The sequence below is a fragment of the Paraburkholderia dinghuensis genome (assembly GCF_003837865.1).
Classification (GTDB): Bacteria; Pseudomonadota; Gammaproteobacteria; order Burkholderiales; family Burkholderiaceae; genus Paraburkholderia; species Paraburkholderia dinghuensis.
In genome coordinates this window covers 237,451-333,288 of the sequence record NZ_RQIS01000006.1, presented here as the reverse complement: position 1 = coordinate 333,288, position 95,838 = coordinate 237,451, and the positions used below count along the sequence as shown (strand labels likewise).

General features: G+C 60.8%; 66 protein-coding genes and 9 pseudogenes. 47 read left to right on the top strand and 28 right to left on the bottom strand.

Features of this window, described 5'->3' with window-relative positions; genetic code table 11:
* Positions 1-407 precede the first annotated feature (407 nt).
* Both D1Y85_RS10865 and D1Y85_RS10860 read left to right on the top strand, forming a co-directional pair.
* Positions 408-665, top strand: coding sequence for a helix-turn-helix domain-containing protein (locus D1Y85_RS10865; RefSeq protein ID WP_124151038.1), 258 nt, complete (start codon positions 408-410; stop codon positions 663-665).
* A gap of 3 nt (positions 666-668) precedes the next feature.
* Positions 669-1,994, top strand: a complete 1,326-nt coding sequence (locus tag D1Y85_RS10860; RefSeq protein WP_124151037.1) for a type II toxin-antitoxin system HipA family toxin — start codon at positions 669-671, stop codon at positions 1,992-1,994.
* Positions 1,995-2,118: 124 nt separating this feature from the next.
* On the opposite strand, the gene D1Y85_RS10855 is transcribed toward D1Y85_RS10860, so the two are convergent.
* On the bottom strand, positions 2,119-3,210 hold the full coding sequence (locus tag D1Y85_RS10855; RefSeq protein ID WP_124151036.1) for a branched-chain amino acid aminotransferase: 1,092 nt from the start codon (positions 3,208-3,210) through the stop codon (positions 2,119-2,121).
* Positions 3,211-3,976: 766 nt separating this feature from the next.
* Here D1Y85_RS10855 and D1Y85_RS10850 point away from each other — a divergent pair.
* A complete protein-coding gene (locus D1Y85_RS10850) occupies positions 3,977-4,618 on the top strand; it encodes a trimeric intracellular cation channel family protein (protein WP_124151035.1) in 642 nt (213 codons plus the stop codon).
* Between the two features lie 200 nt (positions 4,619-4,818).
* Here D1Y85_RS10850 and fusA read toward each other — a convergent pair whose 3' ends face one another.
* Positions 4,819-6,870 (bottom strand): elongation factor G, encoded by a 2,052-nt coding sequence (gene fusA, locus D1Y85_RS10845; protein WP_124151034.1) that lies wholly within the window; start codon positions 6,868-6,870, stop codon positions 4,819-4,821.
* A gap of 192 nt (positions 6,871-7,062) precedes the next feature.
* Complete coding sequence (locus D1Y85_RS10840) at positions 7,063-8,133, bottom strand: MBL fold metallo-hydrolase (RefSeq protein WP_124151062.1); 1,071 nt, start codon at positions 8,131-8,133, stop codon at positions 7,063-7,065.
* 472 nt (positions 8,134-8,605) lie between these two features.
* Between D1Y85_RS10840 and D1Y85_RS10835 the strand changes: the two genes are divergently transcribed.
* Both D1Y85_RS10835 and D1Y85_RS10830 read left to right on the top strand, forming a co-directional pair.
* Positions 8,606-9,190 (top strand): hypothetical protein, encoded by a 585-nt coding sequence (locus tag D1Y85_RS10835; RefSeq protein ID WP_124151033.1) that lies wholly within the window; start codon positions 8,606-8,608, stop codon positions 9,188-9,190.
* Positions 9,191-9,244: 54 nt separating this feature from the next.
* On the top strand, positions 9,245-9,667 hold the full coding sequence (locus D1Y85_RS10830; protein WP_124151032.1) for a surface-adhesin E family protein: 423 nt from the start codon (positions 9,245-9,247) through the stop codon (positions 9,665-9,667).
* A gap of 72 nt (positions 9,668-9,739) precedes the next feature.
* Here D1Y85_RS10830 and D1Y85_RS10825 read toward each other — a convergent pair whose 3' ends face one another.
* Positions 9,740-13,006, bottom strand: coding sequence for an adenylate/guanylate cyclase domain-containing protein (locus D1Y85_RS10825; RefSeq protein ID WP_124151031.1), 3,267 nt, complete (start codon positions 13,004-13,006; stop codon positions 9,740-9,742).
* Between the two features lie 273 nt (positions 13,007-13,279).
* Here D1Y85_RS10825 and D1Y85_RS10820 point away from each other — a divergent pair, with 273 nt between their 5' ends.
* On the top strand, positions 13,280-15,511 hold the full coding sequence (locus D1Y85_RS10820) for a SulP family inorganic anion transporter (RefSeq protein WP_124151030.1): 2,232 nt from the start codon (positions 13,280-13,282) through the stop codon (positions 15,509-15,511).
* An 83-nt stretch (positions 15,512-15,594) separates the two neighbouring features.
* Here D1Y85_RS10820 and D1Y85_RS10815 read toward each other — a convergent pair whose 3' ends face one another.
* The 4 genes from D1Y85_RS10815 to D1Y85_RS10800 all read right to left on the bottom strand — a co-directional run bounded on the left by D1Y85_RS10815 (position 15,595) and on the right by D1Y85_RS10800 (position 22,658).
* Positions 15,595-16,608 (bottom strand): Gfo/Idh/MocA family protein, encoded by a 1,014-nt coding sequence (locus D1Y85_RS10815; protein ID WP_124151029.1) that lies wholly within the window; start codon positions 16,606-16,608, stop codon positions 15,595-15,597.
* Positions 16,609-16,853: 245 nt separating this feature from the next.
* Entirely contained in the window at positions 16,854-18,866 is a 2,013-nt protein-coding gene (locus tag D1Y85_RS10810) for an alkaline phosphatase family protein (RefSeq protein ID WP_246024864.1), read from the bottom strand.
* Positions 18,867-20,286: 1,420 nt separating this feature from the next.
* Positions 20,287-21,861, bottom strand: a complete 1,575-nt coding sequence (locus tag D1Y85_RS10805; RefSeq protein WP_124151028.1) for a methyl-accepting chemotaxis protein — start codon at positions 21,859-21,861, stop codon at positions 20,287-20,289.
* Positions 21,862-22,214: 353 nt separating this feature from the next.
* A complete protein-coding gene (locus D1Y85_RS10800) occupies positions 22,215-22,658 on the bottom strand; it encodes an Lrp/AsnC family transcriptional regulator (protein ID WP_124151027.1) in 444 nt (147 codons plus the stop codon).
* A 115-nt stretch (positions 22,659-22,773) separates the two neighbouring features.
* On the opposite strand from D1Y85_RS10800, the gene D1Y85_RS10795 reads away from it, so the two are divergent.
* Positions 22,774-23,415, top strand: a complete 642-nt coding sequence (locus tag D1Y85_RS10795; protein ID WP_124151026.1) for a LysE family translocator — start codon at positions 22,774-22,776, stop codon at positions 23,413-23,415.
* A gap of 556 nt (positions 23,416-23,971) precedes the next feature.
* Here the strand turns inward: D1Y85_RS10795 and D1Y85_RS10785 are convergent.
* The 7 genes and pseudogenes from D1Y85_RS10785 to D1Y85_RS10755 form a co-directional block, all read right to left on the bottom strand.
* Positions 23,972-24,466: an LEA/WHy family protein gene (locus D1Y85_RS10785; protein WP_124151024.1), complete on the bottom strand. Its 495-nt coding sequence runs from the start codon at positions 24,464-24,466 to the stop codon at positions 23,972-23,974.
* Between the two features lie 106 nt (positions 24,467-24,572).
* Positions 24,573-24,698, bottom strand: a pseudogene (locus D1Y85_RS27550) (IS3 family transposase); the annotation flags it as partial.
* Between the two features lie 133 nt (positions 24,699-24,831).
* The gene (modC, locus tag D1Y85_RS10775) at positions 24,832-25,992 is read right to left on the bottom strand and encodes a molybdenum ABC transporter ATP-binding protein (RefSeq protein WP_124151022.1); all 1,161 of its coding nucleotides are present in this window, start codon (positions 25,990-25,992) and stop codon (positions 24,832-24,834) included.
* The gene (gene modB / locus D1Y85_RS10770; RefSeq protein WP_124151021.1) at positions 25,985-26,665 is read right to left on the bottom strand and encodes a molybdate ABC transporter permease subunit; all 681 of its coding nucleotides are present in this window, start codon (positions 26,663-26,665) and stop codon (positions 25,985-25,987) included. Before modB ends, modC begins: the two co-directional genes overlap by 8 nt.
* An 18-nt stretch (positions 26,666-26,683) precedes the next feature.
* A complete protein-coding gene (gene modA, locus D1Y85_RS10765) occupies positions 26,684-27,439 on the bottom strand; it encodes a molybdate ABC transporter substrate-binding protein (protein WP_124151020.1) in 756 nt (251 codons plus the stop codon).
* A 168-nt stretch (positions 27,440-27,607) separates the two neighbouring features.
* Complete coding sequence (locus tag D1Y85_RS10760; RefSeq protein WP_124151019.1) at positions 27,608-28,222, bottom strand: nitrogen fixation protein NifQ; 615 nt, start codon at positions 28,220-28,222, stop codon at positions 27,608-27,610.
* 592 nt (positions 28,223-28,814) lie between these two features.
* Positions 28,815-32,243 carry an ATP-binding protein gene (locus D1Y85_RS10755; RefSeq protein ID WP_124151018.1) on the bottom strand — a complete coding sequence of 1,143 codons (3,429 nt, stop codon included), beginning with the start codon at positions 32,241-32,243 and terminating at the stop codon, positions 28,815-28,817.
* 61 nt (positions 32,244-32,304) lie between these two features.
* Here D1Y85_RS10755 and D1Y85_RS10750 point away from each other — a divergent pair.
* Positions 32,305-33,263: pseudogene (locus tag D1Y85_RS10750) on the top strand (integrase core domain-containing protein); the annotation flags it as partial.
* Between the two features lie 52 nt (positions 33,264-33,315).
* Here D1Y85_RS10750 and D1Y85_RS10745 read toward each other — a convergent pair.
* Positions 33,316-33,882 (bottom strand): annotated as a pseudogene (locus tag D1Y85_RS10745) (IS5 family transposase); the annotation flags it as partial.
* 111 nt (positions 33,883-33,993) lie between these two features.
* Here D1Y85_RS10745 and D1Y85_RS10740 point away from each other — a divergent pair.
* A complete protein-coding gene (locus D1Y85_RS10740) occupies positions 33,994-34,668 on the top strand; it encodes a response regulator (RefSeq protein ID WP_124151017.1) in 675 nt (224 codons plus the stop codon).
* 503 nt (positions 34,669-35,171) lie between these two features.
* Here the strand turns inward: D1Y85_RS10740 and D1Y85_RS10735 are convergent.
* Together D1Y85_RS10735 and D1Y85_RS10730 are read right to left on the bottom strand one after the other, a co-directional pair.
* Positions 35,172-35,627: a hypothetical protein gene (locus D1Y85_RS10735; protein WP_124151016.1), complete on the bottom strand. Its 456-nt coding sequence runs from the start codon at positions 35,625-35,627 to the stop codon at positions 35,172-35,174.
* A 15-nt stretch (positions 35,628-35,642) separates the two neighbouring features.
* Complete coding sequence (locus D1Y85_RS10730; RefSeq protein ID WP_124151015.1) at positions 35,643-36,122, bottom strand: hypothetical protein; 480 nt, start codon at positions 36,120-36,122, stop codon at positions 35,643-35,645.
* A gap of 400 nt (positions 36,123-36,522) precedes the next feature.
* Here D1Y85_RS10730 and D1Y85_RS28080 point away from each other — a divergent pair.
* The 7 genes and pseudogenes from D1Y85_RS28080 to D1Y85_RS10695 form a co-directional block, all read left to right on the top strand.
* Positions 36,523-36,877: pseudogene (locus D1Y85_RS28080) on the top strand (transposase); the annotation flags it as partial.
* Positions 36,878-37,818: 941 nt separating this feature from the next.
* The gene (locus D1Y85_RS10720; protein ID WP_124151014.1) at positions 37,819-38,481 is read left to right on the top strand and encodes a LuxR C-terminal-related transcriptional regulator; all 663 of its coding nucleotides are present in this window, start codon (positions 37,819-37,821) and stop codon (positions 38,479-38,481) included.
* A 605-nt stretch (positions 38,482-39,086) separates the two neighbouring features.
* A complete protein-coding gene (locus tag D1Y85_RS10715) occupies positions 39,087-40,400 on the top strand; it encodes a fimbrial protein (protein WP_124151013.1) in 1,314 nt (437 codons plus the stop codon).
* Positions 40,401-40,552: 152 nt separating this feature from the next.
* On the top strand, positions 40,553-41,089 hold the full coding sequence (locus tag D1Y85_RS10710; RefSeq protein WP_124151012.1) for a fimbrial protein: 537 nt from the start codon (positions 40,553-40,555) through the stop codon (positions 41,087-41,089).
* 122 nt (positions 41,090-41,211) lie between these two features.
* Positions 41,212-41,991, top strand: a complete 780-nt coding sequence (locus tag D1Y85_RS10705; RefSeq protein ID WP_124151011.1) for a fimbrial biogenesis chaperone — start codon at positions 41,212-41,214, stop codon at positions 41,989-41,991.
* Between the two features lie 93 nt (positions 41,992-42,084).
* Positions 42,085-44,724, top strand: coding sequence for a fimbria/pilus outer membrane usher protein (locus tag D1Y85_RS10700; protein WP_124151010.1), 2,640 nt, complete (start codon positions 42,085-42,087; stop codon positions 44,722-44,724).
* A 13-nt stretch (positions 44,725-44,737) separates the two neighbouring features.
* On the top strand, positions 44,738-45,514 hold the full coding sequence (locus D1Y85_RS10695) for a fimbrial biogenesis chaperone (protein WP_124151009.1): 777 nt from the start codon (positions 44,738-44,740) through the stop codon (positions 45,512-45,514).
* 19 nt (positions 45,515-45,533) lie between these two features.
* Here the strand turns inward: D1Y85_RS10695 and D1Y85_RS10690 are convergent, their stop codons facing one another.
* The 3 genes and pseudogenes from D1Y85_RS10690 to istA form a co-directional block, all read right to left on the bottom strand.
* A complete protein-coding gene (locus D1Y85_RS10690) occupies positions 45,534-45,839 on the bottom strand; it encodes a hypothetical protein (RefSeq protein WP_124151008.1) in 306 nt (101 codons plus the stop codon).
* A gap of 111 nt (positions 45,840-45,950) precedes the next feature.
* A pseudogene (istB, locus tag D1Y85_RS10685) lies at positions 45,951-46,748 on the bottom strand (IS21-like element helper ATPase IstB).
* A pseudogene (istA, locus tag D1Y85_RS10680) lies at positions 46,741-48,178 on the bottom strand (IS21 family transposase). Before istA ends, istB begins: the two co-directional pseudogenes overlap by 8 nt.
* A gap of 718 nt (positions 48,179-48,896) precedes the next feature.
* On the opposite strand from istA, the gene D1Y85_RS27540 reads away from it, so the two are divergent.
* On the top strand, positions 48,897-49,304 hold the full coding sequence (locus tag D1Y85_RS27540) for an NHL repeat-containing protein (protein ID WP_246024863.1): 408 nt from the start codon (positions 48,897-48,899) through the stop codon (positions 49,302-49,304).
* A 300-nt stretch (positions 49,305-49,604) separates the two neighbouring features.
* On the opposite strand, the gene D1Y85_RS10670 is transcribed toward D1Y85_RS27540, so the two are convergent.
* A complete protein-coding gene (locus D1Y85_RS10670) occupies positions 49,605-50,297 on the bottom strand; it encodes a DUF1223 domain-containing protein (RefSeq protein ID WP_124151007.1) in 693 nt (230 codons plus the stop codon).
* 369 nt (positions 50,298-50,666) lie between these two features.
* Here D1Y85_RS10670 and D1Y85_RS10665 point away from each other — a divergent pair, with 369 nt between their 5' ends.
* From D1Y85_RS10665 to D1Y85_RS28075, 14 genes and pseudogenes are all read left to right on the top strand, one after another.
* Positions 50,667-51,656, top strand: coding sequence for a LacI family DNA-binding transcriptional regulator (locus D1Y85_RS10665; RefSeq protein WP_124151006.1), 990 nt, complete (start codon positions 50,667-50,669; stop codon positions 51,654-51,656).
* A 26-nt stretch (positions 51,657-51,682) separates the two neighbouring features.
* Positions 51,683-53,170, top strand: a complete 1,488-nt coding sequence (locus tag D1Y85_RS10660; RefSeq protein WP_124151005.1) for a sugar ABC transporter ATP-binding protein — start codon at positions 51,683-51,685, stop codon at positions 53,168-53,170.
* A complete protein-coding gene (locus D1Y85_RS10655; protein WP_124151004.1) occupies positions 53,151-54,164 on the top strand; it encodes an ABC transporter permease in 1,014 nt (337 codons plus the stop codon). Before D1Y85_RS10660 ends, D1Y85_RS10655 begins: the two co-directional genes overlap by 20 nt.
* Before the next feature lie 111 nt (positions 54,165-54,275).
* On the top strand, positions 54,276-55,244 hold the full coding sequence (locus tag D1Y85_RS10650) for a substrate-binding domain-containing protein (RefSeq protein WP_124151003.1): 969 nt from the start codon (positions 54,276-54,278) through the stop codon (positions 55,242-55,244).
* Between the two features lie 103 nt (positions 55,245-55,347).
* The gene (locus D1Y85_RS10645) at positions 55,348-56,397 is read left to right on the top strand and encodes a sugar phosphate isomerase/epimerase family protein (protein WP_124151002.1); all 1,050 of its coding nucleotides are present in this window, start codon (positions 55,348-55,350) and stop codon (positions 56,395-56,397) included.
* Between the two features lie 45 nt (positions 56,398-56,442).
* Complete coding sequence (locus D1Y85_RS10640) at positions 56,443-57,597, top strand: Gfo/Idh/MocA family protein (protein WP_425466915.1); 1,155 nt, start codon at positions 56,443-56,445, stop codon at positions 57,595-57,597.
* Positions 57,598-57,666: 69 nt separating this feature from the next.
* Positions 57,667-57,894 carry a GDCCVxC domain-containing (seleno)protein gene (locus D1Y85_RS27535; protein ID WP_124151059.1) on the top strand — a complete coding sequence of 76 codons (228 nt, stop codon included), beginning with the start codon at positions 57,667-57,669 and terminating at the stop codon, positions 57,892-57,894.
* Positions 57,895-58,348: 454 nt separating this feature from the next.
* Positions 58,349-58,795 carry a universal stress protein gene (locus D1Y85_RS10630; RefSeq protein WP_124151001.1) on the top strand — a complete coding sequence of 149 codons (447 nt, stop codon included), beginning with the start codon at positions 58,349-58,351 and terminating at the stop codon, positions 58,793-58,795.
* A gap of 2 nt (positions 58,796-58,797) precedes the next feature.
* Positions 58,798-59,015 (top strand): annotated as a pseudogene (locus D1Y85_RS10625) (integrase core domain-containing protein); the annotation flags it as partial.
* Positions 59,016-59,859: 844 nt separating this feature from the next.
* The gene (locus tag D1Y85_RS10620; protein ID WP_246024862.1) at positions 59,860-62,616 is read left to right on the top strand and encodes a type VI secretion system Vgr family protein; all 2,757 of its coding nucleotides are present in this window, start codon (positions 59,860-59,862) and stop codon (positions 62,614-62,616) included.
* A 19-nt stretch (positions 62,617-62,635) separates the two neighbouring features.
* Positions 62,636-64,849, top strand: coding sequence for a T6SS effector phospholipase Tle3 domain-containing protein (locus D1Y85_RS10615; protein ID WP_124150999.1), 2,214 nt, complete (start codon positions 62,636-62,638; stop codon positions 64,847-64,849).
* Positions 64,846-66,330: a virulence factor gene (locus tag D1Y85_RS10610; protein WP_185218950.1), complete on the top strand. Its 1,485-nt coding sequence runs from the start codon at positions 64,846-64,848 to the stop codon at positions 66,328-66,330. Before D1Y85_RS10615 ends, D1Y85_RS10610 begins: the two co-directional genes overlap by 4 nt.
* Positions 66,331-66,340: 10 nt before the next feature.
* Positions 66,341-66,604 carry a PAAR domain-containing protein gene (locus D1Y85_RS10605; RefSeq protein WP_124150998.1) on the top strand — a complete coding sequence of 88 codons (264 nt, stop codon included), beginning with the start codon at positions 66,341-66,343 and terminating at the stop codon, positions 66,602-66,604.
* 22 nt (positions 66,605-66,626) lie between these two features.
* Positions 66,627-66,731: pseudogene (locus D1Y85_RS28075) on the top strand (T6SS effector phospholipase Tle3 domain-containing protein); the annotation flags it as partial.
* A 1,041-nt stretch (positions 66,732-67,772) separates the two neighbouring features.
* Here D1Y85_RS28075 and D1Y85_RS10600 read toward each other — a convergent pair.
* A pseudogene (locus tag D1Y85_RS10600) lies at positions 67,773-68,081 on the bottom strand (glutamine amidotransferase-related protein); the annotation flags it as partial.
* Positions 68,082-68,465: 384 nt separating this feature from the next.
* On the opposite strand from D1Y85_RS10600, the gene D1Y85_RS10595 reads away from it, so the two are divergent.
* The 8 genes from D1Y85_RS10595 (at position 68,466) to galE (ending at position 82,477) form a co-directional block, all read left to right on the top strand.
* Positions 68,466-71,279 carry a bifunctional glycoside hydrolase/polysaccharide deacetylase family protein gene (locus D1Y85_RS10595; protein ID WP_246024861.1) on the top strand — a complete coding sequence of 938 codons (2,814 nt, stop codon included), beginning with the start codon at positions 68,466-68,468 and terminating at the stop codon, positions 71,277-71,279.
* On the top strand, positions 71,254-75,099 hold the full coding sequence (locus tag D1Y85_RS10590) for a tetratricopeptide repeat protein (RefSeq protein ID WP_124150996.1): 3,846 nt from the start codon (positions 71,254-71,256) through the stop codon (positions 75,097-75,099). The genes D1Y85_RS10595 and D1Y85_RS10590 overlap by 26 nt, the downstream gene beginning before the upstream one ends.
* A gap of 51 nt (positions 75,100-75,150) precedes the next feature.
* Positions 75,151-75,705, top strand: coding sequence for a penicillin-binding protein activator LpoB (locus D1Y85_RS10585; RefSeq protein ID WP_124150995.1), 555 nt, complete (start codon positions 75,151-75,153; stop codon positions 75,703-75,705).
* Between the two features lie 66 nt (positions 75,706-75,771).
* Positions 75,772-77,244 carry a PelD GGDEF domain-containing protein gene (locus tag D1Y85_RS10580; protein WP_124150994.1) on the top strand — a complete coding sequence of 491 codons (1,473 nt, stop codon included), beginning with the start codon at positions 75,772-75,774 and terminating at the stop codon, positions 77,242-77,244.
* On the top strand, positions 77,231-78,382 hold the full coding sequence (locus D1Y85_RS10575) for a tetratricopeptide repeat protein (RefSeq protein WP_124150993.1): 1,152 nt from the start codon (positions 77,231-77,233) through the stop codon (positions 78,380-78,382). Before D1Y85_RS10580 ends, D1Y85_RS10575 begins: the two co-directional genes overlap by 14 nt.
* A gap of 11 nt (positions 78,383-78,393) precedes the next feature.
* Positions 78,394-79,962 (top strand): GT4 family glycosyltransferase PelF, encoded by a 1,569-nt coding sequence (pelF, locus tag D1Y85_RS10570; protein ID WP_124150992.1) that lies wholly within the window; start codon positions 78,394-78,396, stop codon positions 79,960-79,962.
* Between the two features lie 10 nt (positions 79,963-79,972).
* Positions 79,973-81,343: an exopolysaccharide Pel transporter PelG gene (gene pelG / locus D1Y85_RS10565; RefSeq protein ID WP_124150991.1), complete on the top strand. Its 1,371-nt coding sequence runs from the start codon at positions 79,973-79,975 to the stop codon at positions 81,341-81,343.
* An 84-nt stretch (positions 81,344-81,427) separates the two neighbouring features.
* Entirely contained in the window at positions 81,428-82,477 is a 1,050-nt protein-coding gene (galE, locus tag D1Y85_RS10560) for a UDP-glucose 4-epimerase GalE (protein ID WP_124150990.1), read from the top strand.
* A gap of 103 nt (positions 82,478-82,580) precedes the next feature.
* Here galE and D1Y85_RS10555 read toward each other — a convergent pair whose 3' ends face one another.
* Positions 82,581-83,495: a LysR family transcriptional regulator gene (locus tag D1Y85_RS10555; RefSeq protein ID WP_124150989.1), complete on the bottom strand. Its 915-nt coding sequence runs from the start codon at positions 83,493-83,495 to the stop codon at positions 82,581-82,583.
* 100 nt (positions 83,496-83,595) lie between these two features.
* Between D1Y85_RS10555 and D1Y85_RS10550 the strand changes: the two genes are divergently transcribed.
* The 4 genes from D1Y85_RS10550 to wrbA all read left to right on the top strand — a co-directional run bounded on the left by D1Y85_RS10550 (position 83,596) and on the right by wrbA (position 86,782).
* Positions 83,596-84,006: a (R)-mandelonitrile lyase gene (locus tag D1Y85_RS10550; RefSeq protein WP_124150988.1), complete on the top strand. Its 411-nt coding sequence runs from the start codon at positions 83,596-83,598 to the stop codon at positions 84,004-84,006.
* 11 nt (positions 84,007-84,017) lie between these two features.
* A complete protein-coding gene (locus D1Y85_RS10545) occupies positions 84,018-85,001 on the top strand; it encodes an aldo/keto reductase (RefSeq protein ID WP_124150987.1) in 984 nt (327 codons plus the stop codon).
* Positions 85,002-85,044: 43 nt separating this feature from the next.
* Complete coding sequence (locus D1Y85_RS10540) at positions 85,045-85,785, top strand: SDR family oxidoreductase (RefSeq protein WP_124150986.1); 741 nt, start codon at positions 85,045-85,047, stop codon at positions 85,783-85,785.
* Between the two features lie 394 nt (positions 85,786-86,179).
* Positions 86,180-86,782, top strand: a complete 603-nt coding sequence (gene wrbA, locus D1Y85_RS10535; RefSeq protein ID WP_124150985.1) for an NAD(P)H:quinone oxidoreductase — start codon at positions 86,180-86,182, stop codon at positions 86,780-86,782.
* A 223-nt stretch (positions 86,783-87,005) separates the two neighbouring features.
* Here the strand turns inward: wrbA and D1Y85_RS10530 are convergent, their stop codons facing one another.
* The 4 genes from D1Y85_RS10530 to D1Y85_RS10515 all read right to left on the bottom strand — a co-directional run bounded on the left by D1Y85_RS10530 (position 87,006) and on the right by D1Y85_RS10515 (position 90,099).
* Positions 87,006-87,752 carry an SDR family NAD(P)-dependent oxidoreductase gene (locus D1Y85_RS10530; protein WP_124150984.1) on the bottom strand — a complete coding sequence of 249 codons (747 nt, stop codon included), beginning with the start codon at positions 87,750-87,752 and terminating at the stop codon, positions 87,006-87,008.
* A gap of 45 nt (positions 87,753-87,797) precedes the next feature.
* Positions 87,798-88,661: an alpha/beta fold hydrolase gene (locus tag D1Y85_RS10525; protein WP_124150983.1), complete on the bottom strand. Its 864-nt coding sequence runs from the start codon at positions 88,659-88,661 to the stop codon at positions 87,798-87,800.
* Between the two features lie 226 nt (positions 88,662-88,887).
* The gene (locus D1Y85_RS10520) at positions 88,888-89,301 is read right to left on the bottom strand and encodes a DUF427 domain-containing protein (protein WP_124150982.1); all 414 of its coding nucleotides are present in this window, start codon (positions 89,299-89,301) and stop codon (positions 88,888-88,890) included.
* A 45-nt stretch (positions 89,302-89,346) separates the two neighbouring features.
* On the bottom strand, positions 89,347-90,099 hold the full coding sequence (locus D1Y85_RS10515; protein ID WP_124150981.1) for an SDR family NAD(P)-dependent oxidoreductase: 753 nt from the start codon (positions 90,097-90,099) through the stop codon (positions 89,347-89,349).
* A gap of 142 nt (positions 90,100-90,241) precedes the next feature.
* Here D1Y85_RS10515 and D1Y85_RS10510 point away from each other — a divergent pair, with 142 nt between their 5' ends.
* From D1Y85_RS10510 to D1Y85_RS10495, 4 genes are all read left to right on the top strand, one after another.
* Positions 90,242-91,123, top strand: coding sequence for a LysR family transcriptional regulator (locus D1Y85_RS10510; protein WP_124150980.1), 882 nt, complete (start codon positions 90,242-90,244; stop codon positions 91,121-91,123).
* 270 nt (positions 91,124-91,393) lie between these two features.
* Positions 91,394-92,509, top strand: coding sequence for an alkene reductase (locus D1Y85_RS10505; RefSeq protein ID WP_124150979.1), 1,116 nt, complete (start codon positions 91,394-91,396; stop codon positions 92,507-92,509).
* Positions 92,510-92,550: 41 nt separating this feature from the next.
* Positions 92,551-93,540, top strand: coding sequence for a zinc-dependent alcohol dehydrogenase family protein (locus D1Y85_RS10500; RefSeq protein ID WP_124150978.1), 990 nt, complete (start codon positions 92,551-92,553; stop codon positions 93,538-93,540).
* A gap of 1,362 nt (positions 93,541-94,902) precedes the next feature.
* Positions 94,903-95,838, top strand: a 936-nt coding sequence (locus D1Y85_RS10495) for an NAD(P)/FAD-dependent oxidoreductase (protein WP_148089145.1), incomplete at its 3' end; no start/stop codon positions are given.

Here is a 95,838-nt window from a genome sequence, read left to right as displayed (position 1 = left end):
CTGCCTGGTGTTAGTCAAAAACACAGTCTTATGCCTACCCGTTATTTTAAGTGGGTCACTGTGTCCGGTGTTTCAGGGGGCTGCTCCACCTGCATATCGTGGAGAGATATCCGGCGGGGTACAGAACATTCTTGATAGTCACTGCAGGCGCTGCTCACTTCCCGGCGCAAAGTCCCCGCAAGCGTGCATTCAGGCAGATTGTGCGCGTTCGGACCGGTAGTGCGACCGGCGCGGCCACTCGATGCCATTCGGTGGCATTCGTTGCGGATGACGAAGCCGTCCGTTTCCGGTGTAACGCATATCGGGGTTATTCTTGTCAGCGATATTTTTAGTTTATTGCTGTGAGAGATATTGGCGGATTATTGCTGACGAGCATATACTTGGTTTATGCCTCACAGGAATATTGAATGAAGATCATCGTCCATACGCCGGCGGGCCTTGCCGAGATTCTCCAGTCGGCCAGAAAGGCCAGCGGGATGACTCAGGCTCAGGCGGCGGCGCGCGTCGGCATCGGACAGCCGCGACTCTCCGCGCTCGAGACCATAGGCACCGCCAGCATCTCGCTCGACCAGATGCTGGCGTTGCTCGCGCTCTACGGACTCGAGTTGTGCGTACAGTCGCGCGGCACGACGGCCGCCGGCAGTGCCGAACAGCCGGAGTGGTAGCCGATGGGGCGCAAATCGCATTCGCGCGCGCTGTCGATCTGGGCCAACGGCGAGCACGTCGGCACCTGGGCCGTGACGCCCACGGGCGACATGGAACTGCGCTACGACGCCGCCTGGAAGCAATCCGCCGCCGGGCGGCCATTGTCGCTGTCGCTGCCGTTCGGCGTCGGCGACCGACCGTTGCGCGGCGAACGCGTTCACAACTACTTCGACAACCTGCTGCCAGACAGCCCGCAGATCCGTCGCCGCATCGCAACCCGCTTCAGCACCGAGACGGTGGAAGCGTTCGACCTGCTCAAGGCGATTGGTCGTGACTGTGTCGGCGCCGTGCAATTGCTGGGCGAGGACGAGTCGCCGGAAAACGTCGGCGCGATCGAGGGTACGCCGTTGACCGACGCGGCCATCGAGCGTCTGCTGCTCGAAACGTCCGGCGCCGTGTCAGGTGTGGGCGAAACGGGCGACGAGTTGCGCATCTCTCTGGCGGGCGCGCAGGAAAAGACCGCACTGCTTTTTCACGATGGCCGGTGGTGCCTGCCGCACGGCGCCACGCCAACTACGCACATCCTCAAGTTGCCGCTCGGCCTGATCGGGCACAGGAAGGTCGACTTCCAGACGTCCGTCGAAAACGAATGGCTTTGTCTCGCCGTGCTGAAGGCTTATGGGTTGCCGGTGTCGTCGGCGCAGATTCTCCGCTTCGGTGAGCAGAAGGTGCTATGCGTCGAGCGCTTCGACCGCGCGTGGTCGCGCACCGGTGCCTTGTTGCGTCTGCCGCAGGAGGATTTTTGCCAGGCGCTCGGCGTGCCGCCGCACCGCAAGTACGAGTCGCAGGGCGGGCCGGGCATGCGCGAGATCGCCGATATCCTGCGCCAATCGCAGCGTCCGCAAGAAGACATCGAAACCTTTCTCGGGGCGCAGATCGCGTTCTGGATGCTTGCGGCACCGGATGGCCACGCAAAGAACTTCAGCATCCGTCTGCTGCCAGGCGGACGTTTCCAGCTCGCGCCGCTCTATGACGTGATGTCGATCTGGCCCGTCGAGGGCGATGGCGGCAACCAGTGGTCGTGGCATAAGGCGACGCTCGCCATGGCAGTCTGGGGACGGGCGCGTCATTACCGGATGCGCGATGTGAAACGCGCCCATTTCGACGCGACGGCGCAACTCTGCCACTACGGGCGGGAAGCCGGGCCGCTCATCGAACGGTTCGCTGGACGTACGCCGGAAGTGATCGAACGGGTTGCTTCGTCGCTGCCCGCAGGTTTCCCCGAGCGTATCGCCGAACGTTTGTTCGATGGGCTGAGGCTATCCGCGCAGCGGTTGGCGGCTGGATAAGAGGGAAAAGTGAAAAGCGGCGCGCAGCACGCGCGCCGCTGTGCTTCGGGTCCGGCCTCGGCGGTTGAAATTCGCCGCGGCCGCCGAAGGGGATGCCAACCCGCACATTCGCAGGCCGCTTGCCTCAGGCCTGCTTCGTCGATTTCAGTTTCCAGACCCAGTTCGACGGATCGGCTTCCTTGCCGCGCTGGATGCCGGTCAGCAGCGTGCGGATACGGCGCGTGACCTGGCCTTCGCCACCGTCGCCAATCGTGAACTCGCCGCCCGCGTGGCGCACTTCGCCGATCGCCGTGACGACCGCTGCCGTGCCGCACGCGAAGGCCTCCTTCACTCGGCCGCTCGCGGCGTCTTCACGCCACGAGTCGAACGCGTAGGGCGTCTCCTTGACCTCGATGCCTTCCTTGCGTGCGAGATCGATAATCGACGCGCGCGTGATGCCCGGCAAAATCGTGCCGGAAAGCGGCGGCGTGACGAGCGAGCCGTCGTCCATCACGAAGAACACGTTCATGCCGCCCAGTTCTTCTATCCAGCGATGCTGGGCCGCGTCGAGGAAGACCACCTGGTCGCAGCCTTTAGCCGAGGCTTCGGTCTGGGCGATCAGGCTGGCGGCGTAATTGCCGCCGCACTTGGCTGCGCCCGTACCGCCGGGCGCCGCGCGCGTGTACTGATCCGACACCCACACCGTGACAGCCGACTTGCCCGATTTGAAGTACGGGCCGACCGGGCAGGCGATCACGCAGAACAGATACTCCGCCGAGGCGCGCACGCCTAGGAAGCTCTCGTTGGCGAACATGAAAGGGCGGATGTAGAGGCTGCCGTCGCCGCCGGGCACCCAGGCCTGGTCGATGTCGACGAGGGCCTCGATGGCCTGCATGAACAGCTCTTCCGGCAGTTCAGCCATCGACATGCGGGCCGCCGACGCGCGGAAGCGCTTCGCGTTCTGATCGGGGCGGAACAGGGCGATCGAGCCGTCTTCGCGGCGATACGCCTTCATGCCCTCGAAAATTTCTTGCGCGTAATGGAGCACCGCGCAGGCCGGGTCGATCTGGAAGGGACGGCGCGCCTCGACTTTGGCGTCATGCCAGCCGCTTGCTTCGCTCCAGCGGATCGTGACCATATGGTCGGTGAACACGCGGCCGAAGACCGGGCTCTCCAGACGAGCGGCGATCTGTTCTGCGGGCGTGGGATTAGGGTGCTGTTCAACGACAAACTGCATGCGACTGCTCCTATTTCACGGTCTCGAAGTTGTTGATGGCGGATAGCCTGCTATTTTCGGCCTTTTTCGACGTTTCGTGCAGATTTTCCGGCAGTACGCCGGGTCGGCGGTACTTTCGGGAAGGGGAAGTGGGCGCGCAGGAGGCGGCCTTGCCTGTCTGAGGGCGCGCGCCCGTCATCCCCAAAACCGTGGTTGGCCGCGCCTTGCTTCGCCGTCGCGCTGCGTTATCCGGGCGCTACGGGCGGCCGGCGATAGACGATGGTCATGCGCAATTGAGGATACAGTGCGCGCCGTCGCTCGTGCAAACCGCGTATGGGCGCCGCAAGCCTGGCGTGGAAAACGGGGCCCCGCTAGTTAGCCGGATCTGGTCCTGTTAATGAGCCAGTTTCGATTCTAGTATCGGCTCATTGACCGCTTCCAGACGGAGCCCTGTCATGTCGCCAGTTGATTGGCGCCGCGCTGCGCGTGCTCATGCAGACGCTGCCCGCATGAGCACGCGCCGACAGCTTGCTGGCGGAGCATCGTCGTTTCGCGGCGGCTGGCGGCCGGCGTCCGAGGCGAGGCGGGAGGTCTGGCGTTGCGGTGAGCCAGGCCGCGCCCGCCTCCGCGTGATATAACCGCGCGGCGAGCACACAGCCGTCGAGTCCGCCGCGCAGACCGTCGACGTCCCGCTGCCCGACCGAAAATCGAACAACCCGCGAACAACCCGCGAACAATCCCACCTGGCAGCGGCCACCCGCCGGCCAGGTCTGCACACCGAGGCACCGTGAACGTCCATACCGCCTATACCGTACTCGACCTCGTCGGCACCTTCGCGTTTGCAATCAGCGGCGCCGTCGCCGCTCGCCAGAAGCGGCTCGATCTGTTCGGAATCGTGTGCGTCACATTCCTGGTTGCGTGCGGCGGAGGCATCATTCGCGATATTTGCATCGGCGCCGTGCCGCCCGCCGGTCTCTCGAACTGGCGTTATCTTGCCGTGTCGCTCGCGGCGGCGGCGATCACCATCGTCGCTTATGCGCCGGTGCGCCGCCTGCGCCAACCCGTCCTTTTCTTCGATGCGATCGGCCTCGGGCTCTTTGCCGTCTCCGGCGCGGATAAAGCACTTGCCTATAACCATAGCGCCGAACTGGCGATCCTGATGGGCATGGTGAGTGCCGTTGGCGGCGGCGTGCTGCGCGACGTGCTGCTTTCGCGCGTACCTGCGATTCTCGAGCGCGAGATCTATGCTTCGGCCGCGCTGCTTGGCGCAGCGCTCGAAGTGGGTCTGACCGAGGCCGGCTGGTCGTCGATCTGGACCGCCTGGGTTGCTACCATCGGCTGCGTTCTGCTGCGCCTCTCGTCCCTCTATTTCGGCTGGCGACTGCCGGTGTTCCACGCGCGTGAAAGTGGTAATCGCTCAGAGCAATGACTGGAGCGTGTGCTTGTCCGAAGCGGCTCGCGCATCCTGTCGGGTCGAGTCATTTCTTTAAGCAGAATGGCGCAATCCGCACGACTCCGATGCCGCGCGCTTCACTTCGTTCGCGCCAGGTCCGACTGCAATTTGAAGCCGTTCGATGGCATCTGAATCGCAGGATCAAAGCGCGAAATGCGCGCCAGCCGGCTGTGACGTTACTCGTCCGGGACCTGCCGGGCCTTGTGCTGCGCCGCGAGCCGTTCCTGCTGCGCCGGAGGCACCGGGTCGTAGTGGCTCAGCTGGATGCTGTAATTGCCGTGTCCGCCTGCCAGCGCATTAAGGCGCGACTGATAGTCGTCGAGTTCGGCAAGCGGGACCTTGCCTGCGATGACCATCGCATCGCCACCCAGCGCGCGCGTGCCGTGGACCTGGCCGCGCCTCGAGGACAGATCGCCGATGATGTCGCCCATCACCGCTTCCGGTGTCATCACTTCGATGTCCACGATCGGTTCGAGCACGATGGGCTGCGCTTTCATCACCGCATCGATGAACGCTTTGCGGCCCGCCGTGACGAATGCCACTTCCTTTGAATCGACCGGATGGCTCTTGCCGTCGAACACGGTGACGCGCACGTCCTGCATCGGAAACCCGGCGAGCGGTCCGTTCTCGATGATCTGCTGAATGCCTTTTTCCACCGCGGGAATGAACTGCGAAGGAATGGCGCCGCCCTTGACCGCATCGACGAACTCGAACCCCGCGCCACGCGGCAGGGGCTCGACGCGCAGCATCACTTCGCCGAACTGTCCGGCACCGCCCGTCTGCTTCTTGTGGCGGCAATGGCCTTCCGCCTTGCCGCCGATGGTCTCACGCCACGCAATCGTCGGCGGCCGCGTCGTGACCTCCAGCTTGTACTGATCGGTCAGACGCTCCAGCATGTACCGCAGATGCAGTTCGCCGAGTCCGCGCACGACCGTCTCGTTGGTGCCCGCCGGGTGCTCGATCACGAGGCACGGGTCTTCGGCCGCAAGCTTCTGCAGGATTTCCCATAGACGCTGTTCGTTGCCCCGGCGCGCGGCCTCGATGGCCAGGCCATAGATCGGCTTGGGGAAGTCGAGTGGCTTGAGGTGGATGTTGCCGTCCTCGGGTGCGTCGTGCAGCACGGCGTCGAAGCCGATGTCCTCGGCCTTCGACACTGCGCAGAGGTTGCCGGGTCCCGCCCGCTGGATCTCCACGTGCTCCTTGCCCTGCAGCATCAGCAGATGGGTGACCTTGAACGGCTGGCGGGCGTCGCCGATATACAGCTGGCTGTCACGCACGACGGTGCCCTGATGAATGCGAAACACCGCCATCCTGCCGATATACGGATCCATCACGATCTTGAATACGTGCGCGATGACGTGCTTGTCGGCGTCCGGCTCCGCACGAACGGCTTCCACCTTTGAGTTGACGTCGCGGTAGAAAAGCGGCGGGTTGCCTTCGGTGACGTTCGGCAGGAGATTGACGAAGACGTCGAGCAATTGCGCGATGCCCGCACCTGTAGCCGCGGACGTGAAGCAGACCGGCACCAGATGGCCTTCGCGCAATGCGCGCTCGAAGGGTTCGTGCAACTGCTCCGGGCGAATCGCTTCGCCCTGCTCGAGGTACAACTCCATCAAGTCAGGGTCTAGTTCGATCACCTGATCGATGAGCGCGTTGTGCGCGGACTCCACGGAAAGAAAATCGGCGTCACCTGCAGGATTGAAGAAGCAGTCCACCACTTCGCGACCGCCCTGCGCAGGCAGATTGATGGGCAGGCAGGTCTTGCCGAACATCTCCTGAATTTCCGCGAGCAGACCTGGGAGATCGATCTTTTCCTCATCGATGCCGTTCACGATGATCATCCGGCACAGCTTGCGATCCTGCGCATACGCCATCATCCTGCGCGTGGTCATTTCGATGCCGGTGCGGGCGTTGATCACGATGGCGGCCGTTTCGACGGCGGGCAAGGCGCTGATCGACAGGCCTGCGAAGTCGGGATAGCCGGGTGTGTCGGTGAGGTAGATGCGGGTGTCGCGGTAATGCAGGTGGGCGATGCAGGAAGTGAGGGAGTGGTGATACTTGCGTTCGAGTGGATCGAAGTCGCACACGGCGGTGCCGCGGTCCACACTGCCTTGTGCTCGCAGTGCGCCGCCCTGATACAGCAGCGCTTCGGCAAGAGATGTCTTGCCGCATCCGGCGTGCCCGACCAGGGCGATGGTTCGGATGGCTTCGGGACTGTAGTAATCCATGTTCGCCACCGTTCAGTGAGTGTTCGGGAATTATTGGCGAAAATCCGCCGTTCTGCCACATTCCATCGAGGAAGCATGCTGAACCGGGGACGCCGTGGCGGCCTTTAATACCGTTGCTGCCCCGGCACTCCGGACGCATGCCGACGTGCATCCTTCGGGTCGGAACGCTACCCGCACTGCACAAATCGAAGATCAGGGACTGGCGTTATCGACGATGCGTCCTTCCGCCCGCCAGCGCAGCATCCCGCCCGCAAGATTGGCAATCGCAGGAAATCCGGCCTGCCGCAAGATCGTCGTTGCCTGTGCGGAGCGGCCCCCCGCCCGGCAAACCGTCACAGTTGGCCGGTCACGTTCGATCTCGCCGGCACGCTGCGCAAGCTCGCCTAGCGGGATGAGCACGGCGTTCGGAATCCGTCCGAGCGGGCCGTTGAATTCGTCCGGCTCGCGAACGTCGACGATCTGCACGCCGGCAAGTTGTTCTTCAAGCGATTGCGGGCTGATCTCCCATATCCCCGCGAAGGTGTAGGTCAGTCCGGGCCAGTCGGGCTCGGCGATCTGTGTCGGGTCCTTTGCCGCAGCGCCGCATTTCAGATTGGCGGGCACCGCAATATCGATCTGCCGTGGATGCGGCAAATTCAGGTGCCGCATGTAACCGGCGAAATCGTCTTCGCAAAGATCGCCGCCGAGGCGCGGATTGAAGCGCCGCTCTTCGCCGACGCTCGTGACCGTCAGTCCGCGGTAGTCGTGCGCCGGATAAAGCAGGGTGGAGGCGGGCAGCGTAAATAGCTGGTCGTGGATTGATCTGAACATTGCCCGCGAATCGCCTTGCTGGAAGTCCGTCCGGCCAGTGCCCCTGATCAGCAGGCAGTCGCCCGTGAACGCGATGCTTTCGTCGTCGAGCACGAGACTGATGCAGCCGCTCGTATGTCCTGGCGTCGCGCGCACCGTGAGATGACGTGTTCCGAAAGGGCAGCGATCGCCCGGCATCAGGTAGCGATCGGCGCCCTGGGCCTCGCTGGCGGCCGATATGGCGATCGAGCTTCCGGTTAGCCGCTTGAGCATCCATGCCCCAGTGACGTGGTCGGCGTGAACGTGGGTGTCGATCGTAAGGACGAGGCGCAACCCGAGTTCGGCGAGCAGAGCCGTGTCACGGCGCGACTGCTCGAATACCGGATCGATCAGGATCGCCTCGGCCGATTCGCTATCGGCGAGCAGGTAGGTGTAGGTGGACGATTGCGGGTCGATCAACTGGCGGAAAATCAGCATGATCCCACTCCCTCGTAGTGGCTCGCGGCCCGTGATGAGCGCACACGGGCGAACTCGCGGGCGCTCGACGCCAAGTCTTATGTACCCGATGCGCAGCCCTTCGCCGGCGGGGTGAAACGGACGAGCCCCAGATGGCGTTGTTCTTCGCGTTGTTTTTGACGTTATTTCCCGCGCTGTGTCTCGAATCGTGTGTCTCGAAACGTTACGCACGCGTTTCGTACGACCGTCGATTTCGTCCTTGTCCGATTGATGCCTGCTGGTATGCGCCGGTAGCTTAGCAAGTTTTGACGTCGGCTGGGTTCTCGCGGCTTCTTTGGCGCGTGAGTCTTGAGCACCACCGCGAGCGCACATACCACCGCCTTGCAGCAAGTTTGAACGGGCGTCGACATTTGAGCGCGCTCACGTCTTTGCAGGTCATCACACGGCAGACGAACCAGCCGCTGGTCGGGTACGCAACGGGAACGCAGACATGCAGGATCAATTCCGGAAAGCAGCCGTAGCTGCAGTGATACTCGCCGCTTCGAGCATTGTGTGGGCAAATGACGAATTACTGCCTGTTATCCGCGACATCGACACGCCGTCAGGCTGGCAGCTGACCGGGACGAGCAGCGAAGCGAAGCGTTCGTCCAGTTGTGTGCTGACGAGCATCCGGCTGCCGTTCGACGCAGCGACAGGCTACTACTTCCACCTCGGCGGATTGCGCGACGTCAGTTCCGTTTCGTTGTCGTTTTCCATCGACGAAGTGAATGGCGATGACATTCACGACGCAACGTATGAGACCTTGACGTTCACGGACGAGGCCGGTCATGCCGCCGTCTACGGACAACCCGTACCTGACGTACTCCGGAACGTGCGTAGCAACGATTTTCGTTTCAGCCTCAGTCTCGATCACGAAGCGCGGGACACGTTCCTCAAGCGTCTCGGTGAGGCGGTCAGCGTGACAGCGACCGTGGAGGCGTCGCCGCCTCGGACGTGGACACTGAACCTGGAAGACAGCACGCCGGCTGTCGCAGCATTCGATCGGTGCCTGAAGACCATCCGGGGTCGAGGTTAGTCAATCTGGGCGCCGATCGTCGGCCCGGCCAATTCACTAAAGAGGACAAGCAGAATGCATTTGTTGCGCCGCACTCGATTGAAAGGGTTTCGCCTTCCGGACTATGTTTTTTGTGCTGCTGCATGCGGTCTGCTGGTCGGCGCATTACCCGCATGGGCGGCAGAGTGGAAACCGCTCTCCAAGAATGCCGCGTCCGTGATGTCTGTCGACATGGAGTCCATCGTGAAGGAGGGGGCAATACGGAAAGTGTGGGCACGTTACGACTATTTCGCGCCGCTGCGGGAGCCGAGCGGTGCAGACACCGTGAACGTCACGACGCTTCATGTGCTGGACTGCAAACGGCAGATGGTCGGCACAGAGCGGGAGACGCACCGTAACCTGCAAGTGATCAACCTGGAAGCGGCGCCGCTTCCGATGACGAAGGTCACGCCAGGCACATTCGACGCCGTGCTGATGAGAACGGTCTGCCGGTCCTGACCGCGCTTTGTCTACGTTCGTCCCGCGCTTAGCCACCTCCAATGCACGAGGTGCCCCGTGCCGGACGTCCTCTCAAGCCGCAAGCGCTGCATCGACCGCGGGCAGGTAGTGCCGAAAGCCTGTTTCCCGCAGCGTGGTTCGCACTTGCTCCAGTTCGCGCTTCGTAGCTTCGTCGGCGGTGCCCTGCAGAGTCCTGGCGAGCGCGCGACCGCGCGCCGTGAACAGGTCGGCCCACGGCAACGGCTCCCGCCGCGTGTAGTTTTCGAGTGCCGCCGAGTAGCGCAGCACGCCCGCTGCGTCGCCTGCTGCGAGCATCGCTTCGATGGCGTCGCGGTAAAACCAGAGGTGGTTGTGACCGACCGCGCCGAGGCGCAGTAGTTCTTCGCCTTCGGCCAGGCGTCGCGTGAGTTCTACGGGGTCGTCGAGCGCCAGGCACAGCGCACCCATGGTCTTCGGCGCGCAGAACTGCATGCCCACTTCGCGCGACACCGCGAGCGACTCGCGAAACGCTTCGATCGCTTCGCGGCGACATCCGCTGTCCAGCAACAGGCGTCCCTGCATCTCCAGATTCTGTGCCTCGAAGCGGCGCGCGCCCAACTGCCTGATCAATCGCACTCCCTGCGCGAGATGGACTCGCGCGGCCTGTTCGTCGCCGATCTCATAGCAGACGAACACACCGAGCGTTTCGCCGAGCAATTGCGCGCGTGGCTGCCCGATCAGCGCGGCCGTGCGCGCCGCTGCGTCCGCGTCCTCGCGCGCCTGCCGGGCATCGTTCAGGTACATGCGGCTAAAGCCCTGCATCGATCGATTGGCGACTTCGATGCGACCGAGTCCGTGTTCGCGGCTCAACTCGACGCAATCGCTGAAATGGCGGAACGCCGTCCGCATGCGTCCTTGTGCGTACGCGGCATCCGCCAGCCCGCCGAGTGCGCGTGCCTGTGCCTCCGGCAGGCCGAGGCGCCGCGCGTAGGCCAGGCCTCGCTCGTGTTCGGCTCCGCAAGCGTCGATTTTTCCGAGCGGAAAAAGGATGTTGCCGCGCAGATGGTGAAGGTTCGCGAGGTCGGCCACCCGGTCGTCGCGCTCGGCGACCGGCTGGGCAGCCGCGAGCAGGTCGAGTGCTTCGTCGAGACCTTCGCTCACGCGCAGGCCTTCCGCGAGCCCGAGTTGACAGCGGCACCGGGCGGCATCGTCCGGGGCGGCCGCCAGCGCGGCGCGGTACGTGGCGATCGATCCTGCGATATCGCCCAGGTCGCGCTGCAGTTCGCCTTTGCAGCAGATCAGCTCGTGGTGGTCCATGTCCGTGCGCGCGAGTTCGAGGCCTCGCTCGGCGAGGCGCAGCGCCGCCTCGATGAGGTGGGCCGCGCGCAGCGCGAGCGCGGCGGCCAGATAGGCAGCGGGTGCGCGCTCGTCCTCGGCGCGGTCGAGATGTTGTGCGTGCAGCGTGGGATCGCTGTGCGCGAACCACTCGGCGGCGCGCTGGTGCAGTTCGCGACGGCGCGCGCGCAGCAGTGTCGAATACGCGCTCTCCTGAATCAGTGCGTGGGCGAACAGGAAATCGTCGCCTTCCGGGACCACGAGCGCGTTGACGATCAGGCCGTCGCAGACGTAGCTTCGATCGTCGACGAGTCGTCTCAGCAAGTCGATGCCGAAGCGCTGGCCGATCACAGCGGCTGCCTGGAACGCCACGCGATCGCCCGGCGCGAGCCGGTCCATGCGCGCGAGCACGAGGCTCCTGATCGAGGCGGGCACGGCGCTGCTGCCTTCCTCGGCGTTACGCAACAACTGCTCAAGGAACAGCGGATTGCCGCCGGCGCGGTCGATGCACGCGAGGGCGATGCGCTGGGTCGCATTGATGAAGTTGCCCGCGAGACTCAGGGCTTCATCGTTGCGCAACGGCCCGAGATCGATTGTCGCGAACGGGGTGTTCCGGCAACGCGCGCGCCACGCCGCGTCGAGCGGATCACCTTCCACGCGCGAGGTTGTCACGAGCAGGCCCGGACCGTCGGCGATGCCCGACGCGAAGGCCACGACGTAGTCGAGCACTTCGGGATCGGCCCAATGCACGTCTTCGACGACAATCAGCGTCGCCGTCTGCCCGCACGTGTGTGCGGTCAGCGTGGCGGCGAGCTTTTGCTTGCCGCGCTTGCGTGCGCCGTGATCCATTGCGTCGTAGAGGGATTGCCATTCGCCCTCTTGAGGCAGGTCGAGGAGGTCGTGAAGAAACACGATTTGCTCGGTATTCAGGATTCCTTCTGAAGTGAGGCGCGCGACGGCGGCTTGCCGCATATCGATCGATGCGCTGTCCTGCAGGCCGAGCAAGCTGCCGACTATCGCCCGCACCGGATCCTGGCCCTTGCCCACGCCGAAGTCGAGCACGAGGCCCCGATGGATCGTGAAGCCCTGCGTCTGGGCATGGCGGCGCATTTCGTCGACGAGACGCGTCTTGCCAATGCCCGCTTCGCCGCGAACGTGGATGACATGACCGGTTCGCCGTGCGACGCAGGCGTGGGCGATACCGTGAAACTGCTCGAGTTCGGCATCGCGTCCGACGAATCGACTACGGCTCGCCTTCGCCGGCTCGTTCGCGACGGAGCAGAGGCGCCACGCTCGCACCGGTGTGTCGATGCCCTTGAGGTGCTGCTCGCCGATGGGCTCGCAGACCGCCGCGTCGCCGAGCACGCGTGCTGCGTCGTCCGAGAGCCAGGTCTCGCCGGCACCTGCCGCCGCCACGAGTCGCGCGGCCAGGTTCACCGGATCGCCGTGCACGGTGTAGTCCTGTGCGTCGGCGCGGCCGAGTGCGCCTGCGACGACCTCGCCGCTCGCGATGCCGATATGCGCGCGCAAGGGCCGCGCGGCCTGCACGCTCAATTGGGCCAGCGCGTCATGAATGTCGAGCGCCGCGCGGGCCGCGCGCAGGGTGTCTGTTTCGTGCGCGCGGGGGGCGCCGAACAACGCCATCACGGCGTCGCCGATGTGCTTGTCGATCGTTCCGCCATAGGCCAGCACGATGCCGTCGACGAGCGCCGTGTAACGGCCGATCAACGCGCGCAGCTCTTCCGGATCGAGCGAGTGCGACAGCGCTGTGAATCCGCACAGATCGGCAAAGACGATCGTGACCAGTCTGCGTTCCTGCGTCTCGGCGCACGCCTGCGGTGCAAGGGCGGCCGGTGTGGCGACGGCAGCGAGAATGCGCTTGCGATGGCCGAGCGACAGCACGCCAAGCTCCTTCAGGTCCGCATCGGTCAATTGCGCGATCAGCGACACGTCGATGTCGTTCGCGACAAATGCACTGACGTACTGGTCGAGGCCCAACCCATGCAGCCATTGCTCGATGTTCATATACGTTGCCTGCATCCGGTGTTGTGCGGTGCATCGATTTGTGGTCCGTACTTTTTCAGGTCGCATCGCAGGGGCTGAAAAAGCAGACAAAAGGCGCCCAGATATTGCCGTTGCGAACGGCCCGGAGCGTGTGCGGGATCGTACCGCGCAAATCGCCACAATAGCGAGTGTAGGCCGACGTCCGATACGTCGTATGGCGTTTGACAGGGTTTCGGGCGTGGACGGATACTGGACCGCACCCCATCGCGCGAACGTATTCCTCTGGGAATTCAAGTGAAGCCGGGCAACCCTGTTTCCGTCTCCAGCGCAGTTCCGTTGCGCTCGCGCGTCGCGGACCTTTCCGGCGATCTCGCGGCGGGCCTGGTATCGACGCTCGTCATGCTCTGCTACGCGATGAGCCTCGGCACGATGATCTTCAGCGCCGATCTCGCCCGCTACACGATGCTCGGCGTGCCGACCGCGCTGGTCAGTTGCGTCGTCACGGCGCTCGTGATCGCGTTGACGAGTTCGATGCGCCTGAACATCGGCGGCCCGGACAGCAATGCCGCCGCGTTTCTCGCGGGCGTCGCGGCAGGCGTCGCGAGCAGCGTGCGCGCGGATGGCGGCTCCGCCCAGACCGTCCTTCTGACCGTGCTGTTGGCGATCGCGCTTTGTTCGGTCGTGACGGGGATCATCCTCTACGCGATTGGGTCGTCGAAACGCAGCCGCTCGCTGCAGTTCCTGCCTTATCCGGTGCTCGGCGGATTTCTCGCGGGAACGGGCTACCTGCTCCTCGCTGGCGCGTTTCGCGTGATGACGGGCGAGTCCCTGCACTGGGACTCGCTCGCGCTGCTCACGCGTCTTCATTGGCTCGCGTGGATGCCCGCTATTAGCGTCGGCGTGCTGTCCACGCTGTTGATGCGCACCTGGAAGCATGTCGCCGCGCTGCCGCTCACGCTCGCCTTCGGGATCGTCATGTTCTACGTGCTCTTGCGGGCCGCCGGGCTGTCGATCGACGACGCGCGCAACATGGGGCTCCTGCTGCCGCGTGTCACGATGCATCTTGTCGGGATTCCCGAGTTGCACCTGACGACACGGCTCGTTCAAGGCGGAATCGACTGGCCGGCCATCGCCGCGCACCTTCCGGAGAGCCTGGTAGTCACATCCGTTTCGGCGGTCACGATCCTGATGAATTCGACGGCGATCGGCGCGGCGACGGGAGAGGAGGTCGATCTCAATCGCGAGATGCGGGCCGCAGGTCTTGCCAATCTCGCAAGCGGGTTGCTCGGCGGGATGGTCGGCTATCAGTCGTTCAATCGCTCGATGCTCAACGCCCGCGCGGGAGCATCGAGCCGGATGGCGGCCGTGTTCGCGTCGCTCGCGTGCCTCGGCGTGCTGGCCGCGGCGCCGGGGCTCGTCGCGCTTTTTCCCGTGCCGGTGCTCGTCGGGCTCCAGCTGTTCATGGGGCTGCGCCTGCTCGTGCATTGGCTCATCGGCGCCTACGCGAAGCTCAACTGGTACGAGTATCTGCTCGTGCCCGTCATTCTCGGTGCGATCGCAGCTTATGGTGTGATCGTCGGGGTGGGCGTTGGCGTCATCGCTGCGTGCGTGATGTTCACGTTGCTTTACGGCAGGGTCAGTTGCATACGCATGGCGTTCGATCTCCGTAACCGGACCTCGAATGTCGAGCGCAGCATTGAGGAAACCGAGGCACTGCGTGCTCGCGGCGCGCAGGTATGCGGAATGTGCCTGCAAGGCTTTCTCTTCTTTGGAACGGCCAGTTCGATACTGCAACGACTGCGCGCCCGGTTCACCACGCATGAACCGTTGCCGGTCCGCTATGTCGTGCTCGACTTCGCGTCGACTCATGGCATGGACGCGTCGGTGTCGATCAGCTTTGTCAAGCTGCGTCAGCTTTGCGCGACGAACAACGCAGACCTCGTGCTGACCGCGCTGCCGCAACGCTCGCGCGAACTCCTGGTGAAAACCGGTACGCTCAACCTGCGTATTCGCGAATTCGACACGCTCGATGCCGGTCTGGAGTGGGTCGAAGACCAACTGCTTGCGTCGACGATGCTCGCTTCAACGCGTAGCGACACCCTGAACGCACTGCTTGCGCCGCACTTTACGGCCGCCGCGCTTAACGTGCTATCGGCTTGCCTGGAGGTGCGCGAGCTGCTCGCCTGGCAGCCGCTATTTCTGCGCGGTGAGCCAGGCGATGCGATGTATATCGTTGAGCGCGGGCGGGTTGCTATCTCGCTGCCGCTTGGCGACGGCAAGTCAGTCAGACTGCGCTCGTTCGGCCCGGGTACGGTTGTCGGCGAAATGGCCGTGTACACGCAGCAGTTGCGTAGTGCAGATGTATTCGCGGAAATGCCGACGCGTGTGCACCGCTTGTCGATCGCCGCGCTTGCGGCACTCGAGCGGGACGATCCCGTCACCGCGCAGCAGTTCCATCGCTTTATCGTCAAGGTGATTGCGTCGCGCCTCGCGGTTGCGAACGAGGCGTTGCGCGCTGCGTATTGATTGCAGGCAGACGCTCTCGACGCGGGACGCCTGTATGTCCGCGAATTTTCGCCTGGACGTTTTAAGGTTTCGCGCGATCAACCTTATGGTTGCGGGATGCTCACCCAGGCACCCGATTGAGCCGAGCGGAAAACGGCATCGATCACGCGCATATTTGCGCGCGCGTCTTCTAGCGGAATAGCCTGCGGACCACCGCTCAATATCGCTTCTGCGAACGCTGTGGCCGCTACGCCATATTGATCGCATACCGGAAGCTCCAGCCAGCGTTCCGTATCGACGCCCGCGCTCGTGCGCTCGCTCACTAACAAACGTGTCGGTCGATCATTGGGCGCGTTGAACGGAATTTCGACTTCGATCCGCCCTTTCGTACCGTGAAATTGCATGCGCTGGTAATTGTGGATTTGCGTCGAGTAAAAGAAGCTGGCCTGAACACCGTCAAAATCCATGATTACCGAGCCAAGCCGGTCCACCTCTGACGCTGGGTCGCACTCCAGCGTGGCGACCACCCGCCGCGGTTCATGTCCGATGACGAAGCGCGACGTCGTGATGGGATAACAGCCGATATCCAGCAGCCCGCCGCCGCCCATTTCGCGATGGTTTCGAATATCGTGCGGGTTGGTGTTGTGATAGGTAAAGCCTCCCGTCACCGCGCGCAATTCACCGATGACGCCTTCTTCGATCAAGGTGCGCACTTTCACCCATTGGGGATGGGTGCGAACCATGAACGCTTCCTGAATGTACCGGCCGTACGTGTCGCGTGCGGCGATAAGTTGCTCAGCCTGTCCGGCGTCCAGACCAATCGGTTTTTCACACAGAACGTGCTTGCCGGCCTCGACGGATTTGATGGCCCATTCCATATGAATGTGATTGGGCAGCGGGATATACACCGCGTCGATTTCGGGGTCTGCAAGCAGTGCCTCGTAGCTGTCGTACGCAACAGCCAGGCCATATTTCGCCGCGGCTTGCCGGGCCTTCTCCGGATTTCGTGACGCGATGCCCTTTACCCGGCATTTTGGCGCGTTGTGCATGGGTACAACGACCTTGTCGTTGATCTTCGCCGCGCCGAGTATTCCCCAGACAATCGCATCCTTTGCCATGACTTACCCTCGATTTCCGTATGTGAGTAGTGGACTGGACGAGCGCAGCAGAACGCTCTAGTGGCGCCAGTCTACACGCAGTCATTGGAGGCTGCTGAAATTGGGCGAGGTACCAATCGGACACGGATTCGTCCCGAGGCCGCGGAGAGCCGGCGGAGGTAAAACGAGCCACCATGTTGATGCGGCGGGGACTTATCCCCGCCGCAATATTTCCAGCTAGATCGCGTCAGTCATATCCAGAGCAATCAGAACGGAGGCATGCCAATCGCCCCTCGAATATCGTCATCCGGATCGGAGTGCTTCACTGGGTGGAAGCGGAAGGCATCGAAGAGATCGCCAAGCGCTGGCGCATTGGTTGGCACATAGGGGTTGGACGGATGCTGGACCGGATCGGGAAGATTGTCACGACTGCGCGACGTAATCGGCGGGAGCGACCAGTTGCGTTCAATGAACTTGACGAGTGACACATGATCCGAATACTGATGATCGACATGGCCGCCACGAGAGTAAGGCGACACGATAATCAGCGGAATACGCGGCCCGTCCCCAAAGAAATCCACGGGCTGAATGTAGCCGGAGTCGTAGTAACCGCCACCCTCGTCGGTCGTGATGAAGATCGCGGTCGATGCCCACAAGGCAGGGTTCGCCTGAACCGAATCGACGATCTTGCGCACGAATCCCTCGTAGAGCCCGAACTTCGAAGACTCAGGGTGTCCATCGAGTAATCCGCCGGGCTTCACAAAAGAGACCGCCGGCAGGGAGCCGTTTTCGATATCGGAATACAGGTTCGTCGTATCCTGGAGATGGTTCGCTCGCAACGTCGAATTGGTCATGATTGCCGTTTCATAAAGAAACGGATTGCAGATGTTGCAGTAGACAGACGTTGGAGAATTGGCCACGAATGTCGTCCACCCCTCACCGTAGTATTTCCATGAAATATTGCGCTGGAGGAGGGTGTCGGCGATCGTTCGCACCGGTGAAGGCGGAATGGTGAATGTGCTCGTGTTGACGGTGCCGTCCCCGTTGTAACCAGGGTTGTAGTTGTTCAGGAGGTAGTACGTGTTCGGCGCGCAATTGGCATTCGGGTGATACGGCAGGCTGTTGAGGTATTGGCGGATTGCGCCCACCCCAGGTTGCGTCGGATCGGAACAGTTACTGTACGTGCCGCCGGAGTAGCCATCCTGTGCATACCAGTTGTTGGTCCCTTTCTGCGGCCGGGGGTCCTCGATCTGGTTTGTCGGCGGCGTGGCCGTGTGGCCGTTTCCGTCCGTGTAATAGAGCGCGTCGGCTGTCCCGATCATGATGCTGTTTGCGCCGGTGCCACCCATCACCGGCTGGTGGTAGTTGTCGCTGATCGTGTACTGGTGTGCGAGCTGCGTGAAATACGGCATGTCACCGGTATTCACGTTATAGAACCCGAGGGCCGTTGCGCCCTCGTTGGTTGACTGGTCGGTGAAGCCGGCCGGCTGCGCCTTGCCGTTCGATCCGGCGCCTATCGAGACTTCTACCCACGCAAACAGGTCCATCTTGCAGCCGCTCGGGTTGTCGTGCGTTGCATGCGCCGCGTTGCAGTCGGATTGCTGCCAGTTCTGGTAGAAGCGATGCACTGGACTATTCATGTACTGGTCGTAGTTCGGACCAACACGTGAGATTTGATAGGGGCCGTTCGGCAAGTTGAACAGGTTCGATCCGAATCGCGTATCGGGTATTTCCTGGGCGATTCCTGATGCGCCGGTAGTTAAATGAATGAGGTCGTTCGGTTCGAGTGCGTTACCTTCTGCCGCCTTTGCAGCGGCGAGTGTGGCGAACGGCGGCGGATTCGTATCGCTCGCAACGCTCGGCGTGAAGCCTGTGTTGGGTGCCGGCAGTACAGAATAGGGTTGTTTCGAAACAGGACTTGCGGCGAACTGTGCTGGATCGGTTGCAGTCGCCATGAATTGCGCAGCGAGCGCAAAGTTGGGCCCGGGAGCGCCGTTTGCTCTGATGATGCCCTTGGACAGGAGGTTCGATACGGTTTCACCCGGCTCCGGCTGATAAGTACCGAACACGTGATCGAATGTCCGGTTCTCGCCGACGATGATGATCACATGCTTGATCGGCGTGGTTGTTGACGAAGAAGGATTTGCTGCGGGTTGGACCTGGCTATCGGCAGCAGAGCAGTAGAGTGCTGCAGCCGCCAGGGAAACCGTCGCAAGCAAGGCCGGAACTGGAGGAAATTTGCGTCGCGATGTCGATATCTGACTCATGAGAATCTCCATTGACGTTCTTACTTCTTTGAATGAATGCGGCATGAAATCGAATTCGTTTGCAAAAAAACACGACGTACAACAAGCTGGAAACCTAAACCTTCTTGATGACGAAGAGGCGGCGGCAATGAGTCGGTTTTTCGCACTTCACATGACAATGCCTACTATTTCCTTGTGTCGACCTTTCGATCGTTCAAGGTATTCAGGTGATGGCTCAAGCGCGTGCAGACATTCGCAGTCGTCGCGTATTGGGTGACAGGTTGAACGCGAGTCGTGGGGTATTGCGGCATTCGTGTGCCTTGCACACCGACAGGAATACCCGCTGATTCTCCGGCCCATGGAATTGAGATATTACGAGGCAAAGAATGGTGATGAGCGACCGAATCTTATGAGTCTACCCACGTGATGAATCGCAAAAAGTTTTGCGAAACTCGTGATCGGTCAAATACGTGGGATAACTAATCAAGTTGAATGTTTTGCCGTCAAGGTCGGATACCTCGACACGACCGGCGGAATGAAAGGCAAGGTCCGCTACGAGCGCTTCACGCGCATCGAGGAAATCAGCAGGGACAGCGCTGCGAATCGGTATGGTCAACCGTTACGGCGCCCATGGCTCAGTGGGAGCATGCGGCCGCGTTTAACCGCATGGTGCTGGACTTTCCGCAATACTGACGTAGCATGTTACTTCGATTTTCTGACTTGCGCATTTCGCGGCGGCAGGTCCGCAGTCGGAGCGACAGTTGCTACAACGCAGTAGCTGAAACTATCGATGACCTGTTCAAATCCGTCGATCGCGGTATGAAGCCAAAATTGCAGCAACTTCGCAGCACCTCATTCCCACTCACGTGGGTATGGCTCGTGGCGCTCGCGTTCGACTTCGATCGCCAGGGCCACGTCTTCCTCAAGCGAGCGAGCGCCTTGACTACTATTCAGGGAGTCTGCGCTTCCCTGACCATGCCTTGCTTGCCGCCGTGCAATCGCTTTGTGTAGACGAGCCTTCAGTGTCGGATTTTCCGAACCTACAAAAATTGCCACAACGATAGCGCCGAACGACACCACCCCGAATATCGCCATTGTCGAATTTTTTATTGTCTGATCCGGAAATGGTGAACGCTAAAGACGGCTCAGTAAACAACTATTTTTTACGGTTAACCAGCAAACGTTTGCGGAATGCAATGTGTCAAGTCGGGCGCGCGCTGGGTGGCAAGGGGATGAGTCCAGCCGTGATCGTCCCGGATAGCTGTTCACCTGTCGTCAGCGAGAATAAACCGGCGTAACTTCGCCGCTCAGCATGCGGTGCGAGCACGAATTTTTTGTCCCGCTCTATCAACCGAGCGGGACAAAGTCGAAGCAACGCACGACCGCAAGCTATTGATTTGCATGAGGGCGAAAGTCGCGCCGCTCACGATCAACCCTGATGTGGCCGCGGCACTCAGGACACACGGTGCGCCATGTCCGCTTTGCTCTGGAACACGGCGACCGCATCAGTCAATTTGCGCGTCCTGACTTCAAGGCTGCCTGCGGCGAAGGCGGATTCCTGAGCCAGTCCGGCGTTCTGCTGTGTCATCTGGTCGAGCTGCGTCACCGCAATATTGACCTGTGCAATTCCCTCCGACTGTTCCTTCGTCGCCGAACTGATTTCATTGATAAGGTCGGTGACCCGCGCGACCCGGCTCAGGATGTTTCGCATTGAATCGCCGGCCTTGGTCACCAGTTCGCCGCCAGTGGCCGTTCTCGCAACACTGTCATTGATCAGCGCCGTGATTTCCCGGGCCGCCGTCGAGCTGCGCTGCGCGAGCGCCCGCACTTCGCCCGCCACGACCGCGAAGCCACGTCCCTGTTCCCCCGCCCGGGCTGCTTCGACCGCCGCGTTCAGTGCGAGGATGTTCGTCTGAAAAGCGATGCCTTCGATCACGGTGATGATTTCGCTGATCTTTCTGCTGGCATCGGTAATCTCCTTCATTGTTTCCACAACCTTGCCGACTGCCGTATCGCCCTCGGATGCCGCATCGCTTGTCTGCCCGGCGAGGTCGCTCGCTTGCAGCGCGGTGTCTGCGTTGTTCCTGACCGTCGCCGTCATCTGTTCCATCGAGGCTGCGGTCTGCTCCAGGCTCGCCGCCGAATGTACGCTGCGGTCATTGAGGTCGTTGTTGCCCGCTGCGATGTCGCTGCTGGACTGCCGAAGTCCGTCAAGCTGGTCGCTCACGTCATCGACGAGTGAGCGCAAATTGAGGCCCGACTGATTCACCGCACGCAGGATCATTCCGATCTCGTCGACGCGGTTCAAGTGGATGTTTTGGCCGGGTTGGCCTGCCGCAACGGCGAGCGCCTGTTTCAATACCGCTTGAAGCGGACCGGAAATCTGTTTTTCGAGCCAGAAAGAAGTGAGCAGCGAGAGTGCTGCACCCACGGCGGCGAAGCCGCCGAGCATCGTGCCGGGCAGGCCCAACAAAAAGGCAAACAGAATGGTTAGCGCAAACGACACCATTAGCCCGGAGCGGATTCGCCACCGAACCGGCATGGTCTGCAATAACGATGTCCACGCCAACAATCCAGTGCGAACGATCAGGCCCTGGTGAAATTTCCGCGAGCCGGCGTTGCCTTCGCGGAATTCGCGGTAGAGACGCTCGGCGGCTTCGATCTCGTGACGCTCGGGCTTGGTTCGCACCGAAAGGTATCCCGTCAATCGCTCGTTGCGAATAATCGGGGCGGCATTTGCCCGTACCCAGTAGTGGTCTCCGTTCTTGCGCCGGTTTTTGACGAAGGCGGTCCACGAACGGCCCGCTTTGAGGGTTGACCACATATCCGCAAATGCTTCCGGAGGCATATCCGGGTGCCGAACGAGATTGTGGGGTTGACCGAGTATTTCATCGGCGTCGAACCCGCTGACCTGAATAAATGCTGCGTTGGCGTAGGTGACGTTGCTTTGCGTGTCGGTGGTCGACATGAGCGTGGCGTCACGCGGAAAGTCGTACTCGCGCTGCGTTACAGGTAGATTGGTTCGCATTTATCAATGAGGGTCGGACTATATTTCGTTGAACCACGCCTGCATGCAATGTCCATGTTTTCGAGGCGGGTAATTTATTAACGGCAGGCGGAGGTGAATATTGAGGTTGATCAAATTTGTAGCCGGACTCTATTGGCTGTAAATAGGGTCGACGACTTTTAAAGCGAGCCTCGAACGTCATCCGCGCAGGAAGGGCAATTGGCATCGAAGGGTGGTTTGCCTTCGAACTATGAACCGACACCGCAAACCGACCACGACCTCACGAGTGGAAGTCGAACGCGCCAGGTATTAAGCATGCACTGCGGAAAAGACTCGTTCCGCGATAAAGCCGTGCACTATCCGGATCGCGTTTTTTATCTGGCAGGTGGCCGCTTCAAGGCGCGAGCAGGCAGCGGTGTCGACATGATGATTGACGTGCGGGTTTCGCCATACAGGTTGATCTGCTCGATCAACCGTTCCAGGTTTGCCATACTCGCCGACACCAATCGTATGATGTAAGAGTCCGCCCCGGTCACGTGATGGCATTCGAGTATCTGGGGAATCGAATCCAGCAATTTCAGAAACTTCGCTTTCGCCGGTTGAGGCACCGTGATCGCGATCAGCGCGCTCACCGCGTACCCCGCCGCCGCTGCATTCACTTTTGCCGTGTACCCCTCGATGATTCCGGCATCTTCGAGACGCTTCACACGTTCAGTCGCGGCAGGCACCGACAACTGGATTTGACGGGCAAGCTCTGTATAGGTCATGCGGGCGTTGTGCTGCAAGAGCGAGAGCACCTTCCAGTCTAATTCGTCCATGGCGGAAGTGAATTTTAAAGTCGATTCGCCAATTTACCTTAAATATCATCTTCTACGGCAACCGCGTATCGCCTACTATGCCACTCCAGAAAGTGCATAACGTAGGGAAAGGAAAATGCTGTTTATCAAGTCTGTGATGATCGGGCTTTCCATTGCTGCGCCAGTCGGCCCCATCGGTTTGCTTTGCATCCAGCGCAGCCTGAGTCGTGGTTTCCGCTCGGGATTTTCGACAGGAATCGGTGCGGCCTGCGCCGACGCGGTTTATGGATTACTCGGCGCGATCGGCATCGTAGGGATCGCGACGGCACTGCCGTTGCTGAGCGTCGTCCTGAAGATCGGTGGTGGAGCGTTTCTCATCTGGCTGGCCTCGCGCATCGCGCGTGAAGCGCCAACTGCTCAGACGGCTCTACCCGCAACGGCGCGCACAACATTGCTGCGCGACTTCCTGACGACGTTCGGCCTGACGCTGTCCAACCCGATGACAATCCTTTCGTTCATCGCAGTTTTTGCCGCGCTTGGACCCGTGTCCGCCGGGCAAACCGCGCAGGAGGGAGCAGGGTGGCTTACTTTGTTGCCTATGGTTGGCGGCGTGTTTGCCGGTTCCGCGGCCTGGTGGCTGTGCTTGAGCGGCGCCACGGCCTCGCTGCGTAGAAAGATGCCTGACTCGCTGATGCATGGAATCGCGCGCCTTTCGGCCTTCGCTATCGCGGTGTTCGGCGGCTTTCAAGTAGTCGTTGGACTGCGAAACTTTATTTAGGCTTTGGGTTCTTGTTTCGTGAGCTATCGGTCGATGTCGTCGATCTGCGGGTCGATCTGCACGTTACGTGTTTGCCTTGCCAGCACGAGTCGGGAACGTCGCGCGCCGCAGTCAGTCGCAGTGTGACTAGCGATAGTTGACGAAGTTGATGATGTCGTTCAGGAACCACGGCAGTATCAATTGCGTATCTGGATAACTGGTACCGACGCTAAGTCTTGGTGGCTTTGACGCGGAGTCACCGGGTGTTATTCCGCCGGTACTGTGCAGAATGTAGGTATCGGTGCCGGCCGGGCCTGGCCGGGAGGTCTGATTGTCCACGGGCAGCGATGCCGATTCGCATCCGGCAGCGAGCACGACGAGGGCCGCTGCGAAACATGTTGACTTCATGACGTTCTGAATTTCAGCACCGTTATTTTGGCGGTATGCCGATGGCGATTTAGTCCCGGTACGCAACTGGGCCCCACCGAACGCAGGCGACGCAGACCGCCTCGTTTCGGTAGTTCGTTACGCACGAAGTGGGCCGCCAGTGCCGACGATTCCCGCTGATCAGGTTCGGTCACTGACCCATCAAGCCGTTTGTTGGCAGCGACAGCTTGCCCTCGTCGACGAAGCGCGTACCGCCGCCGATGCCACCTGCCAATCGCCCATGGATCACGTATGGGACGTTGCCTGTCTGTGTGCTGCCCACAATAGCGAAAGCCTGACGCACTGCGGAAAATGCAGGAACGGTCAACGGTACATTGATCACTGTTTCGCCGAATCGGGGCACGACGCCGTGTTCATCGCTGACGCCGCTCGCGAAGGATTGACCGTTCAGATCAAGTTGCAGTGACACGCCGCTATATTCGACCGGAGCGTCGTTCGGATTCTGGATGCGTAATTTGACGTTGAAGCGCATCTCCAGCCCTTCGCCCTTTAGCGGCTCGATGCCCGCCACGCTGACCCGCAGAGGTTCCTGGCCGCCCAGCCCTGCACAGCCGCTGAGCCATACGCAGATGTAAAGGAAGATGCAGAAGAGGCGGATTGAGCGCCGGGCATCAGGAGCACGCATACGGGGCACCTTGTCCGAAGAGTTTGCGGGTCGGAATCAGTGTAGCGTGTTTTCACTCCGTGTTCGGTGATCGGGAGCGTCTCGGCGTGGCGACCGGGCGAACGCGTTGCCACCAGTCGCAGCGTGTCTGATCGGTAATCCCGTACTTCCCGGCCACCTCCGCGATCGACGTCTTGTCCGCCTCGCGCAGCATCGTAACCATCTGCACTTCCGTGAACCGGCTCTTCTTCATGACTTCCTTCTCGCTGTTGGAAGCCATTCTCTCAAGTTTCAACTGGTCCGAAAATCGCGGGGCAGGTCAGCTCGACTGGCAGCGCTCTTCTTTCGCAAGGGTTCTTGAGCCCCGTCGCTTGCATCGCTTCGCGTCATACCAATAGCGATACCGCTTTTACCTGGGCCCAGAGCCGTTTGCCGACACCAAGCTGCAGATGATCATGGGAATAGCGTGTAATGCGCGACAAGAGCGGCGTGCCCGCGACATCGAGCCGTACCATCACCTGTGACGGATTCACGGCCGTGACAATTTCAACGACTGTCGCTGGGAGCACATTGAGAACGCTGCTCTGCTCCGGGGCGCTCAGAGCGAGGCTGACGTCGCGCGCTCTGATAACGAGGCGCATCGGTTTACCCTCAACGAGAGGCGAGTGTACGACCCTGAGCGACAAATGATTGCCAGGCAGCTGCAACGTCAATAGCTCATAGTTCGGCTCGTAGCCCGCAACGACACCCTGAATGATGACCGACGCATCGTCTGCCATCGCTAAAGGCAGGTCGAGTCTTGCCAGCGTGTCCGCGATTGGCCCGCTCGCGATCGCCCGGCCGTTGTCGAGCAGGACGAGATGGTCCGCCAGTCGCGCGACCTCCTCCGGAGCATGACTTACATAGAGGACTGGTATGTCGAGTTCGTCATGAAGCCGCTCCAGATAGGGCAGGATTTCCAGCTTGCGCTTTTGATCGAGGGACGCCAGTGGCTCGTCGAGAAGCAGAATGCGTGGACTGGTAAGCAACGCACGGGCAATGGCGACGCGTTGTCGTTCACCACCGGAGAGTCCAGCGGGCATACGCTGCAAAAGGTGGCTGATGCCGAGCAGTTCGGCCGCTTTGGAAAGGTCGACCCTGCGCGATGCAGGCGCGACGCGATCCAGCCCATAGCGGAGATTCCCTGTGACCGTGAGATGGGGAAACAGGCTCGCTTCCTGAAAGACGTACCCCAACGGCCTTTTGTGCGTGGGCATGAATACGCCGTTGGCGGTATCGAGCCAGATATCTCCGTTGACGCACAAGCGTCCGTGCTTCGGCCTGGCCAGCCCGGCAAGACAGCGCAGTAGCGTGGTTTTCCCCGAGCCGGAGTGACCGAATATCGCAGTGACCCCGCGGCCCGGAAGGTCGAGTTTCAGATCAAGCGTGAAGCTTCCCTGTTCAACGAGGAAGCTGGCGTGGATGCCCTCCGACGCAGCGGGACCGGCCACCGTCGTGTTCTCGAGGCTCTTCACTGGAAAGCCGATTGGGGCGTGGTTCTCAGCCATGAGCGATCGGTGTGCGCCGTCCTGAATAAAGCAGCAGTAGCACGAGGAACGAAAAAATCACCATTCCACCCGCCAGCCAGTGCGCCTGCGCGGATTCCATCGCTTCGACGTGATCGAAAATCTGCACGGAGACCACGCGCGTCTTGCCCGGTATATTGCCGCCGATCATCAGCACGACGCCGAACTCGCCGACCGTGTGAGCGAATCCGAGGATGGCCGCAGTCACCACGCCAGGTCGGGCTAACGGCAAGACTACCGACACGAAGCAGTCCCATGGCCCTGCGCGCAGTGTGGCTGCCGCTTCGAGCGGCCGGTTTCCGATTGCCTCGAATGCATTCTGCAACGGCTGTACGACAAACGGCATCGAGTACAGCACGGAGCCGACGACGAGTCCCGCGAACGTGAACGGCAACAAACCCCAGCCGATGCCCTGCGTGAAGTGACCGATAAAGCCATTGGGACCGGTCGCGACCAGAAGATAGAATCCGATGACCGTTGGCGGCAACACCAGCGGCAGCGCCACGATCGCGCCCACCGGCCCCTTCAGCCTCGAACGGGTTCTGGCCAGCCACCAGGCGATGGGTGTGCCGATGATCAGCAATAACACGGTCGTCAGCGACGCCAATTGGATGGTGAGCCAAATGGCTTCAAAATCAGCATTCGTCAGTGGCATCGTGGCGCCTGAAAAAAATCACAGCTTGTAGCCAAACGACTTGATGACCTCGGCGGCCTTCGGCCCCTTCAAGTAGTCGACGAATGCCTTCGCGGCCGGATTGTCCTTGCCCTTGTTCAGGATGACGGCGTCCTGCTTGATCGGCTCATGAAGCGACTCCGGCACGATCCAGGCCGAACCGCCCGTGATCTTGCCATTCTTGTAGATCTGCGACAGCGCGACGAAGCCGAGTTCAGCGTTGCCCGTTGCCACAAACTGCTGCGTCTGGGAAATGTTCTGTCCTTCGACGATTTTCGAAGCAACGGCCTGGGTAAGACCGAGTTTGTCGAGAGCCTGCGTTGCGGCCAGTCCATACGGTGCTGTTTTTGGATTGGCGATAGCGAGGTGTTTGAACGCGTTCTGTTTCAGGACATCGCCATTCGCGTCTACATATCCGTCTTTTGCGGACCAGAGCGCAAGTGCGCCGATCGCATACGTAAAGCGGCTCCCAGGCACGGTTAGCCCTTCAGTATCGAGTTTGGCCGGCGTGGTATCGTCCGCCGACAAAAAGACCTCGAAGGGGGCGCCATTCTTGATTTGGGCGTAGAACTGCCCGGTGGAACCGAACGATGCGACGACCTTGTTGCCGGTGTCCTTCTCGAAGTTCGCCGCAATGACCTGTACGGGCGCTGTGAAGTTTGCTGCCACGGCGACCTGCACCTCCCCGGCGAAGGCCGAACATGCGGCAACACCGGCCGAGATCGCAAGCAAAAAGCGGAAAAATCGAACCTTCACGAAAACCTCCTCAGACTTCGCTTTTGTAAAATCATTTTTGGCAATGCGTCAGTGCGCAGCGCCCCGATAGTCAAACGCACTCATGGCCTCAGCCAGGCCTTGAATTGTCACAATCCGATCTCATCACCGCCCCCGATGTCCTCTCGGGTTCCACACGGCTTCGCGCGCCTATGCAGTCGCACACGGTCCGATCGCGTCCTGGGGATAACAGTGCTGAAAGTCCTCACAGCCCGGGCACCCAGGTGCGAACGTGATCGCTCGCCCGTTGGCGAGGGCCACTTCCTGCGGCAGGAACTTCTTCCAGCGCAACCCGTTCACATTTCGTTCGATCAGGTCCGGGTAATGACGCTCGAATATATTCGTTACGTCGTCGCGTCCGCTGAGCCCCAGGTCCCGCCACAGGTGGTCGGGACGCAGACATGCGGTGGCGATGATCGTCGCCAGGCATCGCGAGTCGGCCGGGTTCGTCGCGGCAGTCCGGTCGTGCTGCAGCAGCAACGCGCACAGTTCGCTCACGAACAACCGGTGGGGCGACCACACCATGGTGGTCGGCAAAACCGTGTCGCTCAGTCCGCGAGGGAAGTGCCGCGCGATGAGCGCGCTTAGTTCGTCGCGGCCCAAACCAAGCAAAAGCATCTCGTTGGATTGGGCCTTGGCGCCGATCAGTCGCGCGAACGTTATCGTGTCGGGCGCGGTGGGATCGACCGCGTGCGCCAGCATCGCGCTCCCGGCGCGCCCATCCCGAATCGGGCCGGGTGGAGGAATCGATTGTGGGTCGTCCATATGCGAATCTGGGTGGGAGCGCTCGGGTCGCGCTGCCTTGAGTATCGTAATATAGCTGACTATATTGCGACAGCGTGCGTGACAGCATGCTTTTCGCGTGGGTCGAAATTCGATGAAAACTACGGACTCAGGTGGGTCAATTCGGCGTGGACATCAACAGTCTACGCCTCAGCCTACCGCGGCCTGTCGATGGTGGCGTCACACGTAATCATAGCCAGCACCGGCAGCGTGCTGGAGGAGCAGACAGACGGCAGCATCAAAACCGTGTTCGGGCCGTCGATGCGTAACGTCGAGTTCGCGCTCGGCGAGGAGTGCATTACACCGCCGCTCAGCAGGAAAGCGGCAGCCGCTACGCGGTAGGGCCGGCCCCGTGTCCTGGCAGCCCGACGCGATGGATTTGGGCACCCGCGCGATGGTGCCCGCCTAGCTCTTCAAGAACACGCCCGGCAACGCGATCAGGTCGCCGGCGCCGTTGTTGAACCGCTCGCACACCGCGCACAAGAACACCGCCGCGCCGCGTATCACCCTCGCATCGTGTTCGTGCTTCACCAAACACTACTACACGCAGCAATTTATTTAGTGAACTTATAAATTACGACACTAGTACGGAACGCAATATACGACGAACGCGCTCTGTCGCACGGTCCGTCTCTGATCGCTTCATGATCGAGAAAATCAGGGAAAGTGCTTCGGTCGGATCGCGTACCTCGCGCAGTATGGTGGCATGCAACTCAATGTCCAGGTCTTCGATCAAGTCGGCTGCGAGTTCGATGCCATGATTCCGCACGAAGCGCTCCAGTTCCCCGCATTGCTCTGCAAGCGTGGTTTTCCGGAACACGTTCAGTGCACCGCGCAACGAATGCAACTCGGCCAGCATGCGCAGCTCATCGTTGGTTCGGCCGGCAATGTTGATCGCAACGAGCGACTTCTCAGCGGAGCGAAGAAACGTCTGGCATACGTCATCGGGCAACGCTCGTCCGCCCAGCACATCAAGCGCTGCGTCGGTCGCGTCGGCAACTGTCTTCCCAAAATGTTCTGCCTGTGTTTCGACCTCGGGCAGCGCTGTCACTGCCGACAGTGCTTCGCGTAACGACGCCAGCGACATCGGCTTGCTCACTACCCGCGCGACGCCCGCTGCTTCGCAACCTTCGTACTCTTTCAGCGTCACCGTTGCGGTGGCTGCAATGACTGGCATCTGCGGCCAGCGCCGCCGTGCCTCGCGCGCCAGCGCATAGCCATCCATTACCGGCATCAGCAAGTCCGTCACCAGCACGTCGAAGTTTTGCTGCGTCAATTGGGCGAGCGCCAGCTCGCCGTTTTCTACGGTTACTGTCTCGCAGCCCAGTAGCGTTAGCTGCTCCTCGAACAGGCGACGGTTCGTTACGTTGTCTTCTGCCACCAGGACTTTCAGCCGTCGAGAAAGTGCCTTATGTGTTTCGTTTGTTCCTATCATTGGCGTACCCAGCAATGCGTACGCAAGCGCTTGCGCCAGTCCTGACAGACCATAGCTGGACACACGCACAAGACGTCCATCTGCTACAGGATTGCTGGGTCCGTCGACGCTGCAGTCCACTACCCAAGATGCGCCGTCGAGCAATCTTGCTTCGTCGTCTGCGTCCCACGTTTCGCGCTCGCCACACAGGACCGCCACATCAACTTCGTCCAGCATGATTTCGTCGATCTGTGCCGGGTGCCTGCATGCTCTGACGGTCAATCCCCACGCTTGCAGAGCGGGCACGGCAAACGCATGCCAGGCATCGGATGCTGCGACGAACGCTATGAGTTCTCCATCGAACCGGGAAGGCGCCGGGGCGCATGGCGCGTCGCCAAGCGGCACGAGTACCGTGAAGCAACTTCCGTTGCCTCGCTCGCTTCGCACTGACAGGTTTCCGCCCATTGCCTGAGTCAGCCGCGCGCACAGCGTCAATCCCAGACCCGTGCCGCCGAAGCGGCGGTTGATCGTTGCGTCTGCTTGACTGAAGGGGTGAAACACTGATTCTTGCTGTTCAGGTGTCATGCCGATACCGGTGTCTTCCACCTCAACCCTCAGCATCGCTCCATCAGCGACCGATAACCTCAGCAATACCTCGCCGCGCTCGGTGAACTTGATGGCATTCGATAGCAGGTTATTGAATATCTGCTCGAGTCGGGTAGGGTCGCCCCGTATCGGCAATTCGATAAGTATGCCGAACAAACCTGCGAGCCGAAGGCCTTTTGCGTACGCGATGGGGGCGAACACCGTCAGCGCATGCGAGGCCACCTCCACCGCATTGAATGTGATGCGCTCCAGTGTCATTTCACCGGCTTCGATCTTCGAAAAGTCCAGCACGTCGCTAATGATTCTGGTCAGGTTATTGGATGACGCGAGAATCGTCTTCAACCGGTCTCGCTGCAGCGTATCTAGTTGCGAGTGCGAAAGCAGTTCGAGATTGCCAAGTATCGCATTCAGCGGCGTGCGGATTTCGTGGCTCATTGTCGCGAGAAAGGTCGATTTCGCTGCATTGGCCGAGTCCGCAGCTTTCTGTGCCTCTCGCAACGTCTGTTCGAGTTGTTTCTGCGCGGTCACATCGGCGAATGCAGTCACCAGCACGTCCTCGCCGTGGTAACGCGCGGGCGCAACGCTCACTGCCAGGTGAACCAGGTCGCCATCACGCGTGCGCAGCATCAGTTCTTCGTGTGTGACTCCGTTGCTGCCGCTTGCGCTGTTTGGATTGCGTACGCGGTGACGAGCGACGAGTTCGGCTGGCAGCGTCGGCGCCATTTTGGCCATCATCCGGCTGCGCAGTAACGGAATTCCATTCTTTAGCGCGATCAACCCGAGGCCGGCCGGCGCAGTGTCGATGAGCGTGCGGCTCAACTGCTCGCTTTCGAACACGCGTGCAGCGCGCATCAGCACCGGCTTGTAGATGCGTCCGTTGAAAAGCAGCACTAGTGCCCATATCAGCACAATGATAGCTATCGTCGTTGTCAGCAACGTGAGAAGTACAACCCTCAGGTCTTTGGCGACCTGTAGCCACGACTGGACATAGACGAGCATCAGTCCGGTGTCGCCAACCCGCCACGCAGCGACCCAATGACCTGCCATATTCACGCGGCGACTTACGCTCCCGGCTCCGCTCTTGGCTGCTTGGCGCGCCACTGTGATTTCGTCGTCGCCGACAGCCTGTCGCGACGCGCGATCGATTACCGTGCCATCGGCTGCGAGCAATATGAGAGTGCCGTTCGGAAGCGGAGGCAGCGATTCCGTTAGCATCTTTTCAGGCAATTCGACAACGAACACGCACACTGGGTGGCCCTGCGCATCGAGTACGCCAGTCATGACACGAATAGCGCGTTGCCCCATGAGTGGACTTTCATACGGGGCAAGCCAGTGAGCGGTAGGCCTCCCGGTGTCCGGTCGGCGAAAGGGTGCATTTGCCGGCCATATCGGTCGCTCCTCAGTGCCGACAAGCGTATCGAATAGCGACGACCTGTCTGACAGGAGTGTGGGCCACCGCTTTTCGGACGGTCCCGGTGACACCGCCAGGATCAGCAGAGAGCGGTCAAGGGTATACACGTACGTGGTCAGACGATTGCTATTAAGGGTCATTGCAACGGTCCACCGGGCGGCCAGCAGTCTGGTTAAATTAACGAATTTGTAGAAATCGCTGGACGATAGGGATGACGTGGGTGCACCGACTATCATCATCGGCAGTATGTCGCTTGCAGGCTGCACGCGTAACGTGTACCCATTTTCACGGAATTCTTCTTTCAGGTCTGCGGAGTCTTTGCGGCCGGTTGTCCACGTAAGCTCCACATCGTGAGCAGTGGTGGCCAACAGTGTCTCGACTTGCGCAGTTAAATGGGCCACCGACCGCTCGCTAAAAGACAGTCTGTCCGTTTCGCGTGCCGTGTGGGCAATTATTGCCGAAACCGAATTGACCACTAGTACAACCAACATCGCCGCTGTGAGCGCTGCTGCACCGCCGAACATCAAGATGTGTTGATAACGGTGGAAGTGATCAAGTGCGCGGCGCAGCATGAGTCGTGTCTCGCCTTGCGGTGGAGTCAACGAAGGGACGTTCGTGCTAATTATGCACCCCGAGGCCTGTCGGATAGGTTATTCGCGCGACAGCTTCTACCGGTTCAAGGAACTGTACGAGCGCGGCGGCGAGGCCGCGCTGCAGGAGATTTCCCACCACCGGCCGTTGTTCAAGAACCGTGTGGATTTCAGACTAAGACTGCCGCAGTCGAACTGGCCCTCGAATTGCCGGCCTACGGTCAGATTCGGATCGCCAACGAAGTCCTCAAGCGGCATGCCCTTTCGGTGTCGCCTCAGGGTGTTCGTAGAATCTGACTGCGCGATGATCTTGAGACGATGCCCAAGCGCCTGAAAGCGCTGGAAGCCGAGTCTGCCCAGGAAGGTCTGGTGCTGACCGAAGCGCAACTCGTCGCGCGCGAACGCGCCAGGCGTGAGAAGGATGGACACGGCGAATTCGAGTCCGAATGTCCGGGCTACTGTGGTGCGCAGGACACCTTCTACGTTGGCTCGCTCAAGCGAGTGGGTCGCATCTACCAGCAGACCTTTGTCGACACCTATTCGAAGGTGGGATTTGCGAAGCTCTACGATCGCAAGACGCCCCTGCCGGTGGCTGATCTGATTAACGATCGCGTCGTTCCGTTCTTCGACAGCTTCGGCATCCCGCTGCTGCGCGTGCGGACGGATCGTGGCACCGAATGCTGCGGCAACCCAGAGCATCACGAATACGAGCTGTATCTGGCTCTGGAAGACATCGATCACACTCGAACGAGGGCCAGGTCGCCGCAGACCAATGGAATCGTCGGCCGGCTGCACAAGACCATGCTCAACGAGTGCTAACGCGCCGCTTTCCGCGAGAAGATTTACGAATCGATCGACGCCTTGCAGACCGATCTTGATGCGTGGCTCGACCAGTACAACAATGAGCGTGAGCATCAGGGACGATGGTGTTACCGCAGGACGCCGATGCGCACATTCCTCGATTCATTGGAACTCGCCAGGAAGAAACTCATTCCTCATTGATAGCTTTTCTATATCGCCCCCGACTACCTATCAGATCGAATTCAGACTACTACTCATGATCATAATCACGGTCGGCGTAGACACGGCCGGGGCGGCTCAGAGGCCGCTCGCGCAGGCCCCCAACCGGCACGATGGCACCAATCAGTGGGACAATTTGGGTGACGTCGTGACGATTGGCGCCGGTAAGGATCGTCGCAATCGGCGTGCTGTTGACGTCGGTGGCGACGTGGTGTTTGGAAACGGGTCGCGCTCGATGGGTGGGGTTCGTTTTGCCCGCCCAAACCGCACGAATCGACGATGAGTCGACGACGATGCGGGAAAAGTCGATCTTCCCGGCCACTCGCAGTTTCGCCAGCAGCAGTGCGTGCAGTCGATCCCACTCGCCGGCTTGCTGCCAGTCGCGTAGCCTGCGCCAGCAACGGACGCCAGAGCCGTATCTCATCTCAGCTGGCAGATCTCGCCACCGCATGCCGGTCTTCAGCACGAACAAGATGCCGGTCAGCGCAGCCCGATCCGGTACCGGCTTGCGGCTCGGATACTTGAAGCGGCGTGGCTTCGCTGGTGCTAGCAGTGGCTCGATCAGTGCCCACAGTTCGTCGTCGATGATTGGTTTGCCCATCTCCTCGATCCTGTTGTTACGTCGATCGCGGTTAGCAGGTTGCGTTACGGGTTAACAGCCCCTACGAACTCTTTTGTAACCGTTTCTTATTCCGGTTTCGTGGAGACCCACATGAGCAACGTCAAGATTCGCATAGCGCTTGCCGACGACCACCCGGCAGTCCTCTCAGGGCTCAAACACGATCTGAGCGCCATCCCCACCCTCGAAGTGATCGGTACCGCCGCTGATTCAGGGGAACTTGTGAAATTGCTGAATTCAACGCCCTGCGACGTGTTGATCACTGATTACGCTATGCCCGGCGGACAGTACGGCGATGGGCTGACACTGCTTGCCTATTTGCGTAGGACCTATCCAACGCTCCGGGTGGTGGTCTTTACGATGATAGAAAACGTAGGTCTCGTACAGGAGATCGTCAAACTAGGCGTGCAGTCCGTGTTGAGCAAGTCTTTTGATACAGGCCATCTGATATCCGCTGTCCACGCGGTGTTTGCAGGCGCCACCTATTTCCGTACTTCATTGCGGGAAACGGACGAACTGCGAGCTGAATTTTCATCTGCAACAGGTTCCCAAACCCGGACGCTGACCAACCGTGAAATGGAGGTGGTACGGCTTTTTGTTTCCGGCTTGTCCGTGAGTGAAATTGCCGAACGCCTTAATCGAACGAAACAGACGATCAGTGCGCAGAAGGGTCGGGCCATGCGAAAACTCGGAATTGAGCGGGACGCCGATTTATTCCAGCTCGCGTATGAAACTGGATTGGTAACGGCGGCGCATACGCCGAAGTGACGCGCCTGATCCGACTCCATCGCACATTGCATCATGCATACGGAACTGATCCGGGGTTATCTTTGATAACAGAGGTAGCCTCGCATGTTCGCACAGTCTGTCGATATTTTTTAAAGTGGAGCGTCCGGCACAATTATGCTGCCGATTTGACCGAAGGCAGCGTCGCGAAGCATGCCTCCGCGTGTCTGATCCGCCAGTCGAATGGGGCCGCTTGCGGATGCACGGCTCGATTTATGCTCCGATGGAGCGCCGGGCGTGGCCGACCGATTCGTATGCTTTCCGGTAAGCCTCTTCGGACTTGATACTGCGCCATGCCCCTTCGACGAGCACGTTTTACCGTCCATCGACAGCCGGATGCATTGGCCCGGTACGGCCTTGGTGAACGCGGTCGCCATGAACTGGCCGCCCTGATCGGTGTTCAGGATGTCCGGCAGCCCTTAACGGGCAAACACTTTTTCCAGTGCCTCGACGGCGTGCACTGCTTCTTGCCAGTCCGACTCCTTCTAGATTTTTTCTGGTTGCTGAATTGCCATGGCAGATCGACGGAGCCGTTCAAAACGTTCGTTCGCGTCCAGGATCGCAAGAAGGCGGGTTTCGCGCAACAGCCTGTCATATTCGTTGACGATCAATGTCAGCGCTTCGATCGTGTTCGGGCCAAGCTCGTGACTGGTTTGGAATTCGCCGGCGTCGAGCACAGGAAGCTGCCCCCGCCCCGCACCATCGAGCACGTACTGCTCAAGTTTGCCGTGACCCGCTTGCGTCAGGAAGCCCGTTAACAGAACAATCTCTGACAGACATACAACTGCGTCACGTTCGACGTGCCCTCGCCGCACCGACTCAAGCGCGACCCTGACCGGCAGAACGAGACTGTCCGTCGTTGAGCGCTCCATTGAGAGATAGAGTGCCTTGTTGTGCCTGCTTTGCAGCGTAAGGGACTTGCGTTTTCCAATGCGATTCATTGTCTGCTGTGTTTGTCAATGTTGGACCGTTTCGATGGTGTGCTCAAGGCCGTGTACACGATAGGTCAGTCCGGCGGACATGTAGTGCACGCAGAATGTACAGCGCCGCCAACAGCAACCGCGCGAAAGCAGGAGCGGCACGACTGGAACTGGGGAATAATTGCGCTCTAGCGGCGTGCCGTAGCGATCGTAAGATTCGCCATCCAGATAAAAGTCATCCGGACCCTTACCGAGAAAAAAGTCGGCGATCCTTAGTAGATCTTCAACATCGGAAGCGCCGCGCGGGAACGTGTTGGGTGCGAACTTGAGCGAGCCATCGCGAATGCGCTCAAATAGCACGCCGTAGCTCCAAATGTTGAGACCAATCACTTTGACTTCCCATTCTGGCAGCTCGCACTCGATATAACCCTTGAGCAGCGGCGCACCGATCGGAGGGGCGGTCGGCATAGTGAGTGGCGGATAGATCAACAACAGCTTCTTCTTGTTGGTTGCCACGGCGTCACAGTTCGGTGTGCTCTCGCTGCCCGGAAAAATGCAGTCGATTGAGGGTTCATCTGTGGGCGATCGACTGGTCCATCTTGGATAGCATTTGGCGACGGATCTGATTGTTGTCGCCATCCGTTCCGCCTCAAAGGCCCGGTGAATAGATGCGAGCTTTTGCCAAATAATGCATGAACGTCACGAACTTCTCGTAGACAACCGGTGCCTGTCTATGTCAATGAACGAGATGGCTGCTCAAATTATTCAAATTACTGCAGGCTCAGGCAATCTGATTATTGCGAATTGCCAGTAAATAGAACCAGGACCTTTCCGGCTTTCGCCAACAGCGGCTTGGACCGGCCAGAGTTTCATAGACACCTTTGAGCCATAATTTCTGGCAACCGAAGGGGTCTATATGAGCAGCAAGCGGTACACGGATGAGTTCAAGATTGAAGCACTCAAACAGGTGAGCGAGCGCGGTCATTCGGTGGCGGATGTGGCGCAGCGATTGGGCGTCACGACCCACAGCCTGTATGCCTGGAAGATGAAGTTCGAGAAGCCGAATGTCGTGTACGGAATGAACTGAACCAGAACGCTGAGATACGGCGGCTGAATGCCGAACTCACGCGCAAGACCGGGGAGCGCGGCACTCCAAAGAAAGCGGCGTACTTTGCGAACGGCTAACGGCAAGGCGCGCGTTCACGCGAAGCCATATCGGCGAGTTTCGTCTGTGCACGATGTGTGGGGTGCCCGGTGTTCATCGCAGCGGCACGCGTCTGGTAACGCCAGTCGACCAAATTGCACTAACTTCGCCTAACTGGTCTCCACGCCATCACAGTTTCCTGGGCCGGTAAAGACGTCCCGACCCTCCCGGACGCTGTTTAGCATGCGTTCGGCAACATCGGTTCACGTCACGTCGTGACCGCGGTTCCCGGCAGGGGCCAGCTACTGAAAATAGAATAGTTAACGTATATGATCAACGCGCAATTCTGAATAATCTTACGCACTTTAAAAGACATTTCATACTAGTCCACATGTTTTCTTCAGCTCTGAATAATCCTACGCGTCTGGAGAAAACTTTCATACTAATCAAAATTGCTGGGTGGCTCTGAATAGTCCTACGCATTTCGGAGGGTATTTCATACTGGTCCAAATGGAAATAATGCGGCGGTTATGTAAATTACAGTCATGGCACTCGATGAACATGCCCGCGAGAATCTAGTATGGGCTGAAAGCAATCCAGCGGAAATTGCATTGTCTTGGCGAGAGATAGCCATGGCTTCATGACCTGAATTGCCGGGCTTAATCTTCATTTTCATAAATTAATATGAAATGAAAGAGGCTGCAAGTAATTCCACTGCAGTCGTTGATCTTTCGAAATCGTTCGAGTGGCAATTTACTAGTCCCAGATTGCGTTATCCATGGAGTCAATGATGACGGTGACGCGAAGCACTATCGAGGAATCAGAATTCGGCCATTTGTCATCGAATGCGATGCGCTAGAACTGTCGGTGACGGACGTGTTGGCGCCATCGTCTGGCCGTCGGGTCTCGCAGTTCAGAATCTGCTTCGATTCGGCTAAAGCCGCCGCTCAGGACACTTGTTTGCCGACGTACTCGAAGCATCGGACCGACGTCTGACGATCTTCGGCGTGCGGGTGGGCCGAACAGACTGTGGCGCCTTGCTGCAGCGCTACCTGGAGTAATTGCATCATGAAAATCAAAGTCGTACTTGCCGATCAACATCCGGTGGTTATTGTGGGGTTGTCATATTTTCTTAGCAATATAAACACCATAGATGTTATTGGTGAAGCTGGAAGTCCTGACGAAATCCCGCGTCTTGTGAGCGGGGGGGGGTGCGATGTGCTCGTCACGGGTCTTTTGTCGTCCGGTGGTATAAAAGGTGGTGGCCTTAGGTTAATTGAAGATATTCGTCGACAATTTCCGGATCTTAAGATCGTCGTATTCACGATGATCCGCAATCACGCGATAACCAAGCAGCTCCTGAAGCTTGGTGTTCGCTCGGTGATAAACAAGAGCGATCAAATTGATCATCTGATCATAGCCATTCATACAGTCTACGCGGGCGCAGTATATTTTCCGGCAGCAGGCGATGCCATGTCGAACGCGGCCGGTCGTATATCTGTTGCCGGATCAAAGTCTCAGGAGTTGAGCCAGCGTGAAATGGAGGTAATCCGGTTGATCGCGTCTGGCATGTCGATCACTGAGATCGCGGAATACAAGCATCGAGCGGTACAGACAGTCAGCGCGCAAAAAATAAAGGCGATGAAAAAACTTGGAGTTTCCAGCGAGGCCGAATTGTATCAGTACGCGTTCGAATCAGGGATGCTCCACCCCACAATTTCGGAAATGTGAGGGCTGTGCAGCCGAAAGTGGCGTGGAGTTCCCATCAGTAATGCAGGGACAGATACCCGGGTTCACGATACGGAACCGAAAATGCGCGTGGCGACATCAGGTCCGAGTCCGCCTGACGGCCCTGCGCTCCCCCAACGTCCGCCGGATCTCATCGTCGTCGCCGCTTCTTGGTTGGAGCGGGTGTTACATCGCTGTTGGACTGCACGTCTGTAACTGATCAGATGATATGCACTACGGAATAAAAACATGACGGACATCAATTTTGTCCAGGTGCGAGATAAATCCTATTCAATTGCGCAGAGATTCAAGAAGTGACTTATAGCGATCTGAGTGAAAGTGGCTTGTAATGGAGGTAGGGATTCTTAAGTGAAATCCGAGGCAGTTCAAGTGGTGTGCTGGAGATAAAGGGAAGGGCGGAAGTCCGTGATTGCGACGTTCTATGGCGAGATCATTGTCGTTCACGGATTCTTCAGTAACGCGGCGAATGTTCATAGTGATCTGGCGCTGCACGACGATGGGGCGATGGTCTGCGCAGATGTGTTGCCCGTGCAGCCTTGATCAACAAGTGCAAGTTTCACAATTTGCTCTGCAGGTAATGGTTAGCGATGGAAAAGATATCCGACAACCTGAAGATAATTATTTCAATTATCACAGTCCTATTTTCAGGACTACTTTTTTCCCATGCGGCTATCGGCGCATGTATATATCAGGCGTCCAGCTCGACCAACTACTGGAGCCGAGCGGAAAACAATCCGATTGGTCCAAGTTCCGTACAGGTTCTGGCTCAACGATTCCAGCCTTTGGGGACTGTTCTTTTCGATCAGACATTTCCCATGAGCACCTTGCTCGCAAGCAGTCCGAACGCTGTGCTCATGAAGTGTACGGCTGAAAGTGACGCTGCTGCCGCAGGAGCAGCCTTACGCCTCGACGATACGTATCAACTGGGAGGCGGTTTTTCATACAACGGGCTCCAGTATTACTATACGGCGTTTCAGGCAACTTCCACTCAATACTCTCCCGTTGGCTGGAAGCTGTATGCCGAGATGCCTAACGGCACTGAAAGGGAGCTCATCCGTAACGACAGCCTTGGTGCAAGCAATACCGCCGTGATTTTTACACCTCTGACTTATAAGAGTTGCACGGCGAATGGCACACTTACCGCCGCGGATTGTGCGAGTTATCCATTTGTCATCACGGCAAGTGACTTCCCTAGCATTCGTCTGGTACTAATTCGCTCGGCTTATGACTCCAATACTGCCGGAACCAGCGATCGCATGATTGGGCGCATTGGATATGTGTTATCAGCAACATCTGGATCCACCGATTCTGACTATGGCTATATAAGATTGGTCTCAGAATATTCACAGGATGCGTCTCCGGCCTGCGGTATTACGCAGGTTCCGCAAAGTGTGAGCCTGGGAACGCAGTCTGTGTCAACCATCGCCGCAAGCGGTGCATCCTGGTCACCGTTTGTTGTGACTTATGAATGCAGTACAACAAACTCACCAGTCAGCAGTCTGCGCATTGGCTTTGAACCGCAGAATAGATCAAATCTACTGAGTACTGATTATCGTTATCTGGAGTCAGATAATTCAACTGGTAGTGCCAATGGTGTCGGAATTGTCTATCGACGTAACGGTGAGACAACCAGTCGTTACTGGGTGCAGAATTCAGGATGTTCCGGCATTAGTACGGATACGCAAAACAATTCGAACTGCAGTGTGGCCAGTTCACAGACTCAGGATCAGGGATGGTACACCGTAAATCCTGACTCATCTGGCGCGTCCGCAACCGCAGGATATACCGAGTATACGGAGAGCTTTGAAGCAAGGATGGAACAGTTGCCAAGCGTATCCGCTAGCGAAATTACTGCCGGTAACGTGTCTGCGACCGTAAATGTGCTTGTCAATCAGCCATAAACGGGGCTGCAAGATAAGTGTCGGTGACGCTTACACGATAACAGATTAATACATCGCAATCTGCGCGATGTAATTACAGATCCAGTAGCGTTATGTCGCTGGAGTGCCCTGTCGTGCTCGACGCATGACTATTGAAATGTAAGGAGTATCAAATGGAAATCAAAAAACTGGCTATTGCAGTCGGCGTGTCGGTTTGCGCGATGGCATCCGGTCTGGCACATGCCAACAACGTCATCACCTTCAACGGTGAAGTTGTGGAGACGACGTGTGAACCGGTCGCGAACAATGGCGACTATACCGTAGTGTTGGACCAAGTCGCTGCGAGTGCACTCACCGCCGTTGGTCAATATGACGCCATCAGCGCCCCCTTCTCGATCCAGGTCCAGAATTGTCCCGTCACTGCTACGGCAGTGGGCGCAGTGTTGGCGTCCAGTACCTACGATGCCGCTTCGGGCAACCTGACGGACGTGGCGGGTTACGGTTCGGATGCCGTGCAGATCCAGGTGATGGATGGTACGGCACCTACGACGCAGGTCGTTGTGGGTGATACCACTCCGGTAACTTATGTGCCCACAGTCAACAATGCCGCAACCATTCCGATGATGGCGTACTACTACGTCAAGGATACCGCTGGCGTCGTCCCGGGGCTCATCAGTACAACCGCGACCTACGCGCTCCGTACGCAATAAAGCCTGACAGGGCTAGGGAAGATAGGGGTCTGGAATACAGATCCTTATCTTCCTCTCCCGCCTTTTCAGCATGATGGCCCGCAAGGGATGGCATCTGAGTATCCGGCACCAGAGAAACACAAATGTTTGCGATTAAAGTCCGTAATTTCATTAGATATTCAGCGTATCTGCTGATACTGGGTTTGCATGCGCTCATCCCGTTATCGGCATCCGCTGGAGTGGTCATGTATGGAACGCGCATCATTTATCCTGCTGGAACGGAATTTGTGACTGCGCGATTTGCCAACCATGATCGTGCGCCGAATTTGATGCAGGTATGGGTAGATGACGGCAAGGGAGTCCCTCCGACGAATGCCGAAGAAACCCCGTTCTTTGTTGCGCCGCCATTATTCAGAATCAATGCGGGCAGCGAGCAGACGGTCCGCATCATTTTCAACAGCGCAGCCGCCGCCCTGCCCGCGGATAGGGAAACATTGTTCTGGCTGAATTTCTTGCAGATTCCGCCCAACAGTGCGTTATCACAACAATCCGGCACCGCCAGGATAACCATTTCATTCCTGAATCAAGTCAAACTGATATACCGTCCGTCAGGCATAAAGGGTGACGTGGGCGATTTAGCGAAAAACATCAGGTTTGGCATAAGGAAAGAGAAGGGTGATTATTGGTTGGAGGCATCCAATCAAACCGGTTATTACGCCACGTTCATGGAGGATGCCGCCGTTAAGTCTGGCAACGACACCCATCCTGTCAAGTTCGACAAGAACGTGACACTGGCGCCGTTTTCGTCCATCAGCTGGAAGCTGTCAGGGCATGAACCAATCTCATCGCCTTCTACTGTGGAATTTTCTCTGATAGACGATCGGGGCAACGCAAGAATGTCAAAGGCTGATATTTCCCTATAACTCTATCCTGTGAATCAGGATGATAGGTAAATTTATATTTAGGATACCGATGTATTAGAGATCGGTGAACGGGGTATGTGACTGGATAGCGCCATGAAAAGATGTTCATATCTAGATGTGCAGGGTAAAGCCTTTCGGCCGCGTTTGTCCAAGCTATGTGTTGCACTTGCATCAGTTTTCCTTGCCGGTTATTGTTATGCCGAGGAAGCAACCGGAGCTGATCTGGTCGTTGCAACCCGCGAAAATGAACCTGTTTCCGTCCCTGTGGTATTTAATTCCGCCTTTTTGCGCGGTCGCAGCGGCGTCCAGACAGACCTGTCGACGTTTGAAAACGACAACGGACTGTTGCCGGGTGAGTATGCCGTCGACATTTTTCTGAATGGCAACTTCATCCAGAACAAAAAGATCAGTTTCAAAGGCACTTCTGTTCCGGGGAAAACGCGCCCCTGTATTTCGCGTGAGTTCCTGGTTGAAGCGGGTGTTCACGACGAGGTTATTACGATGGAGCCGCAGCAAGACTGCGGGTTCGTAGAGGACACAGTCAAGGGCGGCCAGGTGGCACTCGATGCTTCCCGGATGCGGCTCGACTTGACGATTCCGCAGGCATACCTGAACCGTACGGTAAAGGGGTATGTGCCAAGGTCGGCTTGGGACAGCGGAGATCCTGTTGCCTATGTTAACTATTCTGGCAGCTACTACCACAATTCCAGCAGCTATAGCAGCAACTCGCTGAATTCAACCTATTTTTATCTGCAAGGCGGACTGAACATCGGCCCGTGGCAGTTGCGCAATGTTTCGAGCGTCAGAAATACGCCCAGGAGCGGCACCAAGTTTACCGGCGGGAATACCTATTTGCAGCGCGCCTTGCCGGATATACGCTCCACCCTCATGATTGGGGAGACGTCAACGAGCGGCACACTTTTTGATTCCATCGCATTTCGGGGTATCAGGCTTACCAGTGACGAAAGAATGCTCTCTCCGAACCAGCAGGGGTATGCTCCGGTCATCAGGGGAACTGCAGGAAGCAATGCGAGGGTTGTCGTCCGCCAGGGAGCCAGCGTTGTTTACGAAACTACCGTTCCACCCGGTGAGTTCGTAATCGATGATCTGTATCCGACACAAAATTCTGGAGACCTTAACGTTCAGGTAACGGAAGCCAGTGGGCAGATCCATTCCTTTACCGTGCCATTTTCCGCCGTCAGCACGTCGTTGCGTCCCGGTCTGTCCCGCTATTCTCTTACTGCCGGACGAACCAATGTGTCGTTCCAGAACGCCGCCGACGTCAATTTTATCGAGGCGACGTATGAGCGCGGCATCAACAACCTTCTGACCGTAAACGGGGGGCTGCTTGGAGCCAGTAACAGATATTACTCACTTTCGGCAGGCGGCGTATTGGCAACGAGGGTCGGTGCATTTGGTGCTAATGTTAACTTCGCCAAATCTGATCTTAAAACACTGCCATCGTCAACAGGGTGGCAATTCAAGGGAACGTACAATGCAACCTACAGCCCGACAGGAACATCGGTAACGCTCGGCGCCTATCGCTATTCAACGTCGGGATATATATCGTTACTGGACTCGCTGGCCGGTGGGCAGACTCCATATTACTATATTGACGATACGGGTAAATATGTTCGATCAGATACATTTCGGCAAAAGAGCCGATTTGAACTGAGCCTCAACCAGCCGCTAGGAAAAGTGGGTTCCGTATATATGAATGCGATACGGCAAAACTACTACGGAAATTTCAGCGCAAATACGCAATTTCAGGCCGGTTTTCAGAGTTCAATTGGAAGGGTGGCCTACAACATCGGCTTTTCACGACAACTCCAGCCGTCGTCAACTCTAAATGGCGCTGATAAGTCCCAGAACATTGTTACGGTGGGGCTCGTGATTCCGTTGGATCGTATTTTGAACAGAAACAGCACCTTGACTACCGGGGTGTCCCACTATAGCGACGAGGGTTCCCTATTCCAGACCAACCTGACGGGGTCATTCGGATCTGGTCAGGAATACTCCTACAACATTAACCAGTCGACAGATCAAAGAAGTCATGTCAATAGTGGGGGGGCGAGCCTTTCCCGGAATACCTCGTTCGGAACATTTGGCGCCGGATATACGAAATCCACTGGTTCCTCAGCGGTTACGGCTACCGCGCGGGGAGTCGTCGTCGCTGACCGTCAGGGTGTCTTGGCTGGCCCCTATGTCGGAGATACTTTCGGTATTATCGACGCGCCGGGTGCAGCAGGAGCGAAGCTGACATCCGCCTCCGGCGTTGTACTCAACGGGGCAGGACGGGCCATTGTCCCCTCGCTTTCGCCTTATCGCTATAACGTGGTTACGCTGGACCCGACAGGCATGGCAGGGAATGCAGAACTGGAAGAGACGCAGAAGCGTGTCGCACCTTATGCAGGTGCGGTTCCGCGGATACAGTTCAAGACCCGGCGCGGCTATCCGTTACTTATCAGCGCACAGCTGGAGGATGGCCGGACGTTGCCTATCGGTGGAAAAGTGATGGACGCCGGTGGTAACGAAGTTGGCGTGGTCGGCCAGGGAAGCCAGCTCTACGCGCGGGTGGGCGACACGGACGGAAAACTGCTCGTTACTTGGGGTCAGGCTGACAGCAGCAAATGCACACTCGGTTATCGAGTACCACCGCAGGACGCGGAGAAGACGCTGGTACGCCTGCAAGGCGTCTGCCAGTCCCAGGCTGGTGGTCTTACAACAGAGTAGCGGAGTACCTCCAGTGAGAAATATTGCCAAGTGGATGAAGAGTTGTTGCGCGGGGCTCTTGCTAGCGCTTTTACTGACTGGAGGTATCGAATGTCTTGCCGGCGAGTCCCTGGGGGCGGGGATATTTACCAGTTCAACAAGACTGATCTTTCCATCAACATCCCGCGATGCATCTCTGCAGATTTTCAATGAGAATGATTATCCCGTGATTATCCAGACATGGATCGACGACGGAGACGAGAATGCGCTGCCCGATGAACTGGAGACACCCTTTGTCGTGATTCCTCCACTGATAAGGCTGCAACCACATGAGAGCCGGGCTGTTCGAATCATTTATACCCAGCATCCCTTGCCGGAGGATAAGGAGTCGGTATTCTGGTTTAACGCACAGATGATCCCCCCCATGGCTCATATGCAGACAGATCAAAAAAATGAAATTAGCTTGTCCGTGCGATTAAGGCAGAAGATTTTTTTTCGCCCCCGTCATATCGATAAAGGGTCGGAAGAATGGGCTGACAAATTGGATTGCAGAGCACAGTTTCATCAGGAAGGTGAAGCCATTATCAACTGCCGCAACCCGACGCCATATTATGCGACCCTGGACAAGATCTCCCTGCATACGGGAAATGAAACTCTTACTGAGACAGGGAGCATGCTGGCGCCATTTTCCGATAAGAGTTTTCACTTGAAAGATAGCGTATCTGTCGGAACGAATGAGGGGAATTTTATTGAACTTTCGATAATTGACGACGAAGGATTCGTTAGAAAAATAGTAAGGAATTTGAACTGATTTCATAAATATCGACGCGTCATGATGATCGAGAAGGAAAAGCGGCAAATTCAGTGCAGCGTTCATCGCATCGATCGCAGCGTGTAAGAGCGCGCTTGAACTTGTTAAGCCATGCGAACAGGCGCTCGATTTTCCATCGTCGCCGGTAAGGGGTGCCCTCAAGAACCAACTCGTGCTCATCGTCGCGGTAGACCAGTTTCGGTGTGCCATCGACAAAGTCCCGCTTCAGGTGAAGCCGTTCATGGTAGACCGATGCGTTGTGGCGTGGAGGACCGCCGGCAGGCAACTCGACGCACGCCTTCTTTTTGCCGAAGTCGCACGCCATGCGTTGCCCGTCTGTGATCACTGTGTCTATGGGCAGACCTGTTGATTTCCACCGAGTCGTAACCCACCGTTTTCATCTAGATCTGACCCACCCCGAGACAGCGTAGGACATCTATTCCGGTGTGGATACCTCTTCAATGCCAGCCGGTTTTTCTGCTTTCTTTCTCGTAGCTTTCGCCTTGGCAGAACTGGTCCTGAAGCGCCACGATTCATTGCCGGTCTCGACGATGCGGCAGTGATGCGTAACCCGGTCCAGCAGCGCTGTCGTCATCTTTGCATCCCCGAACACGGTCGCCCACTAGCCGAAGCTGAGATTGGTGGTGATCGCGACGCTCGTGTGCTCGTACAGCTTTGAGAGCAGATGGAACGGCAATGCGCCACCGGTCTGGCTGAACGGCAGGTAGCCCAGTTCATCGAGAATCACCAGATCGACGTACATCAGCTTGTGCGCGATCTGGCCGTGTTTGCCGGTGGACTTATCGAGTTCCAGTGCATTGGTCAGCTCAACGGTCGAGAAGTAACGCACACGCTTGTCGTGGCGCTGTACGGCCTCGATTCCGATTGCCGAGGCGAGGTGCGTCTTGCCAGTGCCGGGCCCACCGATGAACACAATGTTGTGTGCGCTCGTGAGGAACGACAGTTCGCTGAGTTAGCGCACCAGTGCTTCGTCGACATGCGCCTGGGCGAAGTCGAAGCCTTTCTGGTCGCTGTGAGCTGGGAAGCGTGCTGCGGTCATCTGGTAGGCGATCGAGCGCACCTGCCCTTCGGCGGTCTCCGCCATCAACAGCTGCTTCATGAAGCGTTCCGGCTCGAAGTCACTGTGACGCGACTGCGCCAGCAACTCCGGCCACGTGTTCGCCATGCCGTGCAGTTTGAGGCCTTTGCGCTGGGCAGCGATGTCGTTAGACATGACGATCCTCCGGTGGGTTGGCGCGCAGCGTCTCGTAGCGGCTCACGTCAGCCGCGGGCTCTTCCTTGAGCTGGAGTTTCGTGGTAGCGAGTCTGGCACTCGTGACGGGTGCCTTCAGCCGGCTTAGCACGTTCAGGACGTGCTCCGCGCTGGGACGTCCCGAGTCCAGCGCAGCCTGCACAGCAAGCAGCACGGCATCGAGTCCATGTTCGCGTACCGCGGCGAGCACCTGCGTCATGACGCGATCGCCGCACGGGTGCTTGAGCAGGTGCTGCTGCAACAGCTGCAGCGGCATCGTGGCGAACGGAGCCTCGTTGCGTAGCGCGCCAGGTTTGCGCTCGACCAGCGTGATGTAGTGTCGCCAGTCGTAGAAGGTCATGTGCCGCTCGAAGCTTCGTTCGTGGCGCGCGATCTCCAGACCGTCGGCGACGACGCTGAGATACGCCGGATAGCAGCGCACGCTCACCAGCTGGTTCGTGTACTCGGTGGGCACGCTGTAGCGATTGCGCTGGAAGTGGATCAGGCTGGTCGATGAGACCCGCAAGGTCTGCTCGACATAGCCGTCGAACGGGCGTGGGTTGGGCATCAGCCGGGTGCGCTCGTCCTGCAGCAAGTCCTCGACTGTCGGCTCGGGCCATTGCGGGTGCCGCATGTGCCAGGCTTCGCGACACTGGCCGGCAACCCATTCGTTCAGGATCTCCAGCGTTTCCCAGCGTCGCAGGACCGCCTCGTGCCAGATCTGGCGTCGCCGGTCCTGCACGTTCTTCTCGACGATGCCTTTCTCCCAGCCAGCGGCCCGGTTGCAGAACTCGGGCTCGAACGGGTAATGCTCGCACATCGCTTCGAAGCGCGCGTTGACCGCGCGCTCCTTGCCTCGGCCAACCTTGTCCACGGCGGTTTTCATGTTGTCGTAGATACCGCTCCGCGGCACGCCGCCGAACGCGGCGAATGCGCGGGCGTGCGCGTCGAACAGCATCTCGTGACTCTGCGTGGGATAGGCGACGAGCCAGAACGCGCGGGAGGGTGAGTTTGACGTGGGCGAGCTCCAGGCGTCGCCACAGCCCGCCAATGAAGGCGTATTCGCAGCTCCAGTCGAACTGGAAGGCTTCGCCGGGCTCGAAGGCGAGGGGCACATAGGCCTTCCTGCGCGGCGCTTCGGCCTGCTCCTCGCACCAGCGCCTCACGAACGCGCTGACGCGGCCGTAGCTGCTGGCGTAACCCTCGCTGCGGATCGCCTCGAACATGAACCGAGCCGTGCGCCGGTCACGCTTCGGGCGACGACTGTCCGCCTGCAGCCAGCCTGTCAGCTGTGTGGCCCACTCGTCGACGACGCTCGGACTGACGCGCTTTGGATACTTCGGCTCGACAGCATCGGTCTGCCGCAGCCAGTTGCGCACCGTGTTTCGGGACAGGCCCGTACGCCTCGCGATCTCGCGTAGCGGGACCTTCTCGCGGAATTACATCTGCCTGATCTTGGCCAATATGCCCACCGCGATCACCTCTGTATCCCCTGCTCAAAGATTGAGCAGGGGATACAATCACGCGGGTCGAAATTCGATGAAAACTACGGACTCAGGTGGGTCAACGCGGCGCGGACATCAACACACACGCCTCAATATATAGATCCAGCGCGCTCGGTGAAATACCGGCAGGAGATGTCCATGAAGTGGCTGCTGCAAGCGTCTCTGATGGCCCTCTGCGTGGCCGCGTGTGGCTCAGTCGGGCTCGCCCGTTCCGCAGAAAATTGCGCTAACAGGCTCACCGAATAGCGTCGCTGTACGGACGTCCGATGGCGCCGTCTATCTCACCGACGATACGACCAACGCCATTCTCGCGTCGTCCGACCTTAACTATTTCGCTTCATACGCAAGCATTCCTGCCGTCGACGGGCAACGCAATAGCCTGAGCCAGATTGCTGTTACTGCTGACGGTCAACTACTGGTCGCGCGGTTCGGGTTTGGGACGGCAAGCGCAATCTTCAACGTCGATACCACCGGACGCGCCACGCTTGCGAGTAACACCAACCCCGGCCGCAGGCGCCTTGGCCTGCTTGTCCTGAACCAGACCGAGATTCTGTCCAGTTGGTTCGTGAAGTCAGGAAGCGATCCTGCGCAGGGCGGCGTAAGTCTCGTCACGCGTGGCGCCGCGATGGATCAAGGAACGGAACGCGATCTCGTCGTCGGGCTCGGTAAGCCGGTCGGCCTCGCAATGGTCGGCGATACGCTATTCATCAGCGATCAGACAAACAATCGGATCGTGAAACTTGATCTACCGGTGGCGCTGTCCGCCCACGCACCAGTGATGGCAAATGACATCTTCGCGAACGTCGCGGCCCCGGATCTTATGGCGGCGGCACCCGACGGCACGCTGTACACCAAGTGCGGAGACCACGCGCTATGTCGCTTTTCGCCCACGGGGGAGGCCACGGCAGTCGCCAGCGATTTCGACGAGCCGCGCGGAGTGGCGGTCGACCCCGTCCGCAAACGCCTGCTCGCCGTCGATCGCGCCGGCTCCGCCGGTGGACCGAGCTATCTGCGCGTCTTGCCAATCAACTGACTGCGACCTGGTGGATTCGATTTCGCTTTAGGTACTGCGACTTCGCGGGGCGCCAGTTCTCCTGTCGGTGCGTCAATTGAGAGTATAGGAAACACACCTGCCGAGCGACGAAGTGCATGGGAAAGTATCTCAATCGCTGACCTATTTATAACATCGGGATTACTTATAAAATATTAAAAGCGGATTCAACGTTATTCCATTCCTGCCATGAAAGAAGGCGAAGCCAGAGCTAGCGACGACGACAGGTAATGCTCATCCGATGGCGCGACAATGCGAAGATCAGCTAACGTGCCAACCTGCTCAATGCCCTTCGTTGGCAACTCGCGCCGCGCCGATAATCGCACCGTCCAGTGACTGAATCACTATTGCCGCCTGTTCACCGGCAGGCGATGTGGGTTCAAGCTTCAACGGAGCGCCAGTCCATTCGCCGACGGTTTGTATCGAGCGAACGATATTTGACTCGCTGAGCGCGCGACCCGCGTTTTCGCCTCGCCCAACGTTCGTCACATGCCCGGTGTCATATCCAATCAGCAAGATTTGCGCATGACCGGTGCCGCGCCCAACTGTGACTGAAATCGTTCCGTCGTGACGCACACCACTAACAAACACCCCAGCGTCGTCAGCTTTTTGAGCGTTTCTGATCGCTGCTTCGGCGGCACGCCGATTCGAACCAACAACTCCTTTCAGGCCGTCGATCACCATTTCCGGCGTATAGGAACCGTCACCAAAGCGGGCGCCGTACTCCGCCTGGCGCTGCGTCGCCACCTCCAGCGAGTAAGGGTCCTGCCAGCCCAGGCTGTTCCAGTAAGTCACATGAAACGCGAGTGGAAGCAACTCCGGACGGTCATGAGATAGCTCGGACAGATAGGCATCAGCCGGAGGGCACGAGGAGCACCCTTCGGACGTGAAGAGCTCAACAACTACAGGGCGGGCTGACGCCACAACGGACGCGACAAGCAGTGAGGACGCGACAGCAACGAGCCGTACAAACATGATCGGTCTCCAGGGCGACGGGACTGCCGCTTAATTTGTCGCACGCGCTCAGTGGGTCCGCCGTGGCAGGCCGATCCGCATACCGACTTAACGCAGCCAGAATTCAGGGCCACCATCAAGCCGCATTCAGATGCGGACAGTAGTCGCCCCAGTCCGTTAGTTCGTTCGGTTACGCATTCTGGTTACAGCGTCCGCATAAGCGACTCTTAAATCCCCCATGCACCGATCTGCTAGTCCGTCTGGCACCGTGCGCAGTGCTGGAATAAACCCAAACCCCAAGTGATTTGTTCTTGCCCTTTTGTTTGTTTGCACTATAAAAATGTAATCCATTACATTTTCATCCTTGAGCGAGATATCCGGGGATTGTGCATGTCGATTCTGAACGTCGCGGACCTCGCTGGCGTGTCGGTGGCGACCGTCTCGCGGGTGCTCAATGGCCATACGAATGTCAAGCCGGAAACGCGCTTGCGCGTGATGGCAGCGGTCGAGCGTAGTGGCTATCGAATCAACGAACTCGCCCGTAACTTGCGTACGGCCGAAAGCCGGCTGCTGCTTACGATGGTGCCCAACATCGGCAATCCGTTCTACGCGGAAATTGTGCGCGGTATCGACAGCGTCGCGAGTCAGCAGGGTTACTTCATGCTGCTATGCAACACCGACGGAGAACTCGGGCGCGAGCGCAGCTATTTCGACATGTTGCGTCGGCATCGCGCGGACGGCGCAATTTGCCTCGATCCGACTGCGATCCAGCAGGCGCTTGCCGAGGAGTCCGGTGCGTTGCCGTGGGTCGCCTGCTGCGAATTCGACCCGGCAGGTGGCGTGCCATATGTCGGGATCGATAACTACCGCGCCGCGGGCGAAGCCATGCGTTATTTGCTGTCGCGTGGTCGACGCCGGATTGCGCTGATGAATTCCGGCGATGGCTACCTGTACGCGCAGCAGCGTCAACAGGCTTATCTCGACACACTTGCCGAAGCGGGTCTGACGCCCGATCTCCGCTGGATTCTGAATCTCGACAGCCTGGATTACGAGGCGGGTGCCGCTGCCGCAGTCGCATTGGCCACCGCGGGTAGCGACGGACCGGACGCGATCTTTGCCGTGTCGGATACGCTGGCCATCGGGGTGATCAATGGCTTGCGCAGCGTTGGCCGCAAGGTGCCTGACGATGTTGCAGTCATCGGTTTCGATGACATCGCTATCGCCGCGCAGATTGATCCGCCATTGACCACGGTGGCGCAACCCATGCAGGAACTCGGGCAGACCGCAGCGCGGCTCTTGCTTCGGCGGCTGGTTGAGCCGGCCGCCACATTGCCCGGTGTGCTGCTGCCGCATCGGCTGATGATGCGCGCGAGCGCATGACGAATGGCCCAGAGGAGAACGAAACGATGAGCCTGGCTGTGCGTTTCGATGACATCCACAAGGACTTCGGGCCGGTGCGTGTGTTGCATGGCGTGAGCTTTGCCCTGGCACCCAGCCGTATCTACGGACTGGTGGGGGAGAACGGCGCCGGCAAGTCGACGCTGATGAAGATTCTCGCCGGATACGAGAAGCCCAGCGCGGGGGCGATCGAGATCGACGGGACGCCGGTTCATTTTGGCGGATCGCGCGAAGCGGAAGCCGCCGGTATCGTGTTGATCCACCAGGAGTTCAATCTGGCCGAGCATCTGACGATCTCACAGAACATGTATCTGGGCCACGAGAAGCGCAGGGGCTGGTTCGTCGACGACACGGCAATGCACGACGAGGCGAGGCACTATCTCGCTCAGGTCGGGCTGGACAAAACGCCTGGCACGCCGGTTCGCGAGCTGATCGTCGCGGAGAAACAACTGGTCGAGATAGCCAAGGCGCTGTCGCGCCACGCGCGTCTGCTCATCATGGATGAACCCACTGCGACGTTGACGCCAGAGGAAACCCACCGCCTGTTTGCCTTGATGGAGCGGCTAAAAGCGGATGGCGTGACGATCGTCTATATCTCGCACAAGCTCGACGAAGTCGAGCGCATTACCGACGAGGTGATCGTGATGCGCGACGGGCGTTTCGTCTCTCGTGGCGAAACGGCCGGATTCACTCGCCAGCAGATGGCGAACCTGATGGTCGGGCGCGAAGTGTCGGACATGTTTCCTGATAAGGCGCCGGTGCCCGAGGGTGCAGGCGTCGCACTGAAAGTCGAGGGGCTTGCCGTACCCGGCTGGATCGAGGGTCTGAGTTTTCAGGTGCATGCTGGCGAGGTGTTCGGCTTTGCCGGTCTGGTGGGTTCGGGGCGTACCGAGGCGTTCGAAGCGATGCTCGGGCTGCGCCGTCGCAGCGCGGGCCGCGTCGAGATCGCGGGGCGTTGCATCGAGTTGAACAGCCCGCGCGACGCGATGCGCCAGGGCCTCACATATCTAAGCGAGGATCGCAAGGGCAAGGGGCTCCATGTCGATTTGAGCTTGCAGGACAATCTCACGCTGATGACGCACGAACGTTACGCGCATCCGCTAATCGACACCAGGGCGGAGCGCGACGCGCTACAGCAGGCGGTGGGGGAATTCGGCATTCGCGTGGGCGATCTGGCTGGTCGCGCGCGCACGTTGTCGGGCGGCAACCAGCAAAAGCTTGCACTGGCGAAGTTTCTGCAACCCGATCCGCGCGTGATCGTACTTGATGAACCCACGCGCGGCGTCGATGTCGGCGCGAAACGCGACATCTATTTCATGATTCACCGACTCGCTCGGGAAGGGCGTGCGGTGATCGTGATTTCGTCCGAGTTGATCGAGCTGATTGGCCTGTGCCATCGCGTCGCTGTCATGCGCGCCGGGCGTCTGCAGGCGATACTCGGCCGCGAGCACTTAACCGAAGAGGAGTTGATTGCTCATGCAACCGGCACACACTGAAACCGCGCAGTCTTCGCAGATGGTCCGTTTCGCGCGACGTTTGCATGGCGTCGGACCGTTCGCTGGCCTGATCGCGCTCTGCATTGCCGGCATGTTGTTGAACCGCGATTTCGCGACGCTCGCGAACCTGATGAACGTGCTGACCCGCACGTCGTTCATCGGCATCATCGCGGTGGGCATGACCTTCGTGATCATTTCGGGCGGCATTGATCTCTCCGTCGGTTCGATGGCCGCGCTGATCTCGGGCGTCATGATCTGGCTGATGAATGGGCTCGCGAACGGTATCGGCGGGCATACCTTTGCGCCGCTCGCGATTCTCGCCATCGGTATCGTCAGCGCGTTGCTGCTGGGTGCACTGTTCGGTTGCTCGCATGGTTTGCTGATCACAAAAGGCCGTATCGAACCGTTTATCGTCACGCTCGGCACGCTCGGTATTTTCCGCGCGGTGCTGACATGGCTGGCAGACGGCGGTGCGCTGACGCTGAACGATACCTTGGCCAACTTTTACGGCCCCGTCTATTACGCCAGCCTGTTCGGCGTACCGGTGCCGATCTGGGTATTTCTCGCCATCGCGGCAGCGGGTGCGCTGATCCTGAACCGCACGCCGTTCGGTCGTCACGTGCAGGCGATAGGATCGAACGAACAGGTCGCGCGTTACGCGGCCATCCAGGTCGATCGCGTGAAGATCGCAACTTATGCGCTGACGGGTGTCTGCGTTGGTATCGCGACCGTGTTGTACGTCCCGCGTCTCGGCTCCGCCACGCCGACCACCGGGCTGTTGTGGGAGCTCGAGGCGATTGCAGCCGTGGTCGTCGGCGGCACGGCGCTCAAGGGCGGCGAGGGGCGCGTGATCGGCACCGTCGTCGGCGCGATTCTACTGTCCACGATCGCCAATATCCTGAATCTCACCAGCATTATCAGCGTATATCTGAATGCGGCGGTACAAGGCGTTGTGATCATCGTCGTCGCGTTCTTGCAGCGCGGGCGGCGTTGAACGATACGCGCAAGAACCGGATGGAGCCGTCCGGAGGCGGACGGCTCAAGAAGGAGCAGGCGTTTCACCGAGAAGGACGCGCGGTGCGTCCCGACAACCAGAGGAGACGTGATGAAGCCGATTCAGAGAATGGTTGGCGCTGGTGTGCTGGCGCTGGGCGTGATGATGACGGTCGGCGCGAGCGCCGCGCACGCCGATGACAAGGTGATACTTGGCGTAGCGATTCCGACCGCCGATCACGGGTTTACCGGCGGGATTGTCTGGTGGGCGAACAAGGCGAAGAGCGATCTCGAGAAAGCCCATCCGGATCTGAAGGTGATCGTGAAGACCGCCGCGAACGCGCCTGACCAGGCGAATCAGCTGCAGGATCTGGTGACCGTCAACAAGATCAACGCGCTGGTGATCTTCCCGTATGAATCGGCGTCGTTGACCCAGCCTGTCGCGCAGGTGAAGAAGAAAGGGATTTATGTGACGGTCGTCGACCGTGGGTTGACGGATACCAGTGCGCAGGACGCCTACGTTGCGGGCGACAATACCGCTTTCGGCCGGATTCCAGCCGAATTTCTGGCCAAGGCGCTGGGCGGCAAGGGCAACATCGTTGCGCTACGCGGAATTCCGACCACGCTCGACAATGAGCGCTGGGCCGCGTTTACCGGTGTGTTGAAGGCCTATCCGGACATCAAGCTGCTGGATGGCAAGTATGCGAACTGGAATCGCGACGACGCGTTCAAGGTCACGCAGGATTATCTGACGCGCTTCCCGCACATCGACGCTATATGGGCCGCGGACGACGATATGGCAGTCGGCGTGCTGAAGGCTATCGATCAGGCCAAACGCAGCGATATCAAGATCGTATTCGGCGGTGCAGGCTCGAAGGGCATGGTCAAGAACGTGATGGACGGTGCGCCGATGCTGCCTGCGGACGTGTCGTATTCGCCGAAGTTCATCTACGACGCGATAAAGCTGACGGCCGAGGCGCGTCTGAAGGGCGAAAAGCTCGCAGAAAAAACGATCATCCCGTCGGTGTTGATCACGAAAGAGAACGCGAAGGACTTTTACTTTCCCGACTCGCCATTCTGACGCTGGCCATCTCCGGCCAGGTGAGGGGACGGCGTGACGCACCGCCCGACGTACCGGGCGGTGCACATTCCGTCGAAACGACGTTCGCGCAGGAACGCAAATCATGAAAACCATCCAGGGTCCGGCGATTTTCCTCGCGCAGTTCATGAGCGACGAGGCGCCGTTCGACAATCTTGCCGATCTGGCCGCGTGGGCCGCGCAACTCGGCTACCGAGGCGTCCAGTTGCCGACGGATCCGCGGCTGATCGATCTCGAACAGGCGGCCGGCAGTCAGGCATATTGCGACGACATCCGCGCACTGCTCGACAAGCAGGGCGTGGTCATCACCGAGCTGTCGACGCATCTGCAAGGGCAGTTGCTGGCCGTGCATCCGGCCTACGATCAGTTGTTCGACGGGTTCGCGCCGCTGGCGGTGCGCGGCGATCCGGCCGCGCGTGCCGCATGGGCCGGGCAGCAACTGCGCTGGGCCGCGCAGGCCTCGCGCCGCCTCGGCCTGAATGCGCACGCCACGTTTTCCGGCGCGCTGGCGTGGCCGTATCTGTACCCGTGGCCGCAGCGCCCCGCAGGCCTCGTTGAGGCAGCTTTCGAGGAACTCGCCCGACGCTGGCGCCCGATTCTGGACGCGTTCGGCGAAGCGGGGGTCGACGTCTGTTACGAACTGCATCCGGGCGAGGACCTGCACGACGGCGTCACATTCGAGCGCTTCCTCGCGGCCGTCGACGACCATCCACGCGCGAACATACTGTATGACCCGAGCCATTTCGTACTGCAGCAGCTCGATTACCTGGCATTCGTCGACATCTATCACGAGCGCATCAAGGCTTTCCATGTGAAGGATGCCGAGTTCCGTCCGAATGGACGGCAGGGTGTGTATGGCGGCTACAGCGGCTGGCTTGAACGCGCGGGCCGCTTCCGTTCACCCGGCGATGGCCAGATCGATTTTGGTGCGATTTTCTCGAAGCTCGCGCAATACGATTATCCCGGCTGGGCCGTGCTCGAATGGGAGTGCGCGCTGAAGCATCCGCAGGATGGTGCGCGCGAGGGTGCCGAATTCATCAGACGGCACATCATCCGCGTCGCGGAGCGGGCCTTCGACGACTTCGCCGGCAGTGGTGTCGATAGCCAGCAGATCAAGGCGCTACTCGGTTTGTGACGCGACGGATTTTCGGTGCGCAAGCGAAATGATATGGAATGCGAAATGATGAAAGGACAGCGGAAAAAATTGCGGTTGGGGATGGTGGGTGGCGGGCAGGGTTCATTCATCGGCGCGGTGCATCGCATCGCGGCCCGCATCGACGATCGTTTCGAGTGGGTGGCGGGCGCCTTGTCGTCCGACCCGGCGCGCGCCCATGCTAGCGCGGCGGAGGCCGGTATTGCGCGTAGCTACAGTGACTGGCGCGAGATGGCGCGTGCCGAGGCTGCGCGGGACGATGGCATCGATGCGGTGTCGATCGTGACACCCAATCATCTGCATGCACCGGTCGCGACAGCCTTTCTCGAGGCCGGTATCCACGTGATCTGCGATAAGCCGTTGGCGATGTCGCTGGCGGAAGGGGAGGCGCTTGCCAGGCTCGCACGCGAGCGTGGCAAGCTGTTCGCGCTGACGCATACCTATTCAGGGTATCCGATGGTGCGGCACGCGCGCGAACTGGTGGCGAACGGCACGCTTGGCGAGTTGCGGATCGTGCAGGTCGAGTACGCGCAGGACTGGCTCGCCGAGCCAGTCGAAGCCGACGGCGCCAACAAGCAGGCCGGCTGGCGCACCGATCCCGCGCAGGCCGGGCCGGCCGGCTGTCTCGGCGACATCGGCACACATGCGTATCACCTCGCGACCTTCGTCACCGGCGTGGCGCCCGCCGCGCTGTCGGCGGAACTTCACACGTTCGTGCCCGGGCGCCGCCTCGACGATCACGTGCAGGTCATGCTGCGCTACGCGAACGGTGCGCGCGGGATGCTGTGGGCGAGCCAGGTCGCGAGCGGCGCGGAGAACGCGCTGCGGTTGCGCGTGTACGGTACGAGGGGCAGCCTGGCGTTCGACCAGGAATCGCCGGATGTGCTCTGGGTCACGCCGCTGGGCGGTGTGGCGCAGCGGCTGACGCGCGGCCGTGTGAACTCGGCCGTGGCGCAGCATGCCACACGCGTGCCGGCCGGGCACCCTGAAGGGTATCTGGAGGCGTTTGCCCAGTTGTATCTCGACGCGGCGCTGCAGATCGAGGCGCTCGATGCGGGCCTGCCACTGCCGCCCGAGAGCCGCCTGCTGACCACGGTCGACGACGGTGTGGCCGGGCATCGCTTCATGGAGACGGTGCTGAAGAGCAGCGCGTCCGATGGCAAGTGGTGGCCTGTCGAGTGAGCGCGTATGACCTACGATGGTTCTGTTATCTGTGATTCCTTTCGTCGAATAGAAATGTACGGGCCATCAATGCGAACCTCACTTACCCTCGAATCCGCGTTGTCCTGTCCGCACTGCGGGTACGTGTCAGTCGTGGTGATGCCGACCGACGCCTGCGTCTACTTCTATGAATGCCCGGGGTGCAAAACCCTGCTTTCTCCGAAGTCTGGCGATTGTTGTGTCTTCTGTTCGTATGGCTCGGTCAAGTGTCCGCCCGTGCAAGAAGCACGTTCCTGCTGCGCGCATCGGGTTACTTAACCCGCGCCTTTTCTCTCGTCGGCCGCCAGGCCGTCAAAGCCGCAACCCATGCCGGTGATGCCTGCCGCGATCGAGATGCGCGTATGCTTGTTCACAACCGCCAGTTTTTGTTAAAGCAGACTTCATTGAGACCGGATCACATCATCAAAAGCATCTTCGCGTTTGCGACGGGTGATTCACGCTGATTGGCCGGGCTGGAGCGCGTGTTCGTGACCACACGTCATTGCTGCGCTGCAGAAAATGCTGCGGCGCCACGGATTCGGGAGCAGTGCCGAGCGCGGCGCGGACAGATTGCGCGGAAGTTCCGCGCCGAGCGCGATGACCGACCGCATCTACCGTAGTGTTTCATGAAGTTGGTCGCACCTGTAGTTCGCTCACACTCGGCCTTGGCTGCAACGTTTCAGGGTGTTCCGGAGTCGTTGCAGGAGATCCGGATGCGTGTCTGGAGGCAATCATGCACAACATTCTCGCGGGTTACGATGGTTCGGCTTCCGCGCAGGTGGCAGTCCGCTTCGCAAAAAATCTCGCTGAAAAGGAAGGGGCGCGGCTGCACGTTCTTGCGGTTGTCAGTCCGCCGGACTGGGGTAAGTTGGCCTATGAGCTGCCTGAGCTGCTTGAGACCGAAAAACGCCACTGTCAGGACCTCATCACCGAGCTCAAGGGAATGCTCGGGGTATCCGCAGTCACGGTGCAATATGAAATGGTTGTCGGGCATCCGGCCAAGGAACTGGTGCTGTATGCCGAGCGGCACAATATCGACCACGTAGTGGTAGGGCATCGCGGGCGGACTGCTTTTGATCGTTGGCTGCTGGGCTCCATCGCGAGGCAAGTGATCGCCTATGCGCCGTGCTCCGTCACAATCGTGCGCGACCGGCCAGGTGTTGCGAAGGAGCATCGATGATGCGGAAGGGTGCGGACGAGAGTTTCAACTGAACATTCCGCGACGAGTATCTGAGCCTCGAGTGGTTTCGCACTCGTGCCGAAGCAAAGGTCGTGATCGAAAAGTGGCGGCGCCACTACGATGCGATCGATCGCATTCAAGTCTCGCGTACCTGACGCCCGACGAATTCGAGCAGCAGCATTGTTTAACTGGAGCAACCGAGGCCGCTCCCCAAGATTGAAGTGGCCCGAAGAAATCAGGCAGGTCGCCCTGTCCGGTTTCCATCTGAGCCGTGTGCATCCCGGGCAGCATGAACGACGTCGACCCAGCAGCTCCCCGGAAAGGCATTCCGCGCATCGGTGAAGTGTATTTCAACAGCCTGCCAGGGCGATGCGAGCCGCCTGCCGGAAGTTTCTTGCGACCGCTGAGGCACACGACCGTGCGCCTGTCCTCTACGGCGCGGAATACGGGCACTACGCCAGTTGGATATTTAACGGCGCGGTTGGCGAGTTACGCGGAGTCTTTGGTGTTCACATTGCGTTGCTTGCGGCGAAACACGGCCTGGATATTGAAAGTGACCTGGCGCCGATCATTACCGCTGTCGCCGATGACCGACCGTCCAGTATGTCAAAAGCCGAGTATCGGCGAATATGCTGAGCAAGGGCAGTCACCATATGGCTTGCTTTCGCGATAGCGGCTCGCAGGCGTGGTGCCATCTGCTGTTTAGTTCCTGACGTCACTTGCCGTCGACTGCTGCAATCTGAAACGGTACTGGACGGACCCAAAAGGTTTGCCCGTTCCCAGAAACGCTCACCCCATGCACCGACGGAAACCCGCAACGCAAGCCTGATATTCAATTCGAGTGATTCGATGTGTCGGCCTTTAAATCCGTCGCGTAATAATTGCTGTTGAATTTTGTTAAATAAATTCCATTTATTCAAGAATTTGACGGAGTTTGGATCGTGCTGGTATTTTCATTTGGTATTTCGTTTAAGTAAATCAACATGCATGACCGGGCGGTTTGCGGAATCGCTACGGGTAATTCGTTTTGTATCTATGCGGATTCCGCATCTGGAAAACAAGCTGTGAACTATTCCATTCCTCGCGTCTTTATCGGGGCACTGCCGTCGCAGGACACCCGCCCGTTCCGCCTGTACTGGAACCGCTCTCAGACGGAGCTGGCGGGCCTGCTTCTGATTCAGCGCCTGGATATTCGCGAAGCGCTGTGCGGGGGTATCGAAGGCCGGCTTTCCTGTATCTCGACCAGCATCGGCGTCCCGCTCGAAACGTTCCTCGGCCAGCCGGTGATGGTCCAACTGGTCACGGATCAAGGTGGACTGCATTCGATCTGCGCGATCGTCACCGATGCGCACGAAGGTGAATCGGACGGCTCGCTCTCCACCTACCAGCTAGTGGTTCGCGATGCGCTCTCCATCATGGAGCAGCGCATCAACACGCGGATCTTCCGCCAAAAGAGCGTTGTCGACATTCTCCAGACGCTCGTGCAGGAATGGCACCGCAAAAGCGTGACGCTCGCGGGCACGTTCGATCTGGATATCTCGAAGCTCGACGCATCGAGATACCCTGCGCGTGAGCAGACGCTCCAGTTCAACGAATCGGACGCGGATTTCGTGCGGCGCTTGTGTCGGCGCGACGGCATCGCGTGGTTTGTGCGAACAGGCGACCGCCAGGACACTGCCGGTAACAGCACGCAGCCGTTTCACACACTGGTGTTATTCGACGATGCGATCAAGCTCACACAGGCGAGCGTCGGCACAGTTCCTTACCATGCCGACGCGGCGATCGGCGCAGCCGATTCGATTACGCTGCTGAGCATGGGGCGCCAGGTCGTGGCCGGCTCGATCCGGCGCACGAGTTGGGACCTCAAGCCAAGCCGTGTCGACCAGGTCGAGGTGCCCACGCGCGTCGATCAGGGCGCGGCGGGCAATGACCTCGCGCACCTGCTCTCGGATTCGCGCATCGATTCGCCGCACATGGCCAACTCCTGGGCGGACTACGACAGGCTGGGCCGCGCACGCGTGGATGCCCACGATGCCCGCGCGGCGCGTTTCGACGCGGCAAGCGGCGTGCGCGATCTCGCCGTGGGCTACTGGATCGGCGTGTCGGGACACCCTGAACTCGACAAGCTCGCAGAGCAAAAGCGCCATATCGTCGTGACCGCGCTGCATCACCGCGGCGAAAATAATCTACCGAAGGATTTGAACGAGCGCGCTCAGGCGTTGTTCACCGCGAGTCGCTGGTCGTTCGAAACGCCGCCCGAGTCGGTCGATACGCGTGCGCGTCCGACCACCATTGATGGCTCCAGCGCGAGCCGCTATGAGAACACCTTCAGCGGTGTCGCTCGCGATACGCCGCTCACACCGTCCTATGACCCGCGTGTCGACCTCCCGCCGGTGTATCCCATCATCGGCACAGTGACGGCGACTGAAGGCGAGGAGGTGTACTGCGACGAGTACGGTCGGCACAACGTGCGGATCCAGGGGCTTGACGAGGCCGACCACGTGCACGCGAACGGGGCGGGCACGAGCGGAACGCCGGCGGACAGCGCCTCGGTGCGCGTGTTGAGCAGTTCGGCGGGCGATACGTACGGCGCGCAGGTGCCACTGCGCGCGGGCATGGAAGTCTTGCTCGATTTCGTGGGCGGGGATCCGGACCGGATGTACATCGCAGGGGTCTTTACGAACGGCGTGAATATGCCGGCGGCGATGTTCAGCGGTACGGGCTCGCTGCCAGGCAACCGCTACCTGTCGGGGCTGCGCTCGAAGGAGATCAAGGGCCGGCGGTATAACCAGTTGCGCCTCGATGACACGCCGTCGCAAATCAGCGCGCAAATTGCCAGTCAGCATGCCTTCTCCGAAGTCAATTTAGGGTACCTAACGCATCCGCGTGACAACGGACAGGGCGCGGCACGCGGCGAAGGTGCGGAGCTGCGTACCGACGCGGCCGCGGCGCTGCGGGCCGCGCAGGGCATCTTGTTGACGACCTATGCGCGCTCGCAGGCGAGCGGAAACCATCTGGACCGCGACGAGCTGATCCAACTGCTCGGTGAATGCACGGAGCTGTTCAAGTCGCTCGGCGACTACGCCGGCCAGCACGGCGGGCAAGCCATGGACGCCACGGGCCAGAGCGCCTTGGCGAACGCGCTCAAGGGCTGGCAGGCATCGGGCGGTGAGGCGCTGATGGCGTTCGGCGCACAGGCCGGCTCGGTGAACGTGACGCCGAAAACGCACGTGACGTATGCGGGCGAGAACATCGATCAGGTTGCCCAGCAACACGTCCAGGTGACGAGCGGCCAGCGCATCAACCTGCAAGGCGGGCATGGGGTCGCGCTGTTCGCCCAGGCCGAAGGCATCTCGGCGGTCGCCAATCACGGCAAGGTGAAATTGCAGAGCCAGGCCGACGACACGCAGATCGACTCGGCGAAGAGCATTCAGATGACGGCCGCCGGCGGCAAGCTCGCGGGCATGGCGAGCGATCAGGTGGTGTTCGTCACCTCGGGCGGGGCTTACCTGAAGCTGCACGGTGGCGACATCGAGCTTGGTTGTCCTGGCAACTTTACCGTCAAGTCCGCCGGGCACACGTGGGGCGGGGCTGCGAGCATGAGCACCGGCATGCCGAAGTTCGACGATGCACCGCTGGGTCGGGTGCCGCAGCTCGTGCGGGCGACGGACGGGCAGGCGGCGAGCGGCTACCAGGGCGAAATCCAGAAGTCCGCGGGCGACATTGTGAAGGGGCAGACGGACGGCTCGGGCAAGTTGTCACCGATCAGCAGCAATCAGGTCGAGTCGCTGGTGGTGAAGTTTTTCAAACAGAAGACGTGAACAACACGGACCCTAACGCATGACCGCTTCCTCAGATCCGTCCCGCGTGCTGGTGGGCAGCGCGCAAGGCTCAACCTTGTTCGATCCCGACAAGGAGCTCATTTGCATCAAGCAGATGCCATTGCCGGGCATCGTGATTTTCGTGCATGGCGTCAACTCCGAAGGGGAGTGGTTCGAAGCCGCTGAAAAGGGCCTGTGCCGCGGCTTGAACGCGCGACTTGGTCGCAACGACGATCAGTTGACCTATACCGGCCCCGCGGCTGGCCAGCTTACGCCGGTCAGCTATATCGACAGCCTCACGCCCGACGGCTATATCAATCCGGATATGTGGTCCAAAACCTATATCAAGCCGGATCCGTCGTTCTCGCCTGTGATTCACTTCCGCTGGGGCTACAAGGCCAACAAGGACGAACTGAAGGAGTACGGCACCAACATCTTCCTCAACGAGCAGAACTACTGGGGTGGCGGTCCGTTTGCCAACGGCACCTCGAGCCTGCCCGATCTGTGGCATGAGGGGGTGAACGATCGCCTGTTCCTGTGGCTCACTATTCAGCACCTGAATGCGGTGGACTCGCGCACGGTGTATTCGTGTCCACCGCGCGCCTATATGGTGCTGGGCGCTCTGCGGCTCGCAAAGCTGATCGAGACGATCCGGACGAAGCAGGCCGATACCGCGATTACCGTGGTTTGTCACAGTCAGGGCAATATGGTCGGGATCGCAGCCGCGTTCCTGGGCGACCGCCTCGAACCCGTGACCGATTCAACGGGGAAAAGCGGCCGCTGCGTGGCGGACACGTATGTGCTCTGCAACCCGCCGTATAGCCTCGTCCCCAGCAACTTCATGGATACATGGGCGCAGCGTGGCGTCAAGGACAAGCAGGGCAACCGGGGGCGTCAAAGCTATGTCGCGCGCGCCGGCACGCTCAAGGCGTATTTCGACATCCTGCGGGAGCGGGCCTCGCTGGAGCCCGAGGCGTCCTTGCTGGACCCTGAGATGGCCAATACGCGCAGCTCGGCCAGCGGCGGGAAGTCGTACAACGCTGCCGACGATCGCGCGGCGCATGGCCTGAACAACAAGACGTACGGTCGCGTGACGCTGTACTGCTGCCCGCACGATCAGGTCGTCTCGGTGACGACTGTGCAGGGCATCGGCTGGCGCGGTATGAGCGACCAGGAGCGCAGCGACACGAACGCCGATGGCGTATTCACGCAGCGGGTGTTTGCTTCGGGCTATGACGTCGGTCAGACGGGCAAGTACCACTACTGGGGCAAGGACTGGCGGAACGATCTGAACAAGAAAGAGGGCTTCTGGTTTCCGCCCTCGCCGCTTGCCCGTTTCTCGCTCCGACGCGCGATGGAGTCGGACCGCGGGCATCCGGTCGCGCAGGTCATGACGGTTGCCACTGCTGTGCCGTTGTTCTTGCTGTTCAATCTGGTCTTAAGCATGCCTGTTAATGCCAGCCCGGACAAGGACTGGGAAATCCTGATCAACGCGCCGGCGCTTCCCGTGGCGTTCGCGCCGAAAGCGATGCGCTATGGCAAGGTGTCGTCCGTCTCGGATGGAGACGACCACAGCGACTTCAATGAGGGCTACGATCCGCCGGCGGACGCGCGCAATGCCAGCAAGGGCAAGGACGGCACCCCATCGGATCCGGACGATCCCTACGACAGCTATCCAGGCAAGGGGCTGGGTACGGAGCAAAGCGAGGCGTCGCAACGCTACGAGGACCACGCCACGCTGCGGATGCTGGCGCGGCGCGAGAACCAACCCGGCTGGATCGACGAGCAAGGCAAGGTCGTCGGCGAGGACGATCCGGCGCAGGCGAGCGAGGATTACAAGCAGTGGCACAACCAGCAGGTGACGAATCTTTTGTCACAAGGGGTGGATACCAGCGCGACGAACCATTCGACGATCATGACCAATGATGAGCATGCCGAAATGGCGCTGGCGTATGACGTGGCGATCGGGCTGTGCGATATCGCGGCTGAGGATCTTGTCCAACTGCGCTGGGCAGCCGACTGGCGGTTTGGCAAGGGCCTGGCGGATGACGATCCAAACAAGCAGTTCGCTGACTACTTTGTATTCGGGAAACGCAACGAAGCTTTCTTGCAGGACTGGATTAAATCGGATCCTGACGCCAGCATGCCGGAAAAGATCCAGGACGAACGGGATGGCAATTTCCTGCTGGCCCCGGGGAGTGCCCTGCTGACGCCGGGGAGGGTCCTGCTGTGAAGAGGCTGCTCTCGACCTGGCCGCGCCGGCTTGGACTGGCGATCGGTGTGATGGTGCTGGCCGCAGCGTTGATGCTGGTGACAATGGCGAATGGAACCGGGGCGACGCCCCCGATGATGACGACGGGAGATGTGATGAAACGACTGGTGCTACTACCGGCCCTGCTTGCCTTCGCGGTGTTCGTGCTGGGAAGCGCGTTCGCCATGTCCAGCGCCTCGGCCGCCACGCCAGGGGAAAGCGCCAGGCCAGCAGCCCCTGCGGATGACGGCGGCAAGCCGTTCGTCGCCCAGGTCGTCGGACTCGAATGGCTCAATCCGCTGCAACGGCGCGACTATCCGACGGAATGGCAGACGCTGTGGACGCTGGGGCTCGTGAAGCCGAACCTCCACGACGACATGGTGCGGACCAATCCGAAGAAATATACGTCGTTACAGCCGGTAGCGGGGATTGCGAATGGAGTCTTTGGAAAGGAAACGTTCGAGGGGTTCCACAAGAAATACGTTGACGAGTTGCTGCCGCTGTTTGCCGACCGTTACGTAATGAACCCGAGCTACTTCTACACGGTCGCGCCGTCGGACAGGCGCAAATGGCGCGAGCTTGCCGGCATTCATGTCGAGTACGCGATCCCCGCTGGCCGGCTCGATCCGGTGAAGGCCCGTGATTTTTTGCGTGACCGGATGATCCTGGCGTTCGAAATCGGCAACAAGTCAGCACCGGATCTATGGAGTCACAACACCCCGCCGGACGTACACGTGACACCGGGCGGCCCGAATGCCGGCTTCACGTCGCTCAACGCGGCGCTCGACTATCTGCAGTCGCACCCGAAGGAAAGCGTGTGGGTGATGAACTGGGACGCGCCGGGCTTCCCGCCGAACGATGAGCAGATGAACGAAAACATGGTGCTGCTGATCCTTGCGGGACCCCAGATGGACACCGGGCGCGACCCGCTGGCCTGGATCGGCCGGGCCGCTACCGCGAACGTCGAAGACTTCGAGGCGAAGGCCGGCACGACACGCGCCACGCAGGCGTGGAAAAGCGCAATCGAGGCTGCTGCACACAACGCGAACGTACCGGCCACCGACATCAGCTACGTGATCCACGATGCCGGACGCGGCAGCGACGCAGCCTCCGACCGGATTGCCGCGCTCGGCCGCACGCTGACGGAAACGCTGCCGGAGTTCGAATTCCAGAAGCAGACCTTCAACACGCCAGCGCTGCTCGGCGAGATGGGTGCGGGCACGGCACTGACCGATGTGGTGCTGGCGATTGGCCGCGCCAATCACCTGGGTGGCAATACCCTCGTTGCGGGCACCACAGATCCGAAGCACCTGAGTGCGGTGGTCGTCGTGCCGCCCGCGACGCTCGTTCCGATCGACCCCGACCGGGACTGGTTCCGCGCGCGCGGCGAGAACAATGCCTACCTGCCGTGGTGGGGACGGCTGCGCGGTGTTGCGTACCGGACCCAGGGCTATACCCAGTGAGGGACGGCGTATGCGCGGAATCATCCGGGTGGGCGATGCGACGAGCCACGGCGGCCGGGTCGAGACGGGAAGCGGGACCAGCAAGGTCATGGATCGCGCCGTCGCCCGGAAGGGCGACCGGTGCATCTGTCCCATGCGGGGGCACCAGAACTGCGTGATCGCTGAGGGCGACCCGGAGGTCATCATCGACGGCGCGCCCGCGGCGTTCGACGGCCACAAGACTTCGTGTGGCGCGACGCTGATTTCGAGCGTATCCACTTCCGGCCGACCGTGACGGTTCGGCGTGCTGACCTTTACTGCGGGCGCATGGCCTGAACAACAAGACGTACGGCCACGTGACGCTGTACTGCTGCCCGCACGATCAGGTCGTCTCGGTGACGACTGTGCAGGGGATGGGCTGGCGCGGCATGAACGACCAGGAGCGCAGCGACACGAACGCCGATGGCGTATTCACGCAGCGGGTGTTTGCTTCGGGCAATAAGGTAGGTGAGACGGGCAAGTACTACGACTACTGGGGCAACGACTGGCGGCACGATCGGAACAGGAAGGAGGGCTTCTGGTTTCCACCCTCATCGCTTGCCCGTTTCTCGCTCCGACGCGCGATGGAGTCGGGCCGGGGGAATCCGCTCGCGCAGGTCATGACGGTTGCCACTGCTGTGCCGTCGTTCCTGCTGTTCAATCTGGTCTTAAGCATGCCTGTTAATGCCAGCCCGGACAAGGACTGGAAAATCCTGATCAACGCGCCGGCGCTTCCCATGGCGTTCGCGCCGCAAGCGATCCGCTATGGCAAGGTGTCGTCCGTCCCGGATGGAGACGACCAGAGCGACTTCAATGAGGGCTACGATCCGCCGGCGGACGCGCGCGACGCCGGCAAGGGCACGGATGGCACCCCATCGAATCCGGACGATCCCTACGACAGCTATGGCGGCAAGGGCCTGGGTACGGAGCAAAGCGAAGCGTCGCAACGCTACGAGGACCATGCCACGCTGCGGATGCAGGCGCGGCGCGAGAACCAACCCGGCTGGATCGACGAACAAGGCCGGGTCGTCGGCGAGGATGATCCGACGCAGGCGAGCGCGGATTACACGCAGTGGCACGATCAGCAAGTGACGAAGATCCTGTCGCAAGGCGTGGATACTGCCGCGACGAACCATTCGACGATCATGACCAATGCGGAGCACGCCGAAAAGGCGCTTGCGTACGACGTGGCGATCGGGCTGTGCGATATCGCGGTTGAGGATCTCGCGAGGCTGCGCCAAGCGGCCGACTGGCGGTTTGGAAAGGGCCTGCCGAAGGACGATCCGAGCAAACGGTTCGCTGAATACTTCCAGAAGGGCTTGATGAGCGATCAATCGCTGGTTCAATGGCTCCAGACTGATCCTGACGCACACATGCCGACAAAGATCCACGACGAACGGGATGGCAACTTCCTGCTGACCCCGGTCCGCGAACACGCCTTTGCAGTCGGTTTCGATTTGGCTCACCTTGCCATGCATGATGGCCTTGGCGCGCACGACGCGTCCGCCAAACGCCTCACCGATCGCCTGGCGGCCGAGGCACACGCCGAGAATCGGAATGTGGCCGGACAATTTGCGCAGCACGTCGAGTGTGATGCCCGCGTGCTGCGGATTGCTCGGGCCGGCTGAGAGGCAGATGCGCTCGGGGTTCAGTTTTGCGATCTCGTCGATCGTGATTTCGTCATTGCGGTACGAATGGACGTCTTCGCCGAGTTCGCCGAAGTACTGGACGATGTGACGTTACACCGGATGCACAGCATGTCAGGGCCGAATTTTCAGACGTGATACGATCAAAACCAATCTCAAAATTTGCATCAGATCGGACACCTGGAGCACGCAGCGCAATGCTGCCTACACCTCCAGCCTGATGCAGCAGCCGTAACGCAGATTTCCCGAGTTCGACGCGGGCGGCCCTTTGCCGGGGCGTTGCCGGCAACACGGCACGCGTGAGCCGGCGCGCATGCGGCCGGACCTGCCAGTGGCGGAACAGCGAGGAAGCCGACGATGCAGCTGGCCACGCAGTCGGAAGGAAACCGCTTGTGCAACGCGAGTGCACCGCGAGGAGACTCGACGATGGCCGGGTGTTATGCGCAACGGGTTTTCGGGTCGGCACTCCGGATGACGCCGCGTGTCGTCCTCGTCGTGTTGCTTGTGCTGCTCGTGTCCCTGGCGTCCGCGACTGGCGCCGAACCGGTGCCGCAGTCTCAGCCGCAGCCGCAGCCGTCGTTCGCGTTTTATTACGGCAACGATCCGCCCGTCGAACTGCTTTCCGCCTACGACGCCGCAGTCATCGAACCGGAGAGCGGCTTCAATCCGCTCGCGCACGCGTTGCCGCACACCACGTGGTTTGCCTACGCGAGCGTTGGCGAAGTGCTGCCGTCGCGTTCGTACTATGCGGCGTTGCCGAAATCCTGGCTCGTCGGCCACAACGAGGCATGGGCGTCGCGCGTGGTCGATCAGAGCCAGCCGGGCTGGCCGGCGTTCTTCGTCGAGCACGTCATCGACCCGCTCTGGGACAGAGGCTATCGCGGCTTCTTTCTCGACACCCTCGACTCGTACCAGCTCGCAGCCAAAACCGACGCCCAGCGCGCGCAGCAGCAGGCCGGGCTCGTCGCCGTCATCCGCGCGATCAAGGCGCGCCATCCGGACGCGAAGCTGATCTTCAACCGCGGCTTCGAGATCCTGCCGCAGGTGCACGATCTCGCGTATGCGGTCGCGTTCGAGTCGCTGTTTCGCGGCTGGGACGCCAGCGCCTATCGCTACGTCGAGGTGAAAGACGCCGATCGCGACTGGCTGCTCGGTCAGGTGCGCACGATCCGCGAGCAATATGGTCTGCCGGTCGTGTCGATCGATTACTGCGCACCGGCGGATCGCGCTTGCGCGCTCGAGACGGCCGCGAAGATCCGCGCGCTCGGCATCGTTCCGTTCGTGACCGACGGCCAACTGCAGACCATGGGCATCGGCGCCATTGAGCCGCAATTGCGCCGCATTCTCGTGGTTCAGGACCCGCAGCCCCGCACCGACCTGAACACGACGGACGGCGTGCGCTATGTGGCGACACCGCTCAATTACCTCGGCTACACGATCGATTACCACGACGTGCGCCAGCCGCTGCCGCAGGGCGAGTTGCGCGATCGCTACGCGGGCATCGTCATCTGGCTGAACGACCAGGTGCCGCGCGTGGGCGAGTATCGGGCGTGGCTCGCGCGGCAGATCGAGTCGGGCATGCACGTCGCGATCTTCACGTCGTTCGGCACCGAGATGGACGGGCAGTTCGCGCAGAAACTGGGGCTGCAGACGGTGGCGGGCAAGCCGGCGAATGGCACGCTCGCGGTCGAGTCGTCCGATCCGCAACTGATGGGCTTCGAAATGGTGCCGCGCCCGGACCCGGGTAACTACGTCGGCGTGCGCGTAGGGCCAGGCAGCCGCTCGCTGTTGCGTCTTCATTCTGGCAGCTTCACGATCGACGCGGCGGCGCTCACGCCATGGGGCGGCTATGTGATGCGCCCGTTTGCGGTGTTTGAGCTTTCCAATGTGGATCAGGCGCGCTGGGTCGTGCAGCCGATGGCGTTTCTGCGCGCCGCGCTGCGGCTGCCGACCGATGCGCCCGTGCCAGACACCACCACCGAAAACGGCCGGCGCCTCCTGATGTCGCACATCGACGGCGACGGTTTCGCGTCGCGCGTGGAGTTCCGCGACAGTGGGGGCAATGCTACGCCGCAGTCGCCGGAGTATTCGGGCGATCCGCTGTACCGCATGTTGCGCGATATCGGCGTCCCGACGACGGTGTCGCTGATCGAAGGCGAAGTCAGCGACGAAGGACCTTACCGTGCGTTTGCGCCGCATCTGCGCGCGATAGGAAAAAATATATTCGGACTGCAGAACGTCGAAGTTGCCACTCACACGTTCACCCACCCGCTGCAATGGATGTGGGTGACCGGGCTCGGAGATGCGCCCAGCAAGGAAGCCACCACCGAAGGCGGAGGGGTGGCCAACTATCATGGCCTGTCGATCCCGATTCCCGGCTACCAGTTCAGCATCGACCGAGAAATTGCCGGCTCGATCAAGTTTATCGACACGCAGGTCGCGCCGCCGGGCAAATCAGTGCGCGTCGTGTTGTGGAGCGGCGATTGTCAGGTGCCCGAACCGGTGCTGAAAGCGGCGTATGAAGCCGGCGTGATGAACCTGAACGGCGGCGACACGCTGATCACGAAGTCGAATCCGAGCTGGACTGCGATCGCACCGATCGGCGTGCGCAAGGGCCGCTACTATCAGGTGTTTGCGCCGAACCAGAACGAAGAGCTGTATACGGACTTGTGGCGCGGGCCGTTCTACGGTTTCAGGCGCGTGCTCGAAACGTTCGAGATGACCGACAAGCCGATCCGCTTCAAGCCGATCGACGTGTACTACCACATGTTCAGCGGCACCAAATACGCGTCGATGAAGGCGCTCAGAGAAGTACTGCACGCGGTGCTCGCGCAGCCGGTGACGCCGGTGTTCGTCTCCGACTATTCGCGCAACGTGCTCGACTGGCTCGACACCAGCGTGACGCGCGACGGTCGCTTCTGGGTGGTCCGCAACGGCGGGCAACTGCGCACGGTGCGCCTGCCGGCGGGCAAGGTGCCCGACATGACGACCGCCAGCGGCGTCGTCGGCTATCTGCCGGGGCCTGGCGGCACGTATGTGCATCTGGCGGGCAGCGAAGCACGCTTCGCGGTGCTGGATGCGAGCGCTGCGCCCCACGTCCCGTATGTTGCGCAAGCGAACGGCCGCATCGAGCATTTCTCCCGTACCGGCAACGGATTTGCGTTCGACCTGCGTGCGCGTGTCGCGCCGCAGTTCTGGCTGGCCAACGTGGGGGCATGCCGCGTGACGCAGCATGCCCTTTCCGCCAAGGATAGTCTGCATGTCGACGTCACCTGCGGATCCTGAACGTCAACGGCTCTTTTCGCCGACCGTGGTCGCCGTATTCGGTGCGCTGGTCACGCTGATGCTCGTGCTCGCGTTTCCGCGCGAAAAGCTCGAAGCGCGGCTGCTCGGCGGGAACGATGCCGGCAGCCTCACGATCGCGTATCTCGAAGCATGGCTGCGCGCCGATCCCGACAACGAAGAGGTCCTCGCCGAACTGACCAATCAGTATCTGAAAGGCTCGCGCATCGCGGACGCACAGCGCACGCTCGAGAGGCTTTCACGCTCGAAGGCACCGGGCGCGCCGCAGATGGCGCTGGCGATCCGGCTGTCGGTGGCGGAGCGCCAGCTCTACGAACTGGTACCGGACGATCCGAAGCGCCCGGCGCGCATCGCCGCGTTCGATTCGCTATTGCGCCGCGCCGCAGACTTCAAGTGGAGTAACGAGCAACTGGCGACGCTGGCTGGTCAGGCGCGCGCTTTGAACGACGGGGCGCTCGCCGCGCAGTTCTATAAGCAGCTCGTCGCGGCCGATCCGGCGAATGCGAAAGCGTGGCGCGTGGCCGACGCCGAAGTGCAGCTCGGGAACGGCCGCTATCAGGAGGCGGCCGACGCGTGGTTTGCAGCGCAAGCCGATGCGCCGACGCTCGGCGAGCGCAGGGCGCTGTTTCTTGCCGGTCTGCGTGCGCTGCAGTCGGGAAACCTGCTGCCGCAGGCGCTCGACGCTGCGAATCGCCATGTCGGCGATCTCGCCGACGACCCCGACACGTTGCGCTATCTCACGCGCCTCGCGATGGCGGCGGGTCGTCCCGATGTGGCCGAGATCTACGTCAAGCGCCTTCTGAAAATGTCGTTGCGCCGCCGTCGTCGCGAGGACAACGACATCGAAGCGCCGCGCGTCATGCTTGCGTCGTTCTGGACGGGGCAAGCCGGGAGTCTGTTGCGGGTCGCGGCGTCGGCGGCGCCGGGCGTTGCCGCAACGGCTCCGCCCAACACCGCCGACGAAGACCTGGCCTACAGCGTGTTCCTCGCGAATGGCGACGTGGCCAACGCCGAGCGCGTCGCGAAGCGCGCGCTCGACAAGGACCCGCAGTCCAACCTCTGGCGCAAGCGCCTCGCGCAAGTCGCGGAGTGGAATCAGGACCCGGAGGTTGCGCTGAACAACTGGCTCGCGCTCGCGCAGTCTACGGGCGACGAGGACGCATGGAAGCAGGTCGCACGCCTCGCGCCCGGCCTCGACGACGACGCCGCGACGCTCGCGGCGATGCTGCATCAATCGGAGCGTTCGCCGACCGATCTCAAGCTCGTGGATCAGGTCGTTGCCGCGTATGAGCGTCTCGCCGACCCGGACGGCGGCCTGCGCTTCCTGATGAGCCGTGCGCGAGGGGCGATGCGCGAGCCGCTGCTCAATCGCTATGCGGTGCTCGCCGAGCGCAAGGGCGACGACGATCTCGCTTTGCGCACGTGGCGCACGCTCGAACAGGACTACGGCCCGAATGCAGCCTATGGCCGGAAAATCGCACTGATCCTGTACACACGCACCCAGTTCGAAGCTGCGCTGGCGGCGATGCAGGAAGCGCAGCGCGGCGCGGCGAAAGACGACGGCGACTTCTGGCGCTTCAATGCGCAGCTCGCGATGATCGTCCAGCAACGCGACGCCGCGAGGGCGGCTTACCGGGCGCTGATGGATTCGGGCAATCTCGCCGCCGGGGACTACGACGCGATGATCAGCTTCTTCGACAACTCGCCGATCGACGCCGGACGCATTGCGGAGCTGGCTTACCGGCAAGGCGGCGACGCGCGGATGCTGCAGCAGGCGATGTACTACTACCAGCGCGCTTACGCATGGGGGCGGATTGCGGCGATGCTCGATGCGCTGACGCCGGAGCAGCGCGCGGCGGCTGAAAAATCGGCGGCGTTCCTGCTCGCGCGTGCCGAGTACCGCCGCCAGATGGGCGACATGCCGGGGGCGGCCAGCGACGTGCGTCGCGCGGTGACGCTCGAACCGGACAATATCGAAGCGGCGGCCGCGTACATCTGGGATCTCAACGATCGCGGCACCTCGGCCGAACTGCGCCGCGCGCTGCGCAAGTATGCGTCGGAGGCGGACGGCAATCCGTCGCTGTGGGGTGCGTATGCTGCGGCGTACCAGCGTCTGGGCGACGGCCGGCATGTGCTTTACTACCTGCACAAGCAGGCGCCGACGTCGATCAAGGACCCGCTGTGGCGGCTCACGTGGGCCGATGCGCTCGAACTGAACGGCCGCACCGACGACGCGTGGCGCGTGCGCCGTAACGTGTGGATCGAGATGGCCAGGCATCGCGAGGCACTGCAGCCGACGGCGTCAGACGAAGACTCGTCCGGGACCGACCGGGAAGAGCGCGCCAGCCATCGGGTGTCGCTCGCGCAGCAGTTTTCGACGGGCGACCGCTCGCGCGCGCTGCTGATCGAGCTGCTGCGCGCGGACCGCAAGCACATCACCGATACGGCTTCCCCGACCGAGGCCGCGTCCGAACTCGGCGATCTGAGCGAATTCAGCAAGCTGCCGCCTGCGAAGCAACAGGCGTTGCGTCACGAGCGCATGCTGTATTCGTCGATTGCGCGCGAAGCGGCCATTTCGTGGGCGCAGGATCTGGGCGAAAGCGACATGGAGCGCGCGTGGCTCACGCGGCAGTATCTCGTGCAGAGCGCGCGACCGGTGTATGCCGAGGCGCAACTGGCGATCGAGGAGGGCGATGTGAATACGCTCGAACGTCTGCTCGACTCGGTGCCCGACCAGGTGCCGCGGCAAAACAAGGTCGATGCCGAAGCGCTGACCGGCCGCTACACCTACGCGCAAAGCGACGCGTTCGATTCGCTGACACGTCTTCCCGACGATGAGGTGATGCAAAGCCAGCTGGGCGAGCAGTTGATGCGAAGTGCGCAGGCGGTCGGTGCGGCGTTGCGCTACGTGGATCAGGGGCCGCTGCGTTTCACCGAGGAATCGGTGACGGGCAGCCTGCGTCTCACGTCCTCGCAGTCGCTGCAACTGCGTTACATGCAGCGCGACCAGTGGGCCGATGCTTTCGAAATGCCGAACGTGCCGAAGCAAGACCGGCTGTTCGAGGGAATCTATCGCCATCAGGGCCAGTACGACGAAGAGCGGATCACGCTCGGCGGCCGCCAGTCGTTCGAGGATTTCGTGACTGCACGTGTCGAAGGCGAGTACACGTGGTCGTCGGCGCTCACGCTCAACTGGGCGCTCGGCTACAACCAGGCCGCGACCGAAACCACGCAGCTGCAGGTAGGCGGCACGAAGGACATTGCGTCGCTCGGCTTTAACTACCACTACAACTCGTACTGGTTTGCCGGCGGGCGCTACGAGTACGCGCGCTTTCATGGACAGGATCGGTCGTCGCTCGGTGATGGTCATCTCGTCGAGCTGGAGGGCGGCTACAAGATCAAGTTCGATTATCCCGACTACACGGTTCGCGTCGTGTTTGCGCACGGCCAGTACAACGCGAACGGCACGCCGGGCGACGCGTTGCGTCCACTTGTGCCGCCCAGCGTGCCCTTCAATGCGGCGGCGTTCATGCCGCAGACTTTCACGCAGGCCGGACTGTTGTTTTCGTTCGGCGAAGACCTGCAGGACCCGCACCACTACTCGAAGGGCTGGCGGCCATTTTTTTCAGCGGGGCCGCTGCGCGACTCGCGCACGGGATGGTCGGGGCAGGTTTTGGTCGGCGCGGCCGGCAGCGTGTTCGGCGGCGACCAGGCGGTCGTTTACGGATCGTACGAGGGTGTGTCGGCGACCAGTGCCACATCGGTCAAGGAAGTGGGTATCCGGTATCAATGGTTCTACTAGCGAATGCGAATTGCCAGCAATCACCAGGACTTGCCAGCACGGAGAGAAAAAATGACTGATCTAACCTGTTGCCGTACGAGGATGCGCGCCGCATCCGTGGCCGGGGCGCTGTTGATCGCCGCCGGTGTGCTCGGCGGCTGTTCGGTGGCGGACCGCGGCGGCAAGGCGGCCTTCACGAAAGAAGACAACTGGGTCGTGCTGCCGCTCGCGAACAACACCGAAACGCCGCAGGCCGGCCAGCGCGCCGCGTCGATCGCGCACAGCCTGATGGTGTCATACGGCTACACGAACGTGACGCGCTATCCGTCGTCGGCCGACGACGAAACGCTGTTCGATCCGGCGAAGCCGGATCAGCAGCAGTCAGGGCTCGACTGGGCGCGCCAGCAGCACGCGCACTACGTGCTGACCGGCGCGGTCAACGAATGGCGCTACAAGGTGGGCGTGGACGGCGAGCCGGCCGTCGGGCTTACGTTCAATGTCGTCGACGTGGAGAGTGGCAAGGTGGTCTGGAGCACTAGCGGCAGCCGGACGGGATGGAGCCGCGAATCGGTGTCAGGCGTCGGACAGAAGCTCGAACGCGACCTGCTCGGGCCGCTCGCGCGGTGAGGTGGCGACCATGAGCGCAGAGCGCCGCGGTATACGGGTGCGCGAATTACCGGCCAGGTGTGGACGATGAGCGCGCAGGCAGAGAACAAGACGCCATCGCGCGCAGGGCGCAAGCGTCGCACGTCGCAAGGCGCGGGTGCCGGGCCGCGCTGGGCGCGTTTTGTTGCGCCGCCGCGCGGCGGTGCGCGGCGGGTTGCGGTGGCGCTCGCGGAAACGGTCGTCGCGACCCTCGCGTCGATTGCGCTATGCGCCGCGTTCGCCCCGCATGATCCGCTGCTGATCGGCACCGGCGGCGCGTGGATCTGGATCGTGCCGATCGTGATCGCGCTGCGTTACGGCACTATCTTCGGCGCGTTCGCGGGCATGATCGTGCTCGCGTCGTGGTACGCGCTGTATCCGGGCGGCTTCTCGACGCAAGTCGTCGGGCGGCTGCATATCTCCGTGGCCACGGTTGCTCAAGGGGCCTTCCCGATCGGCTTCTTTTTCGGCGGCTTTGTGCTGACGATGCTGTGCGGGCAATTCGGCGACATCTGGATCACGCGGCTGCGTCAGGGGCGCGCGGCGAACGAGTATCTCGCCGAGCAGCTTTCTATCCTCACGCGCAATCAGTTCATGCTGCGGCTGTCGCACGAGCGGCTCGAACAGGACCTGATGAGCCGGCCCGCGACGCTGCGCGATGCGCTGCTGAAACTGCGCGAGGTTGCGCTGGCGCAGGAGCCGGTCGTCGTTCAGGGCGACGTGCCGCTGCGCGGCGCGCAGGCGTTTCTCGACACGGCCGCGCAGGCCTGCCAGCTCGAGCGCGCGAGCGTGTACGCATGGCGCGGCCATGCGCCGGTGGCGCAGCCCGCGGCGTCGATCGGCACGCCGTTCCCGCTCGATCCGGACGATCCGCTGATCCGCGAGGCGCTCAGCACCGGCACGCTCACGCACGTCGGCTCGATCGAGCAGCAGCAGGCGGCACGCTCGGCGTATGTCGCGTGCGTGCCGCTCGTCGATACGCAGAAGACGCCGGTCGGCATCGTCGTCGTGCACAGCATGCCGTTTCTCGCGCTGACGATCGACAACCTGCAGTTCCTGCTGGTGCTGTGCCATCACTATTCGGACGGCGTGCGTCATGCGGCCGTTACGCAGGAGATCCTGCAAACGTTTCCACACTGTCCCTACGAGTTCGCACTCGACTATGTGAGGCTCGCGCATCTCGTGCGCGAAACGCGGATGCCGTCGTCGCTGGTCGCGCTGGTCTTTCCCGCCGGCGAGCGCAGCGAGGCGCTGTTCGAGCACGTGCTGCGCACGCGGCGCGCGCTCGATGCCCAATGGGCGATCCGCGACGGTCAGCATCTGGCGATGCTGACGCTGATGCCGCTTTCCGGCGACGGTGCGGTCGACGGCTATCTGATGCGGATCGAGGAGAACATGCGCGCGCGCTTCGGCGTCGATTTCGAGTCGGCGCAAGTGGCCGAGCACGCGATCGCCGTGCCGGGCGAGGAACCGGTCGCCGCGCTGCGGCGTCTGCTGGAGCTGTGCGATGTCCGCGCCTGACGAAGCCGGACGCGGCGCGCGGCGCTTGCTGACGGCGGCGCTCGCGGTGCTTGCGGTGATTGCCATAGCGGCGGGCCTCGCCGTGCAGATCGTCGCCGTCGTGCTCGCGGCACACGGCGCCGCCGATACGTCTGCAAACGTGCTCGCCGGGCAACTGGTCACGCAATCGGGCGCACTCGCCGCGAAGACGAACACGCAACTGGTGCTCGCGTGCCTCGGGCTGCAGGCCGTCGCGGCGCTGCTGATCGCCGGGGGCAGCGCGCGCCTGATGCCGGCGCGCTACCGCACGCCGCGCATCCCGCTGTTCGGCTATCTTTGGGTGATGAACTTCGCGGTGCCGTTCGGCGGCCTGCTCTGCACGCTTTGCGCGCTCGCCGTGGGGACGAAGCTGCCACGCCGCGAGCGTTATCTGCCGATTCAACAGGTCTTCGAGCCGGAGTTTGCGCCGAACCTGAGAGGCACGGTGTCGTACGGTCGCGGTGCACGGCTGAAGGCGGAGCTGCAGAACGCGGACCTCGATACGTCGTTCCGTATGACCGCGCTGATCGCGATGCAGTCGATGCCCGCGCGCACGGTGTCGCCGCTGCTGCAAAGCATGCTGGCCGATCCGCTCGACGACATCCGGCTGCTCGCGTACGGCATTCTCGACAACCGGGAAAAGGGGCTCACGCAGCGCATCCTTGCCGAGCGCGCGAGGCTCGACGGCAAGTCGCAGCCGGCCGCGACCGGCGACGAGCGGCGTCTCGCGAACAAGGAGCTTGCCGGGCTGTACAGCGAGCTGATCTACGAGCAACTCGTGAAGGGCGATGTGTATCGCAATGCGGCCGAGCAGGCCGACGCGTACGCAAGCGCCGCACTGGAGGCCGATCCGTCCGATGCGTCGCTATGGCGACTGCGCGGCCGGCTCGCGCTGGACCAGCGCAACCTCGACATGGCCGAAGAAATGCTGCAGCGTGCGATCGATTGCGGTTTTCCGCGCGAGCGGATGCTGCCGTATCTCGCTGAGGTCGCGTACCAGCGCCGCGACTATGCGCGTGTGCGTGAGCTGCTCGCCGAAGTCGAACAGCACGGTTCGCTGCCCACATTGCGGGCGGTGCTCGACTATTGGCACGCGCCGCGCGAAACCCCGACTCTTTAGCCCTCGATGCCATGACGTCCCCAGCCAACTTCCCGCGAGCCGAATCGGCGGACATCCTGCTGCTGCTCGAAGGCACGTTCCCGTACGTGAGCGGTGGCGTGTCGAGCTGGGTCAACCAGATGATCCGCGCGTTTCCGGAATACACATTCGCGCTGTGCTTTCTCGGCAGCCGGCCGGAGGACTATCCGAAGATGTCCTATGCGCTGCCCGACAACGTCGTGCATCTGGAAGCGCACTATCTGTACGAGTTTCCGCCGCCGCCTGCGATCGCGGCCCAGCATGGCGACCCCGGCGCTTTCGCGCGCGCGGCGCAACTGCACGATCACCTGCGCGATCCCGCGCAGCGCGCCGAGGCCGGTCAGGTGCTCAAGGGCATGCTGGACGATCTGCGCCCCGGCGGCGCGCTGGCTGAAGACGCGTTCCTGTATTCGAAGGAGGCGTGGCGCTACGTGAGCGCGCAATTCCGGCAGTTCTGCACCGATCCGTCGTTCGTCGATTACTTCTGGACGGTGCGGATCATGCACAAGCCGTTGTGGCAGCTCGCGCGAGTTGCCGAAGGGCTGCCCGCGGCGCGCGTGATACACACGGTATCGACCGGTTTTGCGGGTTTTCTCGGCGCGCTTGCACACTATCGTTGCGGGCGGCCGCTGCTCGTTTCGGAGCATGGGATCTACACGAAGGAGCGCAAGATCGACCTGTTCCAGAGTCAGTGGATCCGCGACAACCGGACCATTTTCGAACGCGACGTGTCGCAGGTCGGCTACTTCCGCGAGCTGTGGGTGCGCTTCTTCGAAACGCTCGGCCGCGTATGCTACGAGGCGGCGCACGACATCACCGCTCTCTACGAAGGCAACCGGCTGCGTCAGGTAATCGATGGTGCACCAGAGGAAAAAACGTCCAGCATTCCGAATGGAGTCAATCTCGGACGCCTCACGCCGCTGCGCGAAAAGCGCGCTCCGGGTGTGCCGAAGACGCTGTGCCTGATCGGCCGCGTCGTGCCGATCAAGGACATCAAGACCTTCATCCGCGCGATGCTGACTGTGGTGCGCGCGATGCCCGAGGCAGAGGCGTGGATCGCCGGTCCCGAGGAAGAAGACCAGGAGTACGCGGGCGAGTGCCATGCGCTCGTCGAGAGCCTCGGGCTGCACGACAAGGTGAAATTCCTTGGCTTCCAGAAGATCGACGAATTACTGCCGAAGTGCGGCGTGCTGGTGCTGAGTTCGATTTCCGAAGCGTTGCCGCTCGTCGTGCTGGAAGGCTATGCGGCGGGTGTGCCTTCGGTGACGACCGACGTCGGCTCGTGCCGTCAGTTGATCTACGGCCTCGATGGCGAAGACGCGGCGATCGGTGCCGCCGGCCGCGTCGTTCAGATCGCCGACCCGCGCGCGCTTGCGCAGGCTGCGCTCGATCTGCTCGACGAGCAGAACTGGCACGCGGCGCAGCGAGCGGGCATCGAGCGGGTCGAGCGCTACTACACGCAGGACCAGATGATCGGTTCGTACCGCAATCTGTACACAAAGCTGATCGCACTGCCCGACCGCGCGCCGGCGCAGCCCGCGACAGCCAGCACGAGCGAGTAGGGAGAACGACGTGGCCGGAATCGGATTCGAACTGCGCAAGATGCTTCGCCGCGACACGCTGCTCGGTCTCATGCAGGCGTACACGTACGCGGGGCTGATCAGCGCGGGGCCGTGGATCCTGTCGATCGTCGGCATCCTGATGATCGGCGCACTGAGCTTGCCGCTCGTGTTACCGAACGAGTTGATCACGCAGTTCCAGGTGTCGGTGACCTGGCTCATTGCGCTGTCGCTCGTGCTGACCGGGCCGTTGCAGCTCGCGTATACGCGCTTCACGTCAGACCGTCTGTTCGAAAAGCGCGACGAACTCGTGCTGCCGAATTTCCATGCGGTTGCGCTGGTCGTGACCGTCGCGGCGACGCTGTTCGGCGGTCTCTCCGTATGGCTGCTGTTTCCCGGACAGACACCCGGCTACCGGCTTCTGATGCTGGCTGGTTTTGTCGTGGTGTCGAATGTGTGGATTGCGACGATTTTCCTGTCCGGCATGAAGCAGTACGTGGCGATTCTCGTGACGTTCGCGGTGGGTTACTCGCTGACTACCGGCATCTCGATCGCGCTCAGCCATCACGGACTAAACGGTCTGATGACGGGTTTCGTGGTCGGTCAGACCGTGCTGCTGGCGGGGCTTCTGCTGCTGATCTATCGCGACTACCGCAGCGATCATTTCATCTCGTTCGAGGTGTTCGACAAGCGCTATCGGTATCCGCTGCTGATGATTACCGGCTTCCTGTACAACTTCGGGATCTGGGTCGACAAATTCATGTTCTGGTACACGCCCGGCACCGGCCAGCAGGTGATCGGACCGCTGCGCGCGTCGATCATCTACGACATTCCGGTATTCCTCGCGTACCTCGCAATCATTCCGGGCATGGCGGTGTTTCTGCTACGCATCGAAACCGACTTCGTCGAGTATTACGACGCGTTCTACAACGCGGTGCGCGAGGGCGGCTCGCTTCAGCATATCGAGCGGATGCGCAACGCGATGGTCGAGGCGCTGCGCAACGGGCTGTGGGAAATCATCAAGGTGCAGACGATCGCAGCGATGATGCTGTTCGCCGCCGGCCCGGCCATCCTGTCGTGGCTGCGCATTTCGACGCTATATCTGCCGCTGCTTTACGTCGACGTGATTGCCGCAAGCCTGCAGGTCGTCTTCATGGGCGTGCTGAACGTCTTCTTCTATCTGGACAGGCGCGTGATCGTGACGGGCTGCGTCAGCGCGTTCGTGGTGCTCAACATCGTGTTCACCGCGTTCACGCTCGCGCAGAATCCCGCGTGGTACGGCTACGGTTTCGCCGCTTCGTTGCTCGTGGTGGTGTTGGCGAGCCTTTATTTGCTCGACCGCAAACTCGAGGTGCTCGAGTACGAGACGTTCATGCTGCAGTGATCCGGTGCCTGCGGTGTGGCGCGATTTGCGGTTCGGGAAATACTGATCGGGGACTTACCGGCTTAACTTTCGGAGGGACTTGAGATGACTCAGGAAGACAGCAGTGCCGCGACGAACATCCGGGGCACGATTCTCGTCACGGGTGGCGCAGGCTTCATTGGTTCGCATACGTGTGTGGTGCTTCTCAATGCCGGCGTCGACGTGGTCGTCGTCGACAATCTCACCAACAGCCGCCAGGAATCGCTCGCACGCGTCCAGCAGATCACCGGCAAGCAGTTGGCCTTCTACGAGGCCGATGTGCGCGACGATCAGGCGCTCGCCCGCATCTTCGAGGCGCACAAGATCGCGGGCGTGATCCACTTCGCGGCGCTCAAGTCCGTGGGCCAATCGGTGGCCATGCCGATCGAGTACTACCGCAACAACCTCGGCGGTCTGCTCGCCGTGCTGGATGTGATGCGGCAGTACGGATGCCGGCATTTCGTGTTTAGCTCGTCGGCAACGGTGTACGGCACGCCGGATCATTCGCCCATCGACGAAAGCTTCCCCCTCTCCGCAACCAACCCGTACGGCCAGTCCAAGCTGATTTCCGAGCAGATCCTGCGCGACGTTGTGATTGGCGACCCTTCGTGGCGCATCGCAGTACTGCGCTATTTCAATCCTGTGGGCGCGCACGAAAGCGGACTGATCGGCGAAGATCCGATTGGCATTCCGAACAATCTCATGCCTTTCGTCGCTCAGGTCGCGGTGGGCAAGCTGAAGCAACTGCGCGTGTTCGGCGGCGATTACCCCACGCCGGACGGCACGGGCGTGCGCGATTACATTCACGTGGTCGATCTGGCACGTGGACACCTGAAGGCGCTCGACGCGCTGGTTTCCCGTGACGAGGGTTTTACCGTGAATCTGGGTACGGGGCGCGGCTACAGCGTGCTGGAAATCGTGAAGGCATTCGAACAGGCTTCCGGACGACCTGTCCCCTATGAAATCGTGGCCCGCCGTCCCGGCGACGTCGGCGAGTGCTACGCCAATCCAGCCGCGGCGCAGTCGCTCATTGGCTGGAAAGCGCAATACGGCATCGAGCGCATGTGCGTCGATCACTGGCGCTGGCAGGAAAAGAATCCGGGAGGATTTAAATAGCGAGCGACTTAAGGTGGGAGGATCGACACGTCACGGATCTTTCTAGCGCACCTGCACAGAAGAAACCTTGTCACCAAGAAGTCGCAATTCAGCGAAGCGCAAATTATCGGGGTGCTGAAGGAACCTGAATCCCTTGACGCAATGCATTAGCGACGACGACGAACGCAGGAGTCGGCTGGCGGCGGCTGGGGTAATAAAGGTGAAACCCGGAAAACGATGGGCACCAGTCGGACAGCACCCGCACCAGCTGCCCGCTCTCGAGCTGCGATAAAACCCGTTGCTCGGGAACGAAGGCGAGACCGACGCCAGCGAGCGCGGCTTTCACCGCCAACGTCGCGGAATTGAAAACAAGTTGCCCCTCGACGCGCACGTTCAACTCGCGTCCGCCCTTCTTGAACTCCCACGCGTAAATGCCACCGGCCGTTGGCAGCCGGATGTTGACGCAGTTATGCATCGTCAGGTCTCGCGGCGTCTTCGGCTTTGGATGCGTGGCGAAATAACCGGGCGTGCCGACGACCGCCATACGCACGTCGGGGCTGATCCGAACGGCAACCATATCCTTGGCGACCTGCTCGCCAAGCCGCACGCCGGCATCGAGCCGTTGTTCGACGATGTCCGTGAGTCCGTTGTCGATGACGATTTCGATCGTGATGTCCGGATAGTCGGGCAGGAGCCTTTCGATGACGGGCCACAGAAGCATTTCGGCCGCGTGCTCTCCCGCGGCAATGCGCACCGTGCCCGCCGGCGTCTCCCGCAAAGCGGTGAGCGCACTCAGTTCGGCCTCAATTTCGTCTAGCCGGGGGCCGACCGACTGGATCAGCCGTTCGCCCGCTTCAGTCGGCGAGAGTTTGCGCGTTGTCCGCGTCAAAAGGCGAAGTCCGAGCCGCGCTTCCAGGTTACGCACCGTCTGACTGAGCGCAGACTGGGAAACGCCGAGTTTCGCGGCCGCCCGGGTGAAGCTGCCCTCGCGTGCGACGGACAGAAATGCAGTGATATCGGAGAGATCGGAACGCGCCATTTATAAGCCCACCTTCTAGCTTCATGCGCATTTTAGCTCTTTATCGCATGAAGACGCGTTGCTACATTGAGCGGCGAGGCAACTACTGGAAGGACCAATCATGCAGATCACCCGATGCGGTTCGCAGCCGTCCGTGACAGGGCCAACCGACTACTTCTCAGGGACGGTCAGGATCGACGCGCCATTTGCCGGCGAGGAGCCCGCCCGGATCGGCGGTGCAACCGTGACATTCGAACCGGGCGCACGGACCGCGTGGCACACGCATCCGCTCGGTCAGACGCTGATCGTGACCGCAGGCCGCGGCTGGGTCCAGCGCGATGGCGGACCGGTCGAGGAAATCCGGTCCGGCGACATCGTCTGGATCGCCCCCGGGGAGAAGCACTGGCACGGTGCGACCGCCACCACGGCGATGACGCATATCGCCATTGCTGAAAAGCAGAACGGCAGTCCGGTCGACTGGATGGAGAAGGTCACGGACGCGCAGTATCAAGCGCGCGTAACCGCAAGCTAAGGAGTCGGGAAATGCAAAAACGTATGCTTGGAAAGAGCGGTCTTGAAGTCTCCGCGGTCGGGCTCGGCTGCATGGGGCTGAGCTATGGCTATGGGCCTGCAACGGAGAAGGCCGACGCGATCACACTCATCCGGTCCGCGTTCGACCAGGGCGTGACCTTTTTCGATACCGCCGAAGCCTATGCGCAGGGTGCGAATGAAGAACTGCTCGGCGAGGCGCTTGCGCCGTTTCGCGATCAGGTTGTGATCGCGACCAAGTTCGGCTTCGAAGGCGGTGACGTTCAGAAGGGCGTCAATAGCAAGCCGGACAATATTCGCGCGGTGACGAACGCGGCGCTCAAACGGCTGCGCACGGATCGCATCGACCTGCTCTATCAGCATCGTGTCGATCCTGACGTGCCGATGGAAGATGTTGCCGGCGCAGTCAAAGACCTGATTCAAGAGGGCAAGGTCAAGCATTTCGGCATGTCGGAAGCGGGCGTCGAGTCCATCCGCCGTGCGCACGCCGTGCAACCGGTCGCGGCGCTGCAGAGCGAATATTCGCTGTGGTGGCGCGAACCGGAAAAAGCGATCTTGCCCTTGCTCGAAGAACTCGGCATCGGCTTTGTGCCGTTCAGCCCGCTCGGCAAGGGCTTCCTGACTGGTGCAATCGACGCCAAAACCGGCTTCGACAAATCCGACTTCCGCAATATCGTGCCGCGTTTCTCTGAAGACAACCGCAAGGCCAATCAGGCGCTGGTCGACGTGCTCAAGCAGATCGCCGCGAGTCTGAACGCGACGCCGGCGCAAGTCGCGCTCGCATGGCTGCTCGCGCAAAAGCCGTGGATCGCGCCGATTCCGGGCACGACGAAGCTGCATCGACTGAAGGAAAACGTCGGCGGTGCTGCTATCGAATTGACGCCCGCCAATCTGGGCGACATCGATGCGCAGCTTTCGCACATCCGCGTGCAAGGCGAGCGATATCCCGCTCATCTGCAGGCACGCGTCGGCAGGTGACCCGTCTCCACCCAACGCGGCAGCACGCACCAGGAAGGACATCATGTCAGAAAACATCGCAGGTAAGGTTATCGTCATCACCGGCGCGAGCAGCGGGCTTGGTGAGGCCGCTGTGCGGCGGCTCGCGGCGGATGGCGCGAAGCTCGTACTTGGCGCTCGCCGCGTCGACCGCCTCAAGGCTCTCGCCGCCGAACTGAAGCTTCCCGAAGACGCGGCAGTCGAGACGGACGTCACCGATGCCCAACAGGTCAAAGCGCTAGTCGATGGCGCCGTTGCGAAATACGGCCGCATCGACGTGATCATCAACAACGCAGGCCTGATGCCGCACTCGCCTCTGGAGCGCGGAAAGATCGAGGACTGGGATCGAATGATCGACGTGAACATCAAGGGCGTGCTGTACGGCATCGCCGCTGCACTTCCTCACATGACGCGTCAGAAGAGCGGCCACATCATCAACGTGTCGTCGGTGGCGGGCCATAAGGTCGGCAAGAACAACGCAGTGTATTGCGCGACGAAGACCGCCGTGCGCGTACTTTCAGAAGGCCTGCGCCAGGAGGTGAAACCTCACAACATCCGCACGACGATCATTTCGCCGGGCGCGGTGCAATCGGAACTGCCGCAGAGCATTACCGAAGCGGACGTGGCCGCAGGCGTCGCCGACTTCTACGAGAAGTTCGCGATCCCCGCCGACAGCTTCGCCCGCATGGTCGCCTTCGCGATCCAGCAGCCCGAGGACGTGGATGTGAACGAAATCCTGTTCCGGCCAACGGCTCAGGAACTCTGAAGCGCACTGAACGTGCGCAATTGCGAAAGAACCAGGTGCGCATCTAGCGACACCGCTCCGCATCTTCCCGACGCTCCTGGTTCTCAGCGGCCAATCATCTGAACGAGCGGTGCGCTCCATCATCACTGCGTCGTCAACACGACAACGTGACGGTGCCGTCATGCCGAGTGGACCCACCGCGGCGCGCGCACGTGACGATGGGGTCGGCTTCCGGCGACCAGAATGAGCACGGAGCGCAGGCCGCCCGGCGAGCAACGGGTAACATAGGTACGCCGGTTTTCGCTGGCGTACCGGTCCGAATTTTTTTCATCACGCATCGCGCAAGACAACGCCATGATCGGGACGGAAGTGCCGAGTGGACCTTTAGCTCATCAACCCAACACGGAGAAGCGAAATGGCCAAAATTCTGGTGCTGTACTACTCGTCCTATGGACACATCGAAACGATGGCAAACGCTGTCGCCGAGGGTGCGCGATCGGTCGCCGGTGCAGAGGTGACGCTCAAGCGCGTGCCCGAGACGATTCCCGTCGACATCGCGAAGGGGGCCGGAATCAAGCTGGATCAAGCTGCGCCGGTCGCGACGGTCGACGAACTCCCGCAGTACGACGCCATCATTTTCGGAACACCCACACGATTCGGCAACATGGCCGCGCAGATGCGCAATTTCCTCGACCAGACCGGTGGTTTGTGGATGAAGGGCGCACTGGTGGGCAAGATCGGCAGCGTTTTCGCATCCACGGGGACACAGCACGGGGGCCAGGAGACGACCATCACGTCGTTCCATTCGACGCTTCTTCATCAAGGCATGGTGATCGTTGGTGTGCCGTACGCCTGTGCCGGCCTGACGAAGATGGATGAAATTACCGGCGGCTCGCCGTACGGTGCGACGACGCTGGCGGGTGCCGACGGCAGTCGACAACCGAGCGCCAACGAGTTGGACATCGCGCGGTATCAGGGCAAACACGTCGCCGAACTGGCTGCGAAGCTGGCGTCCTGATCGCACGTGCGAAGAAAGCCAGTCATCAGGCACCATTGCGACAGGACTTCGCGGAGCGGCTGGTGCCTGGGCCGGCCGCTTTTTTGGGGTTCATCGAGAAATTCCGGGGAAGGGCTCCCTTCGACCCGAAGCGGTTCCGGACGATGCGTTTTTCAATGACCGTTAAAGGAAGCATATCGGACGCACAATCTAACTGTCATGGAATTGGCGCGCATCCCGGCGCTCAAAGTCTCGAGCCGCCGTCGACGCGCAGCGTGTCGCCCGTCACCCAACGCGCGTCGTCTGACGCGAGGAACACCGCGGCTCCGGCGATGTCCTCAGGTTGCGCGACGCGTTTGAGTGCCTGCATGCCAAGGGCGAAGTTTCGACCCGCATCGGTTTTGGCGAAGTTCGACATATCGGTTTCGACGATGCCCGGCGCGATCGCATTGACGCGTATGCCGCGCTCACCAAGCGTTGACGCGAAATGCCGCACGAGCGTGTCGATCGCGCCTTTTGTCGCCGCGTAGGCCGACAGGTTATTGACCGACGCGCGCGCCGCGAGTGACGAGAGCAGAACCACACTGCTGTTCTCGCCGAGCACCGGAAGCAACTGCTGCACGAGGAAATAGGGCGCACGCACGTTCACGGCGAAGAGGTTGTCGAAGTCTTCGACCGTCGTCTCTTCGATGCTGGCCGCCTTCGAGATGCCGGCGTTGGCCACGAGAATGTCCAGCCGGTCTCCGACGAATTCGCGAACCTGCTTTGCGAGTTCGTGGGGACCGTGCGGGGCACGCAAGTCTGCCGCCACCTTGTCGGCGCGGCCACCCGCAGCGCGAATCGCCGCAACCACTTCGTCCGCGGCGTTCCCGGCACTGCCGAAATGAACCAGTACCCTCGCGCCGGCCTTGGCGAGTGCGAGCGCGATGGCGCGGCCGATTCCGCGCGATGCGCCCGTGACCAGCGCGGTTTTTCCGTTCAGATCGGTCATGATGAAACTCCTGAAATGATGTTGGGTGAGCGGTTTCGATTGGGCTCAGCTGCGTGCTGTGACTTCGGAAAGGAACTGATCCACGTGCGTGACGAAGCGTTCGGGGTACTGATACAGCGAGCCGTGATTCGCATCGGGATAGAGGATCAGCTGAGCGTCAGGGATGTGTTGTTGCAAAATCCACGAGTTGATCGAATAAATGATCACGTCGTTGTCGCCGTTGATTACGAGCGTCGGCTGGCCAATCGCCTCCAGATAGGCATAGGGGTTCTCGCGCTGCGCGCCCCACTTGGCGAGCGCGGCCAGTTGCGCGGGGGCGACCTGGTCGTTCGCTGCGGGATCGCGGTTTTCCTGGCGCAAGCGGAACCGTTCCAGGAACGCGCGTCCCGCGGCCTGGCTCGTCGCGGAGGGTGCGAAGTGCACGCGCAGCCAGAGATGGTCGGGCTCGTCGTAGCTCGCGCCGAAAATGTCCTGCGCCTCGGGCGTCAGCGACGCCATGCCTTCGCCGGAACGCGGACCCGTACCGACGAGAATCAGCCGGCGCACGAGTTGAGGCCGCGCAATCGCGAGTTCCTGCGCGATGAGACCGCCCATCGAAAAGCCGAGCACGTCGACCTGCTTCAGCCGCAGTGCGTCGATGAACGCGGCCGCGTTGGCCGCCATTTCCTCGATCGATTCCGGAACGGTGCCCGAACTGCTGGAGATCCCGGCGTTATTGAAGAGGATCACTTCACGGTTTTGCGCGAGTCCGTCGGTGACGGCCGGATCCCAGTGATCCATCGTGCCGGTGAAGTGGATGTTCATCACGAGCGGCACGCCTTGCGGGTTGCCGAAGCGGCGGTACGCAAAGCGGATGCCGTTCGCTTCGACGTAGTTCGTGGGGGCGGTCTGGTGGGTATCGTGGTTCATGGCTGGAATCCTCTGAATAGAAAGAAACGTAATTCGGGCTGAAACTCGTATTGCCGTTGCGTCTGGAAGTTGCGTCAGCGCGTTGCCTGCTGGATCTAAATGTAGGCGCTGCGAACCTCGGGATACAGGACTTTCGAGGCACCGGCGCATGCCTGGAATGCATGGCGGTGAGCGCGTGATGGTTTGTACGCCGACCGGCAAGCGGTCGACCGCCATGAAAGGAGGGCTAGCGTTTCACTCGAGTCCCCTGCAGTTCCGCAATTGCATCCACACGCTCCGGATAAAACGCGAGATAGCCCCGGATCGGTTCGACGGCTGCATACGGGCTTTCATACATCCACACGGCGTTCGTGCCGCGATCTCCAGCGGACGGGATGGAGAAATACGCGCAATCCCCCTTGTACGGGCAGTAGGTCGTGTGGTCGGTACGCTCAAGCCGGGTCATGTCTACGTCCGTCTGCGGAATGTAGAACACGGCCGGATAGCGAGCTTCGCGCAACGTCAACGCATCGTGCGTATCGGCGATGACGATGCCGCCCACCGTGACCACGACGCGCGAGGAATTGCGTTCGATTGTGATGGGATGGTCGGGGTTCGGAATCTTGACGGGTTTGTCGTTGGTGAGGTCCTGGCAGGACATGAGCGTGCTCCTTAAACGAAGGGTGAAAGTGAGTGAACGAAGCGGTCAATTGGTTGTGGTGGCGACAGTCGGAATGCAAGGCGCCAGACAGGCCTGTTCGCGGGACAGTTCGGCACTGTCATTGATCTGAACGATTTCCCCGGTGATCCAGCGCGCAGCGTCCGATGCGAGGAACGTGACGGCAGTGCCAAGACCTTCCGGCACGGTTCGCCCCGCATTCGCCGGTTGGCCCATCGCCGGCGCTATCAAGAGTGCATTGACACGGACGCCGCGCTCGCCAAGTGCGAGGGCAAGGTGTCTCGTCATCGTTTGCACGGCGCCGCCGATAGCCGCGTCGCTCGCGCCGCGCGTGGCGGCGGCGTGTGCGACGAAGGGCAGCTGAAACACGACGCTACTGCCTTTGCAGATGATCGGAAGTAACTGCTGGACGAGGAAATACGGCGCACGGACGTTGAGCGCGAACTGTCGGGTGAAATCCTCGATGGACGTGTCACCGGCGGCTGCGTGGGTTTGAATTCCAGCGTTTGCAACGAGAATGTCGAGACGGTCACCCACGATCCCGCGAACGCGTCGGGCGAGCCGGTGCGGACCGTCGGGCGACGAAAGGTCTGCCGCAATCGCATCGGACCGGCTGCCGATTCCCCGGATCTCGGCGACCACCGCCTGAGCCTCATTTGCGCTGTGACGATAGTGAACGATGACTTGCGCACCCGCTTTCGCGAGCGCCAGCGCCGCAGCGCGGCCGCTACCGCGCGAAGCGCCTGTCACGATTGCCGTCTTTCCGGCGAGTGTATTCATCGCACCTCCTTCCGGCTTGTGTCGGACGATGGTCAGTGCGCGATTCGCGCATCGCCGATCGAATGGAAAGGTAGTCTTTGCTTGCCGGCGCGAAAAATACTTTATAAGCTGGGCTCCATACTTCCGAGGCATGATCGAAAACATGGAACTGCGACACTTGCGTTATTTCATCGCGGTAGCGGAAGAGGGCAGTTTGACGGTCGCGGCAAAAAGACGGCTGCATACGTCCCAGCCTTCGCTGAGCCGGCAGATCCGCGATCTCGAATACCAGGTCGGTGCCCAGTTGCTGGTGCGAAGTGCCCGCGGTATAGAGTTGACGCATGCCGGCCGGGCATTCCTCGATCATGCGCGCCTCGCTCTGGCGCAGGTCGACGCTGCGCGCGACGCCGCGCGCCGGGCAGCACGGCCGTTCAAACCCGTTTTCGCCGTGGGCTTTTTGAGCGGCGAGGAAGTGATGTGGCTTGCCGAAGCGAGCCGCGTGCTCGCGAGCGATCTGCAGAGTATTGAAATGGCCGTATCGAGCGAGCTCTCCCCGGATCTCGCGGAGGGGCTCGCGACCGGAAGGCTCGACATCGCATTCATGCGGGCCGAGCCCAATCGTCCGGACCTGGAGTACATCACGGTCGCGCGCGAGCCGTTCGTCGTCGTCATGCCGAGCGACCATCCGCTCACGGCGCACAAGAAGGTGGACGTTCGCGAACTGGCCAACGAGATTTTCATCGGCGGATCGGATGTCGCCGGGCCGATGCGCCGGGCCATCGAAATGTACCTTGCCCAGAACGATCTCGACATCGAACCCGCCTACCGCGTCCACAACCTGACAATGGCGTTGTCGTTGATCGCGTCGACGAGAGGCGTTGCGTTGTTGCCGGCTTACGCGGAAAACTTCCTGCCCTGGTCGGTGACGAGCCGCCCCCTCAAGGGCGAAGCGCCGACGATCGAACTGGTGGTCGGCTATAACCGGACCAATCGCTCGCCAACGCTTGAGCTCTTTCTCTCGCGCATCGACCAGATCCGGAAATAAAGTCTCGCGTCAAACCGTTCGCCTCCACCCGATGTCCGGTGTGCCGCTAGCCCTTGCTGGCCGGCATCGCGCCTCAGTCATGCCTCACAGGCATGCATCCCAGCCTGGAAGGTCTTTCAACTTTCCGCCGCGAATCGCTAGATTGCCCATCAGACGGCGTCGCGACGAATAGTCTCCTCCAACGACCGTGGGGTGTTTCGTGTCCCCCATGCCTGGAGTCGATCCTCACGAATTGCGCGTCGCTACCTCCGCAACTCTCAAGGAAAAACCATGGCACACTTGTTCACCCCGAAAAAGGTTGGCGCATATGCGCTTTCGCATCGCGTCGTTCTCGCACCGATGACCCGCCTGCGCACAATCCAGCCGGGCGATATTCCGAGCCCGATGATGGCCGACTTCTACGGTCAGCGCGCGTCCGCCGGCGGCCTCGAAATCGTCGAAGGCGTCAGCATTTCCATTGCCGCCCGCTCGTATCTCGGCGCGGCAAGCTTCTATCACGACGGCCAGGTCGAAGGCTGGAAGGCGATCGCCAACGCGGTTCACGCCAGGGGAGGCCGGGTCTTCATGCAACTGATCCACGGAGGACGTCAAAGCCACGTCGAAATGACGGGTGGCGTCGCGCCGGTCGCCCCATCGGTCGTGCCATTCGAAGGCGTTGCGCTCACCAAGGACGGCTTCGTGCCGGTCTCGCCCCATCGCGCGCTCGGGATCGAAGAAATTCCCGGCGTCATCGAGGAATTCCGCGTCGCGGCGCAACGCGCTTTGGATGCCGGATTCGATGGCGTCGAGTTGCACGGCGCGAACGGGTATCTCGTCGACCAGTTCATCCAGGACGGCACCAACAAGCGCACGGACGCTTACGGCGGCCCGATCGAAAACCGCGTCCGGTTCCTGCGCGAAGCGGTTGAAGCGCTGATTTCAGTGTGGGGTGCGGACCGCGTGGGCGTGCGCATCTCGCCATCGGGAGAGTGGGGCGCCATCTCCGACGCCAACCCGGAAGCGACATTCAGCTATGTCGCCCGCGTGCTCGACGAGTACAAGATCGCTTATCTGCACGTGATCGAACCGCGCATCAAAGGTGACGACACGCTTCATGAAGGGCACGCGCCGGTCGCAGCGAAATACCTTCGCGAACACTTCTCCGGGCCGATCATCGTGGCCGGCGGCTTCGATGGCGAAAGCGCGGAAGCCATCATTGAGTCCGGTGATGCGGATCTGGTGGCGTTCGGCCGGCACTTTTCGTCGAACCCCGACCTGCCTTTTCGGCTCCAGCACAAACTGCCGCTGACGCCCTATGTCCGCGCGGCTTTCTGGGGCGGTGACGAAAAGCACTATACGGATTTCCCCGCTTATCAGCCGGCGCAGCAACCCGAAACGACCGTGTAATTCGCGTAGTGCTCAACGATCAATCGATCCAGGAGAACGTCATGACTCGAACAGTCAAATTCGCAAATGCAGGTGGCCCGGAAGTGCTCAAGTTCGTGGACGAACCGGCACGCTCCCCGATGTCCGGTGAAGTCCGCATCAAGGTCAAGGCTATCGGCATCAATCGTGCGGAATCGATGTGGCGCAATGACCAGTACATCGAGCCCGTTAATTTTCCGGCCGGGTTGGGGTACGAGGCGGCGGGCATTGTCGATGCCGTGGGCGCGGATGTCACCAGCTTCGCGCCAGGCGACGAGGTGAACGTGATTCCGTCGTTCTCGATGAATCAGTACTTCACTTACGGCGAAGTCATCGTGGTGCCGGAATACGCGGTCACCCGCCATCCGGAATCACTGTCGTTCGCCGAGGCCGCTTCGGTGTGGATGATGTTCGTCACCGCGTACGGCGCGCTGATCGAGGATGCAAAGGTCACCCATGGCGATTTCGTCGTCGTGCCGGCCGCGTCGAGCAGTGTGGGGCTGGCCGCGATACAGATTGCGAATTTTGCCGGGGCGACGTCGATCGCGGTCACGCGTCGCGCTGACAAGAGGCAGCAATTGCTCGATGCAGGTGCAGCGCACGTTATCGTGACGGACGAGGCGGATCTTGTCGACGAGATCATGCGCATAAGCGGTGGAAAAGGTGCACGCGTTGTTTTCGATCCAGTTGGTGGTCCTAACTTTGCGAAACTGATCTCGGCGCTGTCTTTCCAGGGCATCGCGTATCTCTACGGCGCGCTCGACGAGCGCGCGACGACGCTGCCCGTGCTGGAGATGATCGCCAAAATGATTTCAGTGAAGGCGCACAACATCTGGCTGACGAGCGGTGACCCGGCACGCCGGAAGGCCGCCGTGGAGTTTGTGCGAAACGGGCTCGAAAGTGGTGCGCTCAAGCCGATCATCGACCGTACGTTTGCGTTCGATGAGATGGTTGAGGTGCACCGCTACCTTGAAACCAATGGGCAGTTCGGAAAGATCGTGGTAACGGTTTAAATGTTCAGCGCAAATTGGCGCGGCCATGCTCTTCCGGCATGACCAGGTGAAGGTTTGAGTCCAGAAAAAGAAAGCGCCGGACATTGCGTACCGGCGCATTTCATACAAGACACGTTAGATGTGTCTAACAGGACTGTTCAAAAACAGTCTTGCGGGGTGCTCGCTGGCCCTTACTGAAGCCACGCGAGCGGCTTACAGAGCGTTGGTCAGAGTCAATATTCAGCGGCAGCCCTCCAAGGAGAATTTCAGCAGCCTGAGCTGCTAGACACGTCTTCCGGAGAGAAGACGTACTGGGCGGCTTCCAGAAGGTGTTGCAGGCCGCTTAAGAACGACTCTACTGCCTTTTCCCGGGAGTAGAAATACGGCAGGCTGTCGCGCGGCACGTTGTCGTGATGCGGAACCTCGCCCTCCTGGGCAGGGTGCGTTGGCAGCGTCAGAGTTGCCGCCGGATTAATCGATTTAATGCGGTATTACTTTGGCCTCGTGCTCTCGTGTGATCGCCCTAAAGTTTGTTGTCAGCGTGCCGAAAAACTGGTTATGGAAGACAGAGCCGTCTAAGTTTTCGATGACGAGGCGCACATGCCGACACACAGCATTCTTGAGAAGGCAATAAACGTCATTCGCCGCACGAGAGGCAAAAAGAAGCGAGCCGATCTGGACTATGGCGCGCCAGGGCGCAGAGGGACTGCAACGGCGTCAAAGCGCGCCCTCAATTGCGCGATGTGCTACGAGGACGACGACATCCACGGCGCGGGCGCTACCGGTTAGTTTGGACGTGTGCTGTGCTTTAGCGAAGCGGATCATTCGCTGACCCCGTTGCGGGCGGCGTCGATACCAGCATCGACGATTGCTGGTGTCGTGGACGGATATGGCCTATAGGGTCGATCACTGAACGTGCGCCGCAGCGAAGGAACCACGGCGCATCTGGCGATACCGCTCCGCATCTTCCCGACGCTCGTGGTTCTCAGCGGCGAGCGGGTGATTCGTCTCACGTCGCTTGCCGGCATCGACTGGCGTGCAGCCCCCGGGCGCCTCGTCGGGGCGCCGGCGCACGCGAATTAAATCATCGACCAGAATCTTCGCCTCATCGTCTCCGGGCAACGCCCCGGATTCATCCGCCTCCGTCCGTGACCCTCCCCAGGTAACCAGGTCCTCATCGCGTGGCCGGAATTGTCACTAGATGGTCCGGTTTAGCCATCGGGATTCACGCCGATCGTGGCTACGATCCGTCTTACCTGTCGCCGTGCTGGACCCTGATCGTCCGGTGTCATGGCGCTCCCCACTCGACGATTGCCCACAGGGATGGCGCACCATGTGCCATATCACCCCTGTCGAGGACATGCAGTTACAAAGGATGGCATGCTGACCGAAACAAGCCTGATCGAACAATACGGCCCGCGCGACTCGATGGAATACGACGTGGTGATCGTAGGCGGCGGCCCGGCGGGCCTGTCGGCGGCGATCCGCCTGAAGCAGCTGGCTCAGGAAAAAGGCGTCGAGATCGGTGTCTGCGTCCTCGAAAAAGGCTCGGAAATCGGGGCGCATATCCTCTCGGGTGCGGTCATGGACCCGCGCGCGCTCAATGAATTGATCCCCGACTGGAAGGAACAGGGCGCGCCGCTCACCGTGCCCGTCACCGAAGACAAGTTCCTTTTCCTTTCGGAAACCGGGGCGAAATCGGTGCCCAACTGGGCGCTGCCGGAGAACTTCAAGAACCACGGCAACTACGTCATCAGCCTCGCGAACGTCACCCGCTGGCTGGGCCAGCAGGCCGAGGCGCTGGGCGTGGAGATTTTCCCGGGCTTCCCGGCCGCCGAGGTGCTCTATAACGACGACGGCTCGGTCAAGGGCGTCGCCACCGGCAACATGGGCATCGGCCGCGACGGCGAGCCGACCGAGAATTTCCAGCTCGGCATGGAACTGCATGCGAAGTACACGCTGTTCTGCGAAGGCTGCCGCGGACATCTGGGCCGGCAGCTCAACGAAAAGCTCAAGCTCGGCAAGGATTCGGACCCGCAGGTCTACGGCATCGGCATCAAGGAACTCTGGGAAATCGATCCGGCCAAGCACCAGCCGGGCCTCGTGGTCCACACGGCCGGCTGGCCGCTGGAATCGGACACCTACGGCGGCTCGTTTCTCTATCACATCGACAACAACCAGGTGATGGTCGGTTTCGTCGTCGGTCTCGCCTATACGAATCCGTACCTCTCGCCGTTCGAGGAATTCCAGCGCTACAAGACGCACCCGGCAATCCGCAAGTTCCTCGAAGGCGGCAAGCGCGTTTCCTATGGTGCGCGC

What these genes read in the sequence shown, in the direction of transcription:
- D1Y85_RS10700 (WP_124151010.1), top strand. Translation starts at nt 42,085, where the DNA reads ATGAAAAGATGTTCATATCTAGATGTGCAGGGTAAAGCCTTTCGGCCG.
- D1Y85_RS10520 (WP_124150982.1), bottom strand. Translation starts at nt 89,301, where the DNA reads ATGTCCTGCCAGGACCTCACCAACGACAAACCCGTCAAGATTCCGAAC.
- D1Y85_RS10525 (WP_124150983.1), bottom strand. Translation starts at nt 88,661, where the DNA reads ATGAACCACGATACCCACCAGACCGCCCCCACGAACTACGTCGAAGCG.
- pelF (WP_124150992.1), top strand. Translation starts at nt 78,394, where the DNA reads ATGACGTCCCCAGCCAACTTCCCGCGAGCCGAATCGGCGGACATCCTG.
- D1Y85_RS10630 (WP_124151001.1), top strand. Translation starts at nt 58,349, where the DNA reads ATGCACAACATTCTCGCGGGTTACGATGGTTCGGCTTCCGCGCAGGTG.
- D1Y85_RS10785 (WP_124151024.1), bottom strand. Translation starts at nt 24,466, where the DNA reads ATGCGTGCTCCTGATGCCCGGCGCTCAATCCGCCTCTTCTGCATCTTC.
- D1Y85_RS10645 (WP_124151002.1), top strand. Translation starts at nt 55,348, where the DNA reads ATGAAAACCATCCAGGGTCCGGCGATTTTCCTCGCGCAGTTCATGAGC.
- D1Y85_RS10740 (WP_124151017.1), top strand. Translation starts at nt 33,994, where the DNA reads ATGAGCAACGTCAAGATTCGCATAGCGCTTGCCGACGACCACCCGGCA.
- modC (WP_124151022.1), bottom strand. Translation starts at nt 25,992, where the DNA reads ATGGCTGAGAACCACGCCCCAATCGGCTTTCCAGTGAAGAGCCTCGAG.
- D1Y85_RS10505 (WP_124150979.1), top strand. Translation starts at nt 91,394, where the DNA reads ATGGCACACTTGTTCACCCCGAAAAAGGTTGGCGCATATGCGCTTTCG.
- D1Y85_RS10760 (WP_124151019.1), bottom strand. Translation starts at nt 28,222, where the DNA reads ATGGACGACCCACAATCGATTCCTCCACCCGGCCCGATTCGGGATGGG.
- D1Y85_RS10615 (WP_124150999.1), top strand. Translation starts at nt 62,636, where the DNA reads ATGACCGCTTCCTCAGATCCGTCCCGCGTGCTGGTGGGCAGCGCGCAA.
- D1Y85_RS10650 (WP_124151003.1), top strand. Translation starts at nt 54,276, where the DNA reads ATGAAGCCGATTCAGAGAATGGTTGGCGCTGGTGTGCTGGCGCTGGGC.
- D1Y85_RS10660 (WP_124151005.1), top strand. Translation starts at nt 51,683, where the DNA reads ATGAGCCTGGCTGTGCGTTTCGATGACATCCACAAGGACTTCGGGCCG.
- modB (WP_124151021.1), bottom strand. Translation starts at nt 26,665, where the DNA reads ATGCCACTGACGAATGCTGATTTTGAAGCCATTTGGCTCACCATCCAA.
- D1Y85_RS10670 (WP_124151007.1), bottom strand. Translation starts at nt 50,297, where the DNA reads ATGTTTGTACGGCTCGTTGCTGTCGCGTCCTCACTGCTTGTCGCGTCC.
- D1Y85_RS10550 (WP_124150988.1), top strand. Translation starts at nt 83,596, where the DNA reads ATGCAGATCACCCGATGCGGTTCGCAGCCGTCCGTGACAGGGCCAACC.
- D1Y85_RS10575 (WP_124150993.1), top strand. Translation starts at nt 77,231, where the DNA reads ATGTCCGCGCCTGACGAAGCCGGACGCGGCGCGCGGCGCTTGCTGACG.
- D1Y85_RS10830 (WP_124151032.1), top strand. Translation starts at nt 9,245, where the DNA reads ATGCATTTGTTGCGCCGCACTCGATTGAAAGGGTTTCGCCTTCCGGAC.
- D1Y85_RS10515 (WP_124150981.1), bottom strand. Translation starts at nt 90,099, where the DNA reads ATGAATACACTCGCCGGAAAGACGGCAATCGTGACAGGCGCTTCGCGC.
- D1Y85_RS10540 (WP_124150986.1), top strand. Translation starts at nt 85,045, where the DNA reads ATGTCAGAAAACATCGCAGGTAAGGTTATCGTCATCACCGGCGCGAGC.
- D1Y85_RS10595 (WP_246024861.1), top strand. Translation starts at nt 68,466, where the DNA reads ATGACGCCGCGTGTCGTCCTCGTCGTGTTGCTTGTGCTGCTCGTGTCC.
- D1Y85_RS27535 (WP_124151059.1), top strand. Translation starts at nt 57,667, where the DNA reads ATGCGAACCTCACTTACCCTCGAATCCGCGTTGTCCTGTCCGCACTGC.
- D1Y85_RS10825 (WP_124151031.1), bottom strand. Translation starts at nt 13,006, where the DNA reads ATGAACATCGAGCAATGGCTGCATGGGTTGGGCCTCGACCAGTACGTC.
- D1Y85_RS10865 (WP_124151038.1), top strand. Translation starts at nt 408, where the DNA reads ATGAAGATCATCGTCCATACGCCGGCGGGCCTTGCCGAGATTCTCCAG.
- D1Y85_RS10585 (WP_124150995.1), top strand. Translation starts at nt 75,151, where the DNA reads ATGACTGATCTAACCTGTTGCCGTACGAGGATGCGCGCCGCATCCGTG.
- D1Y85_RS10860 (WP_124151037.1), top strand. Translation starts at nt 669, where the DNA reads ATGGGGCGCAAATCGCATTCGCGCGCGCTGTCGATCTGGGCCAACGGC.
- galE (WP_124150990.1), top strand. Translation starts at nt 81,428, where the DNA reads ATGACTCAGGAAGACAGCAGTGCCGCGACGAACATCCGGGGCACGATT.
- D1Y85_RS10590 (WP_124150996.1), top strand. Translation starts at nt 71,254, where the DNA reads ATGTCGACGTCACCTGCGGATCCTGAACGTCAACGGCTCTTTTCGCCG.
- D1Y85_RS10720 (WP_124151014.1), top strand. Translation starts at nt 37,819, where the DNA reads ATGAAAATCAAAGTCGTACTTGCCGATCAACATCCGGTGGTTATTGTG.
- D1Y85_RS27540 (WP_246024863.1), top strand. Translation starts at nt 48,897, where the DNA reads ATGGATCAAGGAACGGAACGCGATCTCGTCGTCGGGCTCGGTAAGCCG.
- wrbA (WP_124150985.1), top strand. Translation starts at nt 86,180, where the DNA reads ATGGCCAAAATTCTGGTGCTGTACTACTCGTCCTATGGACACATCGAA.
- D1Y85_RS10690 (WP_124151008.1), bottom strand. Translation starts at nt 45,839, where the DNA reads ATGGCGTGCGACTTCGGCAAAAAGAAGGCGTGCGTCGAGTTGCCTGCC.
- D1Y85_RS10835 (WP_124151033.1), top strand. Translation starts at nt 8,606, where the DNA reads ATGCAGGATCAATTCCGGAAAGCAGCCGTAGCTGCAGTGATACTCGCC.
- D1Y85_RS10510 (WP_124150980.1), top strand. Translation starts at nt 90,242, where the DNA reads ATGGAACTGCGACACTTGCGTTATTTCATCGCGGTAGCGGAAGAGGGC.
- D1Y85_RS10805 (WP_124151028.1), bottom strand. Translation starts at nt 21,861, where the DNA reads ATGCGAACCAATCTACCTGTAACGCAGCGCGAGTACGACTTTCCGCGT.
- D1Y85_RS10545 (WP_124150987.1), top strand. Translation starts at nt 84,018, where the DNA reads ATGCAAAAACGTATGCTTGGAAAGAGCGGTCTTGAAGTCTCCGCGGTC.
- D1Y85_RS10795 (WP_124151026.1), top strand. Translation starts at nt 22,774, where the DNA reads ATGCTGTTTATCAAGTCTGTGATGATCGGGCTTTCCATTGCTGCGCCA.
- D1Y85_RS10605 (WP_124150998.1), top strand. Translation starts at nt 66,341, where the DNA reads ATGCGCGGAATCATCCGGGTGGGCGATGCGACGAGCCACGGCGGCCGG.
- D1Y85_RS10755 (WP_124151018.1), bottom strand. Translation starts at nt 32,243, where the DNA reads ATGCTGCGCCGCGCACTTGATCACTTCCACCGTTATCAACACATCTTG.
- D1Y85_RS10715 (WP_124151013.1), top strand. Translation starts at nt 39,087, where the DNA reads ATGGAAAAGATATCCGACAACCTGAAGATAATTATTTCAATTATCACA.
- D1Y85_RS10815 (WP_124151029.1), bottom strand. Translation starts at nt 16,608, where the DNA reads ATGGCAAAGGATGCGATTGTCTGGGGAATACTCGGCGCGGCGAAGATC.
- D1Y85_RS10810 (WP_246024864.1), bottom strand. Translation starts at nt 18,866, where the DNA reads ATGGAGATTCTCATGAGTCAGATATCGACATCGCGACGCAAATTTCCT.
- D1Y85_RS10580 (WP_124150994.1), top strand. Translation starts at nt 75,772, where the DNA reads ATGAGCGCGCAGGCAGAGAACAAGACGCCATCGCGCGCAGGGCGCAAG.
- D1Y85_RS10800 (WP_124151027.1), bottom strand. Translation starts at nt 22,658, where the DNA reads ATGGACGAATTAGACTGGAAGGTGCTCTCGCTCTTGCAGCACAACGCC.
- D1Y85_RS10735 (WP_124151016.1), bottom strand. Translation starts at nt 35,627, where the DNA reads ATGAATCGCATTGGAAAACGCAAGTCCCTTACGCTGCAAAGCAGGCAC.
- D1Y85_RS10705 (WP_124151011.1), top strand. Translation starts at nt 41,212, where the DNA reads ATGTTTGCGATTAAAGTCCGTAATTTCATTAGATATTCAGCGTATCTG.
- D1Y85_RS10640 (WP_425466915.1), top strand. Translation starts at nt 56,443, where the DNA reads ATGATGAAAGGACAGCGGAAAAAATTGCGGTTGGGGATGGTGGGTGGC.
- D1Y85_RS10500 (WP_124150978.1), top strand. Translation starts at nt 92,551, where the DNA reads ATGACTCGAACAGTCAAATTCGCAAATGCAGGTGGCCCGGAAGTGCTC.
- D1Y85_RS10710 (WP_124151012.1), top strand. Translation starts at nt 40,553, where the DNA reads ATGGAAATCAAAAAACTGGCTATTGCAGTCGGCGTGTCGGTTTGCGCG.
- D1Y85_RS10530 (WP_124150984.1), bottom strand. Translation starts at nt 87,752, where the DNA reads ATGACCGATCTGAACGGAAAAACCGCGCTGGTCACGGGCGCATCGCGC.
- D1Y85_RS10855 (WP_124151036.1), bottom strand. Translation starts at nt 3,210, where the DNA reads ATGCAGTTTGTCGTTGAACAGCACCCTAATCCCACGCCCGCAGAACAG.
- fusA (WP_124151034.1), bottom strand. Translation starts at nt 6,870, where the DNA reads ATGGATTACTACAGTCCCGAAGCCATCCGAACCATCGCCCTGGTCGGG.
- D1Y85_RS10665 (WP_124151006.1), top strand. Translation starts at nt 50,667, where the DNA reads ATGTCGATTCTGAACGTCGCGGACCTCGCTGGCGTGTCGGTGGCGACC.
- D1Y85_RS10555 (WP_124150989.1), bottom strand. Translation starts at nt 83,495, where the DNA reads ATGGCGCGTTCCGATCTCTCCGATATCACTGCATTTCTGTCCGTCGCA.
- D1Y85_RS10655 (WP_124151004.1), top strand. Translation starts at nt 53,151, where the DNA reads ATGCAACCGGCACACACTGAAACCGCGCAGTCTTCGCAGATGGTCCGT.